This is a genomic window from Streptomyces sp. NPDC041814, assembly GCF_055590565.1.
In genome coordinates this window covers 269,632-382,188 of the sequence record NZ_JBVJAM010000001.1, presented here as the reverse complement: position 1 = coordinate 382,188, position 112,557 = coordinate 269,632, and the positions used below count along the sequence as shown (strand labels likewise).

Sequence of the window (112,557 nt, the reverse complement as noted above, 5' to 3'; positions counted from 1 at the left end):
ATCAGGGCCACCCGGTCGCCGGGCTCGACGCCCGCCGCGATCAGGCCCTTGGCGGCCGACCGGACCTCGGCCAGGAACTGCGTGGCGGTGACGTCCGTCCAGACGCCCGCCACTTTGCGGCTCATCACCGCGACATCGGGATGCTGAGCGGCATTGCGGCGGATGAGATCCGTCAGGTTGCCGTCCGAGGGGACCTCGTACAGGGCCGGAAGGCTGAACTCGCGCAAGACTGCTGCTCCTCATCGGGCTCCGGTGCCACGGCTCTGTGTGACGCACCGGCGCGGTCCAAGATGGCGGGTGCTCAGTGGGGTGAGCACGACTGGACTGCCCGGACGTTACCCACCAGTACTCGGTTCCGGATAGGGGGTCCCGGCCAGATGTCTTATGCGTCACACATATCGGGACGTCCTTTCGCGCACAGTAGTCCACCCCTACACACACCAGGAAGTAACCGCAGGTCCGGGGCCTCTGCGCAGGCTCTAGGCTGTTTCCCATGCGAGCTGGAGCGAACACCCGCGTCCATGTGGTCAGCGACGTGCACGGCAACACCGGGGCGCTGGCCCGCGCCGGGGACGGTGCCGACGCCCTGATCTGCCTCGGTGACCTGGTCCTCTTCCTCGACTACGCCGACCACTCGCGCGGCATCTTCCCCGACCTCTTCGGCGTCGAGAACGCCGACCGGATCGTCGCCCTGCGCACCGCCCGCCGCTTCGAGGAGGCCCGCGCCTTCGGCCGGGGGCTGTGGCAGGGCATGGACCGGAACGCCGCGATCACCGAAGCGGTGCGCAGGCAGTACGCCGAGATGTTCGCCGCGCTGCCCACCCCGACGTACGCCACCTACGGCAACGTCGACATCCCCGCCCTGTGGCCCGAGTACGCCGCCCCCGGCACCACCGTCCTGGACGGCGAGCGCGTCGAGATCGGCGGCCGCGTCTTCGGCTTCGTCGGCGGCGGCCTGCGCACGCCGATGCGCACCCCGTACGAGATCGACGACGAGGAGTACGCCGCCAAGATCGAGGCGGTCGGCGAGGTCGACGTGCTCTGCACCCACATCCCGCCCGAGGTGCCCGAGCTGGTCTACGACACCGTGGCGCGCCGCTTCGAGCGCGGCAGCCGGGCCCTGCTCGACGCCATCCGCCGCACCCGCCCCCGCTACTCCCTCTTCGGCCACGTCCACCAGCCGCTGGCCCGCCGGATGCGGATCGGCGCCACCGAATGCGTGAACGTCGGCCACTTCGCCTCCACCGGCCGGCCCTGGGCGCTGGAGTGGTGAGCGCCCGGCCCGGCATTGCGCGCCGGGCCCTGGGACGGGCCGCCGGGCGCACGCGATAGCCTTCTGGCGGCAGGCTCCTGCCGACGTACCGGTACACCGCACTGGAGGGCCACAGCGATGGCTGAACACACCAGCTCGACCATCACGATCGAGGCGGCACCGGCCGACGTCATGGGTGTGATCGCCGACTTCGAGCGCTACCCGGAGTGGACCGGAGAGGTCAAGGAGGCGGAGGTCCTCGGCACCGACGAGCACGGCCGCGCCGAGAAGGTCCGACTCGTCCTGGACGCCGGCGCGATCAAGGACGACCACACCCTCGCCTACACCTGGATCGGGGACTACGAGGTCAGCTGGACCCTGGTCAAGTCCCAGATGCTCCGCGCCATCGACGGCTCCTACGCGCTCGCGCCGCTCGGCGACGGCAACCGCACCGAGGTCACCTACCGGCTCACCGTCGACGTGAAGATCCCCATGCTCGGCATGATCAAGCGCAAGGCGGAGAAGGTCATCATCGACCGCGCCCTCGCCGGCCTGAAGAAGCGCGTCGAGTCCGTCCCGAAGGGCTGAGCACGTGCGTACGGTCCTGGTCACCGGACCCGGCGGAGCCGGCCGTACGACCGTCGCGGCGGCCACCGCGCTCGCCGCGGCCCGCGACGGCGCCCGCACCCTGCTGATCTCCGCCGACCCGATACCCGGCTTCCCCGACGCCGCGGCCCCCACCCCGGTCACCGAGCGGCTGCGGTCCGTCCGGACCGACTCCGCCGCCCACTTCCGCGACGAACTCCTCGCCCTCCAGGAGCAGTTGTCGTCCGTCCTCGAACTGCTCGGCGGCAACCCGCTGGACGGCGAGGAGCTGACCGAACTCCCCGGCAGCGGCGAACTCGCCCTGCTCCACGCCCTGCGCCGCGCCGCCCACGGCGACTGGTCCGCCGAGGCGTACGACCTCCTCGTCGTGGACCTCCCGCCCCTGCGCGACGCGCTCCGCCTGCTCGCCCTGCCGGAACAGCTGCGCCGCTACCTGCGCCGGCTGCTGCCCCAGGAGCGCCAGGCCGCCCGCGCCCTGCGCCCGATGCTCGCCCAGCTGGCCGGTGTGCCCATGCCCGCCCAGTGGCTGTACGAGGCCGCCGCCCGGCGCGACGCCGAACTGGCCCAGGTCCAGGCACTGATCGAGGACCGGGCCACCACCCTCCGGCTCGTCGCCGAGCCGGGCCCGGCCGCCGACGAGGCCCTGCGCGGCGCCCGCACCGGGCTCGCCCTGCACGGGCTGCGCGCCGAGGCGCCGGTCGCCAACCGGATGCTGCCCGGCCACTCCCCGGACCCGTTCTTCGCCGCGCTCGCCGCCCAGCAGGAGAAGTCTCTCGGCCACTGGGCGGTCGCGGGCGCCGCCCCGGTCCGCATCGCCCACCTCGGCCGCGACCCGCAGGGCCCCGACGACCTCCTGGCCCTGGCCGGCGAGGACGGTGCGGGCCATGCGCTCGCCGTCCCCGGCACCGGTGAGGAGGGCGGCCGGGCCCCGGACCCCTGGTGGACCGAGGAGGCCGGCGGGCCGGACGGCGACGGGATACTCGTCTGGTGCCTGCGGCTCCCCGGCGCCGTCAAGAAGGACCTCCAGCTCGTCCGGCGCGGCGGAGAACTCCTCCTGACCGTCGGCCCGTTCCACCGCATCGTCCCCCTGGAACCCGCCCTGCGCCGCTGCACCGTCTCCGGCGCGGCCCTCACCGACGGCGTGCTCCGGGTCCGCTTCACACCCGATCCCGCGCTCTGGCCCCGGACGGGCTGAACGGCGTACCACCGTTCGGGTACCGTCGAAGGTACGTGTCCGGTATGCCGGGCCGCCGGCCACGAAGCCCCCAGGAGTCCGCCATGAGCGAAGCCACCGATCGCCCCGCCGACGACAACGCCTGGGCCGACGCGTGCGCCGAGGACCTCGCCGCCGAGCAGGCCCGCCGCCGCGCCGCCTATGGCCCGCCGCCCGGCTCCGCCGCCGAGGAGCTGCGCAAGCTGATGGACGCGGTGTCCGACAAGCTCGGCTCGTTCCAGGCGCCGCTCCTCGGACTGGCCGCGCAGGGTGCCGTGCAGCAGGTCATCCAGCAGGCCAAGGCGGCCGTGGAGCCCGTGATCGAGCGCAATCCAGACGTTTTCGATCACATCGCGGCGGCCGGTAACGAACTGCTCGCCGCCTACCGCTCGGCGGTCCAGGGCCAGGAAGGCCGCTGGACCCGGGGGGCGGGGGACCCCGCGGGCACCGAAAAGAAGGCGGAAGGCCCCGGCGGCCCCCGGGACGAGGGGTCCGGCGCCGGCGAACACATCGACCTCGACTGACCGGCGCCGGACAGGACGGGGCCCGGCCTCGGGTACGGTTGCCTCAGCGGGGCTCGACCGGAACTGAGGGATTCATGGGACTCACCATCGGCGTCGATATCGGCGGCACGAAGATCGCAGCTGGAGTGGTCGACGAAGAGGGCCACATCCTCTCGACCTTCAAGGTGCCGACCCCGCCGACGGCCGAAGCCATCGTGGACGCGATCGCGGCGGCGGTCTCCGGCGCGAGCGCCGGGCACCAGGTCGACGCCGTCGGCATCGGCGCGGCCGGATATGTGGACGACAAGCGGGCCACCGTGCTGTTCGCGCCCAACATCAACTGGCGCCACGAACCGCTCAAGGACAAGGTCGAGCAGCGCGTCGGCCTCCCCGTCGTCGTGGAGAACGACGCCAACGCCGCCGCCTGGGGCGAATACCGCTTCGGCGCCGGCCAGGGCCACGACGACGTCATCTGCATCACGCTGGGCACCGGCCTCGGCGGCGGCATCATCATCGGCAACAAGCTGCGCCGCGGACGCTTCGGCGTGGCCGCCGAGTTCGGCCACATCCGGGTCGTCCCGGACGGCCTGCTCTGCGGCTGCGGCAGCCAGGGCTGCTGGGAGCAGTACGCCTCCGGCCGCGCCCTTGTGCGGTACGCGAAGCAGCGCGCCAATGCCACCCCGGAGAACGCCACGATCCTGCTGGCGCTCGGCGACGGCACCGTGGACGGCATCGAGGGCAAGCACATCAGCGAGGCGGCCCGCCAGGGCTGCCCGGTGGCCATCGACTCGTTCCGCGAGCTGGCCCGCTGGGCCGGCGCCGGACTCGCGGACCTGGCCTCGCTGTTCGACCCGTCGGCCTTCATCGTCGGTGGCGGCGTCTCGGACGAGGGCGAGCTCGTCCTCGACCCGATCCGCAAGTCGTTCCGGCGCTGGCTGATCGGCGGCGAATGGCGCCCGCACGCGCAGGTCCTCGCCGCCCAACTCGGCGGCAAGGCAGGGCTCGTGGGCGCAGCGGACCTGGCCCGCCAGGGCTGAGCCCGACCCGCACACGGAAACACCGGACGCCCGTCGCGCCCTCTCGGAGCGCGGCGGGCGTCCGCCGTATCGTGAGGGCATGGCCACGATGTCGCTGCCCGATTCGCGCACCGAGCCGGACGGCTCGGCCGTCATCCGCGTGCTCAGCTATAACATCCGCTCGATGCGCGACGACCGCGCGGCCCTCGCCCGGGTCATCCGCGCCTGCGCCCCCGACCTGGTCCTCGTCCAGGAGGCGCCGCGCTTCTTCCGCTGGCGCAAGTACGCCGCCCGGCTCGCCGCCGCCACCGACCTGGTGGTCCTCGGCGGAGGCGCCACCGCCGCCGGACCGCTGCTGCTGTGCTCGCTGCGTGCCACGGTCGAGCGCACCGAGGACATCCTGCTGCCGCGCACCCCGGGCCTGCACCGCCGGGGTTTCGCCACCGCCGTGGTCCGGTTCGCGGGCGCCCGGGTCGGGGTGGTCAGCTGCCACCTAAGCCTCCAGCGGCAGGAGCGGCTGGCCCAGGCGGAGCGGCTGACGGAGACCGTGGACGCGCTGGGCGTGGCGCACGCCGTCGTCGCCGGTGACCTCAACGACGTACCGAGCGGGCGGGCCTTCCGGCGGCTCGCCGGGCGCTACCAGGACTGCTGGGAGACCAGGCCGCAGGGCGGCGAGTACACCTTCCCCGCGCACGAGCCGCGCCGCCGGATCGACGCCGTCTTCGCCACCGGCGGCGTCGAGGTCCTCGGCTGCGGGGTCCCGGACGGGCTGCCCGGGGTGCGCGAGGCCGACCTGAGCGCGGCGACCGACCACCGCCCGGTGCTGGCCGCGCTGAGGGTGCCGGCCGCCTGAGCGGGACGTCAGACCACCGCGCCCCGGCCCGGGTCGTCGTCACCGTCGTCGTCGGAGTCCATCCGCGCCACGAGCGTCACGAAACCGCCCAGGAAGCCGCCGACGCAGACCGTCGTCAGCCACCAGGTCATCTCCCAGGACAGCAGCACCGCGAGCAGCATCAGCACCGGCCCGCCGACCACCGCGAGCCAGGCGAACTTCGCCGTGACGTCGGCCTCCGGCAGCGGCGGCGGCTCCGGCGGCACGAAGTGCCCCTCGTCGTCGTCCCCGGTGCCCTTGCCGGGCACGTCGGGGTCGGCCGGCTCGTAGTCGCGCGGGCCCACGCCCGGCGCGAAGACTACCGAGCCGCCGAGCGGCCGGTCCTCCGCCGGCTTCGGCTTCGGCGGCCGCTTGCCGAGCCCCTTGTCCGCGGCCGGGGCGGTCAGCGGGCCGTCGTCCGGCAGCGCCAGGTCCTCGACCGACCGGAAGGGCCGGGCGCCCGGCGGGTCCGGCGGCTCCTCCCCGTAACCCTCCACGATGGCCCGCCAGACGGCGTCCTCGTCCAGCGGTCCGTCCCCCGCACCGGCCGGCGCGTCGGGTGCCGCGCCCTTGCCGTCGTCGTCGGCGACGGCCGCCCCCTCCACGGGGAACGGCTCCCGCTCCTCCTCGCTGCCCGCGCGCTCCGCGTCGTGCTCAGCCACCGGACGTGCTCCCCTTCTTCCCGCCCTGATCCTTCTCGCTCGGAGCGAGGCGGCCGATGAACGCATGGCTCTCGTCGAAGATCCGCTTCGCATCATGGTCCAACGTCGCCACGTGGTAGCTCTGTTCCAGCAGGACCTCGCGGACATCCGTCGAGGAGACACGGCTCAGGATGCGGGCCGAGTCCGCGGGCGGGACGACATGGTCCTGCGGGCTGTGCAGCAGCAGGAGCGGCTGGGTGACCTGGGGCAGGTCGCCGTCGACCAGCCGGAAGAACCTGCGCACCGAATGCGCCGCGTGCAGCGGCACCCGGTCGTAGCCCACCTCCGCGGCACCCTCCAGGGCGATGTCGCTGACCAGGCCCTTCGTCGTCGGCACCAGATGGCGGACCACCGGCAGCGCGTGCGCCGCGAGGCCGTGCACCTTGTTGGCCGGATTGACGAGCACCAGACCGCTGACCGCGTCCCCGTGCTTCGCGGCCAGCCGCAGGGCCAGCGCACCGCCCATCGAGAGCCCGAAGACGAACACCCGCTCGCAGCGCTCCAGCAGCCCGCGGAGCTCCCGGTCCACCTCCGCGTACCAGTCCTGCCAGCCGGTCACCTGCATGTCCTGCCAGCGCGTGCCGTGCCCGGGGAGCAGCGGCAGCGAGACCGTCAGGCCGCGCTCGGCCAGATACTCGGCCCAGGGGCGCAGCGACTGGGGGGAACCGGTGAATCCGTGACAGAGGAGGACGCCGACCTCTCCGCCCTCGTGGCGGAACGGCTCGGCTCCGGGAAGGACCGGCACCGGGGTCTCCTGTTCATGAGGCTCGCGGGGGAGCGAGCGTGGAGCGGAAGGGGAGTTCGGAAGGATGTACGGGGTACGCGAGGATTACTTCACCGTACGCGACCGGGCCGACACCGACCAGGGCCGTCGCGTCCCGGTCCGCGGACACCCGCCCGCGCTTGGCGGGAGGATGGGGGACACGGCGGGTTAAGGTCTGTCGGACAGCACACAGGAGGCATCCGAGTTGATCTACGGCGCTATGAAGTTCTCCATCGGCGGGTCGCTGAAGCTCGCCTTCAGGCCGTGGGTGGAGGGCCTGGAGAACATCCCCGCGCGCGGACCCGCGATCCTCGCCAGCAACCACCTGTCGTTCTCCGACTCCTTCTTCCTGCCGGCCGTCCTGGACCGGAAGGTGACCTTCATCGCGAAGGCCGAGTACTTCACCGCGCCGGGGGTGAAGGGCAAGCTCACCGCCGCGTTCTTCAAGGGCGTCGGCCAGCTCCCCGTCGACCGCTCCGGCGCGCGCGGCGCCGGTGAGGCGGCGATCCGCGCGGGCATCCAGGTCGTGGAGAGCGGCGGCCTCTTCGGCATCTACCCCGAGGGCACCCGGTCGCCCGACGGCCGGCTCTACCGGGGCAAGCCCGGCGGTCTCGCCCGCGTCGCACTGGCCACCGGGGCGCCGGTCATCCCCGTCGCGATGATCGACACGGAGAAGATCCAGCCGCCCGGCCAGGTGATCCCCAAGCTGATGCGGCCCGGCATCCGGATCGGCAAACCGCTCGACTTCAGCCGCTATCACGGCATGGACGGCGACCGCTTCATCCTGCGCTCGGTCACCGACGAGGTGATGTACGAGATCATGAAGCTCTCGGGCCAGGAGTACGTCGACATCTACGCGACCGCCGCCAAGCGGCAGATCGCCGACGAGGCCAAGCGCCGGTCCGAGGCCGCGAAGCAGACGGACGGCGACGGCGACAGCACCTGAGCGGTCCGCCGGGGGACGGGGGGAGAACAGCATGGTCAAACGCGTACGCGTGGTCCGGATGTCGGTGGAGCAGCCGCTGTGGCGCGCCCTGACGGCGTACCGCGTGCTGACGATGCTCTACGCGGTCCTGCTCGCCGCCTTCGCCCGGCACGACTACGAGCGGCCCTGGATAGCGATCACCTTCCTGGCGCTGATGGCGGTCTGGACGCTCGCCACCCTGCCGAAGGTGGGGAGCGCCGCCGCCTGCACCAGGCGCTTCCTGGGCGCGGACCTGGCCATCGCCCTCATCGGGATCGTGGTCACCCCGCTCGCCGACTTCCAGGCGCAGCACGTCGACGGGCCGACGCTGCCGTCCATCTGGACCGCCGGTTCCGTCCTGGCCTTCGCGATCAAGGGCGGTTGGCGCTGGGCGGGCTTCGCCTCCAGCCTGGTCGCCGTCGCCAACCTCATCGAGCGCGGCGAGCCCAGCCGCGACACCCTGCACAACGTGATGCTGGTCTGGGTCGCCTCCATCGCCATCGGTTACGTGGTGGAGGTCGCCCGCGCCAGTGAACGCACCCTCGCCCGCGCCCTGGAGATCGAGGCCGCCACCCGCGAACGCGAGCGGCTCGCCCGGGACATCCACGACGGCGTGCTCCAGGTCCTCGCCATGGTCCAGCGGCGCGGCGCCGCGATCGGCGGCGAGGCGGCGGAGCTCGGCCGGATGGCCGGGGAGCAGGAAGTCGCCCTGCGTACCCTGGTCTCCAGCGGCCTCGTGCCGCCGACCCGGCTCTCCGAGGACGCCTCCGAGGGCGCCGTCGTCCGGACCGTCGAGACGGACGACGACGACCGGGGCGACGGCGGCGAGACCGATCTGCGGACCCTGCTCGCCCCGCACGCGGGCTCCCGGACCAGCTTCGCGGAGCCCGGCGCGCCGGTGCTCCTGCCGTCCGCCGCGGCGGCGGAGCTGGCGGCCGCGGTCGGCGCCGCCCTGGACAATGTCCGGGCGCACGCGGGCGAGGGCGCCCAGGCGTGGATCCTGCTGGAGGACTGGCCGGACGAGGTCATCGTCACGGTCCGGGACGACGGGCCCGGCATCCCCGAGGGGCGGCTCGCCCAGGCCGAGGGGGAGGGGCGGCTCGGGGTCGCCCTGTCGATCCGCGGCCGGCTGCGCGACCTGGGCGGTACGGCAGAGTTGATCTCGGTGCCAGGACAGGGCACCGAGGTCGAATTGAAGGTTCCTAAGGTTTCACGGGGGAAGGCGGGATCGGTCCGATGAGCGCGACACACGAAGAGGGCACCGGACAGCCGGCGATCAGGGTGATGGTGGTGGACGACCACCCGATGTGGCGCGACGCCGTGGCCCGCGACCTCGCCGAGGCCGGCTTCGACGTGGTGGCCACCGCCGGCGACGGACCCCAGGCCGTACGCCGGGCCGGCGCCGTCACCCCGGACGTCCTGGTCCTCGACCTCAATCTGCCCGGCATGCCCGGGGTGCGGGTCTGCAAGGAGCTCGTCGGCAGCCAGCCCGGCCTGCGGGTCCTCGTGCTCTCCGCCAGCGGCGAGCACGCCGACGTCCTGGAGGCGGTCAAGTCCGGCGCCACCGGCTACCTGATGAAGTCGGCGAGCACCCAGGAGCTGACCGAGGCCGTCCGCCGCACCGCCGCCGGGGACGCCGTCTTCACCCCGGGCCTGGCCGGCCTGGTCCTCGGCGAGTACCGCAGGCTGGCTTCGGAGCCCGCCCCGGCCGCGTCCGACGAGCCCAGGGCCCCGGAGCTGACCGACCGGGAGACGGAGGTGCTGCGGCTCGTGGCCAAGGGGCTCTCGTACAAGCAGATCGCGGAACGGCTCGTCATCTCGCACCGGACCGTGCAGAACCACGTCCAGAACACCCTGGGCAAGCTCCAGCTGCACAACCGGGTCGAGCTGGTGCGGTACGCCATCGAGCGCGGCCTGGACGACGCATAGCGCCTGTCGTGAGGGGCGCGGTGCGATGCCCGGTCGTATATTCGCGGTGACCGGCAGCGCCCAGCACGCAGACAGGGGAGACGTCGTGGAGATCCTGGCCTTCGGAGTGCAGTCCGACGAGAAGCCGCTGATCGAGAAGGCGTTCGCCGGGAAGCACGAAGTCCGCTGCCTCGACGTCTTCCTGAACCGGGACACCGCCCCCATCGCGGCGGGCTACGAGGTCATCTCCACCAGCGTCAACGCCGACCTGGGCGGCGCGGTCCTCCAGACCCTCGCGGCGGGCGGCACCCAGATGATCGCCCAGCGCTCCACCGGATTCAACAACATCGACCTGGACGTCGCCGAGCGCCTGGCCCTGCGCGTAGCCCGGGTCTCCTACTACTCGCCGTACTCGGTCGCGGAGTTCGCCTGGACCCTCGCCATGGCGGTCAACCGCCGGGTGATCCGGGCCGCGAGCCGCACCCGCGACTTCGACTTCCGGCTCGACGGACTCCTCGGCCGCGACATGCACGGCCGCACGGTGGGCGTCATCGGCACCGGCAAGATCGGCGAGGCGTTCACCCGGATCGCCCACGGCTTCGGCATGAAGCTGCTCGGCTGGGACGTCGCCGAGAACCCGGCCTGCGCCGAACTGGGCATGCGGTACGTGGACAAGGAGCGGCTGCTCGCGGAGTCCGACGTGATCAGCCTGCACGTGCCGCTGCTCCCGTCGACGCACCACCTCATCGACAAGGACGCCCTCGCCCTGATGAAGGACGACGCGATCCTGGTCAACTCCAGCCGGGGCGGCCTCGTCGACACCTCGGCCCTGGTCGGAGAGTTGCGTGCGGGCCGCTTCCTCGGCGTCGGACTCGACGTGTACGAGGCGGAGGCAGGGCTGTTCTTCCTGGACAAGTCCCTGGAGGGAGTGGACGACGACACCCTGGCCCGGCTCGTCACCTTCCCGAACGTCATCGTCACCTCGCACCAGGCGTACTACACCGAGGACGCGGTCGGCCAGATCATCGCCGCCACCGTCGAGAACGTGGGCGACTACCTGGCCGGCCGCCACAGCGGGAACGTCCTGGTCCCGGCCCGCCCCGGGACCTGACCCCGCCTCTCAGCCGCGCACCGGAAGCCCCGCCAGCAGCTCGGACACGATCGCCGCACCGCGCAGCGTCAGCACCGACTCCGGGTGGAACTGCACCGAGGCGAACCCGGCCCCGCGCAGCGCGTGGAGCTCCCCGGACACCTCGTCCCGGCTCGCCTCGATGCCGTGCGCCGCCAGCTCCGTCGCCCCGGAGTCGTCGCAGCGCGCGGTGAAGCTGTTGTAGAAGCCGACCGTCTCGGGCCGCCCGAACAGGTCGATACGGGTCTGCGCCCCCTGGTACGGCACCGCCTTCCGGACGATCTCCAGGCCCAGTTCGGCCGCGATCAGCTCATGGCCCAGGCACACCCCGAGCAGCCCGTGCCGGTGGTCCCGGACCAGCTCGGCGGCCAGCGCGCGCAGCAGCCGCATCTTCGGGTCGGCGGCGTCCCCGGGATTCCCCGGCCCCGGCCCGAGGACCACGGGCCCCTCGTGCGCCCGCACCACGTCCCGCAGCCCCGGCTCGTCGTAGCGGCGCACGGTGACGTCGAGCCCCGAGGCGCGCAGCAGGTGACCGAGCATCGCGGTGAACGTGTCCTCGCCGTCCACCACCAGGGCGTGGCCGACGCGGTCGGCGGCGCGCTCCTGCATCCGCAGCCAGAACGGGGCGAGCCCGTCCCGCCGGGCGTCCAGGGCCTCCCGCACCCGGGGGTCCGAGGCCAGCCGGGGCCGCTCCCGCTCCGCCTCCGGGCGGGCCGGGCGCACACCGAGGGCGGCGAGGACCCCGGCCGCCTTGGCGTGGGTCTCCGCGACCTCGCTCTCCGGGTCGGAGTGCCGCACCAGCGTCGCCCCGACCGGCACCCGCAGCGTGCCGTCCGCGTCGATGTCGGCGGTCCGGATCAGGATCGGCGAGTCCAGGGTCTGGGTGCCGTCGGCCTCCCGGCGCAGCAGGGCCAGCGCGCCCGCGTAGTAGCCGCGCCCGCCGTCCTCGTACCGCTCGATGACCCGGCAGGCGTTCTGCACGGGGGAGCCGGTGACGGTCGCCGCGAACATGGTCTCCTTCAGCACCTCCCGTACGTCCAGCGAGGAGCGGCCGCGCAACTCGTACTCGGTGTGGGCGAGATGGGCCATCTCCTTGAGGCGCGGGCCGATCACCACCCCGCCCATGTCGCCGACGGTGCACATCATCTTCAGCTCCTCGTCCACCACCATGGAGAGCTCCTCGGTCTCCTTGCGGTCCCCGAGGAAGGCGAGCAGGCTCTCGGGGGTGGGCCCCTCGGCGGGGTAGCGGTAGGTGCCGCTGATCGGGTTCATCACGACGGTCCCGCCGGACATCCGCACATGCACCTCGGGGCTGGCGCCGACCAGCGTCCTGTCCCCGGTGTGCACGACGAAGGTCCAGTACGCGCCCCGCTCGCCCGCCAGCAGCCGTCGGAACAGGGCCAGCGCGTCCGCCCGGCCGAACCCGTCGATCCGGCCCCGGAACGTCCGCCGGATCACGAAGTTCGCGCCCTCGCCCCGGCCGATCTCGTCCTCGATCACCCGCCGCACGGTGTCGGCGTACGCCTCGTCGCTGACGTCGAACTCCCCGTCTTCCACGCGGACTTCGTGGCGAGGGAGTGCGTCCAGTGCCTCGTCCAGGGACATCGTGTACGTCTCGTCCGCGACCAGGACCGAGAGCGGGGTGCCGTCGTCGCGTACGTCGAAACCGCGCTCCGCGATCTGCCGGAACGGCACCAGCGCCAGCGAGGGCAGGTCACCGACGGGGACGTCGGCTAGCCGGTCCGCCTCGTGCACCCGGCCGATCAGCACCTCGACGGTGTCGTGGTTGTGGCCGGGGGTGCGGCGGCGCAGCAGGGCGAAGGGCGGGCAGTCGTCGCGCAGGAGTCGGTCGAAGCTCATGGGTGGGTTCCTTCCAGGGAATCAGCTGGGAGGAACGGCCCGTGGACACGGAAAAGGCCGCCCCTCGGGCGGCCTCTGCGTCAGTGTGTACGCGCGATCAGTGGGCCGCCGGATGAGCGGTCCACCACCAGTTACGGGTCGAGTGCGCGAACATGACCCGTACCCTAACCCACACCTGACGGCCGCGGGGCCCTCTCCCACCCGGCCGGATGGGAAAGGGCCCCGCGCGCACGAGACGTCCTGTCGGCTAGAACAGGGTGCCGTAGATCTGCCAGCCGTCCCCGACCTGCGACTTCGTCGCGAACGGGGCCGTCACCGTGCCGGTGGAGTGGTAGAACCAGAAATCTCCGGCCGAGTCCACGCCGACCAGGTCGCCCCGGCCGTCACGGTCCAGGTCGCTCGGGCCGAGCAGCAGCTTGTACTTGCCCCAGCCCGAACCGATCTTGACCCGCTTGTCGTACGGCTTGGTGGCCGAGCCGGTGCCCGTGTAGATCCACAGGACCCCGGACTTGTCCCGGGCCACGAAGTCCGCCTTGCCGTCGCCGTTCAGGTCGCCGGTGGAGACGATCTGGTCGTAGATCTGCCAGCCGTACCCGATCTTCGCCTTGGGCTCGAAGGGGCGGGCCGGGTCACCGGTGCCCTTGTAGAAATAGATGTCGCCGGCGCTGTTGCGGGCGATCAGGTCGGCCTTGCCGTCACTGTCGAGGTCGCGCATGCCGTTGAGGCTGCTGTACTGGTTCCAGCCGCTGCCGGTCTTGAGCCGGGCCATGTACGGCTTGTCCGGGTTGCCGCTGCCCCGGTAGTACCAGAGGACGCCGTCCTTGTCGCGGGCCACGAAGTCGCCCGTACCGTCGGCGCGCAGCGCGGTCATCGCGGTGATCGCCGTGTAGCCGCCCCAGCCGTAGCCCGCCTGGTAGCGGCGGTAGTACGGGGAGGAGGCGCTGCCGGTGCCCTGGTACTGCCAGATCCGGCCCGCGCTGTCACGGCCGATCATGTTGTAGCGGTCGGTGGCCGTGACCGGCGCGACGCTGGTGGAGGTCTGGACGTCGCTCGCCTTCACCCACGCCTGGCGGTGGTTGTAGCGGATCGGCAGATAGGAGGTGGAACCGATGACGTCCGTCTGGGCCGAGCCGAACCAGTCGTCGCCCTTCACCTCGGCGCCGGCCAGCGCGTACCCCTGGCCCGCGGGCAGCGTGTACTTCGTCAGGTAGTCCGGGTCGTCCGTCGGCGCCTCCAGGCCCGCGGCCTCGTAGGCGGCGGTCTCCGGGTAGGTACGCCCGTAGATCCGGACCGTCACCCCGGCCTTCGCCTTCACCACGCGCGGGGCCGCCGCGAGCGGCACGGTGTACTGGCCGCCCGGGTTGGAGAACCACGCCTTCTTCCCGGCGTACCAGATCGCCGTCCAGTCGCCCTTGGCCTCGGCGACGACGTAGGTGTCGCCCGCGCGGACCTTGTTGCCCCAGTTGGAGCCCTCGCTCCACAGCGCCGAGAAGTAGGGGTCGGTCAGCGTGGACGCGCTGGTGGACGGCGAGGTGTACAGGTAGCCGAAGTTCGCCGGCTGCTTGGTGACCGCCTTGGTGCCGTACGTCAGCGTCGGCTGGTTGGCCGTGGTGAACGGCGGCACCACGCGCACCAGTTGCCCCGCCTTGACCGGGCCGCCGGCGCCGCTCGCGCCCGTCGGGGCGCCCATCAGGCCCATGAAGTGGTTCCAGTCCCAGAACGGGCCCGGGTCCCAGTGGGTGTCCTTGGACTTCGCGTCCAGGGAGACGGGCACCTCGTCGTGGCCGATGATGTGCTCACGGTCCAGCGGGATGCCGTACTTGTCGGCCAGGAACTTCACCAGAGCCGCGGTCGACTCGTACTGCGACTCGCTGTACCAGCTGCCCTCCTTGATGGCGTAGCCCTCGTGCTCCACGCCGATGGAGTGCATGTTCAGGGTCCAGTTGCCCGCGTGCCACGCCAGGTCCTTGTTCTCGACCATCTGCGTGACCAGCCCGTCCGACGCGCGGACCAGGTAGTTGGCGCTCGCGGCCGCGCTCGGGCTGGTGAGGGTGGTCAGCGAGCTCGCGTAGTCGCCCTCGGTGTCGTGGATCACGATCTGCCGGATGTCGACGCCCTTGTCGGGGCGCACGGCGGGGGTGTAGCTGCGCTGGCCCGTGCTCGACGTCTTGGCCGGGACGAAGTTGCAGTTCAGACCGGACGGGCACTCGGGGGTGGGGGTCGCGGCGGTGCTCGCGAAGGACGCGGCCAGCGGTACGTTCGCCGGCTTGACCGGCTGGACCGAGGGGTCGGCCGGCAGCGAGACCCGCTGACCGTCCTGGGTGAGCGCGCTCTCGCCCGTACGGATCGAGTCGAAGACGCGCTTCGCGAAGAGGTCGGCCCCCTTCTTGTCCGGCGACTGGCTGAACCGCGCCACCGCCGGATACCACTGCGAGGCGTCGTCGGACAGGGAGCCCTTCGCGTCGCGCTGGTACTCGGCGAGGAGGGCCGCGCCCGCGCGGATGCTGTCCTCGGTGTCGTCGCGTACCGACGCCGTGTCCGTGTCGATCAGCTCGGCGGCCTCGTCCAGCGTGTGCAGCCGGGGGTCGGAGGTGTCGACCGTCTTCTTCGGCAGGTCGCGCAGCGCCTTCGCGGGGTCGAAGGCCTTCTCGATCTCCGGCCGGCCGGACATGTTCATGTGCGCCAGACGTTCCTTGTCGTCCGGCTGCTCCACGTCCCCGGCCGACACACTGGTCAGCCCCATGACGTTGTACGCCCCGGTGGTGCTCGGCTCGCCGTCGTGGCTCTCCCAGCGCGTCTGCCGGTACGAGACCGCCATCAGTACGCTCCGGGGCACGTCGAACTCACGGGCCGCGTCCTCGAACTGGGCCTGGAGCACGGCGGACGGCGCGGAGGCCTCGGCGGTCCCCGTGTCCGGGTCCTGCGAGGCCACGGCCAGGGTGCCGATCGTCGCGGTCGCGACCACGGCGGCGCCGACGCCGATCAGGAGCCGTCTCTTCCTGAGGTCCCTACGGTGATTCCGCTTCAAGTCCCCACCCTCGATGTCCACTTGTCCAACGTTGTTCAACGCTGAAAGACGGGAGGCTAGCAGGAGCTCCGGACAGCCCTCGCACCGGCCGTGCCGAGACGTCCGTCTCAGTGGCTGGGAAACCGGGAAAAGGAGCGGGCGCAACCCCGTAATGTGGACGCCGTGACCGTGAACGCCAATACCTCCGTCGCCGGTGGCAACACCTGGCGAGACCTTCCCGCGGCGCAGCAGCCCGAGTACCCCGACTCCGAGGCCCTGCGCGATGTACTCGCGGACCTCGCGTCGTATCCGCCGCTCGTCTTCGCGGGCGAGTGCGACCAGCTGCGTGCCCGTATGGGAGCCGTCGCCAAGGGCGAGGCGTTCCTGTTGCAGGGTGGGGACTGCGCCGAGGCATTCGACGGCGTGTCGGCCGAGCACATCCGCGCCAAGCTGAAGACGCTGCTCCAGATGAGCGCCGTCCTCACCTACGCGGCCTCCGTGCCTGTCGTCAAGGTCGGCCGGATCGCCGGGCAGTACTCCAAGCCGCGCTCCAAGCCGACCGAGACCCGCGACGGCGTGACCCTGCCGACCTACCGGGGCGACTCCGTCAACGGCTTCGCCTTCACCGAGGCCGACCGCGTCCCCGACCCCGAGCGCCTGAAGCGGATGTACCACGCGTCCGCCTCCACGCTGAACCTCGTGCGCGCCTTCACCACCGGCGGTTACGCCGACCTGCGCCAGGTGCACGCGTGGAACCAGGACTTCGTGAAGTCGTCCCCGTCCGGCCAGCGCTACGAGGCCCTGGCCCGCGAGATCGACAACGCGCTGAACTTCATGAAGGCGTGCGGCACCGACCCCGCCGAGTTCAAGGCCGTCGAGTTCTACGCCTCGCACGAGGCCCTGCTGCTGGACTACGAGACGGCGCTGACCCGCACCGACTCGCGCACCGGCCACCTGTACGACACCTCGGGCCACATGGTGTGGATCGGTGAGCGCACCCGCCAGATGGACGGGGCGCACATCGAGTTCGCCTCCAAGGTCCGCAACCCGATCGGGATCAAGCTCGGCCCGACGACCACCGTGGACGAGGCCCTGGGCTACATCGAGCGCCTCGACCCCGAGCGCGAGCCCGGCCGGCTGACCTTCATCGTCCGGATGGGCGCCGACAAGGTCCGCGACAAGCTGCCCGAGCTGGTCGAGAAGGTCACCGCCTCCGGCGCCACCGTCGCCTGGGTGACCGACCCGATGCACGGCAACACCTTCGAGGCGGCCTCCGGCCACAAGACGCGCCGCTTCGACGACGTCCTGGACGAGGTCAAGGGCTTCTTCGAGGTGCACAAGGGCCTCGGCACGCACCCCGGCGGCATCCACGTCGAGCTGACCGGTGACGACGTCACCGAGTGCGTCGGCGGCGGCCACGAGATCTTCGTGGACGACCTCCACCAGCGTTACGAGACGGCCTGCGACCCCCGGCTCAACCGCAGCCAGTCGCTCGACCTGGCCTTCCTCGTCGCCGAGATGTACCGCGACCAGTAAGGCCGCGGCAGGCAGCACCGTACGACTGTGGGGCACGGATCGATGTGATCCGTGCCCCACAGGGCGTTCCGGGCTTTTGCCGCCCCCCGGGGGACGGGTAAGGTTAGGTTAGCCTCACCGATCATCGGGGCGGCGCCCCTGACCCGTCCCCGCCCGGGAGGTGAACCGCATGTACGTCTGCTCGTGCTTCGGCGTTACGGAGCAGCAGGTCAAGGAGCATGCGGCGGCCGGGGCCTGCACGCCCCGCCAGATCGCCTCCGCTTCCAAGGCCGGCACGGACTGCGGCGGCTGCGTCCGCACCATCCAGGCGATGCTCGGCCGGGGCGCCTGCCCGCGCCGCGAGCTCCTGGAGCAGAAGAGGACGGCCGCCGCCACCCCGGCGGACGGGCTCCCCGAGGCCGCCTGAGCGCGGTCAGCTCTCCGGCTGCTCGATGAGCTGCGCGATGTACAGCGGCTCGCCCAGCTTCTCGACCAGGTCGAGCTGGGTGTCGAGGTAGTCGATGTGGTGCTCCTCGTCCGCGAGGATCGACTCGAAGATGTTCGCCGACGTGATGTCGCCCTTGTTGCGCATCAGCTCGATCCCGCGCTTGAGACGGTCGATCGCCTCGACCTCGATCTGCCGGTCGGCCTGGAACATCTCGGTGACCGTCTGGCCGACCCGTACGTGGAACAGGCGCTGGTAGTTCGGCAGGCCGTCGAGGAAGAGAATGCGGTCGGTCAGGATCTCGGCGTGCTTCATCTCGTCGAAGGACTCGGCGCGCGTGTATTTCGCCAGCTTGGTCCAGCCGAAGTTGTCCTGCATCTTCGCGTGCAGGAAGTACTGGTTGATGGCGGTCAATTCGGCGGTGAGCTGTTCATTCAGGAACTCGATGACCTCGGGGTCGCCCTGCATCGCAGAGGCTCCTTCCAACGGTGAACCGGGCACGTTGGCGGCATCCTCGCACCGGACCCGGTGACCGTCCAGTAAGTACATGCTTAGTACGAGTTGCCCGAATCGCCTCCGCCCTGGTCACGACCACCCCCGCCTGTCTGTCACCATGGAGTCATGGGTCAGCCGGAAAGCCGGGAACACCGCGCGTCAGAGCAGTCCGAGCTTCCGCCGGGCCAGCGGCTGCAGCGCGGATGGCCGGTTACCCACTACGGGCCGGTCCCCAAGTTCAAACCCGAGCGCTGGGAATTCCGTGTCTTCGGCGCGACCGCCGACGCCGAGAAGCACTGCTGGAACCACGAGGAATTCTCGGCACTGCCGTTCTCCTCGGTCGTCGCCGATCTCCACTGCGTCACGAAATTCAGCATGCTGGGCTCCGAGTGGGGCGGTGTGCTCGCCCGCGACGTGGTCGCCCTCGCGCCGCCCGCCCCTCAGGTCACCCATGTGATGGTCTGGGCCGAGTACGGCTTCAGCTCCAACCTCCGGCTGGACGACTTCCTCTCCGACCGGACCCTGTTCGCCACCCACAAGGGCGGCGAACTGCTCACCGCCGAGCATGGCTTCCCGCTCCGGCTCGTCGTCCCCCATCTGTACGCGTGGAAGGGCCCCAAGTGGGTCCGGGGCATCGAGTACATGACCGCCGACCGCCGCGGCTTCTGGGAGGAGCGCGGCTACCACAACATCGGCGACCCCTGGAAGGAACAGCGCTACTCCTACCAGGAGGAGCCCGGGGACGGCCCCGAACTCTGAACCGGGCGTCTCACCCCCCGTCGCGCAGCGCCTGCAGCCGGGCCACGTCCGCAGCGTGGCCCTCCTTGCCGCCCGGCGTCTCGATCACCAGCGGCACGCCCTCGGTGGCCGGGTGCGTGAACAGCTCGCGGAACGGCTCCTCGCCGATGTGGCCCGAGCCGATGTTCTCGTGCCGGTCCTTGTGGGCGCCGGACACGTCCTTGGAGTCATTGGCGTGGATGAGCTTCAGCCGGCCCTCGCCGACCGTCTCCACCAGCAGGTCCAGCGTCTCCTTCATCCCGCCAGGCCCGGCCAGGTCGTGCCCAGCCGCGAAGATGTGGCAGGTGTCCAGGCAGACCCCGAGCTTCGGGTGGGCGTCCAGCGCCTCGAAGTACGGACCGAAGTCCCAGGTCCGCGAGCAGAGCGAGGAGCCCTGCCCGGCGGTGGACTCCAGCAGCAGGAACGGGTCGTCGTCGTGCGTCAGCTCGTCCAGCAGCGGCAGCATGTGTGTCCGCACCTGCGCCAGCGCCTCCTCGCGGGGCCGCCCGCCGGTCGCCGACCCCGTGTGCACCACCACGCCCAGCGCCCCGATCCCGCGGGCCCGGCGCAGCGAGTGGCGCAGCGACTCCACGGACCGCTCCACCGTCGCCGGGGTGTGCGAGCCGAAGTTGATCAGATACGGGGCGTGTACGTAGGCCGGTACCGACTCGGCGGCGCACTGCTCGCGGAACAGGGCGTCCTGGGCCGGATTCCCGGCCGGGGTGGCCCACCCGCGGGGGTTGGCGACGAAGACCTGGACCGCTTCGGCGCCCATCTCGCGGGCGTAGGGGAGGCCGGCCTTGGCGAGGCCGCCGGCCACGGGGACATGGCCGCCGACGGGGTTGCGCATACGGATCTCTACAGTCCCTTGGTCTTGATGGTGATGGTGTCGCCCTCGGGGGCCCGGTCGCCGCCGTCCACGGACTGGCTGGAGACCTTGTCGCTGAAGGAGAGGAACCCGTGGTCGACCTCGACCTCGAAGCCGGCCGCCTCCAGCTCGTCGCGGGCGTCGTCCACCTTCTTCCCGACCACGTCCGGCACCTCGACCATGCGCGGACCGGAGGAGACCGTCAGCGTGATGGTGTCGCCATCGGCCGCCTCGGCGCCCTCCTCGGGTGACTGGACGGCAATGTCGCCCTCGTCCTCGGGCGAGTGCACCCGGCCGGGCTTCACCTTCGCCTTCAGCCCCTCGTCGGCCAGCGTGTCGGTGGCGTCCTCCACGGAGAGCCCGGTGACGTCCGGGACCGCGATGGGGCTGCCCTGGGAGACGACGATCGCGACCGCCGAGTCCGGGTGGCGGTCGGCGCCCGCCTCCGGCTCCGTGCGCAGCACCTCGCCGGCCGCCACGTCCTCGCTGAACTCCTTGGTGACCATGCCCGGGAGCAGGCCCGCCTTCTTCAGCCGCTGCCTGGCGTCGGCGAGCCGGTCGCCCGCGACGTCGGGCACCTGGATGATCTCGGGGCCGCGCGACACGACGAGCGAGACCGAGCCGTTGCCCCTGATCCGCGCGCCGGACCTGGGATCGCTGCTGATCACCTTGCCCCGCTCGACGGTGTCGCTGAAGGCCCGCTCCACGCCCTTGAGTTCCAGGCCCGCGTCGGAGAGCCGCTTCCCGGCCGCCTGCTCGGTCTGGCCCAGCAGCGAGGGGACCTTCGTGAACTGCCCGGAGTTGATGTACCAGACGCCGCCACCGACGCCCAGGACGACGAGCACCGCGAGGACCGCCGCGATCAGCCCGCGCCGGGGGCCGCCGAGCGGCCCGCGCCGGCGCGGCGGCAGCGGGTGCTGCGGAGGCGGGGGCATCTCCAGCCGGCTGGTGTGGTGGGCGGTGCCCAGGTCCTTCGGCAGCACCCGGGGGATCACCGTCGTCCGCGCGTCGGAGCCCTTCGCCCCGCCGCCCGGTCCCGGCTCCGGCAGGGCCTGCGGCGGTACGGCGTCGAGCTGCGCGTCCGTGAGGGCGGCGCGCGCCCGGCGGGCCCCGGCGAGCAGCGCCACCGCGTCGAACGGGCGGGCCTCCGGGTCCCGGGCGGTGGCGTCGGCCACCAGCGCGTCCAGCTCGGGCGCGAGGCCGGGGACGACCGCCGACGGGGGCGGTACGTCCTCGTGCAGATGCTGGTAGATGACCTGGGCGGGGGACTCCCCGTCACGCGGCTTGTCGCCGGTCAGCATCTCGTAGAGCACGACCCCGCAGGCGTACACGTCGGCACGGGTGTCCGCCGTGCCGTGTTCGATCTGCTCCGGGGCCAGGTACGAGACGGTGCCGAGGATCGTCCCGGTGGTGTTCGTGACCGTGTCCACGGCCCGGACCAGGCCGAAGTCGGCGACCTTGACCCGGCCGTCGTCCCCGATCAGCACGTTCTCGGGCTTCATGTCGCGGTGCACGAAGCCCGCCCGGTGCGCCGCGCCGAGGGCGGCGAGCACCGATTCCAGGATGTCCAGCGCGGCCCGGGGCGCGAGCGCACCGCGCTCGCTCAGCACGTCGCGCAGCGTGCACCCGGCGACGTACTCCATGGCCAGATAGACGTACTGCCCCTGGGCGCCCTGGTCGAAGACCCCGACCACGTTGGGGTGGGCGAGATGCGCCACCGACTTGGCCTCGCGGATGAACCGCTCCACGAACGAGGCGTCGGTCGCCAGCGCCGGGTGCATCACCTTGAGGGCGAGCACCCGGTCGAGCCGCATGTCCATGGCCCGGTAGACCGTGGCCATGCCGCCCACGGCGATGCGGGCATCGACGCGGTAGCGGCCGTCGAGCAGCTGCCCGACGAGGGGGTCCTGGAGGGTCGTATCCACCATGCGAGTCTACGAGCCGCCGCGGCCGGGCCCGCCGCTGTGGAGCGAACCCGGGGCTGGACTGAAGCCGAGCCGTGACAGGGGCGCGCCGCCCGAGCCCGGAATCCCGGCTTCCAACGGGCTTCCGGCCCTGGAACTGTGGATTCCGGCACGTTGGTCCGGACCGGGGCGGCCCCTCGCGCTCAGAACGCCGGGCGCTCCGGATCGAGCACCGCCCGCCCCGCCGTCGGCGACGACGCCTCCGCGAAGTGGCGGCGCGGGATGCGCCCGGCCCGGTGCGCGAGCCGCCCGCCCTCCACCGCGTGCCGCATCGCGGCGGCCATCAGCTCCGGCTCCTGGGCCCGGGTCACCGCCGAGGCGAGCATCACCGCAGAGCACCCCAGCTCCATCGCGAGCGCCGCGTCCGACGCCGTCCCGGCACCGGCGTCCAGGATCACCGGCACCCCGGCCCGCTCCGTGATCAGCTGGAAGTTGTGCGGGTTGCGGATGCCCAGGCCCGAACCGATCGGGGAGCCGAGCGGCATGACCGCGGCGCACCCCACGTCCTCCAGCCTCCGGGCCAGGACCGGGTCGTCGTTGGTGTACGGCAGCACCGTGAACCCGTCGTCCACCAGGATCTCCGCGGCGTCCAGCAGCTCGACCGGATCGGGCAGCAGCGTCCGTTCGTCGGCCACCACCTCAAGCTTCACCCAGTCCGTGCCCAGCGCCTCACGGGCCAGCCGGGCGGTGAGCACGGCCTCCCCGGCGGTGTAGCAGCCGGCGGTGTTCGGCAGCACCCGGATGGACAGCTTCCGCAGGACGGAGAGGACCGAGCCCTGCACGGTCGGGTCGAGGCGGCGCATCGCGACGGTGGTCAGCTCGGTGCCGGACGCGATCAGCGACCGCTCCAGCACGTCCAGGCTGGGCGCTCCGCCCGTGCCCATGATCAGCCGGGACGTGAAGTCGGTGCCGCCGAGGGTGAACAGGTCGTCGGACATCGTCAGCCTCCCTGGACCGCGGTCAGGACCTCGACCCGGTCGCCGTCGGCGAGCGCGGCGGCGGACCACCGGCCGCGCGGCACCACGGTCTCGTTGAGCGCGGCGGCCACCCCCGTCCGCGCGTCGGTCAGTGTCGCGACGAGGGTGTCCAGGGTGGTGCCGGGTGCGATGGCGGCCGGGGCGCCGTTCACGGACACGGTGAGCGGGGTGGGCTCGGTCATGCGGGCTGCTCCTGGGGTGCGGGGGCCGGGGCGAACCGGCCGGGCGAGAAGGGGCGGACCGGCTCGGGCAGCTCGCCGTCGGCCAGCAACGACGCCATGGCGTCCCCGGTGACGGGCGTGAGCAGCACGCCGTTCCGGCCGTGGCCGGTGGCGAGGTGGAGGCCGGGCAGCGCGGTGCGGCCGAGCAGCGGGGCGTTGTCCGGGGACGCGGGGCGCAGACCGGCCCGGGTCTCGGTGAGCGGCAGCTCGGTGATGCCGGGCACCAGCTCGTGGGCGTCGCGCAGCAGCTCGTAGACCCCGCCCGCCGTGACGGTGGTGTCCCAGCCCATCTCCTCCGTGGTGGCGCCGACGACCAGCTCACCGTTCTCGCGCGGCACGAGATAGACGTGGCTGCCCCGGACCACCGCGCGCACGGTGCGCGAGAGGAAGGGCGCGTACGCCGGGGGCACGGTGAGACGCAGCACCTGGCCCTTGACCGGGCGGACCGGCGGCAGGACGTGGGCGGGGACCCCGGCGAGCCGTCCGCTGAGGCTGCCCCCGGCGAGCACGACCTGGCCGGCGGCCAGCTCCGTACCGTCGTCGAGCACGGCGCCCACGGCCCGGTCCGCGACCACGGAGAGGCGGTCGGCGCGGCGGCGGTGGAAGACCACTCCGGCCCGTTCGCACGCGGTGAGCAGCGCGGCGGCGAGGCGGCGCGGGTCGACCTGGTGGTCGCCGTCCACCCGGAGGCCGCCGCGCACGCCCGGGGCGAGCATCGGTTCCAGGCGGCGGCACTCGCGCCCGGTCAGCCACTCCGACTCCAGGCCCGAGCGGCGTTGCAGCTCGTGGAGTTCGCGCAGATGGGCGCGGTCGTCGGCGTCCAGCGCGACAGCCAGGGTGCCGCAGGCGCGGAAGCCGATGTCCTGCCCGCTCGCCTCCTCCAGCTCCGCCGTGAACGACGGATAGCGCCGGGCGGAGGCGAGGTTGAGCCCGAGCAGCATCTCCTCGCCGTAGTGCAGTTCGGTGACGGCGGCCAGCATTCCGGCCGCGACCCGGGCCGCTCCGCCGCCCGGCCCGGGGTCGGCGAGCGCGACGGCCAAGCCGCGCCGCGCGGCCCGCCAGGCGGTCACCAGACCGATGACGCCGCCCCCGATGACGAGGACGTCGGCCCCTTCGGTGGGATGGGTGCGCATGGGCGTCCAGCCCCTCCCTTCGCCGGCATGACCCGGATCAGGTTCGTACGGTCGGAGGCCGCCAGCCTCCCTCTCAGCCCGGTACGCCCGGGCTCCCGCGTGTCTTACGGTGGCCACCCTAAACCCCGTCCCCCGGGGGCCGGGTGGGGCGCCCTTTCCTGACGCTCGGTCAGCTACGTAAGGTGGGCGGGTGAGCGAGCAGCAGCGGGCAGAGCGGACGGAACGCCGGGTCGTCGTCGCGGGCGCGGGCATGGCGGGCGTGCAGACCGCCGTCGCCCTGCGGGAACAGGGCTTCACCGGCCCCGTCACGCTGATCGGCGCCGAACCCCACCAGCCCTACGACCGGCCCCCGCTGTCCAAGGCGGTGCTGCTCGGCAAGGCGGAGGAGTCCGCCTTCGACATCGACTTCGAGGAACTGGACATCGCCCTCCGCCTGGGCTGCGAGGTCACCGGGGTCCGCGCCGGGGACCACGAACTGGACACCTCCGAGGGCCCGGTCCCCTACGACGTCCTGGTCCTCGCCACCGGCGCCGAACCCATCGCCCTGCCCGGCTCCGCAGGGGTCCCCGGCGTCCATCTGCTGCGCACCCTCGACGACGCGGCCCGGCTGCGCCCCGTCCTCGAAGCCGGGCACCCCGTCGTGGTCGTCGGCGCCGGCTGGATCGGCGCCGAGTTCGCCACCGCGGCCCGCGCCGCCGGCTGCGAGGTCACCGTCGTGGAGGCCGCCGACCGCCCCCTGGCGGGTGCGCTGCCCGCCGATGTCGCCGCCCCGATGGCCGCCTGGTACGAGGAGAGCGGCGCCCGGCTCCTCACCGGTGCCCGGGTCGCCCGCGTCGAGCCCGGCACGGTGGTGCTCGCCGACGGGCGCACCCTCCCGGCCGGTGCGGTCGTCGTCGGCATCGGTGCCCGCCCCGCCACCGGCTGGCTCGCCGGCTCCGGCATCGCCCTCGGGCCCGAGGGCTCGGTGACCGCCGACGCGGCGCTGCGCACCTCGCTCCCCGATGTGTACGCGGTCGGCGACTGCGCCTCCTTCCCCTCGGCCCGCTACGGCACCCGCCTGGTCGTCCACCACTGGGACAACGCCCTCCAGGGGCCCCGGACCGCGGCCGCCCACATCGTGGCGGAGGGCGCCGGCATCCCGCCGTACGATCCCGTGCCCTACTTCTGGTCCGAGCAGTTCGGCCGGTTCGTGCAGTACGCCGGGCACCACGCGGACGCGGACACGCTGCTGTGGCGCGGCGACCCGGCCGAGCCCGCCTGGTCGGTGTGCTGGCTGCGCGACGGCGTCCTGGTCGCGGTCCTCGCGGTGGGCCGCCCGCGCGACCTGGCCCAGGGGCGCCGGCTCATCGAGGCGGGGACCCGGCTCGACGCGGCGCGGGCCGGGGACCCCTCCGTCCCGCTGAAGTCGGCGGCCCTGGCCTGAGGGCGTTCCCCGGACCCCGCACGGACCTGAAGGGCCGAGTCCGGGTTTCGGCTGTCAGTCCGGGATGGCAGGCTTGTCCCGTGACCGAGATTGACGCAAAGATCGATGCTCTCGTCCCTGCCTGGCTCCACCTGCCCGACATCGCGGAAATGCTCGATGTCGAGGTGACGCGTGTGCGCCAGCTGGTCAAGGAGGGCCAGCTCATCGCCGTACGCCGTGGGGAGAACCGGGCGCTTCAGGTGCCCGCCGCCTTCATCGACGGCGACAAGGTGGTCAAGGGCCTCTCCGGGACCCTGACGCTCCTGAAGGACGACGGCTACTCCGACGAGGAGATGCTCGAATGGCTCTTCACCCCCGACCCGAGCCTGCCCGGTACCCCCGCGCAGGCTCTGAGTGAGAATCGCGGCACGGAGGTGAAGCGCCGCGCCCAGGCGCTCGCCGTCTGAACCGACCGGGGAAGCGGGCCGCACCGCGCGAGCGGGCGGCCCGCTTCCCCGCGCCGCACCACCGATCCGCCGTCACCGTCTTCCCCGGGGGGAACCGCACCATGTCCACGCCTACGCCGCGTCCCGAAAGCCCCGTCCGGCCCGCGACGCCTGGCACGCACTCTCGCGCGCAGCTGTCCGACGCCCGGCTCTACCTGTGCACGGACGCGCGCAGGCGCCAGGGCGACCTGCCCGACTTCCTCGACGCGGTCCTCGCCGGCGGCGTGGACATCGTCCAGCTCCGCGACAAGGGGATGGAGGCGGGCGAGGAGCTCGACCACCTCGCGGTCTTCGCCGACGCCTGCAAGCGGCACGGCAAGCTCCTCGCCGTCAACGACCGGGCGGACGTGGCCCATGCCATCGGCTCCGACGTGCTGCACCTGGGCCAGGGCGACCTGCCGGTCCCGGCCGCCCGCGCGATCATCGGCGCCGAGCCGGTCATCGGCCGCTCCACGCACGCCGAGGCCGAGGTGGACGCCGCCGCGGCCGAGCCCGGCGTGGACTACTTCTGCACCGGCCCCTGCTGGCCCACCCCCACCAAGCCCGGCCGCCACGCCCCCGGCCTGGACCTCGTCCGCTACGCCGCCTCACTCGCCCCCGCCCGCCCCTGGTTCGCCATCGGGGGCATCGACGCCGACAACCTCGACCAGGTGCTGGCCGCCGGGGCCCGCCGGATCGTCGTCGTGCGGGCCCTCACCGAGGCGTCCGACCCGGGTGCCGCCGCCGCCGATCTGGCGCGCCGGGTGCGCGAGCGCGCCGGAGCCTGACGCGGGACGGCCGCCTCCGGAACGGCGGGCAGGGACGGGCCTGGGACGAATCTGTCCGAAGGATGGACAAGAATCAGTCAATTCCGGCAAATGACTCCGGTTCGGTTGGGGGCCCGCCCCGCCCTGGTTAACCTGCCCGTATGGCCCTTGGCACACCTTCCACCAGGACAGATCACGCGCGCACCGTGCGTGAGATGCTCGCGACCGGCGAGACCTCGTACTCGTTCGAGTTCTGGGCGCCCAAGACCGAGAAGGGCGAGCGCAACCTGTGGAACGCGCTGCGCCGGGTCGAGGCCGTCGCCCCGAGCTTCGTCTCGGTGACGTACGGAGCCGGGGGCTCCACCCGCTCCGGCACGGTGAAGGCCACCCAGGACATCGCCGCCGAGTCCACGCTCACCCCGGTCGCGCACCTCACGGCGGTGAACCACTCGATCACCGAACTCCGCAACATGGTCGGCCAGTACGCGGACGCCGGCATCCGGAACATCCTCGCCGTGCGCGGCGACCCGCCGGGCGACCCCATGGGCCCCTGGGTCGAGCACCCGCAGGGCGTGAAGTACGCGGCGGACCTGGTCCGGCTGATCAAGGAGGCCGGCGACTTCTGCGTGGGCGTCGCCGCGTTCCCCGAGAGGCACCCGCGCTCCGACGACTGGGACACCGACGTCCGCCATTTCGTGGACAAGTGCCGCGCGGGCGCCGACTACGCGATCACACAGATGTTCTTCGATCCCGAGGCATATCTCCGGATGCGTGACCGGGTGGTCGCGGCGGGTTGCGAAACCCCGATCATCCCCGAGGTCATGCCGGTCACCAACGTCCGGCAATTGGAGCGGTTCTCCCAGCTCAGCGACGCGAAGCTGCCCGACGACCTGAAAGAGCGCATCCTCGCCGCCAAGGACGACCCCGCCGCTGTACGCTCCATTGGCATCGACTTCGCAACGCGGTTCAGCGCGAAGCTGCTCTCCGAGGGCGTGCCCGGACTGCACTTCATCACGCTGAACAACTCGACTGCGACGCTCGAGATCTACGAGAATCTCGGACTGCACAAGCAGTCGTGACCGGCCGTACCCGCCACCACCCGGGGCGGTGGCCGTAGAAGGGGGCGGGCATGGGCTGGACGGTCCTCTACATCGCGTTCGGTGTCGTCGCGCTGTGGCTGCTCGGCGAGGTGCTGCTGCAGTACAAGGCGCGGCTGCGCTGGCGTCTCCTCGCCTTCACCGGCTTCCTCGGTGTGGTGATCGGCGTCCTGCTGCCGTCCGTGCCCGTCATCGCCCTCGGCGCGGTCGCCTTCGCCACCGGCCAGACCTACGTCACGCTCTCGTTCCGCAAGGGCTTCTCCACCGGCTGGGCGATAGGGGGCAAGCCCGGCGAGAGCCGCCGCAGGCGCGGCGCGGCCGAGCGCAAGCCCACCCTTGAGGTCTCGGACCTGGAGGTGGACTACGAGGGCGGCGCCCCGGACGCCCCGCCGTCCGCCCCTGCCCCCGCCGCCGTCTACGCGACCGAACCGATGCCCGAGGACACGGGCCAGTACGGCGTCTACACCGAGCCCCTGCCGCCCCGCCCGGCCCAGGAGCCCCAGGCCGCTCAGAGCCACGAGGCGTACGACCCCTACGGCTATCCGGTCCAGCAGCCCCAGGGCCAGGACACCTACGCCGGGGCCGGCCAGTACGACTACGGCACCGATCAGCAGAGCTACGCCGCCTACTCCGACCCGTACATCGGCACCACGGCGAGCACCCCGCAGTACGGCACGTACGACGGCTACGGGAACTACGACGGCCGGCCGTACGCCGACCCGTACGCGCAGGGCGACACCTATGGCTCGGAGACCCCGCCGGGCGGTGTCTGGGTGCCGCAGCAGCGCGAGGGCGAGCAGTATCCCCAGCAGCCCGCCGCCCAGCCGGCCCCGTACCCGAACGGCTACGACACCGGCTACAACGAGCAGTACCGCTACTGAGGCGCCCCCGGCTCACTGCGAGCCGCGGAAGCCGTCCCCCTCCACCACGGTCCCCGCGACCAGCGCCCCGGACATGCCCGCGTGCGCAAGTCCGCCGCCCGGATGCGACCAGCCGCCGGCCAGCAACAGGCCGGGCAGCCGGGTTCGGTTGGCGGCGTGCAGGAACGCGCCCCCGGCTCCGCCCAGCGCCGGCGGCGGCACGGCACCGTCCCCGGCGCCCGTGTCCGCGGCGGTCTCGGCGGGCGTCCGCACCCGCGTCCGCAGCACCCGCTCCCGCAGCCCCGGCACCGCGGCGCCCGCCACCCCGGTCACCGTTTCCGCGAACCGGGCCCGCAGCGCCTCGTCCGTCCAGTCCACCGGGCCGTGCGGGGCGACCGTCGCCACCAGCGTCACCGCCTCGTGCTCCGCGTCGGGCCGGGTCGACGGATCGTCGGGGCGCAGCACGGTCACCGTCGGGTGCGCGGCGGTCCGGCCCCCGAAGACCGCCTCGCGCTCGGCCGCGCCGTCCGCCGGGTGCACCACGGTCCGGTGCACGGCGTCATCGGGCCGCCCGCCGCGCAGCGACAGCATCACCACGAACCGGCCGCTCGCCCCCGCCGCGTCCGCACGGGCCGTCACATCCCCCTCGGCCCACAGCTCCTGACCCGGCACCAGGCCGGGCCACGGCCGGGCCCCGAGCACCACATGGGCCGACTCCGCGACCGTCCCGTCCGCCAGCTCCACGCCCGCCGCCCGGCCGTCCCTCGCCACGACCCGGGCCACCTCGGCGCCGAAGACGAACTCCACCTTCCGGGCCAGGCACCGCTCGTACACCGCGCGGGCCAGCGCCCGCATGCCGCCGCTCACGTACCAGGTGCCGAACGTCTCCTCCATGTACGGCAGGAGGGCCGCGCCCGCCGGGGCGCGCGAGGGGTCCAGGCCGTACCCCAGCGCGTATCCGTCGAGGAGGGCCGCGAGCCGCGGGTCCGCCAGCTCCCAGGCGCCGATCTCCGCCACCGTCCCGGCCCGCCGCGCCGGGCGCAGCAGCCGCCGGCGCTCCTCGGCCGGATACGGGTCACGGCCCAGCACCTGCCAGTCGGGGCGCAGGGGCTCCTCCAGGAGCGGCCGACGCGAGCGGTCCCAGGCGTCCCTGGCGCGGTCGAGGAAGGCCCCCCACTTCGCGCCCGCCCCGCCGCCGAGCGCGGCGTCCAGGGCGGCGACGGTCCCGGCGCGCGAGGCGTTCGGCAGCGACACCGAGGTGCCGTCCGCGAAGAGGTGCCGGCTCGCCGGGTCCACCTGGGCCAGCGTGACGCACCGCTCCAGCGGCTCCTTGCCGGTCTTCACGAACAGGTCGCGGTAGACCGCGGGGAGGTGGAGCAGCCCGGGGCCGGTGTCGAACGTGAAGCCCTCGTCGGCGTACTGGCCGAGCGAGCCGCCGTACGTCCGCGACCGCTCGTACACCGTCACCCGGTGGCCTGCCACGGCCAGCCGGGCCGCCGCCGCCATCGCGCCCATCCCGGCGCCGATCACCGCAATTCGTGCCATGCGGCGACCTTAACGGCCGCCACCGACGGCCCGTCCGTCAGCCCCACGGAGCTCCGGCAGGCGGGACGACGGGCTGCTGCCCCCGGCGTTTCTCCTCGCGGCGCTGCGCCCTGCGGCGCCAGAACCGGCGGATACGGGAGGCCAGGAAGATCACGAGCGCGAGACCCGCGACGAGGAGCGTCCCGGCGAGGGTGGCGGCGATCCACGGATGGAAGATCGCGAAGGTGATGACGCCCGCGACGCCCAGGTCCTCGGCGGCGCTCAGCGCGATGTTGCTGAACGGCTCGGGGGACGTGTTGACCGCCATCCGCGTCCCGGCCTTCACCAGATGGCTCACCAGGGCGGTCGAGCCCCCGATGGCACCGGCCGCGATCTCCGGCAGCGAACCGCTCTCGCCGGCCAGCAGCGCCGCGACCACCGCGCCCGCCACCGGCCGGACGACCGTGTGCACCGCGTCCCACGCGGTGTCGAGGTAGGGCACCTTGTCGGCGACCGCCTCGAAGAGGAAGAGGATCGCGACGACGACGAGCACGTCGGTGCGCTGGAGCGAGGCGGGCACCTCGTCGCTGACACCGGTCGCGCCGAATATGCCGAGCAGGAGGACCACCGCGTACGCGTTGATCCCGCTCGCCCAGCCGCTTGTGAACACCAGAGGGAGTACCGACACGCAGGCGATCGTAGCCAGCGGGCCTTGTCTTGCGGCAGGGCGCGTGGAACCCGGCGCTGAGTACCCGTACTCAGCGCGCGGGATGAGTAGTCGCACGGATGGCCGTGACCTGCCGGAACGGCAGAGTGGGTGTCCACGGAAGGGGGCGCCGCCCCGCCACCGCCGGCACGGGGCGGCGGTAGTGGGGCGGCGCCGCCCTTCCGAACGGGGGTGCGCGGCGGAGGACTTCGGGACCACGGGGGACACGGGGTCACGGGGGACGGTCCTCCGGCAGCACGGAAGGCGCCGGTCGGGCGGGCTCGGGGGACGGGCCGCGCGCGACCGGCGCCTTCGTGCGTGAGGGGTGCTCAGTGTCCGCTGACGCGGCCGCGCAGCAGCAGGGACAGCGCCGAGTGCACGTCGTCGATCGAGCGCTCCGGCTGGAACGCCTGCCAGTCCAGCGCCGCCACCAGCACCATCCCGACGAGTGCCGCCGCCGTCAGCGGCACGTCGATCTCCTCGCTCAGCTCGCCGCCCGCCACGCCCTCCGCGATGACGCCCTCCACCACGGCGACCGCCTCCCTGCGCACCACCAGCAGCGTGGACTGCCAGGCGCGGTTGGTGCGCCAGAGCTCGGCCACGTACAGCTGGGTGAAGGCCGGGTAGCGGTCGATGAAGACCAGACCGGCCCGGATCATGGCGTCCAGCGCCTCGACCCGGCTGCCACCGCGGGCGCCGGTCTCCTCGGCCGCCGCGCGCAGCGAGGAGGTGAGCAGCCCGACGCCGTGGCGCAGCAGCTCCTCGAAGAGCTCGGTCTTGCTCTTGAAGTTGTAGTAGACGGTGCCCTTGGCGACCCCGGCCCGGTCGGCGATCTCGTCCACCGTGGTCGCCGAGAAGCCCTTCTCGGCGATGAGGGTGACGGCCGCTTCGTAGAGCCTCTGCCGGGTGGCCTGGCGGCGCGTGCCGCTACTGCTTTCCATGGACCTGATTCTCACAGGTCCCGGCACGGTCACAGGCTCAGCTCCGGGTGCAGCCGCTCCAGTGTCCACATCTGCTTGCGGCGGGCCGACAGGGCGGTCAGCGCGAGCGCCCCGGCGGTGAAGGCGGCGAGCACCGCGCAGCCCTGCCAGACCGGGCCGAGCCCGCCGCCCGTGATGAGCCGGCGCAGCCCCTCCACGATGTAGCTCATCGGCAGGTACGGGTGGATGGCGTTGAAGAAGCCGGGACTGGTCTGTACGGGGTAGGTGCCGCCGGCCGAGGTCAGCTGGAGCATCAGGAGCGCGAGGACGAGGATGCGCCCGGCCGCGCCGAAGCAGGCGTTCAGCCACTGCACGATCGCCGCGAAGCAGCAGGTCACCAGGGCCAGGAAGCCGAGCGTCCCGGCGGTGTGCGCCATGTCCAGGCCGGGGCCCCAGTGCAGGACGGACATCAGCGCGGCCGTCTGGAGCAGCCCGACCCCGGCGACCGGCAGCCAGCCCGCGAGGGCGATCCGCCAGGCCGGTGCGCCGGCGGCCAGGGCCCGCCTGCTGAGCGGCTGGATCAGCATGTACGCCACCATCGCGCCGACCCAGAGGGAGAGCGGGATGAAGTAGGGCGCGAAGCCGGTGCCGTAGTTCGGGGCGGAGTGCAGCGACTGCGAGGCCAGGCGTACGGGGTCGGCCATGACCTCCGTGCGGGCGTCGCGGTCCTTCTTCCCGTAGTCGGGGATCCGGTCGACGCCGTCGCCGAGGCCCTGGGCGAGCGTGGCGGAGCCGTCCTTGAGACGCACCAGCCCGTTGTCCAGGCTGTCGGCGCCCTTCTTGAGCTTGCCGACGCCGGTGTCCAGGTCGGACGAGCCGGTCTTCGCCGTGCCCAGCCCTGTGTGCAGCCGGTCCGCGCCGGCGGCGACCTTGTGCGCGCCGGTGTTCAGCGCGTTGACCTTCTTGACCGCGGCTTCGAGGTCCTCGTCCAGGTGCGGGGAGCGCGCGGCGAGCCCCTTCGCCTGCCTCTCCAGCGTGGTCAGCTGGGTGCGCAGCTTCTTCAGGTCGCCGTTCTGGTTCTTGACCAGGGCGTTCACGTCGTCGGCCACGGCGGCGACATCGGCCGCCGCCGTCACGGCCCGCTTCAGCGGCGGGCAGACGGCGGGGTCGGGGACCGGCTGCTCCTCGCAGCGGGTGCGGTGGACGTCGGCGAGGTCGTCGGCGGCGGTGTGCGCGGCCCCGGCGGCGGTGGGCGCCGCCTTCACGAGCAGGTCAAGGTTGTCCCGTACGGTCTTCGACGTGTCGGCGACCAGCCGGGCGGTGTCGCCGATGGCCTTCCCGTTGTCCTTCAGGAACGGGCGCACGTCGGCGGCGACCCCGTTGACCTTGTCGGCGAGGAGCTGGGTGCCGTCGGCGACCTGGCGCGATCCGGTCTCCAGGTCGCCCGCGCCCTTGTTCAGCTTCACGATCCCGCCGGACAGCTTGCTGCTGCCCTTCTTGGCGTCCTTCAGCCCGTCCGCGAGGTCCTTCGAGCCCTTCTTCGCCTTGCCGGCCCCGTCCTTGAGGTCGGCCGCGCCCCTGGCGGCCTTCGCCGTCCGGTCGTGCAGATCGGAGAAGCTGATGAAGATCCGGTCCAGGAACCCGCGCGAGGCGTTGGCGGAGGCGGCGGTGCGGACCTCGGAGAAGACCGTCCGGGATATCTGCCCGACGATGTAGTTGTTCGCGTCGTTGGTACGCACCTGGAGCGCGCCGGTCTCCGGTGCGTCACCGGCGCTGGAGGCGATGCGCGCGCTGAAGTCGGCCGGCATGCGCAGCGAGAGGTAGTACGTGCCGTTCTCGACGCCCCGGTCGGCCTCCTCGGCGCTCACCTCGTGCCAGTCGAAGGTCTTGGACTCAAGGAGCTTGCCGGTGATCTGGTCCCCGGCCGCCAGCCGCTTGCCGTCGGCGGTGGCGCCCTTGTCGTCGTTGACCAGGGCGACCGGAATGCGGTCGAGGCGTCCGTACGGGTCCCAGAAGGACCACAGGTACAGGGCGCCGTAGAGCAGGGGGAGCAGCAGGAGCGCGGCGAGGGCGGCGCGCGGCAGCCGCCCCCTGCCGAAGCGCCTCAGCTCAAGCGCGGCCAGTCTCGGCGAACGCATCGGCCGGTTCCTCCTCGTGCGATGTGGCTTCGGTGGTGTCCGGGGCGGTGCCCGTGCGTACGGTGACGGCGTCGTCGGGGGCCTCGCTGCAGACGGCCAGGACGGTGGTGCCGGCGGCGGCGACGGAGCGCAGCAGCCCCCACACCTCGGCCCGCCCGGCGTCGGACAGCTTCAGATCGGTGTCGTCCACCGCGAGCAGCCGGGGCCGGCCCATCAGCGCGAGGGCCACGGACAGCCGCAGTGCCTCGGTCCGCTCCAGATCCCGTACGGCGGTGCGCTCGGCCTTGGGTAGCGTGGCGGGGTCGAGTCCGGCGGCGTCCAGAGCGGCGTCGATCCTGGCCCGGGCGGCGGCGGCCCGCTCCCGGGGCCTGCGCAGCAGGGCGCGCGGGGAGCCGTCGTAGCGGCGCAGGAGCAGGGCCCGCTCGCGCAGGTGCTCGGCGACCGTGAACGCCGGGTCCAGCTCGCTGACTCCGGGCACCGGGCCCAGGGCCGCGACGCGGCGGACGGCGGCGGCCCGGCGCGGCAGGGCGAGACCGGCGGTCGCGGCCTCGCCCTCGGTGGGGCGCATGCGGCCGGTGAGGGCGAGCAGAAGACAGGTGCGGCCCGAGCCGGACGGACCCTCGACGGCGATCAGGGCGCCGGGCTCCGCGCGGAGGTCCACGCCCCGGAAGGCCCAGCCGCGCGGCCCTTCGAGCCCCAGGTTCCCGGCGGTGACGGCCGCCCCGTGCGGACTTTCCACGCACCCCACCCCTCATTTGAACTGACTGGTCAGTTCAAAAAGTAGCCCGAACTTGCGATCGAAGCAAAAGCCCAGGTCAGGGGCGCTTCAAGGTGGATTGTCAGTGGGGGCCGTCACGATGGATACAGACGGCCACAGAGCCGTTACCGAGACAGGAGGTTCTGTCATGGCCCACTCGTCCGCAGCCGCCGCCCCGCGACGCCGCGCAGACGGCCCTGCTCCCTCACCGACCGGCCCGGCCCGCGATGTCCACCCCGTCGTCCGGCGTACCACCGCACCGCCCGCCGCCCTCGATCTCCTCACCCAGGCCCGCGCCGGCCTGGACGAGGCAGCTGTCCTCTCCGTGCCCAACGAGCGGTACGCCACCGCACACCTCGCCGCCCTGCGCACCGCGGCCGCCGTCCTCGCCGCGCGGGCCCGCCCCGAGCCCGCGCGGCGGCGCAGGGCGCCGATCCGCAGCGCCTGGGAGATCCTTCCGGAGCTGGCCCCCGAGCTCGCCGAGTGGAGTGCCCTCTTCGCCTCCGGCGCCGCCCGGCGGGCCCGTGCCGAGGCGGGCATACCCGGCGCGGCCAGCCGGCGGCAGGCCGATGACCTACTGCGTGACGCCGCGATGTTCCTGCGTCTCGTGGAACGGCTGCTCGTGCTCCAGCCGGTGCTGCCGCAGCCCCGCGGGGAGCGGCCCGACGCGGGGTGACCGCGTGGGCGGCGCCAGGCCATAGGGTGGGCGGTACCTGTTACCTGCGCTGTTCACGCTCCGCCCCCCGGGCGGCCCGTGCCGAGGAGTCAACTGCCGTGTCGGACCCGCTGCGCCCCCGTGCCTCCCTCCGTACCGCCGTGGTCTGGGAGGTCCTGAAGGATGCCCTCGACCGCCGGGTCAAGGCGACCGGCCGGGACGCCCTGGACGTACTGGACACCGGCGGCGGCACGGGCAACTTCGCGGTGCCCGCCGCCCGTCTCGGCCACCGGGTCACCGTCGTCGACCCCAGCCCCAACGCGCTCTTCGCGCTGGAGCGCCGCGCCGCCGAGGCCGGGGTCGCCGACCGGGTGCACGGCGTGCAGGGCGACATCCTCGGCCTGTTCGACGTGGTCGAGCGCGGGGGCTACGACGCGGTGCTCTGCCACGGCGTCCTGGAGTACGTGGACGACCCCGCCGAGGGTGTACGGCACGCGGTGGAGGCCCTCCGTCCGGCCGGGGCGCTGAGCCTGCTCGCCGCCGGGCTCGGCGGCGCCGTCCTGGCCCGCGCGCTGGCCGGCCACTTCAACGAGGCGCGGCACGCGCTGGGCGACCCGGAGGGACGGTGGGGCGACGGGGACCCGATGCCCCGGCGGTACACGGCCGAGCAGCTGGCCGAGCTGGTCACCGCCGCCGACGTCGAGGTGGGCGCCGTGCACGGGGTCCGGGTCTTCGCCGACCTCGTCCCCGGGGTCCTGGTGGACACCGAGCCGGGCGCGATGGAGGCCCTGCTCCGCCTGGAGGCCGCCGCCGCCGAACTGCCCGCGTTCCACTCCGTGGCCACCCAGCTGCACGTCCTGGGGACCAAGCGGGGCTGAACGCCCGAGGGTTACCGGCGGCAGCGCGGCTGATCAGCGACGCAGCGGCAGACGGAGTACGCACCGACAGCCCCGTTCGGCGCTCGGGCCCCGTATGATCGGGGGACACCATCCGGCATGACGGATCGGAGGTTGGGGAATCAACTCAGCAGCTGAGCCGTCGTGGCGGCCCGGACTGGCTGTTTGGCAATGAGGGCGGGTTTCACGGGGGCGACTCCCCGCCTATCCTGGAAGGGCCGCATACCGGCCGCCCCCCGCGGCCGACGACGAGGAGGACTCCGTGCCGCTCTCGGAGCACGAGCAGCGAATGCTCGAGCAAATGGAGCGAGCGCTGTACGCCGAAGATCCCAAGTTCGCGACAGCGCTCGAGGGAAGTGGGCTGCGTACGTACACCCGGCGACGGGTCTACCAGGCGATCGCTGGCTTTCTGGTGGGTATCGCGCTCCTCATGGCCGGAATGGTCGCCCAGCAGATCTGGATCAGCGTGGTGGGCTTCCTCGTCATGCTGGGCTGCGCGGTGCTCGCGGTCACGGGATGGCGCAAGGCGCCCAAGCCGGGCGAACAGCAGTCGGTGCGCACCGGTGGTGCCGGTGGGAGGCAGTCCCGCCAACGCCGGTCCGTGATGAACCGGATCGAACAACGGTGGCAGCGCCGCCGCGACGAGCAGGGACAGTAACCCCACAACGCTTCAGCTGAAGGGGCGGCCGCGACCACGCGGCCGCCCCTTCACGCGTGGGCCTCGGGCGGCCGGCACCGGGGCACGGCGACCGCCCGCGCGGCCCGGCGCCCCGCACAAATGCCGAGCTCGCGGGCCGAGCGCCCCGGGCCGAGTGGGGCCGGCGGTCCCGGCCCGAGGGCAGGACGCCGCGGTCCCGGGCCACGGCGTCCCGCACACCCGGGCCGCGCGCGGCCCCTCAGTTCTCCTGGCGGGTCGGGCGGCGGGTCCACGCGGGGCGGGATGGCAGGCGGAAGCGGGCGGCCAGGGTCGTCCGGCGCTTCGACAGGGCCCAGGCCACCCGTACGGACGAGCGGGGGGCCAGGAGCGCGCGGAGGCGGGCCGGGCGGCCGGCCGACAGGCCCAGGCCGGTCCGAACCGCCCGCGCGTCCTCGGCGAGGCCCGACGCCGGGCGCGGCTCGCGGGCGTAGAGCGCCTGCTCCACCGCCCCCGCGACCCGGTGCACCGCGTCCGCCGCCTCGGTGTCCAGCCGGCCCAGCCGCACCAGCCGCTCGGCGGCCCGGCGCGGGGTCAGCGCCTCGTCCGGGGGAATGCCGTGGTCCCACGCCGTGTCGGTGACCTCCCGCCACACCGCCAGGGTCCGCGCGGTCGCGTCGGCGGGGGTGCGGCCGCCCGGGGAACCCAGGCGGCGGGCCCGCGCCCGCAGCCGCCAGAACATCGGCAACAGGGGCAGCACCAGGACGAGCACCACCGCGGCGGCCACGCCCAGCACGGTGCCCGTCGGCGTCCCCGGGTCCGTCGGCGCGGCCGCACCGGGCGCCGCCGACTGCCCGCACTCGCCCTGCTTGCGCATCTGCGCCGGGCAGCTCTCCGACGCGGACGGCGTGGCGGCGACCGGCGCCGAGGCGTCCGCCTCCGGCCGGGCCGGGTCCGCCGTGTCACCGGTCGGCGCGTCGGGCAGCGTGTACGACGGGACCGAGCCCCGCGTCGGCGTCGGCTCGAAGCGCGTCCAGCCGATCCCCTCGAAGTACAGCTCCGGCCAGGCGTGCGCGTCGCGCAGACCGACCGAGTACGAACCGTCCGGCTGCGCGCTGCCCGGTGTGAAGCCCACCGCGACCCGGGCCGGAATGCCCAGCGTGCGGGCCATCGCCGCCATCGTGAACGAGAAGTGGACGCAGAAGCCCCGCTTGTCCTTCAGGAAGCGGGCGATCGCCGCGCTGCCCGTACCGGAGTCGACCGAGGTGTCGTAGGTGAACCCGCCGTCGGTGGAGAAGTAGTCCTGGAGCTTCACCGCCCGCTCGTACGAGTTGGCGGCCCCGTTCGTGATCTCGTCGGCGGTCCGCGCGACCACCTTCGGCAGCGAATCGGGCACCTGTGTGTACTCGCGCATCAGCTCCGGCGGCACCGCGCCCGCGCGGGCGAGCTGATCGGACGTCGGCTGCACGTCGAGGCTGGTCACGGTGTACTGAGCGCCGCCGGTCGTCTCCCCGTCGTCACCGACGAGGGTGCGGCCCTCCGGCTCGAAGCGCCACCGGCCGCCGACCCGCACCTCGGACGCCGGGTAGGGGAGCGGCAGATACGTCTGCTTGTAGGAGGCCGACGCCGAGACGGTCGACCTGATCTCCGTGACCGCGACGGACGAGGAGAGACCCGCCGGGGCCGGCAGCCGCTTCGGCACGTCCTGGAGCCGACGCGTCGAGGCACGCCACTCGTTCCCGTTGAACTGGTCCAGGGCCAGGATGCGGAGATAGAAGTCGCCCGGACTGCTCGCACTGGTGCGGTACGACATCACCTGCCGGTTCTCCGGCTGGTTGAGGTTGTCCTGGAGCGAGACCAGCGGGTTCACCGCGGAGATCGTGCCGCCCCCGCGCCCCTTGCCGCCCCCGCCGCCCGCACCGCCCAGCAACCCGCCGTCGAGGGCGGGCAGCGCCGCGGGCACCACCAGGGCGAACCCCAGGGCCACCGCGCCGATCCGGCGCCCCGTGCGTACCGGGGCCAGCGCCCGTCCGCCACCCGTGGTGTCCAGCCCGGCGGACGAAGCACCGCGGGGCCGCGCCGCCCCCGCGAAGACCCGCCCCCACTGGGAGAGCCGGTCACGCCCCTCGGCCAGCAGGAGCAGCAGATAGCCGCAGGCGGCCAGGAGGAACCACAGCCAGCCCGCACTGCCCTCCGCCAGCCCGGCGGCCACCGAATACAGCGCCAGCAGGGGCAGCCCGGCCGGCGCGGCGCTGCGGAACGTCACCGCCAGCGTGTCGACCAGCAGCCCGACCAGCAGGACACCGCCCACCAGCATCAGCCGGATGCCCGGCGTCGCCGGCGCCGGGATCGCGTACTGCCCGACGTCGTTCCCGCCGGCCGTCAGCAGATCCACGAGGTGCCGCACGGCCTGCGGTCCGGGCAGCACGCCCGCCACCGCCTGCTCCCGGGCGAACGCCACGGTCAGCAGCACCGCCATGACCAGCGCCTGGGCGGCGGCCGTCAGCAGCCGGGGCAACGGCACCCGGCGGCCCAGCACCCCCACCCCGCACTGCACGGCCAGCAGGAACGCCCCCTGCACGATCCAGCTCACCGGGTCCACCAGCGGCAGCATCGAACAGGACGCCATCAGCGTCGCCGCGAAGGCGGCCAGCGCCAGCCTGCCCCGACCGCTCATGACCGCCCCCTCATGACCAACCCCCGAACCCCGCGGGTCCGGCCGTTCCGCCGGACCCGGACACCGCACTGTGCCGGCCCGCCAGCTGCCACAGCTCGGCCAGCCGCGCGCCGGGCTCCACCGGCACCACCGTCCACCCCGCCTCGCGCAGCCGCCGCAGCCGCCGCTTGGCCGCCTCCCTGGTGGCGGGCGATTCGCCGTTCATCCAGGCGGCACTGTCCAGGACGAAGGCCACGGCTCCGCCGCTGCGCTGCCGCATCCGGGCGGCCATACCGGTCTGCTCCTCGTCCAGATCGCCGAGGAAGGCGATCAGCAGCCCCTCGCCGCCCCCGCGCAGGACGTCATGGGCGCGGGAGAGGCCCCCGCCGTCGGAGTGTTCGATCTCCGCGAGGGTGTCCATCATCAGCCCCGCCGCGTCCGCGGTGGCCTGGGCCGCGCCGGCGAAACCGCCCTCGCCCTCGCCCGGCACCGCGCTCCCCGCGTCGGTCAGCAACCGGACCGCGAAGCCCCGCTCCAGCATGTGCACCAGCGTGGACGCGGCCCCGGAGACGGCCCACTCGAACGCGGAGTCCGGCCCCGCCCCCCGGTAGCCGGTCCGGCGGGTGTCCAGCAGGACCGTGCACCGGGCGCGCTGCGGCTGCTCCTCGCGGCGCACCATCAGCTCCCCGTAGCGCGCGGTGGAACGCCAGTGGACCCGGCGCAGATCGTCCCCGTGGCGGTAACCGCGCGGGATCACGTCGTCCTCACCGGCCAGCGCCAGGGACCGCTGACGCCCCTCGCCGTATCCGGAGGACTCGCCGGCCAGCGGCACGGGGGGCAGCGGCTCGGTGCGGGGCACCACGACCAGGGTGTCGTAGGCGCTGAACGAGCGGGTCAGCTCGCACATGCCGAAGGGGTCGCTCAGCCGCAGTTGCAGCGGGCCGAGCGGATAGCGCCCGCGCAGGTCGGACCGGACCCGGTAGGACACCTCGCGGCGCCCGCCCGCCTCCACCCGGTCCAGCACGAACCGGGGCCGCGGCCCGAGCACGTACGGCACCCGGTCCTGGAGCATCAGCAGCCCCGTGGGCAGCCGCGAGACGTTGTCCATGCGCAGGTGGACGCGGGACTCGGAGCCGGCCGGCACGCGCGAGGGGGACAGCCTGCGGGTGCCCGTGACCCGGTAGCGGGTCCGGTAGAGCACCGTCACGGACACCAGGGGCAGCACGGCGAGCAGCAGGCCGACCCGCAGCAGGTCGCCCTGGCCCAGCACATAGGCGCAGACCGCCGCCGCGACCCCGGCCGCGAGGAAGGACCGCCCACGGGTCGTCAGGCCGCCGAGCGCGGCCCGCACCCCGCCCTTGTCGTCGCCGCCGTCCATCGCGACGGGCTCCGACGCGGCCCTCACGGACGCCGCGCGCCGGGCTGCTGCGCTCCGCCGTACGCCTGGTCCGCCGGATACGCGGGGGCCTGGGCTGCTGCACCGCTGGACGCCGTGGGCACCGGGGTCTGATGAAGGATCTCCCGCACCACCTGCTCGGCGGTGCGGCGGTTGAGCTGGGCCTGCGCGGTGGGCAGCAGCCGGTGGGCGAGCACCGGGACGACCAGGGCCTGCACATCGTCCGGCAGGCAGTAGTCCCGGCCGGCCAGCGCGGCGGACGCCTTGGCAGCGCGCAGCAGGTGCAGCGTGGCGCGCGGCGATGCGCCGAGCCGGAGGTCGGGGTGGGTGCGGGTGGCCGCGACGAGCTGGACCGCGTATCTGCGGACGGCCTCGGCGACGTGGACCGCGCGGACCGCTTCGATCAGCTTCACGATGTCGTGCGCGTGCGCCACGGGCTGGAGGTCGTCGAGAGGCGAGAGGCCGCCGTGCACGTCGAGCATCCGGAGCTCGGCCTCAGCGCTGGGATAGCCGATCGACACCCGCGCCATGAACCGGTCGCGCTGGGCCTCGGGCAGCGGATACGTGCCCTCCATCTCCACCGGGTTCTGCGTCGCCACGACCATGAAGGGGTCGGGCAGCTCGTAGGTGTGCCCGTCGATGGTGACCTGGCGCTCCTCCATCGACTCCAGGAGCGCCGACTGGGTCTTCGGGGAGGCGCGGTTGATCTCGTCGCCGATCACGACCTGCGCGAAGATCGCGCCGGGCTTGAACTCGAAGTCCCTGCGCTGCTGGTCGTATATGGACACACCGGTGATGTCCGAGGGCAGCAGGTCGGGCGTGAACTGGATGCGCCGCACCGAGCAGTCGACGGACCGGGCCAGCGCCTTGGCCAGCATGGTCTTGCCCACGCCCGGCACGTCCTCGATCAGGAGGTGCCCCTCGGCGAGCAGCACGGTCAGAGAGAGCCGCACGACCTCGGGTTTGCCCTCGATCACGGCCTCCATCGACCTGCGCACCCGTTCGACGGTGGTGGTCAGATCTGTGAGGCTCGCTCGATCGTCATAGGTCGTCACCCCGGCCCTCCTCGGCCCCGCCCCACGCTCACCAGGAGCAGGGGATTCCCCAGTCACGGGCCGGCGCCGTCGTGCGGCCCCGCCCACCCCGAATTGCGGACACCGCGCCGGACGGGGTCCGGCGGGGTGTCACCCACGCATTCTTGTTGCCGTTACCGCTTCGTGTCACTCGCCTGTGGACAACCGGGGGCGATATGTCGGATTGGGTGAGGATTTCGTCACCGGAAGGTGGCGGTCCGGAGTCATGCGGACCCTCGGTCAGGCGACGGGCAGGACCTCGCGCAGCTTGCCCGTGGTCACGTCGAAGACAAAACCGCGCACGTCGTCGGTGTGCTTGAGGAACGGCGAGGTGCGAGCCCGCTGCATCGACTGCCGCACGTCCTGGTCGGCGTCGGTGTACGCCTCGACGGCCCAGGACGGCCGCTGCCCGACCTCATGCTCCAGCTCCTGGCGGAAGTCCTCCGTGATCGACTCCATGCCGCAGCCCGTGTGGTGGATCAGGACGATGCTGCGGGTGCCCAGCGCCCGCTGACTGATGGCCAGCGACCGGATGACGTCGTCGGTGACCACGCCGCCGGCGTTGCGGATGGTGTGGCAGTCGCCCAGCGAGAGGCCGAGGGCCTTGTGCAGGTCGAGACGGGCGTCCATGCAGGCGACCACGGCGACCTGGAGCACCGGCTTGGCGTCCATGCCGGGGTCCTTGAAGTCTGCGGCGTAATGGGTGTTCGCCTCGACCAGCCGGTCGGTGACGGTGGGGGCGGAGGCGGCGGAGTGCGCGGAAGTCGACATGCTCAAGACGTTAGCCCGCACCTCCCTCTCCCGGGCGAGAGGGAAGCGGACAAAAAACGTCAACAGTGCTTGTTGTGAGGTAATCCACAAGACCGCCTCCGGCCACCCGTGCGGGTGAACGCGTCACGGCCGACGCGCTGCCGGGTTGATTGATCGGGAATCGATCGAGTGGCAGGGTGGACTAAAGTGACGGGAAGTTACCGACACCCTGCACATTTCGAACTTTTACCCGTGTGCGCGGCGTACGTACGGCCCGGCCCTCTCCCGCTCGCCGGTCGGCTGACGCCCCTTCCCCGGCGCCGGCGGACCTCCCCTTCGCGAGCGGGCGGGGACCAGGCCGTACGTCCCGCCACCCGGGAGCTGAGCCTGAGAGGGCGCATGAGCCAGACCCGACACGTCCCGGTGATGCTCCAGCGATGCCTGGACCTGTTGGCACCGGCTCTGGAGGCCCCGGGCCCGCAGCCTCCCGTGGTCGTCGACTGCACCCTCGGCCTCGGCGGCCACAGCGAGGCCCTGCTCTCGGCCTTCCCCACCGCCCGGCTGATCGCCCTCGACCGGGACAAGGAGGCCCTGCGGCTCTCCGGTGAGCGGCTCGCCCCCTACGGCGACCGCGCGACCCTGGTGCACGCCGTCTACGACGAACTGCCCGAGGTGCTCGACCGGCTCGGCATTCCCAAGGTGCAGGGCATCCTCTTCGACCTCGGCGTCTCCTCGATGCAGCTGGACGAGTCCGACCGGGGCTTCGCCTACGCCCGCGACGCACCGCTCGACATGCGCATGGACCAGACGACCGGCGTGAGCGCCGCCGAGGTCCTCAACACCTACCCGCCGGGCGAACTGGTGCGCATCCTGCGCGCGTACGGCGAGGAGAAGCAGGCCAAGCGCATCGTCTCCGCCGTCGTGCGCGAGCGCGAGAAGGAGCCGTTCACCAACAGCGCCCGGCTGGTCGAGCTCATCCGCGAGGCCCTGCCGCAGGCGGCCATGCGCACCGGGGGCAATCCCGCCAAGCGCACCTTCCAGGCCCTGCGCATCGAGGTCAACGGGGAGCTCACCGTCCTGGAGCGGGCCATCCCGGCCGCCGTCGCCGCCCTTGCCGTCGGCGGGCGCATCGCGGTCCTCTCGTACCAGTCCCTGGAGGACCGGCTCGTGAAGCAGGTCCTCGCGGCGGGCGCCGCCAACACCGCCCCGCCCGGCCTGCCCGTCGTCCCCGAGCGCTACCAGCCCCGGCTGAAACTCCTCACCCGGGGCGCCGAACTCCCCACCGAGGAGGAGGTCGCGGAGAACCGCCGCGCCGCCCCCGCCCGGCTGCGAGGCGCCCAGCGCATCCGCGAGGACGAGCGGTGAGCCGGCGGGCGGCCGCGCGGACCGGGGACGGAGCGGCGCGGTGAGCAAACCGGCCGGGCAGCGGCAAGGACGCGTCGCACGGCTCACCCGGCTGATGCCCGCCGGGCCGAGCACCGCGGCCCGGACCCCGTTCGTCCTGCTGGTCGTGGTGCTCCTCGGCGGCGGCCTGATCATCCTGCTGCTGCTCAACTCCGCGCTCAACGAGGGCTCCTTCGAGCTGAGCGAGCTGAAGAAGCGGACCACCGAACTCACCGACGAACAGCAGGCCCTCCAGCGCGACGTCGACGCCTCCTTCGAGCCCGACGCCCTGGCCCGCCGCGCCCGTGAGCTCGGCATGGTCCCCGGCGGCAGCCCCGCCTTCCTCGACCGGGACGGCAAGGTCCGGGGCGTCCCGTCGAAGGCCGCTCCGGCCCCGGTCCTCGCGCCCCCGCCGAGCACGCCGGCCTCCACGCCCACGCCGACCCCCACCGGCACGGCCGCCGCCACTCCGGCGCCCGGGCCCACGCCCTCCGGCACACCGGCAGCCCAGCCCTCCACGAGCCCCGGCAGGTGACGCAGTGCCCCCCAAGGAACCGCCGCGCCGTCGCGTACCCAGCCCCGCGCGTCCCCGCAACGCCTCCCCGGCATCGGGCCGCCCCCGCCCGCAGCAGCGCCGGCGGCCCCCGGCCGCCGCTCAGCGCGCCCGCTCCCGGCGGCCGCTGCGGCTGGGCAGCCCGCGGCCCCGGCTGCGGCTGGTCAGCCTCGCCCTGACGCTCGTCATGATCGCGTTCGTCGTACGACTGCTCCAGGTCCAGGCGGTCGACGCGCACGCGTACGCGGCGAAGGCCGAGACGAACCGCTACCTGAGCTACACGGTCGCCGCGGAGCGCGGCGAGATCACCGACCGCAGCGGCATCGCGCTGGCCACCAGCGTGGACGCGTACGACATCACGGCCGACCCCAAGATGTTCACGCCGGCGGACAGCAAGGCGCCCGACGCCCCCCAGCAGGCCGCCGCCCTGCTCGCGCCGATCCTCGGCGTCGACGCGGACGGGCTGGTCAAGAAGCTGTCGAAGCCCAGGAGCCGGTACGCGGTGCTGGCGCGCAGGCAGACCCCGCAGGTCTGGAAGCAGATCAAGGACCTCAAGTCCGTCTTCGCCGAGAAGGCCGCCAAGGACAAGGCGGCCGGCGGGAGCGGCGCCAACGTGCTGGCGGGCGTATTCCAGGAGGCCACCACCAAGCGGGTCTACCCCAACGGCACCCTGGCCGCCGGGATACTGGGTTATGTCAACGCCGAGGGCAAGGGCGCCGGCGGCCTCGAATCCCAGCTCGACAAGGAGCTCGCGGGCGAGGACGGCACCATCAAGTACGCCCAGTCCGGCGGCCGCAGGGTGCCCACCGCGGGCACCAAGGAGGTTCCCGCGGTCCCCGGCGCGGACATCGAGCTGACGATCGACCGCGACATCCAGTGGGCGGCCCAAAAGGCCATCTCCGAACAGGTGACGAAGTCCAAGGCCGACCGCGGTTACGTCATCGTGCAGAACACCCGCACCGGCGAGGTCCTCGCCATGGCCAACGCCCCCGGCTTCGACCCCAACGACCTCTCCCAGGCCGACGCCGCCTCGCTCGGCAACGCCGCCCTCCAGGACGTCTACGAGCCCGGCTCCACCAGCAAGGTGATGTCCATGGCCGCCGTCCTCGAAGAAGGCGCCGCCACGCCCCTCACGCACGTCACGGTCCCCAACCGGCTCCACCGGGGCGACCGCCTCTTCAAGGACGACGTCGATCACGCCACCTGGCAGCTCACGCTCAACGGCGTGCTCGCCAAGTCCAGCAACATCGGCACCATCATGGCCACCGGCCAGCTGGGCAGGACGCAGTCCGAGGCCAACAAGGTGCTGTACTCCTACCTGCGGAAATTCGGCATCGGTTCACCCACCGGGCTCGACTACCCCGGCGAGACGCCCGGCCTCCTCGCCAAGCCGCAGGACTGGTCGACCTCGCAGCAGTACACGATCCCGTTCGGCCAGGGCCTCTCCCTCAACGCCATGCAGGCCGCGTCGATCTACTCGACCATCGCCAACGGAGGCGTACGGATCCAGCCGACGCTCGTACGCGGCACGAGGGGCCCGGACGGCCGCTTCGCCCCGGCCGAGGCGCCCGAACAGACGCGCGTGGTCAGCAAGAAGACCGCGAAGACCCTCGCCACCATGCTCGAATCGGTGGTCGCCGACCAGGAGGGCACCGGCACCAAGGCCCAGATCCCCGGCTACCGGGTCGCGGGCAAGACCGGCACCGCCAACCGCGTCGACCCGGTGCGCGGCGGCTACCACGGCTACACCGCGTCCTTCGCCGGATTCGCGCCCGCCGACGACCCCCAGGTCACCGTCTACTGCGCGATCCAGAACCCCACCAGGGGCAGCCACTTCGGCGGCCAGACCTGCGGGCCCATCTACAAGCAGGTCATGGAATTCGCCCTCAAGACGCTCCAGACACCCCCGTCCGGCCACGCGCCGGCCAAGCTGCCGGTGTTCTTCGGAACCGGCGAGTGAACGCGCGGAGACCACCAGTGACAACCATCACCCCCGACCCCGGGAACCGGAACGAGAACGTCCGCTCGGCGGGCCCCTCACTTCGCGAGAGGCGGGGTGAGCCCGGTACGCTCACCGCCGTGCCCCACGCCGAACAGTCCCGAACGACCCAGAAGGACGCGCCTGTGAACTACCCGGGAGCGCCTCGCCCGGACCGCCTGCGGCCCACCTCCCTGGTCACGCTGGCAGAGCGGCTCGGACTCGAACCGCCGGGCACCGGCGACGTCACCGGCATCACCCACGACTCCCGTGCGGTACGCCCCGGAGACCTGTACGCGGCCCTGCCGGGCGCCCGCCTGCACGGCGCCGACTTCGCCACCCAGGCGGCCGGTCTCGGCGCCGCGGCCATCCTCACCGACCCCTCCGGCGCCGACCGCGCCCGGGCCACCGGCGTGCCGGTCCTGGTCACCGAGGACCCGCGCGGCCGGATGGGCGAACTCGCCGCCGAGATCTACGGCCACCCCGGCACCGGCCTCCTCCAGGTCGGCATCACCGGTACCTCCGGCAAGACCACCACCGCCTACCTGGTCGAGGGCGGCTTCCGCGGCGCCGGACGCGCCACCGGGCTCATCGGCACGGTGGAGATGCGGATCGGCGACGAGCGCATCAAGTCCGAGCGCACCACGCCCGAAGCCACCGATCTCCAGGCCCTGTTCGCCGTCATGCGCGAACGCGGCGCCGACGCCGTCACCATGGAGGTCTCCAGCCACGCGCTGGTCCTCGGCCGGGTCGACGGCTGCGTCTTCGACGTCGCCGTCTTCAACAACCTCAGCCCGGAGCACATGGAGTTCCACTCCGGCATGGAGGACTACTTCCAGGCCAAGGCCCAGCTCTTCACCCCGCGCCGCAGCAGGCAGGGGGTCGTCAACTACGACGACGAGTACGGCCGCAGGCTCGTCACCGAGGCGACGGTGCCCATCACGACCTTCTCCGCCGAGGGCCACCCGGACGCCGACTGGCGCGCCGAGGACGTCGTCGTCGGCCAGCTCGGCTCGACCTTCACCGCCGTCGGGCCCAAGGGCGAGCGGGCCACCGCCAAGGCCCCGCTTCCCGGCCCGTTCAACGTCGCCAACACGCTGGCCGCGATCGTCGCCCTCGCCGTCGCCGGCATCGACCCGCAGACCGCCGCGGACGGCATCGCGACCGTGCCCGGGGTGCCGGGCCGGCTGGAGCGGATCGACGCCGGACAGCCCTACCTCGCCCTGGTCGACTACGCGCACAAGACCGACGCCGTCGAGTCCGTGCTGCGGTCCCTGCGCAAGGTCACCAAGGGCCGGCTGCACATCGTCCTCGGCTGCGGCGGCGACCGCGACACCACCAAGCGCGGCCCGATGGGCGCGGCGGCGGCCCGGCTCGCCGACACCGCCGTACTGACCTCCGACAACCCCCGCTCCGAGGACCCCCTGGGCATCCTCGCGGCCATGCTCGCGGGCGCCGCCGAGGTGCCCGTCCACGAGCGCGGCGACGTCCTGGTCGACGCCGACCGCGCCGCGGCCGTCGCCGCCGCGGTGGCCCGGGCCGAGCCCGGCGACACCGTGCTCGTCGCCGGCAAGGGCCACGAGCAGGGCCAGGACGTCCACGGCGTCGTCCGCCCCTTCGACGACCGGGTCGTCCTGCGCGAGGCCATCGAGCGCTCCCTGGGGCACGAAGGCGCCGGACCCCGTGCCTCCCACCACGAGAACAACAGTCAGGGATGACCAAGTGATCGCCCTTTCCCTCGCCGAGATCGCCGAAATCGTCGGCGGGCAGACGCACGACATACCGGATCCGTCGGCAACCGTCAGCGGGCCCGTCGTCATCGACTCCCGCAAGGTGACCCCCGGCAGCCTCTTCGTCGCCTTCGCCGGCGAACGGGCCGACGGCCACGACTACGCCGAGCGCGCCGTCGAGGCGGGCGCGGCCCTCGTGCTGGCCACCCGCCCCGTCGGCGTGCCCGCGATCGTCGTGGACGACGTCGTGGCCGCCCTCGGCGCGCTCTCCCGCGCCGTCGTGGGCCGCCTCGGCGCCACCGTCGTCGCCCTCACCGGCTCCGCGGGCAAGACCTCCACCAAGGACCTCATCGCGCAACTCCTGGAGCGCAAGGGGCCCACCGTCTATCCGGAGGGCAACCTCAACAACGAGATCGGCCTGCCGCTCACCGCCCTGCGCGCCACCGACGAGACCAAGCACCTCGTCCTCGAAATGGGCGCCCGCTACATCGGGGACATCCGCTACCTCACCGGACTCGTCCCGCCGCGCATCGGTCTCGTGCTCAATGTCGGCAGCGCGCACATCGGCGAGTTCGGCGGCAAGGAGCAGATCGCCCAGGCCAAGGGCGAGATGGTCGAATCTCTCCCCGAGGACGGCATCGCCGTACTCAACGCCGACGACCCCCTCGTACGCGCCATGTCCTCCCGTACCAAGGCCCGCGTCGTCCTCTTCGGTGAGGGCGCGGATGCGGACGTACGGGGCGAAGACGTCCACCTCACCGACGACGGACGCCCCGCGTTCCGCCTCCACACACCCACCGGGTGCAGCGAGGTGACCATGCGCCTGTACGGTGAGCACCACGTGTCGAACGCGCTCGCCGCGGCCGCCGTCGCCCATGAGCTGGGCCTGTCCGCAGACGAGATCGCCGAAGGGCTCTCCGAGGCGGGCACCCTCTCCCGCTGGCGCATGGAGGTCACCGAGCGTCCGGACGGCGTGACGTTCGTCAATGACGCCTACAACGCCAACCCCGAATCCATGAAGGCAGCGCTCCGCGCGCTGGCCGCCATGGGGAAGGGGCGTCGTACGTGGGCGGTGCTCGGTCTGATGGCCGAGCTCGGCGACGCCTCGCTCGCCGAGCACGACGCGGTCGGACGGCTCGCCGTCCGGCTCAACGTCAGCAAGCTCGTCGCGGTCGGGGGCAGAGAAGCCTCCTGGCTGCAACTGGGCGCATACAACGAGGGTTCGTGGGGTGAGGAGTCGGTGCACGTGTCCGACGCACAGGCTGCCGTCGACCTGTTGCGCAGGGAACTGCGCCCGGGAGACGTGGTGCTGGTGAAGGCGTCCCGGTCGGTCGGCCTTGAGCAGGTCGTCACAGCGCTGCTGGAGAACGCGACCGAGGGCGAGGTCGCGGGCCGATGAGGCAGATCCTCTTCGCGGGAGCCATCGGGCTCTTCCTGACCCTGGTCGGCACGCCGCTGCTGATCAAGCTCCTGGCCCGCAAGGGATACGGGCAGTTCATCCGCGACGACGGCCCGCGTACCCACGGGTCCAAGAAGGGCACGCCCACGATGGGCGGCATCGCCTTCATCCTGGCGACGCTCATCGCGTACTTCCTGGCGAAGGTGATCACCGGCGAGGAGATGCGCTTCTCCGGTGTGCTGGTCCTCTTCCTGATGGCCGGCATGGGACTCGTCGGCTTCCTCGACGACTACATCAAGATCGTCAAGCAGCGCTCGCTCGGTCTGCGCGCCAAGGCGAAGATGGCCGGCCAGCTGATAGTCGGGATCGCCTTCGCGGTGCTCTCGCTCCAGTTCGCCGACGCCCGCGGCAACACCCCGGCCTCCGACAAGCTCTCGTTCGTCGAGGACTTCGGCTGGTCGATCGGCCCGGTGCTCTTCGTCGTCTGGGCGCTGTTCATGATCCTCGCCATGTCCAACGGCGTGAACCTGACGGACGGTCTGGACGGCCTGGCCACCGGCGCGTCGGTGATGGTCTTCGGCGCGTACACCTTCATCGGGCTCTGGCAGTTCCAGGAGTCCTGCGCCAACGCCGGCACCCTTACGAACCCGAGTGCCTGTTTCGAAGTGCGGGACCCGCTCGACCTCGCGGTCGTGGCCTCCGCGCTGATGGGCTCCTGCTTCGGCTTCCTGTGGTGGAACACCTCGCCGGCCAAGATCTTCATGGGGGACACCGGCTCGCTCGCCCTCGGCGGTGCGCTCGCCGGTCTCGCGATCTGCTCCCGCACCGAATTCCTGATGGCGGTCCTCGGCGGCCTCTTCGTGATGATCACGATGTCCGTCGTCATCCAGGTCGGCTCGTTCAAGATGACCGGCAAGCGCGTCTTCCGCATGGCCCCGCTCCAGCACCACTTCGAACTCAAGGGGTGGTCCGAAGTCCTTGTCGTGGTCCGCTTCTGGATCATCCAGGGCATGTGCGTGATCGTCGGACTCGGCCTCTTCTACGCAGGATGGGCAGCCAAGAAGTGAGCAACGTGGACTGGCAGGGCAAGCACGTCACGGTCGCCGGGCTCGGAGTCTCCGGAATCCCGGCGGCCCGGGTGCTGCACGGCCTCGGCGCCGTCGTCACCGTGGTCAACGACGGCGACGACGAGCGCTCCCGCGCCCAGGCCGCCGAGCTGGAGGCGCAGGGCATCGCCGTGCGCCTCGGCGACGGCGACACCCTGCCCCCGTCCACCGAGCTGATCGTCACCGCTCCCGGCTGGAAGCCCGGCAAGCCGCTGTTCGCCGCGGCCGCCGAGGCGGGTGTCCCGGTCTGGGGCGACGTCGAACTCGCCTGGCGGCTGCGCGGCCAGGACGGCCGGGAGCCCGCTCCCTGGCTCGCGGTCACCGGCACCAACGGCAAGACCACGACCGTACGGATGCTCGCCTCGATCCTGGAGGCCGCCGGACTGCGCACCGCCGCCGTCGGCAACATCGGCGTCTCCCTGCTGGACGCCGTCCTCGGCGAGGAGACGTACGACGTACTCGCCGTCGAACTCTCCAGCTACCAGCTGCACTGGGCGCCCTCGCTGCGCGCCCACTCCGCCGCCGTGCTCAACCTGGCCCCCGACCACCTCGACTGGCACGGCTCCATGGAGGCGTACGCCGCCGACAAGGGCCGGATCTACGAGGGCAACCGCGTCGCCTGCGTCTACAACGCCGCCGACCCGGCCACCGAGGAGCTGGTGCGTGAGGCGGACGTCGAGGAGGGCTGCCGTGCCATCGGCTTCACCCTGGGTACGCCCGGGCCCTCGCAGCTCGGCGTGGTGGACGGCATCCTGGTCGACCGGGCGTTCGTGAAGAACCGCCAGAAGCAGGCCCAGGAGCTGGCCGAGGTCGCGGACGTCAACCCGCCGGCCCCGCACAACATCGCCAACGCCCTGGCCGCCGCGGCCCTGGCCCGTGCCTTCGGCGTCGAACCCGCCGCCGTGCGCGACGGGCTGCGCAGCTTCCGCCCCGACCCGCACCGCATCGAGCACGTCGCGGACGTGGACGGGGTCGCCTACGTGGACGACTCCAAGGCCACCAACACGCACGCCGCCGAAGCCTCGCTCGCCGCCTACGACTCCATCGTCTGGATCGCCGGCGGCCTGGCCAAGGGCGCCACCTTCGACGAGCTGGTGACCGGCTGCGCCAAGCGGCTGCGGGGCGTCGTACTCCTCGGCGCGGACCGGGCCCTGATCCGCGAAGCCCTCGCGCGACACGCCCCCGAGGTACCGGTCGTCGACCTCGACCGGACCGACACTGGGGCGATGTCCGAGGCGGTCCGCGAAGCCGCGCGGCTCGCCCGGCCGGGCGACACCGTACTGATGGCCCCGGCCTGCGCCTCCATGGACATGTTCGTCAACTACAACAAGCGCGGCGAGGCATTCGCGGACGCCGTCCGCGCACGCGCCGCCGAGAGCGTCTGACGGGCCCGGCCGCCGCGCCCCGGGCACGAGCAGTGGAGGGGACAGGGACATGCCGGCCGAAGAGAGCGTGCGGGTAAGGCCCGCTGCCAAGGCCCGGCGGCCCGCGGCGGTGCGGGCCCGGAGCACCGGCAGCCCCAGCAGCCCGCGCGGCGGCGGAGCACGTCGGCTCTACGAACGGGCACGGCGGGCCTGGGACCGGCCGCTGACGGCGTACTACGTGATCCTGGGCGCCGGACTGCTGATCACCGTGCTCGGCCTGGTGATGGTCTACTCCGCCTCGATGATCAAGGCGCTGGAGCTCGGCAAGCCCGGCACCTACTTCTTCCGCAAGCAGTTCCTGGCGGCCGTGATCGGGGCCGGGCTGATGGCGGCCGCCGCCCGGATGCCGGTGAAGCTGCACCGCGCACTGTCCTACCCGCTGCTCATGGGCGCCGTCTTCCTGATGGTCCTGGTCCAGGTGCCGGGGATAGGGATGTCGGTCAACGGCAACCGCAACTGGCTCTATCTGGGCGGGCCCTTCCAGCTCCAGCCCAGTGAGTTCGGCAAGCTGGCGCTCGTGCTGTGGGGGGCCGACCTGCTCGCCCGCAAACAGGACAAGCGGCTGCTGACCCAGTGGAAGCACATGCTGGTGCCGCTGGTGCCGGTCGCCTTCATGCTGCTCGGGCTCATCATGCTCGGCGGCGACATGGGCACTGCGATCATTCTCACGGCCATCCTGTTCGGCCTGCTCTGGCTGGCCGGGGCGCCCACCCGGCTCTTCGCGGGAGTGCTGGCCATCGCCGGCCTCATCGGCTTCCTGCTCATCAAGACCAACCCGAACCGGATGTCCAGGCTGGACTGCATGGGGGCGAGCGAGCCGGGGCCCGGAGGCTCCTGCTGGCAGGCCGTGCACGGCATCTATGCTCTGGCGTCAGGCGGATGGTTCGGTTCCGGCCTCGGTGCGAGTGTGGAAAAATGGGGCCAACTTCCCGAACCGCACACCGACTTCATCTTCGCCATCACCGGGGAGGAACTGGGGCTGGCGGGGACGCTGTCGGTGCTCGCCCTCTTCGCGGCTCTAGGCTATGCGGGTATCCGCGTGGCCGGACGCACGGAGGACCCCTTCGTGAGGTACGCAGCGGGAGGTGTGACCACCTGGATCACGGCGCAGGCCGTGATCAACATCGGTGCGGTGCTCGGCCTGCTGCCGATCGCCGGTGTCCCGCTCCCGCTGTTCTCCTACGGGGGGTCGGCCCTGCTGCCGACCATGTTCGCCGTCGGGCTGCTGATCGCGTTCGCGCGGGACGAGCCCGCCGCGAAGGCGGCCCTGGCCGTGCGGAGGCCCGGGGTGAGATGGAAGACGATGAGACGGCGCGTCAAGAAGCGGCCGTCCGGAGAGCGGTGAAATTCGGTGCATGTCGTACTCGCCGGCGGGGGGACCGCCGGCCACATCGAGCCCGCGCTTGCCCTCGCGGACGCCCTGCGCAGGCAGGACCCGAGCGTGGGGATCACCGCTCTCGGCACGGAGCGCGGACTCGAAACCAGACTCGTACCCGAGCGGGGGTACGAACTGGCGCTGATCCCGGCCGTACCGCTGCCGCGCAAACCCACCCCCGAACTCATCACCGTCCCGGGCCGGCTGCGCGGCACCATCAAGGCCGCCGAGCAGATCCTGGAACGCACCCGGGCCGACTGCGTGGTCGGCTTCGGTGGTTACGTGGCCCTGCCGGGCTATCTCGCCGCCAAACGCGCGGGCGTCCCGATCGTGGTCCACGAGGCCAACGCCCGCCCCGGCCTGGCCAACAAGATCGGCTCGCGGTACGCGCACGGTGTCGCCGTCTCCACGCCCGACAGCAAGCTGCGCGGTGCCCGCTACATCGGCATCCCGCTCCGCCGCACCATCGCCACCCTCGACCGGGCCCGCGCCCGGCCCGAGGCGCGCGCGGCCTTCGGCCTCGACCCCAACCTGCCGACGCTGCTGGTCTCCGGCGGCTCGCAGGGCGCCCGCCACCTCAACGAGGTGGTGCAGCGCGTCGCTCCGCTGCTCCAGCGCTCCGGTATCCAGATCCTGCACGTGGTCGGGCCGAAGAACGAATTGCCGCGCGTGGACAACATGCCCGGGATGCCCCCCTATATCCCGGTACCGTACGTGGACCGGATGGATCTCGCGTACGCCGCGGCCGACATGATGCTCTGCCGCGCGGGCGCGATGACCGTCGCCGAACTCTCCGCCGTCGGACTGCCCGCCGCCTACGTCCCGTTGCCCATCGGCAACGGTGAACAGCGGCTCAACGCCCAGCCGGTGGTGAACGCGGGCGGGGGTCTGCTGGTGGACGACGCCGCGCTCACCCCCGAGTGGGTGCAGGGCAACGTCCTCCCGGTGCTGTCCGATCCGCACCGGTTGTATGAAATGTCCCGGTCCGCCGCCGAGTTCGGCCGCCGGGACGCCGACGATCTGCTGGTCGGCATGGTGTACGAGGCGATTGCCGCACGCCGTAACGCGTGAGGCGGACGGGACCGGGGGTGATGGCCCCCGGACCCGGCATAAGGAGCGAGCGTGGCCGGACCGACGACCGCCCAGCGCGGTGCAGGGAAGCAGGAGGACGCCCCGGACCGGCCGCCGGGCCCACGCCCCGAGGGGCGCCGCGTCTCCCGGCGCCGACTGCTGCTCCTGATCGCCGGGGCCGTGCTGCTGCTCGGCTCCGGCGTCGTCTGGGCGCTGTACGGCTCCTCCTGGCTGCGGGTCGAACAGGTCAGGATCACCGGAGTCCGGGTGCTGACGCCGGCCGAGGTGGAAAGTGCCGCGGAGGTCCCGATGGGCGCCCCGCTCGTCTCCGTGGACACCGCCGCCATCGAGAAGAGGTTGCGCCAGAAGTTGCCTCGTATCGACAAGGTGGATGTCGTTCGGTCATGGCCGCACGGCATCGGACTTAAAGTGACCGAACGAAAGCCGGTCCTGTTGGTGAAAAAGGGCAGAAAGTTCATCGAAGTGGACGGCAAGGGCGTGCGCTTCGCGACGGTGGACAAGTCTCCCGGGCGCGTGCCTCTGCTGGAAGTGGCCGAGGGTCGTTCCGCGAGCCTGCGCCGCTTCGGCAGTGACCGGCTGGTGCGGGAAGCGGTCCGGGTCGCGGGTGATCTCCCGGACGGAGTCGCCGAGGACACCCGGGTCGTCCGGGTCGACTCGTACGACGCCATCTCCCTGGAACTCACGGGGGATCGCACGGTGATGTGGGGAAGCGGCGGAGCGGGCGGGGTGAAGGCGAAAGTCCTCACCGCTCTCATGAAGGCCGCACCCAAAGCGGGACACTTCGACGTGAGTGCCCCCACCGCCCCTGCGGTGTCGGGTGGTTGACGCACATTTGGCCTGGCCAGCACCCTGGTTGGTCAGCGCTACGGGTGATCACATAGGGTGAAAAGAAAAACGGGAGGTTCGGCGTGTTCGTTGAACGTGCGCCACTTGTCGACTTAGTGTCCTGTTCGGAAGAGTCCATGAAGCAGACACACTGGTAACCCTAAACTTGAACGTTAGGGTTTGGGTCGGCGTTCGGACCGTCCCAATCGGCATCCGTCGTCGCGGCGGGATCACCGCGAAGCGACGACACGTAACTCGAGGCGAGAGGCCTTCGACGTGGCAGCACCGCAGAACTACCTCGCAGTCATCAAGGTCATCGGTGTCGGCGGCGGTGGTGTCAATGCCATCAACCGAATGATCGAGGTCGGTCTCAAGGGCGTCGAGTTCATCGCGATCAACACGGATGCGCAAGCCCTGTTGATGAGCGACGCCGACGTCAAGCTCGACGTCGGCCGCGAACTCACCCGCGGCCTCGGCGCCGGGGCGAACCCGGCCGTCGGTCGTAAGGCGGCAGAGGACCACCGTGAGGAGATCGAGGAGGTCCTCAAGGGGGCCGACATGGTCTTCGTCACCGCAGGCGAAGGCGGCGGCACCGGCACCGGTGGCGCACCCGTCGTCGCCAACATCGCGCGCTCGCTCGGCGCCCTGACGATCGGTGTGGTCACCCGCCCGTTCACCTTCGAGGGCCGGCGCCGCGCCAATCAGGCGGAGGACGGCATCGCCGAACTCCGCGAAGAGGTCGACACCCTCATCGTCATTCCCAACGACCGGCTGCTGTCCATCTCGGACCGCCAGGTCAGCGTGCTCGACGCGTTCAAGTCGGCCGACCAGGTCCTGCTCTCGGGTGTCCAGGGCATCACCGACCTCATCACCACGCCGGGCCTGATCAACCTCGACTTCGCCGACGTCAAGTCGGTCATGTCCGAGGCCGGTTCCGCGCTCATGGGCATCGGCTCCGCCCGCGGCGACGACCGCGCGGTGGCCGCCGCGGAGATGGCGATCTCCTCGCCGCTCCTGGAGGCGTCCATCGACGGCGCCCGCGGTGTCCTGCTCTCCATCTCCGGCGGCAGCGACCTCGGTCTCTTCGAGATCAACGAGGCCGCCCAGCTGGTGAGCGAGGCGGCCCACCCGGAGGCGAACATCATCTTCGGCGCGGTCATCGACGACGCCCTCGGCGACGAGGTGCGGGTCACCGTCATCGCGGCGGGCTTCGACGGCGGTCAGCCGCCGGCCCGGCGCGAGAACGTCCTCGGCGCCAACAGCGCCAAGCGCGAGGAGCCGGCTCCGACGCCGGTCCGGTCCGCGCCCGAGCCGGTGCGCCAGTCCGGCGGGCTCGGTTCGGTGCCGCCGCGCGAGGAGCCGGTGCAGGCCGAGCCGGTTCCGGTGTCGGGTGAGACCCACCTTCCGCCGGTCGTCTCGCCGCCGCACGTCCCGCCGGCCCGTCCCTACTCGGACTCCCAGGCCGAAGAGCTGGACGTACCGGACTTCTTGAAGTGATAGGTCCGCATCACACTGTGAGCCCGACGGACTCTGTCTACTCGCGGGGCGGCGCTCACTTCTCCTTCACCGACAGGTGGGGCGGAGTGAGCGCCGCCCCGTACGCGGAGCTCAATCTCGGCGGCGCGGTCGGCGACGACCCCGCCGCCGTTCTCGCGAACCGCGAGCGGGCCGCGCGCGCCCGGGGGCTCGATCCGGCCCGTGTCGTCTGGATGAACCAGGTGCACGGCCGGGACGTGGCCGTGGTCGACGGACCCTGGGGCGAAGCGGCGGAGATCCCCGCCGTGGACGCGGTGGTCACCGCGCGGCGCGGACTGGCGCTCGCCGTGCTGACCGCCGACTGCACGCCCGTCCTGCTCGCCGACCCGGAGGCCGGTGTCGTCGCCGCGGCGCACGCCGGGCGGCCGGGGCTGGTCGCCGGGGTCGTGCCGGCCGCGGTCGAGGCCATGGTCCGGCTGGGCGCGGAGGTCTCCCGGATCACCGCCCGGACCGGGCCCGCCGTCTGCGGGCGGTGCTACGAGGTGCCGGCCGCGATGCGGGACGAGGTCGCCGCGAGCGTGCCGGGCACCTGGTCCGAGACCAGCTGGGGCACTCCCGCGGTGGACGTCACCGGCGGGGTGCACGCCCAGCTGGCTGAGCTCGGCGTCACCGACCGGCAGGCGTCGCCCTTCTGCACCCTGGAATCGGGCGACCACTTCTCGTACCGACGCGACCGCACCACGGGGCGGCTCGCCGGATATGTCTGGCTGGACTGATAGGGCATGACGGAACGCAAGGAACAACTCGCCGCGAATCTGGCGCGGGTGGAGGAACGGATCGCTTCGGCCTGCGTCGCGGCCGGCCGCAAGCGGGAGGAGGTGACCCTGCTGGTGGTCACCAAGACCTACCCCGCGAGCGATGTGCGGATTCTGCACGGACTCGGTGTGCGTCAGGTCGCGGAGAACCGCGACCAGGACGCCGCCCCGAAGGCCGCCGAGTGTGCGGATCTGTCCCTCTCCTGGCACTTTGTCGGTCAGTTGCAGACCAATAAGGTCCGTTCCGTGGCCGGTTATGCCGATGTCGTGCAGTCCGTGGACCGTACGAAGCTGGTGACGGCCCTCTCGACCGCGGCCGAGCGCCGCGAGCGCGAACTCGGCTGCCTCATCCAGGTCGCCCTCGACGCGGAGAGCGGCGAGCGGGGAGCCCGCGGGGGCGTCGCGCCCGACGGGATCGAGGAGTTGGCGGACGCGATCGCCGCCGCGCCCGGGCTCCGGCTGGACGGACTGATGACCGTCGCGCCGCTCGCCGGCCCCTTCGCCGGGCGGCAACGGGCCGCGTTCGACCGGCTGATGGAATTCTCATCCCGGCTGCGCGGGAACCATCCGGCTGCGAACATGGTCTCCGCAGGGATGAGTGCGGACCTCGAGGACGCGATCGCGGCCGGAGCGACACATGTGCGCGTCGGTACTGCGGTACTCGGAGTCCGACCCGGGCTCGGGTAACGTCGCCAAGCAAGTCGGACCACAGCAGAAAATATGGTCATTACCGCCCAGGGCGGGTAGGCCGGAGTGGATCGCGGGCACTTGGTGACAGATGCCGATCCACCACAGAGCGGAGGACTCAGAGCATGGCCGGCGCGATGCGCAAGATGGCGGTCTACCTCGGCCTCGTGGAGGACGATGGGTACGACGGCCCGGGGTTCGACCCCGACGACGAATTCGAACCCGAGCCGGAGCCCGAGCGCGACCGGCGCCGGCACCAGCCCGCGCATCAGGTGGAGCGGGACCGGGAGCGCGACGAGCCGGTACGCGCGGTCCAGCCGCCGGCGCAGCGGGAGCCGGTCCAGATCCCGGCGGAGCGCGAGCGACCCGCCCGGATCGCACCCGTGGCATCCATCACACCTGAACGTCCGAACATGGAGAAGAACGCACCGGTGATCATGCCCAAGGTCGTGTCCGAGCGCGAGCCCTACCGGATCACGACGCTGCACCCCAGGACGTACAACGAGGCCCGTACCATCGGGGAACACTTCCGTGAGGGCACTCCGGTGATCATGAATCTCACGGAGATGGACGATACGGACGCAAAGCGACTTGTCGACTTTGCCGCGGGACTCGTCTTCGGTCTCCATGGCAGCATTGAGCGAGTGACACAGAAGGTGTTCCTGTTGTCGCCTGCTAACGTCGATGTCACGGCGGAGGACAAGGCCCGCATCGCAGAGGGCGGATTCTTCAACCAGAGCTGAGAACACGACACCGGGAACAACCCGGCCGAGAGGCCGGTGCTACGAGAGCCAGGGGAGAGGGAAGCGCGAGAGATGGGCGTCGCACAAAGTGTTGTCTACATCGCGTTGATGTGTTTCCTCATCGTGCTGATCTTCCGGCTGGTCATGGACTACGTCTTCCAGTTCGCACGTTCATGGCAGCCGGGCAAGCCGATGGTGGTCGTCCTGGAGACGACCTACACGGTCACCGATCCACCGCTCAAGCTCCTGCGGCGGTTCATCCCGCCGCTGCGTCTCGGGGGCGTGGCACTCGACCTGTCCTTCTTCGTTCTGATGATCATCGTTTCCATCCTGATCAGCATCGTGGTCAGGCTGTGAGCGATACGGTCTTGCCGACTGCCGACGACTACGTAGAGGTGAAGAAGAGATGCCGCTGACTCCCGAGGATGTGCGGAACAAGCAGTTCACGACGGTCCGCCTCCGAGAGGGCTACGACGAGGACGAGGTCGATGCCTTCCTCGACGAGGTCGAGTCGGAGCTGACCCGCCTGCTCCGTGAGAACGAGGACCTGCGCGCCAAGCTGGCCGCCGCCACGCGTGCCGCCGCGCAGAACCAGCAGCAGGGCATGCGTAAGCCGCCTGAGCAGCAGGACCGGCCGGGTGCCCCGGTGCCCGCCGCCATATCGGGCCCGCCGGTCCAGCAGCAGCCCCCGCAGATGGGTCCCCCCCAGCTGCCCGGTGGTGCTCCGCAGCTGCCCGCCGGTCCCAGCGGTCACGGCCCCCAGGGCCCGCACGGCCCCGGTCCGCAGGGCCCCCACGGCCCCGGCCCGATGCAGGGTGGTCCCATGGGCGGCCCGATGGGCGGTCCCATGGGCGGTCACAACCCGCAGCAGCAGATGCAGCAGATGCAGCCCCCGCCGCAGATGCAGCAGCAGGGCCCCGGTGGCGACAGCGCCGCCCGTGTCCTGTCCCTGGCCCAGCAGACCGCCGACCAGGCGATCGCGGAGGCCCGTTCCGAGGCCAACAAGATCGTCGGCGAGGCGCGCAGCCGCGCCGAGGGCCTGGAGCGGGACGCCCGCGCCAAGGCGGACGCGCTGGAGCGGGACGCGCAGGAGAAGCACCGCGTGGCGATGGGCTCGCTGGAGTCGGCCCGCGCGACGCTGGAGCGCAAGGTCGAGGACCTGCGGGGCTTCGAGCGTGAGTACCGGACGCGTCTGAAGTCCTACCTGGAGAGCCAGCTGCGTCAGCTGGAGACCCAGGCGGACGACTCGCTGGCTCCGCCGCGCACCCCGGCCGCCGCGTCGCTGCCGCCGTCGCCCTCGCTGGCTCCGGCCGGTGCGGGTGCCATGGGGCACACGATGGGCGGCAACCACGGTGGCCAGCCGATGGGCGGCGGAAACCCTCCCATGGGCGGTGGCCCGTCGTACGGCGGTCAGCAGCAGATGTCGCCGGCCATGACGCAGCCGATGGCACCGGTGCGGCCGCAGGCGCCGCAGCCGATGCAGCAGGCGCCGTCGCCGATGCGTGGGTTCCTGATCGACGAGGACGACAACTGACGGGCTTTCGCGCGGTGAGCGCGTAGCCGTCGGCAGGCAAAAGGGCCGGGCCCCGGGGTTTCCCCGGGGCCCGGCCCTTTTGTGTACGAGGGTGGGGGCGCTGCGCGCGGCTGGCCCCTGCCCGCCCCTTCCCGAAACCGGGGCTCCCGCCCCGGACCCCGCGCCTCAAACGCCGGCGAGGCTGGGTTTTCCAGCCCCTCCGGCGATTGAGACGCGAGGGTTCGCTACGCCTTGCGGAGGCGGAACGTCAGGGACAGGCCCTCGTCCTCGAAGGCGGTGCCGTACGCGTCGTCCGCCTCGCCCTCCGCGTAGTCCAGGGCCAGGACCTCGTCCGCGATCAGCGCCGCGTGCTCGGTGAGGGCCTCCGTCGTCGCGGGGGACGTGGAGGTCCAGCGGACGGCGATGCGGTCCGCGACGTCCAGGCCGCTGTTCTTGCGGGCCTCCTGGATCAGGCGGATCGCGTCACGGGCCAGGCCCGCGCGCCGCAGCTCCGGGGTGATCTCCAGGTCCAGGGCCACCGTCGCGCCCGAGTCCGAGGCGACGGACCAGCCCTCGCGCGGGGTCTCCGTGATGATCACCTCGTCCGGTGCGAGGGTGACCGTCTCGCCGTCCACCTCCACCGACGCCGTGCCCTCGCGCAGGGCCAGCGACAGGGCTGCCGCGTCCGCGTTCGCGACCGCCTTGGCCACCGCCTGGACGCCCTTGCCGAAGCGCTTGCCGAGCGCCCGGAAGTTCGCCTTGGCCGTGGTGTCGACCAGCGAGCCGCCCACCTCGGAGAGGGAGGCGAGCGAGGAGACGTTCAGCTCCTCCGTGATCTGGGCGCGCAGTTCCGCGGACAGGGCCTCGAAGCCCGAGGCCGCGACCAGCGCCCGGGACAGCGGCTGACGGGTCTTGACGCCCGACTCCGCACGCGTGGCCCGGCCCAGCTCGACCAGGCGCCGGACCAGCGCCATCTGCGCCGAGAGCGCGGGGTCGACCGCCGCCGGGTCCGCCTTCGGCCAGGACGACAGGTGGACGGACTCCGGCGCGTCCGGGGCGACCGGCACGACCAGGTCCTGCCAGACCCGCTCGGTGATGAACGGGGTCAGCGGCGCCATCAGCCGCGTGACGGTCTCCACCACCTCGTGCAGCGTGCGCAGCGCCGCCTTGTCGCCCTGCCAGAAGCGGCGCCGGGAGCGGCGCACGTACCAGTTGGACAGGTCGTCCACGAATGCGGACAGCAGCTTGCCGGCCCGCTGCGTGTCGTAGCCCTCCAGCGCCTGCGTGACCTGGTCCACCAGGGTGTTCAGCTCGCCGAGCAGCCAGCGGTCCAGGACGGTGCGGTCGGCGGGCGCCGGGTCCGCGGCCGAGGGCGCCCAGTCCGACGTACGGGCGTACAGCGCCTGGAAGGCCACCGTGTTCCAGTACGTGAGGAGCGTCTTGCGGACGACCTCCTGGATCGTGCCGTGGCCCACGCGCCGGGCCGCCCAGGGGGAGCCGCCCGCGGCCATGAACCAGCGCACCGCGTCCGCGCCGTGCTGGTCCATGAGCGGGATCGGCTGGAGGATGTTGCCCAGGTGCTTGGACATCTTCCGGCCGTCCTCGGCGAGGATGTGGCCCAGGCAGACGACGTTCTCGTAACTCGACTTGTCGAAGACGAGCGTGCCGACCGCCATCAGCGTGTAGAACCAGCCGCGGGTCTGGTCGATGGCCTCCGAGATGAACTGCGCCGGGTAGCGGCTCTCGAAGATCTCCTTGTTCTTGTACGGGTAGCCCCACTGCGCGAACGGCATCGAGCCCGAGTCGTACCAGGCGTCGATGACCTCCGGGACGCGGCGCGCCTCCAGGCCGCAGCCCTCGTGCGTACAGGCGAAGGTGACGTCGTCGATGAACGGGCGGTGCGGGTCCAGGTCCGAGAGGTCCGTGCCGGAGAGCTCGCCCAGCTCGGCGCGCGAGCCGACACAGGTGAGGTGGCCCTCCTCGCAGCGCCAGATCGGCAGCGGGGTGCCCCAGTAGCGGTTGCGGGACAGCGCCCAGTCGACGTTGTTGGTGAGCCAGTCGCCGAAGCGGCCGTGCTTGACGGAGTCCGGGAACCAGTTGGTCTTCTCGTTCTCCTGGAGCAGCCGCTCCTTGACCGCCGTGGTGCGGATGTACCAGGACGGCTGCGCGTAGTACAGCAGCGCGGTGTGGCAGCGCCAGCAGTGCGGGTAGCTGTGCTCGTACGGGACGTGGCGGAAGAGCAGGCCGCGGTCCTTCAGGTCCTCGGTCAGCGCCTCGTCCGCCTTCTTGAAGAAGACCCCGCCGACCAGCGGCAGGTCCTCCTCGAAGGTGCCGTCGGGGCGGACCGGGTTGACCACCGGCAGCCCGTACGCCTTGCAGACCAGGAGGTCGTCGGCGCCGAAGGCGGGGGACTGGTGGACCAGACCCGTACCGTCCTCGGTCGTCACGTACTCGGCGTTGACGACGTAGTGCGCCTCGGCCGGGAAGTCGACCAGGGCGAACGGACGCTCGTACGTCCAGCGCTCCATCTCGCGGCCCGTGAACGACTGGCCGGTGAGCTCCCAGCCCTCGCCGAGCGCCTTCTCGACCAGCGGCCGGGCGACGACGAGCTTCTCCTCGCCGTTCGTCGCGACGACGTAGGTGACGTCCGGGTGTGCGGCGACGGCGGTGTTGGAGACCAGGGTCCACGGGGTCGTCGTCCAGACCAGGAGCGCCGCCTCGCCGGCCAGCGGGCCCGAGGTGAGCGGGAAGCGCACGAAGACCGAGGGGTCGACCACCGTCTCGTAGCCCTGCGCCAGCTCGTGGTCGGACAGGCCGGTGCCGCAGCGCGGGCACCAGGGGGCGACGCGGTGGTCCTGGACCAGCAGGCCCTTGTTGAAGATCTCCTTCAGCGACCACCACACGGACTCGACGTACTCGGGGTCCATCGTCCGGTACGCGTCGTCCAGGTCGACCCAGTAGCCCATACGGGTCGTCAGCTCGGCGAAGGCGTCGGTGTGCCGGGTCACGGACTCGCGGCACTTGGCGTTGAACTCGGCGATGCCGTACGCCTCGATGTCCTTCTTGCCGTTGAAGCCCAGCTCCTTCTCGACCGCAAGCTCGACCGGCAGACCGTGGCAGTCCCAGCCGGCCTTGCGGCCCACGTGGTAGCCCTGCATGGTCCGGAAGCGGGGGAAGACGTCCTTGAAGACGCGGGCCTCGATGTGGTGGGCGCCGGGCATGCCGTTGGCGGTGGGCGGGCCCTCGTAGAACACCCACTCGGGGCGGCCCTCGGACTGGTCGAGGCTCTTGTCGAAGACCTTGTTCTCGCGCCAGAAGTCGAGCACGGCGTGCTCAAGGGCGGGCAGGTCGACCTGGGCGGGTACCTGGCGGTACTGCGGCGATGTCATGTGCGGGCTTCCTCCGGCGGACGTCTTCCACTTCCGTCGGAGGGACGAGAACCGAGTCGGTCCCCGCGGTACCACCCTCCTTGGCCCCGGGCGTGCGCCCCGGGCCCCCTCATTGGGGTGCGATGCCGGTTCTACTGGCCCCTCGGGGCGTTCTTCCGGCGGCTCCGGGGTGATCTTCACGACGCGCTCGCCCCCGGGCTCCCACCGTCCCCGGGTCGCTGCTGGCTGCGTACGACGCTACTCGTCCCATCCACGCCTCTCGCTGAGGCCAGTGTACGGGCCCCGGGGCACGGCGTCCGACCGGTTTACGGAGGGGCCGGGCGTGACCCGAATGGCCATACGCGGCGTACGCGGCCGGAGCGCGGCCCGGCGCGCGGCGGAAAGCCGGATTACCCGGCGGGGAGCTGGGCACAACGGATGCAGGCACACGGTGATCCGGACACGGGGAGGCGGGATGCGGCGGCGTGCCCCGTTGCCGCGGGACCGGGGTCGACTTATCGTCCCAGCACGACACGCGAGCAAGATCACGGTGTGTGAAGGGGCCGCGGCCATGGTGGAGAAGAAGTCGCCCGGCGAGAAGACCTCCGCCAAGAAGGCGGCGGCCCGGAAGACCGCGTCGAAGAAGACCACGCCCAAGAAGACCGGGGCCACCGCGGCCTCGGCGACCACGGGGGCGGCCGAGGCCGCCGATCAGACGGGAGCCCACACGGTGGTAGCCAAGAAGAGCGCGGCCGGTACCCGGACCGCGGGCGAGGACGGGGCACCCGTGCCGCCCGCCCGGGTCGCCACGGCGCCGGGAGACCTGGCCGTACGGCCGGGCGAGGACCCCTGGACCCCGGAGGAGGTCGCCTCCGCGCGGGACGGGCTGACCGGCGAGGCCACCCGGCTCCGCAACGAGCTGGAGGCGTCCGGCCTCGCGCTGGCCGGGCTCATGCGGGACTCCGGCGACGGGGCGGGCGACGACGAGGCCGACACCGGCACCAAGAACATCACCCGCGAGCACGAGATGCAGCTCGCCGCCAACGCCCAGGAGATGCTGGACCAGACCGAGCGCGCCCTGGCCCGGCTGGAAGCCGGCACGTACGGGCTGTGCGAGGTCTGCGGCAAGCCGATCGGCAAGGCGCGGATGCAGGCGTTCCCCCGGGCCACGCTGTGCGTCGAGGACAAGCAGAAGCAGGAGCGACGAGGCTGATTCGCACGGGCGTGCCGTACCCTCGTCCTCAGTCGGGAACTAGGTTGAGGGACTCACGTGGCAGAGGCGGAGCGCATCATCGGTACGCCGGACATCACCGGGGCTGAGGGAAGCGGGGAGAACGGGCCGGACGGCTCGTCCGCTTCCCCGGAGCCGGGTGTGCCGGACGCCCAGGACACCGGGGCCACCGCGACGGACGCGGACGCGGATGTCGACCGTTCCCCGGCCACCCGTCGGCGCCGGGTCATCCTGCTGTTCTGCGTCGCCGTCGTCGCGTACCTGCTCGACCTCGGCAGCAAGATGCTCGTCGTGGCGAAGCTGGAGCACCAGGAGCCGGTCGAGCTCATCGGCGACTGGCTGAAGCTCGACGCCCTGCGCAACTCGGGCGCCGCGTTCGGCTTCGGCGAGGCGTTCACGATCATCTTCACGATCATCGCGGCGACCGTCATCGTGGTGATCGCGCGGCTCGCGCGCAAGCTGTACAGCCTCCCGTGGGCCATCGCGCTCGGCCTGCTGCTCGGCGGGGCCCTCGGGAACCTCACCGACCGCATCTTCCGCGCGCCGGGCGTCTTCGAGGGCGCGGTGGTCGACTTCATCGCCCCCGCCCACTTCGCCGTCTTCAACCTGGCCGACTCCGCGATCGTCTGCGGCGGCATCCTGATCGTGTTCCTCTCCTTCAAGGGCCTGGACCCCGACGGCACCGTGCACAAGGACTGAGGGACGCAAGGCATACTCGACTGGTGAGTACGCAACCCGAGGTCCGAACCCTGCCCGTCCCCGATGGCCTGGAGGGCGAGCGCGTCGACGCCGCCATCTCCCGGATGTTCGGCTTCTCCCGCACCAAGGCCGCCGACCTGGCCGCCGCAGGCAAGGTGCAGGTGGACGGCTCGGTGGTCGGGAAGTCCGAGCGGGTGCACGGCGGTGCCTGGCTCGAAGTGGAGATGCCGCAGGCGCCCGCGCCCGTGCAGGTCGTCGCCGAGCCCGTCGAGGGCATGGAGATCGTCCACGACGACGACGACATCGTGGTGATCGTCAAGCCCGTCGGCGTCGCCGCCCACCCCAGCCCCGGCTGGACCGGCACCACCGTCATCGGCGGCCTCGCCGCGGCCGGATACCGGATCTCGACCTCCGGCGCGGCCGAGCGCCAGGGCATCGTCCACCGCCTCGACGTCGGCACCTCCGGGCTGATGGTCGTCGCCAAGTCCGAGCGCGCCTACACCCTGCTGAAGGCCCAGTTCCGCGACCGGGTCGTGGAGAAGAAGTACAACGCGCTGGTCCAGGGCCACCCGGACCCGATGAGCGGCACCATCGACGCCCCCATCGGCCGCCACCCGAACCACGACTACAAGTGGGCGGTCGTCGCCGACGGCAAGCCCTCGGTCACGCACTACGACCTCATCGAGGCGTACCGGGCCGCCAGCCTCCTCGACATCAAGCTGGAGACCGGGCGCACCCACCAGATCCGGGTCCACATGTCCGCCCACCGCCACCCCTGCGTCGGCGACCTCACCTATGGCGCCGACCCCACCATGGCCAAGCGCCTCGGCCTGACCCGGCAGTGGCTGCACGCGGTGAAGCTGGGCTTCGAGCACCCCTCCGACGGGAGCTGGGTCGAGTTCACCAGCACCTACCCCGACGACCTCCAGCAGGCGCTGGACCGCATCGCGGCGGAGAGCCAGTGACGGCCGGGCCCCTCGCGTACACCACCCGGACCGTCACCGACGAACAGGACCGCGCCGCCTGCTTCCAGGTGCGCAAGGAGGTCTTCGTCGGTGAGCAGAACGTGCCCGAGGAGATCGAGTACGACGCCCACGACGCGGACGCGCTGCACGTCATCGCCGTCGCCGCCGACGGCACCGCGCTCGGGACCGGCCGGCTGCTGCACGGCCCCGCCGCCGCCTCGCACACCGGCGGGGACCCCGCCGTCGGCTCGCTCGGCCGGCTCGCGGTGAGCAAGGAGGCCCGGGGCCTCGGCGTCGGCGCCGCGCTCGTGCGGGCCATCGAGGACGCGGCCCGGAGCCACGGCCTCACCGCCGTCGACCTGCACGCCCAGACGCACGCCCTCCGCTTCTACGAGCGCCTCGGCTACGAGCCGTACGGCCCGGAGTTCATGGACGCGGGCATCCCGCACCGGGCGATGCGCCGGACGATCTGACGCCCCGCCGCACCCCCTGACCCCGGACGGCGGGGGGCGCATGGCAGGGTGAGGGGCATCGGCCGGGCATGGGACCGGGCCCGGCCGGAGCGCTTCGGAAGGCACCCCGTGGACCAGATGTCACTGCTGCTCCTGCTGCTGCTCGGAGCCGTGGTCACGGTCCCGCTGGGGGACCGGCTGAAGCTCCCGGCGCCGGTGCTGATGACGCTCTTCGGCGTCGTGCTGGCCTTCCTCAGCTTCGTGCCGAACGTCGACATCCCGCCGGAGATCATCCTCCCCGCACTGCTGCCGCCGCTGCTCTACGCCTCGGTGCAGCGCACCTCCTGGCGGCAGTTCGCCGCGAACAAGCGGCCCATCTTCCTGCTGGCCGTCGCCCTGGTCTTCCTGACGACCGCCGCCGTCGCCGCGGTCGCCGACGCGATCGTGCCGGGGCTGCCGCTCGCCGCCGCCGTCGCCCTCGGCGCGCTCGTCGCCCCGCCCGACCCGGTCGCCGCCACCGCCGTCGCCGGGTCGGTCGGGCTGCCCCGGCGGCTCATCTCCATCCTGGAGGGCGAGGGGCTGTTCAACGACGTCACCGCGATCGTGCTGTACCACGTGGCCATCGCGGCGGCCGTCAGCGGGACCTTCTCGTGGCCCGAGGCGTTCGGGCTGCTCGTGCTGTCCGCGGTGGTCGCCGTCGCGGTGGGCGTCGCGCTCGGCTGGCTCACCATCAAGCTGATGGGGCTGCTCGGCGACGCCACCCTCCAGGTCGGCCTGACCCTGCTGGTGCCGTTCGCCAGCTACGTGCTCGCCGAGGAGCTGATGGGCTCCGGCGTGCTCGCCGTGCTGATGACCGCGATGTTCCTCGCGGAGCACACGGCGGACGCCGACGACGTCCTCGGCCGGCTCACCGGACGGACCTTCTGGGAGATCGTCGACACCCTCGTCACCGGGATCGCCTTCGGGCTCATCGGCCTCGAACTGCACAACGTGTTCGGCACGGCCGACGGGCGGCTGCTGGAGACGGCCGGCTGGGGTCTCGCGGTGGTCGCGGTCGTCGTCGGCGTACGGCTGCTCTATCTGCTGCCTGCCACCTGGCTCGCCAAGCGGCTGCACACCCGGCGGGACGTCAGCGAGGAGATCCCCACCAGCTGGCGGGAGACCGTGATCATGTGGTGGGCCGGGATGCGGGGGGTGGCCTCCGTGGCGCTGGCCCTCGCGATCCCGCTGGAGACGGACGACGGCACACCGTTCCCCGGCCGTGACGAGATCGTCTTCATCGCGTTCTCCGTGATCATGGTGACCCTGGTCTTCCAGGGCCTGACCCTGCCCTGGCTGGTGCGGCGGCTCGGGGTGCGCGCGGACGCGGACGCCGAGGCGGCCCTGGAGAAGGACCTCGCGATCCGGGCGGCCAAGGCGGCCCGGGAGCGGCTGAAGAGGATCGAGGCGACCGAGGACCTGCCCGAGGACGTGGTCGACCGGCTGCACCGGCTCGCGTACGACGTGGGGGCGCGGATCAGCCCGGAGATGGTGGACGAGGAACGGCGCGACGCCTACGCCAAGCGCGTCGAACGGTTCCAGGCGGTCAGCCGGATCCAGCGCGAGATGATGTCGGCCGCCCGCCACGCCGTGCTCGACGCGCGCAGCGAACCCGGCTCCGACCCGGAGGTCGTGGACCGGGTCCTGCGGCAGCTGGACGTACGCAGCCTGCGCTGAGGCCCGGGTGGAGGGCCGTCAGCCGCGGCCGGTGCGCGGGGTCCTGTTCCAGCCGTTCGCGGGCTTCTCGTCGTTGCCGGTGCCGTTCACCGACGGCCGGGCGTCGCCGGGCGGGAGCGCCGCGGGGGCCGTCGCGACCCGCGGCAGCGCGTACGGGTGGTGGTCGCGCAGCCAGGCGATCAGCTGCTCGCGGACCGCGCAGCGCGCTGTCCAGATGTCGTCCGCGTCCTTGGCCGTGACCACCGCGCGCACCTGGATCGTCGTCGGGGTGGTGTCCGTGACCGCCAGGGACCAGTTCCGGCCGTCCCAGGCGGCGCACTCGCCGAGGATGTCCCGCAGCTTGTCGCGCATCGCCTCGATCGGGGCCGAGTGGTCCAGGTGGAAGAAGACCGAGCCGGTCATCTGCGCCCCGCCGCGCGACCAGTTCTCGAACGGCTTCCCCGTGAAGTACGAGACCGGCATCGTGATCCGCCGCTCGTCCCACGTACGCACCGCGAGGAAGGTCAGCGTGATCTCCTCGATCGTGCCCCACTCGCCGTCCACCACCACGGTGTCGCCGATGCGGACCATGTCGCCGAACGCGATCTGGAGGCCGGCGAAGAGGTTGCCCAGCGTGGACTGGGCGGCGACACCGGCGACGATGCCGACGAGGCCGGCCGATGCCAGCATCGAGGTGCCCACCGCCTGCATCTCGGGGAACGTCAGCAGCATCGCCGCGGCGGCCAGGATCCCCACGACCGCGATGACCACGCGCTGGATCAGCGTCACCTGCGTCCGCACCCGCCGCACCCGCGCCGGGTCCCGGTTGTGGGCCGCCGCGTAGCGCGCGTACACCGAGTCCACGACCGCGATGGCGATCCGCACCACCAGCCAGGCCGACGCGCCGATCAGCACCAGCGTCAGCAGCCGGCCGATGCCCACCCGGTGGTCCTGGACGGGGCCGAGACCGGTCCGCTCGTACGTACCGCGCAGCAGCGCCGCGCACATGACCAGCTGGAACGGTATGCGGCAGCGCCGCAGCAGGCCCCACAGCGGGGTCTCGTGGTGCCGGGCGTCGGCGCGCCTGAGCAGGAAGTCGAAGAACCAGCCCGCGGCCAGGGTGATCACCACCGAACCGCCGAGGACGATCAGCGGCCGCAGAACACTCTCCATGCTGTCGCTCTCCATCCCTTCGAACGCAACTGGCACCATGGGCGTCATGAACATCATGCTTTTCCACTCGATGTACGGTCTGCGCCCCGCCGTGCACGCCGCAGCCGAACGGCTGCGCGCCGCAGGGCACGAGGTGCGCGTGCCCGATCTGTTCGAGGGGCACACCTTTGATTCGGTGGAGGAAGCGGAGGCGTTCCGGGAGGAGACCGGCAAGGAGGAACTGCTGAAGCGGGCCGTGCTCGCCGCCGCGCCCTACTCCGACCAGGGCCTCGTCTACGCCGGCTTCTCGCTCGGCGCCTCGGTCGCCCAGACGCTGGCGCTCGGCGACGAGAAGGCGCGCGGGCTGCTGCTCCTCCACGGCACCTCGGACATCGCCGAGAACGCCTCGGTGGACGAGCTGCCCGTACAGCTGCACGTGGCCGACCCCGATCCGTACGAGACGGCCGACTGGCTGAACTCCTGGTACCTGGACATGCAGCGGACCGGGGCGGACGTGGAGGTCTACCGCTACCCGGGCGCGGGCCACCTCTTCACCGACCCGGAGCTGCCGGACTTCGACCGCGAGGCGGCGGAGCTGGCGTGGAAGGTCGCGATCGGGTTCCTCGCCACGCTGTGACGTGCGAAGGGCTCCGCGCGCGTCGCGCGGAGCCCTCGGCGGGGGGCGGCGGTCAGCCGCGGTACGCGGCCCAGCTGTCGCTCATCCGCTGCACCTGGCCCGGGGTGAACTGGGTCATGCAGGCGTCGTACGTGTAGTCCATGAAGTTGTGGATCGGGTCGATGCCGGACTGCCTGGCGCAGGAGTCGCGGCCGGTCGGGCACTCGTACGCGGGGCTCTTCTCGGCCGGCGTGTCGTCCACGTAGTCGCCCTTGCCGCTACAGCCGCCCTGGAACGTGTGGTAGAGCCCCATCCAGTGGCCGACCTCGTGCGTCGCGGTGTCGCCCTCGTCGTAGTGCGTCGCGGGGCCGCCCGGCAGCGAGGCGTCCAGGATGACGACGCCGTCCATGGACGGGCTGGAGGCGTAGGAGCTCGGGAACGTCGCCCAGCCGAGCAGGCCGCCGCCCAGGTTGGCCGTGTAGATGTTGAGCGCGTTCTTGCCGCCCTTGCGCAGGGCCGTCTTCATCGCCTTCTCGGCCGACGAGCCGGAGGAGAGGTTGTACCAGGAGGCGTTGTCCGTGTAGTCGGTGCCGGCCAGAGAGAACTGGAAGCCGGTGGCGTTGTTGCCGGTGCCCTGGCCGCTGTACGCGGCGTTCAGCACGTTCATCTGGCTGCTGATGTCACCCGAGGTGAGCTTGCCCGTGGTGCCGGAGTGGATGACGTGGAAGTAGACGGGGATGGTCGCGCCCGCGGCGAGCGTGGGGCCGGTGAGGCGGCGCTCGGCGAGTCTCTGTCTCATCTGCTTGTCGATGGCCGCTGCCTGGGCGCTGGTGAGCTCGTCGGGATCAGCCGCGTGCTGGGGTCCGCTGGGCCGGGACTGGCGGGCCGAGGCGGAGGCCGGGGTGTCCGCGCAGGCGTCGGCGGACCTGGCCGACGGGGCGCCGGCGGACGCCGCGGTGGCGCCGGAGGGAACGGTGAGGGGCGCCAGGGCCAGGGTTCCGGCCAGGGCGGCGATGCCGATCGCGCGGTGGCGCATACGCGGTGATATACGGGCAGGAGTGCGCACGGGGGCTCCTCGCGGACGTGGGAAGGGGAGGGGGTTCCTCACCTGACGCCGGAGATTACGTGCGCATGCCATGCCGGGGCAGGAGTGATCCGGCCCAATGATTCGCGGTGCAGACCGGGACAACGGGGAGAAAATCTTCCCCGTGGACCGAAGTTTGGAACACGAACTTCATGTATCGGTGAGCCCGGGTGGTCGGTGTGTCCGGATTCCGTCCGCGCGGAAAGCCGTTCGAAACGGCGTTGTCATCAGCCGGAGGCGCGCCCTTCGGTGGCTGGATCGCGACGGTGGTGCGCGTGCGCCCGGGCTGATGCGGAAGGGGGGCGGACCCGGAACGGGTCCGCCCCCCTTCCTGCGGGAGCCAGGAATCAGCCCTTCAGGGCCGCGGCGATCGCCGTGTTGTACTCGTCCACCGTCATCGGCGCGTTCTTGCCGTCGTTGCCGGTGACCTTCTTGCCGTCCATGACGAGGGTCGGAGTGCCGCTCACGTCGTCCTTGTTCTCGTCGAAGCTCTTGGACATCTTCAGGGCCCAGGCGTCGTACGTGCCGTCCTCGACGGCCTTCTGGAACTCCTTGTTTCCCTTGAGCTCCTTCACCGAGTCGGCCACCTTGATGAGGTAGCTGTCGTCCTTGAACTTGTCGTCGGACTCCTCCGGGTGGAACTCGGCCGAGTACAGCGCGCTCTTGTACTCCAGGAACGCGTCGGTGCTCACGTTCAGCGCGGCGCCCAGCGCGCTCAGGGCGTTCTTGGAGCCCTCGCCGCGGGTGCCGACGGACGGGTTGTCCCCGCCGAGGCTGTCCCCGTCGATGAACGACGCCCCTATGTACTGGATCTTGTACTTGCCGTCCGCGACGTCCTTGGTGACGGTCGGGCCGACGGCCTGCTCGAACGAGGCGCAGATCGGGCAGCGGGAGTCCTCGTACAGCTTCAGGGTCTTCTTGGCGCTGTCCTTGCCGATGACGACGGTGGTGCCGTCCTTGCCCGAGGTGTTCTTGGGCGCGACCACCGTCTTCTCGTCCTTGAGGGAGTCCCAGTGGGACGGCTTGTTCAGCTCCATCACCGCGTAGCTGATCCCGGCGACGACGACGAGGACCCCGACCGCCGAGCCGGCGACGATGACCTGCCGGCGGGCCTTGTCCTTCTTCGCCTGGCGCTCGCGCTCCGCGCGCAGCCGCTCACGGGCGGCGGACTTGTTGGCCTGGCTGTTGCGCTTGCTCATGGTGGTGTTCTCCGTGTGGGGTGGGTCGTACGGTTCGGGGCTCGCGTGCTCAGAGGGCACAGGCCCCCAGCGGCGGACCCCTCCGTCCCACGGAGTGCACGAGGAAGCGGGCGCGGGCGGGCAGCAGCGGCCCGGACGCGGTGGCGCGGGCCCCGGCCCTCGGCGGGCGGCCCGCCGCGCGCACCACGGCGACCGCGATCAGCAGCGGCCGGAACGCCAGCAGCGCGCCCGCCCGGAGCAGCCCGGCGAGCGCCAGCTCACCGCGGTGCAGCCAGGCGGCGGCGAGCAGCCCGACCGTGACATGGGCGGCCAGCAGCAGCCAGGGGACCAGCGGGCCGGGCGAGGCCAGCAGTGCGGCGGCGCCCTGGCCGCCCGCGGTCACCGAGGCGAGCGGGGTGCCGACGTCGCCGAGGGGGGCGGTGCCGGGGCCGAGGTCGCCTCCGCCGCACAGGACGTCGACGCCCACCGAGCGCAGGGGGCCCGCTATCGGGCCGCCCGCCGCCCCGTAGCAGAGGTGCTGGCCGGTGGTGAAGAAGGTGTCGGCGGCCAGCTCCAGGGGGACCAGCAGCCCGGCGATCGCCCCGAAGCCGCGCTGGCGGCCGGCCAGGGCGTAGGCCGCCGCGAAGACGGCCCCGGCCAGCACGGCGACGGGGACCAGGGGCAGCGCGACCTGGGAGAGCAGGACGTGGGACGCGGCGGAGAGCGTCACGACGAGCGCTGTGAAAAGCGCCGCGCGTGCCGCTCTGAGCTGCGTCCCGGATATGTCCATCGCCCAGGAGTGTCGCATGCGAACCTGTAAGCGACCCCTAAAGGTTCCGTTTCGCCGGCATGATCCGAACGAAAGGCCCTACAGCCCAGGGATGCGGCCGTTGCGGAAGAGGTCCACGAAGATCTGGTGGTCCGCGCGGGCCCGGGCGCCGTAGCTGTGGGCGAAGTCCACGAGCAGGTCCCCGAAGCCCTCCTCGTCGGCCGCGATGGCGGCGTCGATCGCCCGCTCCGTGGAGAACGGCACCAGCGAGTGGCCGCTCTCGTCGTCCGCCGCCGCGTGCATCGTGGCCGTGGCCCGGCCCAGGTCGGCGACGACCGCGGCGATCTCGTCGGGCTCGTCGATGTCGGACCAGTCCAGGTCCACCGCGTACGGCGACACCTCGGCGACGAGCTGGCCGGCCCCGTCGAGCTCGGTCCAGCCGAGCCAGGGGTCGGCGTGGGCCTGGAGGGCGCGCTGCGAGATCACCGTGCGGTGGCCCTCGTGGTGGAAGTAGCCGCGCACGGCCGGGTCCGTGATGTGCCGGGAGACCGCCGGGGTCTGGGCCTGCTTGAGGTAGATCACGACGTCGTTCTCCAGGGCGTCGCTGTTGCCCTCCAGGAGGATGTTGTACGAGGGCAGGCCCGCCGAGCCGATGCCGATGCCGCGCCGCCCCACGACGTCCTTGACCCGGTACGAGTCGGGCCGGGTCAGGCTCGACTCGGGCAGCGTCTCCAGATAGCCGTCGAACGCGGCCAGCACCTTGTACCGCGTCGCCGCGTCGAGGTCGATCGCGCCGCCGCCCTCGGCGAACCGGCGCTCGAAGTCGCGGATCTCGGTCATCGAGTCCAGCAGCGAGAACCGGGTCAGCGAGCGGGCGGTGCGCAGCGCGCCGAGCAGCGGCCCCTCGGCCGTGTCCAGCGTGAAGGGAGGCACTTCGTCGTTCTTGGCGCCCGTGGCCAGGGCACGGATGCGCTCGCGGTAGGCCGCCGCGTAGATCCGGACCAGCTCGGTGATCTGGTCGTCGCCCAGCGCCTTCGCGTATCCCAGCAGGGCGACGGAGGCGGCGAAGCGCTTGAGGTCCCAGGTGAAGGGGCCCACGTACGCCTCGTCGAAGTCGTTCACGTTGAAGACGAGGCGGCCGTTGGCGTCCATGTAGGTGCCGAAGTTCTCCGCGTGCAGGTCGCCGTGGATCCAGACCCGGCCGGTGCGCTCGTCCAGATACGGGCCGCCGTGCCGCTCGCGCTCCAGGTCGTTGTAGAACAGGCAGGCCGTGCCCCGGTAGAACGCGAAGGCGGAGCCCGCCATCTTGCGGAACTTGACCCGGAAGGCGGCCGGATCCGCCGCCAGGAGCTCCCCGAAGGCGGTGTCGAAGACCTCGAGAATCTGCTCCCCGCGCCGCTCCGCGCCGGTCTGCGTGTCCGACATCTGTGACTGCCTCCTGGTACCTGACCTGGGTGATGACGTGCATGACAAAAGGGACGGGTGGTCCCGCCCTTCCAACGCGCGACCGTATCGCGGAGTGCCCGTCGCCGCGCCGCTCGGAGACGTAGACTTCCACGCTGTCCCCCCAGACATCCCGAGACGTCACCCGTCCCGTCATCCACATTTCCCCGGAGGCACAGCGCCGTGACCAAGCCGCCCTTCACGCACCTTCACGTCCACACCCAGTACTCGCTGCTGGACGGTGCCGCGCGGCTCAAGGACATGTTCAAGGCGTGCAACGACATGGGCATGACCCATATCGCCATGACGGACCACGGCAACCTGCACGGGGCGTACGACTTCTTCCACTCGGCGAAGAAGGCGGACGTGACGCCGATCATCGGCATCGAGGCGTACGTCGCGCCCGAGTCGCGCAAGCACAAGCGGAAGATCCAGTGGGGCCAGCCGCACCAGAAGCGCGACGACGTCTCCGGTTCGGGCGGTTACACCCACAAGACCATCTGGGCGGCGAACAAGACAGGTCTGCACAACCTCTTCAAGCTGTCCTCGGACGCCTATGCCGAGGGCTGGCTCCAGAAGTGGCCGCGTATGGACAAGGAGACCATCGCCCAGTGGTCCGAGGGCCTGATCGCGTCCACCGGCTGCCCCTCCGGCGAGGTCCAGACGCGGCTGCGGCTCGGCCAGTTCGACGAGGCGCTGAAGGCGGCCTCCGACTACAAGGACATCTTCGGCGAGGGGCGCTACTTCCTGGAGCTGATGGACCACGGCATCGAGATCGAGCGCCGGGTCCGCGACGGGCTCCTGGAGATCGGCAAGAAGCTCTCCATCCCGCCGCTCGTGACGAACGACTCCCACTACACGTACGCCTCCGAGGCGACCGCGCACGACGCCCTGCTCTGCATCCAGACCGGCAAGAACCTCTCCGACCCGGACCGCTTCCGCTTCGACGGCACCGGCTACTACCTCAAGACCACGGACGAGATGTACGGCGTCGACTCCTCCGACGCCTGGCAGGAGGGGTGCGCCAACACCCTCCTGGTCGCCGAGCAGATCGACACCTCCGGGATGTTCGAGAAGCGCGACCTGATGCCGAAGTTCGACATCCCCGAGGGCTACACGGAGATCACCTGGTTCCAGGAGGAGGTCCGGACCGGGATGAACCGCCGTTTCCCGAACGGCATCCCGGAGGACCGGCAGAAGCAGGTCGAGTACGAGATGGACATCATCATCCAGATGGGGTTCCCGGGGTACTTCCTGGTCGTCGCCGACTTCATCATGTGGGCCAAGAACAACGGCATCGCCGTGGGCCCCGGCCGAGGCTCCGCGGCCGGCTCGATCGTCTCGTACGCCCTGGGGATCACCGACCTCGACCCGATCGAGCACGGGCTGATCTTCGAGCGGTTCCTCAACCCTGAGCGCGTCTCCATGCCCGACGTCGACATCGACTTCGACGAGCGCAGGCGCGTCGAGGTCATCCGGTACGTGACGGAGAAGTACGGCGCCGACAAGGTCGCCATGATCGGCACCTACGGCAAGATCAAGGCCAAGAACGCGATCAAGGACTCCGCCCGCGTCCTCGGCTACCCGTACGCCATGGGCGACCGCCTCACCAAGGCCATGCCCGCCGACGTCCTGGGCAAGGGCATCGACCTCAACGGCATCACCGACCCCAGCCACCCGCGCTACAGCGAGGCGGGCGAGATCCGGGGGATGTACGAGAACGAGCCGGACGTCAAGAAGGTCATCGACACCGCCAAGGGCGTCGAGGGCCTGGTCCGGCAGATGGGCGTGCACGCCGCCGGCGTCATCATGTCCAGCGAGCCGATCGTGGACCACGCCCCGGTCTGGGTGCGGCACACCGACGGCGTCACGATCACGCAGTGGGACTACCCGCAGTGCGAGTCGCTCGGCCTCCTCAAGATGGACTTCCTGGGGCTGCGCAACCTGACGATCATGGACGACGCCATCAAGATGGTGAAGTCCAACAAGGGCATCGACCTGGAGATGCTCGCCCTCCCGCTGGACGACCCCAAGACGTACGAGCTGCTGTGCCGCGGTGACACGCTCGGCGTGTTCCAGTTCGACGGCGGGCCGATGCGCTCGCTGCTGCGCCAGATGCAGCCCGACAACTTCGAGGACATTTCCGCCGTCTCGGCCCTCTACCGGCCGGGCCCGATGGGCATGAACTCGCACACGAACTACGCCGAGCGCAAGAACGGCCGCCAGGAGATCACCCCGATCCACCCTGAGCTGGAGGAGCCGCTCAAGGAGGTCCTGGGCCTCACCTACGGCCTGATCGTGTACCAGGAGCAGGTGCAGAAGGCCGCCCAGATCGTCGCCGGCTACTCGCTCGGCGAGGCCGACATCCTGCGCCGCGTGATGGGCAAGAAGAAGCCCGAGGAGCTGGCGAAGAACTTCGTCCTCTTCGAGGCCGGGGCCAAGAAGAAGGGCTTCTCGGACGCGGCGATCAAGGCGCTCTGGGACGTCCTGGTCCCGTTCGCCGGGTACGCGTTCAACAAGGCGCACTCCTCCGCGTACGGGCTGGTCACCTACTGGACCGCGTACCTCAAGGCGAACTACCCCGCCGAGTACATGGCCGCCCTGCTGACCTCGGTCAAGGACGACAAGGACAAGTCCGCGGTCTATCTCAACGAGTGCCGGCGCATGGGCATCAAGGTGCTCCCGCCGAACGTCAACGAGTCGGAGTCCAACTTCGCGGCCCAGGGCGACGACGTGATCCTCTTCGGGCTCACGGCCGTCCGCAACGTCGGCCAGAACGTCGTGGACTCGATCATCCGGTGCCGCAAAACGAAGGGGAAGTACAGCACCTTCCCCGACTTCCTGGACAAGGTCGAGGCGGTCGTCTGCAACAAGCGGACCGTGGAATCGCTCATCAAGGCCGGCGCCTTCGACGAGATGGGCCACACCCGCAAGGGGCTCGTCGCCCACCACGAGCCCATGATCGACAACGTGGTGCAGGTCAAGCGCAAGGAGGCCGAGGGGCAGTTCGACCTCTTCGGCGGCGGCGAGGAGGACAGCGACGAGCCGGGCTTCGGGCTCGACGTGGAGTTCTCCGACGTCGAGTGGGAGAAGTCCTATCTGCTGGCCCAGGAGCGCGAGATGCTCGGGCTCTACGTCTCCGACCACCCGCTGTTCGGTCTGGAGCACGTCCTGTCCGACAAGTCGGACGCATCGATCTCGCAGCTCACCGGCGGCGAGCACGCCGACGGCGCGATCGTCACCGTCGGCGGCATCATCTCCGGCCTCCAGCGCAAGATGACCAAGCAGGGCAACGCCTGGGCCATCGCCACGGTCGAGGACCTGGCCGGCTCCATCGAGTGCATGTTCTTCCCCGCCACCTACCAGCTGGTCTCGACCCAGCTGGTCGAGGACACCGTCGTCTTCGTCAAGGGGCGCCTCGACAAGCGCGAGGACGTGCCGCGCCTGGTCGCGATGGAGATGCAGGTCCCCGACATCTCCAACGCGGGGACCAACGCGCCCGTCGTCCTGACCATCCCGACCGTCCGGGTCACCCCGCCCATGGTCAGCAGGCTCGGTGAGGTGCTGAACAGCCACCGGGGCGACACCGAGGTACGCATCCGGCTCCAGGGCCCCCGCAAGACCACGGTGCTCCGGCTCGACCGGCACCGGGTGAAGCCGGACCCGGCGCTCTTCGGCGACCTGAAGGTGCTGCTCGGACCGTCCTGCCTGGCGGGCTGAGTTCCGGTACGCGTACGAGAGGGGCGGCTCCGCTTGCGCGGGGTCGCCCCTCTCGGTGTGCCGGCCTTACCGGGAGTCCGGTCAGTTGTGGCCGAAGCGCCGCTGATGCTTGCGCGCAACATCGGCAGGGCTGCCCTGGGCCTGGGACTGCATCGAGCTCTGCGCCTCGGCGGCCGTCGAGCGTGCCTGCTCGGAAGCGCGCTCCGCCTGCGAAGCGCGATCCTGCTGGCTGCCCTGCTTGCGGTTCTTGTTCTTGGCCATGGTGTTCCTCCTATAAGGACTCTCGGGGCCAGGACCACCGTCAGATTCACATAATCGGATAAACATCGCATGTCGGATCATTACCGTGCGTAGTGACGGGGTATGATGCGCGCTTTTGGCGATCCGCCACGCCGATGATCGAGTTCCGGCCGTTAACCCCGGCGTGGTCGGGCAGACTCGAAGGAACCTTGAGAAAACCCGATCCCGAATGCCTGGAAGAGGGTGGAACGCGTGGACCGTTGCGTCGTCCTGGTGGACGCCGGCTATCTGCTGGGCGCAGCCGCGAGTCTGCTGGCAGGAGAGCCCGCCCGGTCCCGCATCACCGTCGACCACGCGGCCCTCATCCAGCAGCTGCGCGAGCGCGCCGAGGCCGACACCGCACAGCCGCTGCTGCGGATCTACTGGTTCGACGGCGCCCCCGACCGCGTCCCGCAGCCCGAGCACCGCAGGCTGCGCGTGATGCCCCGGGTCACCGTCCGGCTGGGCGCCCTCACCCGCAGCGACGGACGGTGGGCGCAGAAGGGCGTCGACGCGGCCATGCACGCCGAGCTCACCGAGCTCGCCCGCAACCGCGCCTGCTCCGACGTGGTCCTGGTGACCGGCGACGGAGACCTGCTCCCCGGCCTGATGTCCGCCAAGGAGCACGGCGTCGCCGTCCACCTCTGGGCCGTCCAGGCCGCCGACGGCGACTACAACCAGTCCGAGGACCTGGTCGCCGAGGCGGATGAGCGCCGCGTCCTGGACCGCGCCTGGATCACCCAGGCCGTCCGGGCCAAGGAGACCGGCGGCGCCTGCGCCCCGCCGCCCGCCACGCGCCCCGAGATCGCCGCGATCCTCTCCGCCCCGCTGCCCGAATCGGCCCTCGCCGCCTCCGCCGAGCGCGCGTCCCGGGCCGCCGCCCGGGCCGAGGCGGCCGGCGACGACGAGGAGGCGGCCCCCCGGCCCGGTGAGGCCCCCGCCGCCCAGCCCGGGCACGGCCACGGCGCCAAGGGCGTGCCCACCCCGAAGGACCTGGCCGGCACCCTGCGCGGGCCCGCCGGACCGGCCGAGCGGCAGCCCGCCCCGCAGCCCGCGGCGACCCTGCGCTGGTCGTCGGACCGGGGCTGGGTGGAGCGCGGCGGTCCGCTGGGCGAGCCGGCGGAGACCGCGTCCCTGCCGACACTCGCCCAGCTGACCAGCGCCGAACAGCGCTGGGCCGACCGGGAGGAGGACATCACCACGGTCGGCGGCGACCCCTTCGAGGTGGGGCAGGTCTTCGCCCGGCGCTGGATGGAACGGCTCCCGGAGACCGGCCACCTCCAGAAGCTCTCCGCCCTCTACCCCCGCATCCCGCACCGCATCGACGGCGAACTCCTGCGGTACGCGGCCCGCTTCGGCCTCCTCGCCCACAAGGACGACCAGATCGACGAGCACGACCGGTACGCGATCCGGGCGGGCTTCTGGCGCGAAATCGACGTACGGGCCGCCGCCGACCACGCCCCGGCGGCCGAGCGGGCCGCAGAGAAGGTGGGGAAATCCGCGCCCGCCGGGGACTGAGTCCGGATTTCCGCGGAGGCCGCGCAACCCGGCCGCCGTCTGCGGCATCGGTGTCCGATCGGTGCGGCCCCGGGCGTAATGCCGGTCCCCGGACCCCGTACCCTCGTACCTCGTGAGTACGGGGACAGTACAGGCGCCGACGGCGAGCGGAACCGTGTGCGCGGTGCGCGATCTCGTGAAGACCTACCCCCCGGCCCGGGGCCGCCGCGGCACGCCCGCGACCCCCGAAGTACGCGCCACCGACGGCATCAGCCTCGACGTCCGGCGCGGCGAGATCTTCGGACTGCTCGGCCCCAACGGGGCCGGCAAGTCCACCCTCGTACGCCAGCTCACCGGGCTGATGCGGCCCGACTCCGGCAGCGTCGACGTCCTCGGCCACGACCTCGTGCGCCACCCCGAGCGGGCCTCCCGGCTGATCGGCTACCTCGGGCAGGAGTCCACCGCCCTGGACGAGCTGACCGTCGCCCTCGCCGCCGAGACCACCGGGCGGCTGCGCGGACTCCCGGTGCGCGAGGCCCGGGCCGAGCGCGACGCCGTCCTGGACGAGCTCGGGCTCACCGACATCGCCTCCCGGCCGCTGAAGAAGCTCTCCGGCGGCCAGCGGCGCCTTGCCTGCTTCGCCGCCGCGCTCGTCGGGGAGCGGCCCGTGCTCGTCCTCGACGAGCCCACGACCGGCATGGACCCGGTCGCCCGGCGCGCCGTCTGGGCCGCCGTCGACCGGCGGCGCGCCGAGCGCGGGGCGACGGTCCTGCTCGTCACCCACAACGTCATCGAGGCCGAGACCGTCCTCGACCGGGTCGCCGTCATCGAACGAGGCAAGGTCATCGCCTGCGACACCCCCGCCGGGCTCAAGGAACGCGTCGCCGGGGAGGTCCGGGTCGAGCTGGTGTGGCGCGACCGCGCCCCCCTGGAGATCCCCGAGGTCGCGGCCCTGCGCGCGCGTGCGCAGGAGTCCGGGCGGCGCTGGGCGCTGCGGCTCGCGCCCGACGAGGCGCGGGCGGCGGTCGCCGCGGTGACCGGGGGCGCGGCCTTCGCGGCGCTGGACGACTTCAGCCTGGCGACGCCGAGCCTGGAGGACGTCTACCTCGCGCTCGGCGGCGGCGCGACCAAGGGACTGGTGAAGGCATGAGCGGAATCGGCGCGGTGGCCGGGGCGGCCGCGACGCTCGCCCCCCGGGCCCGGCTGTTCCCCTCCCTCGCGGCCGTCTACCGCGCCCAGCTCTCCCGGGCCCGGGTGGCCCGCATCCCGCTGCTCTTCGTGGCGACCTTCCAGTCCGTCGGGATCATGATCCTCATGCGCGGGGTGGTGGACGGCGGCTCCGAGGCGCGGGCCGTCGTCGCCGGGTCCAGCGTGCTCGTCGTCGCCTTCGTCGCCCTCAACCTCCTCGCCCAGTACTTCGGGCAGCTCCGGGCGGGCGGCGGGCTCGACCACTACGCCACCCTGCCCGTGCCGCCCGCCGCCGTCGTGCTCGGTGCGGCGGGGGCGTACGCCTCCTTCACCGTGCCCGGGACCGTCGTCACGGCGGTGACCGGCAGTGTGCTCTTCGGGCTGCCGATGGCGCATCTGTGGGTGCTCGTGGCCGTCGTGCCGCTCTCCGGCGCGGCGCTCTCGGGCCTCGGCGCCGCGCTGGGGCTCCTCGCGCCGCGCCAGGAGCTCGCCACGCTGCTCGGACAGCTGGGCATGTCCGCCGCCCTCCTGCTCGGCGTCCTGCCGGCCGACCGGCTGCCGGAGCCGGTGGACTGGGCGCGCGATCTGCTGCCGTCCACGTACGGGGTGGAGGCGCTGGCCCGGTCCTTCGGCACCCATCCCGACTGGGCGGTCGTCGCGCTCGACCTCGCGGTGTGCGCCGCCGTCGGTGTCGTCTCGCTCGCCGTCGCGACGTGGGCGTACCGCAGGGCGGCGGTCCGGTGAGGCGCGGCTCGGGGACGCCTGGCACGATGGCACGGTGACCGCACCTCTGACGCCGCCGAACCGGCCCTCGTCCGACGACCACCACGACTGGCGGAAGCCGGGTCCGGGGGGTGAGCCGGGCGGTCCCGCCGTCGCGTACGGCTCCCACCTGGCGCCCTCGCCGGGGGTGGACCGGGAGGAGACGTCGGCGGACCTGAGGCGGGCCGGGATCGTCGCCGCCGCGGTGACCGTCGCCGGTGTCCTGATGGGGCTGCTGTGGCTCTGGCTGGCTCCCCGGGTGCCGCTCGTCTCGGACAACACCGCGGTCTTCCTCAACGACAGCGAGGGCGAGGAGGCGATCGGGGCCGACGGCACGTTCGCCCTGCTCGGGCTGGCGTTCGGGGCGGTCTCGGCGGGGCTCGCCTTCTGGTTCCACCGCCGCGGCGGGATCTGGCTGACGGTGGGCCTCGCGGTCGGCAGCGTGGTCGGGTCGCTGCTGGCGTGGCAGCTCGGAACGCGGCTGGGGCCCACGTCCGACGTGGTCGCGCATGCGCGGGAGGTCGGCAAGGGGGTTGTGTTCGACGCGCCGCTGGAGATGCATGCGCATGGGGTGCTGCTGGCTTGGGGGCTGGCGGCGATGGTGGTGCATCTGGCGTTGACCGCGGCTTGGGGGCCGCGGGAGTTCGAGGGGGAGTGGGCGTCTTACGGGGGGTGGGGGCCGGGGGCGTCTTCGGCGCCGTCTTCCGGGGCGGGGGCGTCCGGGGCCGCCTCGCCGTCCGACGGGGCGTAGGGGGCCGCTGCGCGGGGCCTTTCCCCTACCCGCCCCTTCCCGAAACCGGGGCTCCGCCCCGGACCCCGCGCCTCAAACGCCGGCGGGGCTGGATGGGGCGGGGGCCGCGCAAATCCAGCCCGTCCGGCGTTTGAGGACGGAACCGGTCCGTCGGGGGCACTCAGCCTCGGCCGATGTCCGCGAAGATCGCGTTCGTCAGTGCCGCCAGGTCCTCCGGGGACAGCTCCACCTCAAGGCCCCGGCGGCCCGCCGAGACGCAGATGGTGGGGTGGGCGCGGGACGAGGCATCCAGGACCGTGGGGAGGCGTTTGCGCTGGCCCAGGGGGGAGATGCCGCCCCGGACGTAGCCCGTGGTGCGCTCCGCCGCGGCCGGGTCCGCCATCGTGGCGCGCTTGCCGCCCGCCGCCGCAGCGAGGGCCTTCAGGTCGAGGCTGCCGGCGACCGGGACGACCGCGACCGTCAGCCGGCCGTCCACGTCGGCGATCAGGGTCTTGAAGACGCGGTCGGGGGAGACGCCCAGGGCCTGGGCCGCCTCCTCGCCGTACGAGGGGGAAGCCGGGTCGTGCTCGTACGCGTGCACGGTGAACGCCGTGCCCGCCGCCGTCAGGGCGACCGTGGCGGGGGTGCCGCCGGACTGGGACTTCTTCTGCTTCTTGGCCATGGCGTCAGTTCGGGTGCGTCGGGGCGACGGTCAGGTCCACCGCGGGGAGCGACGGCAGGTGCCGGATCACCGCGGTCTCCGCGCGCAGGATCCGCAGCTCCTCGCGGAGCCGGGTCGCGGTGTCCGGGGCCTGGAGGAGCCGCTGCTTGGCGGGGACGTCCAGGACCACCGTGGAGGCGACCAGGTAGGACACGACCGACGGGTCGTCCGGCAGATCCGCGCCCGTGGTGAGGGAGCGCTCGCTCGCACCCGCCAGCCGCTTCTGGTAGCCGCGGAAGGCCCGCAGGACGCCCTCGGCGAGCGGGTCCGCCTCGTCGCCCGGGTCCTCCTCCAGTTCCTCCAGCTCGGCCGTGAGGAAGGGGCCGCTCGCGTCCACGGACAGCAGCCGGACCCGGGTGGTGCCGGTGGCCAGGACCTCGAAGCTGCCGTCCGCCCGCTCCCGGATCGTCGCGGCGTCGGCGACGCAGCCCACCCGATGCAGCGACTGGAGGGGGTCGGGCCCGAAGCCGTCGCCCGGCCCGCGTTCGACGGGCTTGCGGACCGACTCCGGCATGCCGAGCCCCGTGGCGGCGGTCTCCCGGCCGTCACGGATGGCGACCACGGCGAACCGGCGCGGTTCGTCCTCGTCCATGGTCAGGAGCTCCCGCATCATGGCGCGATATCGCTCCTCGAAGACGTTGAGGGGCAGCACGAGGCCCGGGAACAGCACCGCGTTCAGCGGGAACAGGGGCAGGCGAGCGGTGGTCACAGCGGTCAAGCGTAATGGCCGCGCGCCCGCCCTCGTCCGGAGCCTTGCCACAGCGGGGTCGTGGAGGCCACCCGGAGCCGTGCGCCGTCCCGTGCCTCCAGGAACCGGCCCAGCGGATCGCCGGACACCGAGGCCCACGGGAACGAGGACGCGTGCGGGCCGATCCGGCCGAACTGCTCCAGCGCCTCGGCCCACCGGCCCCGCACCACCAGGACGTACGCGAGCAGATTGCGGACCTCGGCCGGCCACGGGTCGCCCGGCGCGAAGGAGGCCGACAGCGAGATCGCCAGGTCCGCCGCCGCGTCGATCCGTTCCACCTGCACCGAGGTCGACCGGGTGTCCCAGGGGCCCTCGGTGAGCATCGCGAACGCGGCCCGCAGAGGCAGCGCCTGCACCAGCGAGCTGGGCACCGAGTCCTCGGCGGCCCGCTCCGCGAAGTCGAAGCACTCGCGGTGCGAGCCGTACCAGGCGGCCGAGAGGTACTGCAGGGCGGCGACATGGCAGCCGTAATGGTGCGTGGAGCGCTGAAGGGCCTCCCCCCACAGCGCCTCGAACGTCGTGTGCGTGGCCTGCGTGCCCCGGGCGTGGTCCAGCGCGACGCGCCAGGGCACCGGGTCGCGCGGATCGCCTGACGCGGCCGCCGTGATCAGCGGCCCCACCTCGCGCAGCTGCTCCGCGCGCGCCGGGGACTCCCAGGCGCGGTCGACCGCGAGCTGCGCCTTGACGAGCAGCGCGTCCGGATCGTGCGGCGCGGCGGCCAGCCAGTCGGCGAGCCAGCCGTCCCGGTTGCGGGCGAACGCGACGAGCCGTCTCAGATAGCGGTCCCGGCTCTCCCACTCGGCCGCGTCCCGGGTCGTCGCCAGGAGCTTCGCGGCCGGTTCGTACTCCCCGGACGCGGCGGCCACCAGCGCGGGGGACAGCCGTGCGTCGGGGGCGTCCAGCAGCACGGCGTGGTCCGCGGGCAGCCCGGTGGAGAGCGCCGGGGTGTGCCGGATCACGCGCGCGGTTCGGAGCAGAGCGCGAAGGAAAGGCATGGTGCAGACCATTGAAAAGCGCAGGTGGAGGCGGCGCCAAGGGGAGCGCTGTGAAGCATTTGTGCCGAGTGGATGGGTTGCCCGGTCATCAGTCAAGGAGCGGTAAAGGAATCCGGGGATTCTGGCTGATTCTCGTAGGCGAGGGGCAGAAGGTCCGTGGTCCGTCCGGGCGGAGGCGGTGTCCCGCGCGGCCTGCGGACACCGGGGGGCGCCGCTGCCCTGGTGTCCGGCGGTCAGCCCCGGCGCAGCAGCCGGGAGGCGCCCGCCGCGACCGTGGTGGCGAGTATCCACCCCACCAGGACCAGCCCGGCCGCCATCCACTGCCAGCCGCCCTCCAGCCGCCAGTAGCCCTGCTGGCCGAGATCGATCACCGGGATGAGCAGATCCAGGGCGTACAGCGCCGCGTTCCACTGCGGATGCTCCGCGCCCTTGATCGAGGCCGGGTCGTACCGCGAGAACGCCAGCGTGCCCGCCGCCCACAGCACCGCCATCCACACCGCGGCCCGCCCCGGCCGGTATCCGTACGCCACCGTCCAGTCCTGGAGGTAGCCCCACAGCTTCCCGGCCGGCGGCAGGGTCTCGCGGCGGCGGCGCTGCTTGGCGAGCAGCACCTCCCGGGCGTCCGCGTCCTCGCCGCAGTTGCGGAGCACCGCCGCCAGCCGCTCGTACGGCTCCGGCACGTACTCCGGGGTCGCCGCCGCCACCCACTCCAGGCGCCGGGAGAGCGGGAAGTGTCCGTACGGGACGAGGTTCTCGTACACGAAGCCGCCCATCGCGAGCCCGCCCGGGCCCGGCCAGCTGGACGACACGTCGATCAGCGTGACGACCTTCGCGCCGTTGAGTACCACCCGGCCGCGCACCGGGCGCTCCGGGTTGAACCGCAGCTCCGGGGTGACCGTCCGGCGCAGCGACAGCTCCTCGTGCGTGTCCAGCACGAAGACCGCCTTGTGCAGGTCCACCGCGTCACCGAACCTGCCGTCGTCCAGCCGCACCCCGCCCCGGCAGCGGAACACCTGGGAGCGGGTGCCGTGCGCCGGGGTCGGCGACGTGGCGATGCCGTACGGGGGAGTGGTGCCCTGGTTCCCCGTGTCGACGCTGACCCACGCCTCGCTCATGTACAGCGTCCGCTCGACGCTGAGCTGCGGGGCGTTCAGCGCGCGACGGCCCCGGGCCGCCCGCAGCCGGCTGCCGCGCAGGCTCAGCGAACCGCCCACCCTCGCCCCGCGCAGGCTCAGCTCGCCCAGCATGTCGGCCATCTCGGCCTGGAGGTCCTGGGCGACCGCCAGCCCGTCCCCGAGCAGCGCCCGCCCCTGCCGGTCCGGACCGGCCTCGATCTGGTTGATGAGGAGATCCGTGCCGATCTGGGCGTCCGTGAGCCGGATGCCGCGCTCCACCCGGCAGCGCGGCAGATGCAGATCGCCCTCGGTGCGCAGCCGGGCCGCGTCGAACCGGGGCACCGCGCACCCCACCAGCCGCAGGGTCGTGAAGTGGCACTCCGGGAACGCCACCTCCTCGTCGAACCGGCAGCCGGTCAGCTCCACGTACGGATCGACGCGCCCGCCCGACAGGTCCAGCTTCCCCGTGATCCGTATGCCCCAGAGCTTCAGCGCCGTCACCCGGCCCGGCCGGGCCGGCGGGCCGCTCAGCAGCAGGCGGGCGACCACCCGGGCCGCCACGCTGCGCTCGGGGCCCCACTCGTGCGGGGCGAACGGATCGTCGCGGGCCCGGTCGCGGGACCGGAGGTCGTAGGTGGTGCCGTTCCGGAAGGACTGCCACATGCCCAGCTCCGCCGCGCTGAGGCCGTCCGGGAGATCATCGTCGTGCCGCTCCGTCACCGGTGCCCCTTTCGTTCGGAGGCGTGATCGCGTTATTCCCTCTGAGTGACGGAATGAACGCACATAGTCAGCCGTCACAGCACCGGCATGTATCAGCCAGTGATACGGCCGTCCGGTCGCGCGCGGCGGTCTGCGAGAATTGCGGTGTGATCTCTCGAATCGATCTGCGCGGCGATGCCCTCCCCGAGGGTGGCGCCCTGCGCGACCTGCTGCCCCGTGCCGAGTTCGACGTGGAAGCCGCCCTGGAGACGGTGCGGCCCATCTGCGAGGACGTACGCCATCGTGGCTCGGCGGCAGTGATCGACTGGGGGGAGAAGTTCGACGGCGTCCGGCTGGAAGCGGTCCGGGTGCCCGCCGCCGCCCTCACCCGGGCGCTGGACGAGCTCGACCCGGCCGTCCGTGCCGCCCTCGACGAGTCCATCCGCCGCGCCCGCCTCGTCCACCGCGCCCAGCGCCGTACGACGCACACCACCCAGGTCGTCCCCGGCGGCACGGTCACCGAGAAGTGGGTGCCCGTCGACCGCGTCGGGCTCTACGTGCCGGGCGGCCGCGCGGTCTACCCGTCCTCCGTCGTGATGAACGTCGTCCCGGCCCAGGAGGCGGGTGTCCCGGGCCTCGCCGTCGCTTCGCCGCCCCAGAAGGAGTTCGGCGGCCTGCCGCACCCCACGATCCTGGCCGCCTGCGCCCTCCTCGGCGTGGACGAGGTCTACGCGGCCGGCGGCGCCCAGGCCGTCGCGATGTTCGCGTACGGCACCGAGGACTGCCTGCCCGTCGACCTGGTCACCGGCCCCGGCAACATCTACGTCGCCGCCGCCAAGCGCCTCCTCAAGGGCCGCATCGGCATCGACGCCGAAGCCGGGCCCACCGAGATCGCCATCCTGGCCGACGCCACCGCCGACCCGGTGCACGTCGCCGCCGACCTGATCAGCCAGGCCGAGCACGACCCGATGGCCGCCGCCGTCCTCGTCACCGACTCCGAGGAGCTGGCCGCCGCCACCGAGGCCGAGCTGGTCACCCAGGTCGCCGCGACCAAGCACGTCGAGGAGCGCATCCAGCCCGCCCTGGCCGGCCGGCAGTCCGCGATCGTCCTCGTCAACGACCTGGAGGACGGCCTCACCGTCGTCAACGCCTACGCCGCCGAGCACCTGGAGATCCAGACCGCCGGCGCCGCCGCGCTCGCCGACCGCGTCCGCAACGCCGGAGCGGTCTTCGTCGGCCCCTGGTCGCCCGTCTCGCTCGGCGACTACTGCGCGGGCTCCAACCACGTGCTGCCCACCGGCGGCTGCGCCTGCCACTCCTCGGGCCTGTCCGTGCAGTCCTTCCTGCGCGGCATCCACATCGTCGACTACACGCGCGACGCGCTCGCCGAGGTCACCCACCACGTGGTGACCCTCGCCGAGGCGGAGGACCTCCCCGCCCACGGCGCCGCGCTCAAGGCCAGGTTCGGGTGGAAGGTTCCCCAGCAGTGACGAAGAACAACGCGGGCGGCCCCACGGCCAACCCCTGGGACGCCCTGCCCATCCGCGACGAACTGCGCGGCCAGACCCCGTACGGCGCGCCCCAGCTCGACGTTCCGGTACGCCTCAACACCAACGAGAACCCCTACCCGCTGCCCGAAGCCCTGGTCGACCGCATCGCCGAACGGGTCCGCGAGGCCGCCCGCGACCTCAACCGCTACCCCGACCGGGACGCCGTCGAGCTGCGCACCGAGCTCGCCCGCTACCTCACCCGCACCGCCGGGCACCGCGTCGAGGCCGCCAACGTCTGGGCCGCCAACGGCTCCAACGAGGTCCTCCAGCAGCTGCTCCAGACCTTCGGCGGGCCCGGCCGCACCGCGATCGGCTTCGAGCCCTCGTACTCGATGCACGCCCTCATCTCGCGCGGCACCGGCACCGGCTGGATCTCCGGGCCGCGCAACGAGGACTTCACCATCGACGTGGACGCCGCCCGCGCCGTCATCGCCGAGCGCCGCCCCGACGTCGTCTTCATCACCTCGCCCAACAACCCCACCGGCACCGCCGTCGACGCCGACACCGTCCTCGCGCTGTACGAGGCCGCGCAGGCCGTGGGTCCTTCGATGGTCGTCGTGGACGAGGCGTACGGCGAATTCAGCCACCACCCCTCGCTGCTGCCGCTGATCGAGGGCCGCCGCCACCTGGTCCTCTCGCGCACCATGTCGAAGGCGTTCGGCGCGGCCGGGCTCCGTCTCGGCTACCTCGCCGCCGACCCGGCCGTGGTCGACGCGGTGCAGCTGGTCCGGCTGCCGTACCACCTCTCCTCCGTCACCCAGGCCACCGCGCTCGCCGCCCTGGAGCACACCGATACGCTCCTCGGGTACGTCGCGCAGCTCAAGAGCGAGCGCGACCGGATCGTCAGCGAGCTGCGCGGTCTCGGCTTCGACGTCACCGATTCGGACGCCAACTTCGTCCAGTTCGGCCGCTTCGCCGACAGCCACACCGCCTGGCGGCAGATCCTCGACCGGGGCGTCCTGATCCGGGACAACGGCGTACCGGGATGGCTGCGGGTCTCCGCGGGGACCCCGGCAGAGAACGACGCGTTCCTCGATGCGGTGCGCGAAATCAAGAAGGAGCACGACGCATGAGCCCCCGCACAGGCCGCGTGGAACGGACCACGAAGGAAACGTCCGTGCTGGTCGAGATCAACCTCGACGGCACCGGCAAGGTCGACGTCGCGACCGGGGTCGGCTTCTACGACCACATGCTCGACCAGCTCGGTCGGCACGGTCTGTTCGACCTGACCGTCAAGACCGACGGCGACCTGCACATCGACTCGCACCACACCATCGAGGACACCGCCCTCGCGCTCGGTGCCGCCTTCAAGCAGGCGCTCGGCGACAAGGTCGGCATCTACCGCTTCGGCAACTGCACCGTCCCGCTGGACGAGTCGCTCGCCCAGGTCACCGTCGACCTCTCCGGCCGCCCCTACCTGGTGCACACCGAGCCGGAGAACATGGCGCCGATGATCGGCGCCTACGACACGACGATGACCCGGCACATCCTGGAGTCGTTCGTCGCCCAGGCGCAGATCGCCCTGCACGTCCACGTCCCGTACGGGCGCAACGCGCACCACATCGTGGAGTGCCAGTTCAAGGCGCTCGCCCGCGCCCTGCGCTACGCCAGCGAGCACGACCCGCGCGCGGCCGGAATCCTCCCTTCCACGAAGGGCGCCCTGTGACCGGCCTCAACACCATCCTCATCCTGGTCGGCCTGTTCCTGGCCGGCGGGGTCTACTCCTTCTCCAAGCAGGGCATGCCCAAGGGCGTCATCGTCCTGCTCTCCATCGCATCGCTGATGTGTCTGGTGGCGGGCGTCCTGCGCATTCAAGGTCTCTGGGACTAGGAAGCGACGAGCGACACGTGGATACGAAGAAGAAGGTCGTCGTCTTCGACTACGGCTTCGGCAACGTCCGTTCCGCCGAGCGCGCCCTCGCCCACGTCGGCGCGGACGTCGAGATCACCCGCGACTTCGACGCCGCGATGAACGCGGACGGGCTGCTCGTGCCCGGCGTCGGCGCGTTCTCGGCGTGCATGGAGGGCCTGAAGAAGGCCCGCGGCGAGTGGGTCATCGGCCGCAGGCTGGCCGGCGGACGCCCCGTCATGGGCATCTGCGTCGGCATGCAGATCCTGTTCGAGCGCGGCATCGAGCACGGTGTGGAGACCGAGGGTCTGGACGAGTGGCCCGGCACGGTCGGCCCGCTGAAGGCCGACGTGGTCCCGCACATGGGCTGGAACACCGTCGAAGCCCCCGAGGACTCCCAGCTGTTCGCCGGACTCGACGCCGATGCCCGGTACTACTTCGTGCACTCGTACGCGGCGCACGACTGGGACCTCGAAGTCACCAACCCGAAGATCCGTGCCCCCAGGGTCACCTGGGCCACGCACGGCGAACGGTTCGTGGCGGCCGTGGAGAACGGCGCGCTGTGGGCCACCCAGTTCCACCCCGAGAAGTCCGGCGATGCCGGCGCCCAGCTGCTGACCAACTGGATCGAGACGCTGTAATGCCGAAGCTTGAACTGCTCCCCGCCGTAGACGTCCGCGACGGCCAGGCGGTCCGCCTGGTGCACGGCGAGTCCGGCTCCGAGACCTCCTACGGCTCCCCGCTGGAGGCCGCACTCGCCTGGCAGCGCGCCGGCGCCGAGTGGCTGCACCTGGTCGACCTGGACGCCGCCTTCGGCACCGGCGACAACCGGAGCCTCATCGCCGAGGTCGCCGGGGCCATGGACATCAAGGTCGAGCTGTCCGGCGGCATCCGCGACGACGCCTCGCTCGCCGCCGCCCTCGCCACCGGCTGCCGCCGGGTCAACCTCGGCACCGCCGCCCTGGAGACCCCCGAGTGGGTCGCCAAGGTCATCGCCGAGCACGGCGACAAGATCGCCGTCGGCCTCGACGTACGCGGCACCACGCTGCGCGGCCGGGGCTGGACCCGCGACGGCGGCGACCTCTACGAGACGCTGGCCCGCCTCGACTCCGAGGGCTGCGCCCGCTACGTCGTCACCGACATCGCCAAGGACGGCACGCTCCAGGGCCCCAACCTGGAGCTCCTGAAGAACGTCTGCGCCGCCACCGACAAGCCCGTCGTCGCCTCCGGCGGCGTCTCCTCGCTGGACGACCTGCGCGCCATCGCCTCGCTGGTCCCGGCGGGCGTCGAGGGCGCGATCGTCGGCAAGGCCCTGTACGCGAAGGCGTTCACCCTCGAAGAGGCGCTGGAGGCGGTCTCCGCATGACCGAATCCGCATCCGTGCGCCGCGTCTCCTCCGGCGCCCCCTGGGAGGAGAAGTTCGGCTACTCCCGCGCCGTCGAACTGCCGAACGGCACGGTGCTCGTCTCCGGCTGTACGTCGGTGGTGGGCGGCGAGATCGCCGCGGGCGGCCCGTACGAGCAGACGGTCACCGCCTTCAACGTCGCCTTCGAGGCGCTGAAGGAGCTGGGCCTCGGCCGCGAGGACGTCGTCCGCACCCGGATGTACGTCATGCACGCCCGGGACACCGACGAGGTCGGCCGCGCCCACAAGGAGCTGTTCGACGCCGTGCGCCCCGCCGCCACCATGATCGTGGTCTCCGGCTTCGTCGACCCGAGCCTCGTCGTCGAGGTCGAGGTCGAGGCGTACCGGGCGGGTGCGCGATGAGCCTCGCGGTACGCGTCATCCCCTGCCTCGACGTGGACAACGGGCGGGTCGTCAAGGGCGTCAACTTCCAGAACCTGCGGGACGCGGGCGACCCCGTCGAGATGGCGAAGCTGTACGACGCCGAGGGCGCCGACGAGCTGACCTTCCTGGACATCACCGCGTCCAGCGGCGACCGGGAGACCACCTACGACGTGGTGCGCCGCACCGCCGAGCAGGTCTTCATCCCGCTCACCGTCGGCGGCGGCGTCCGCACCCCGGACGACGTCGACAAGCTGCTCCGGGCCGGCGCGGACAAGGTCGGCGTCAACACGGCGGCCATCGCCCGGCCGGAGCTGATCCGGGAGATCGCCGAGCGCTTCGGCCGCCAGGTCCTGGTGCTCTCGGTGGACGCCCGGCGCACCCCCGAGGGCACGTTCGAGGTCACCACGCACGGCGGCCGCCGGGGCACCGGCATCGACGCCGTCGAGTGGGCCCACCGGGCTGCGGAGCTCGGCGCCGGTGAGATCCTGCTCAACTCGATGGACGCCGACGGCACGAAGGACGGCTACGACACCGAGATGATCGCCGCCGTCCGCAAGCACGTCCGCGTCCCCGTCATCGCCTCCGGCGGCGCCGGCCGGCTCGCGGACTTCGCGCCGGCCATCGACGCCGGGGCCGACGCGGTCCTGGCCGCGTCCGTCTTCCACTTCGGCGACCTGCGCATCTCCGAGGTCAAGGGCGCGCTGGCGGAGGCCGGGCACCCGGTGCGCTGACCGGCCGGCTGTGCGCGTGCACAGACATGGGGCGTCCTTCCCTGGGAGGGCGCCCCGCTCTCGTACGGGCGTCTTCCCGGCCCCGGCCCGCGGGCCTAGTGTGCCGGGCGTGACTTCCCCCACGACCGTGCACAGTCCGCTCCGGCTGTACGGCCGCAGCGGTGAACTCTCCGCTCTGGACGCCCTTCTGACGCGCCTTCAGTACGGTGATGGCGGCGCGCTGGTCCTCACGGCCCCGCCCGGCTCGGGCCGCACGGCCCTCCTGGCCCACGCCGTCGCCGCGCACCGCGACCGGGGCGCGGGACCCGTCCTCCACATCGTCGCCGCCCCCGGCGAACGGTGGGTCCCGTACAGCGGGCTGCACGCGCTGCTGTCCGCCGCGGGCCCCGCGCCCGGCGGGCCCGTGCCGCACGAAGGCCTCCTCGCCCTGCTCCGGCGGACCGGCGGCGGGCGGCCGCTCCTCGTGTGCGTGGACGACGCCCACCTCTGGGACCCCGACTCCCGTGCCGCCCTCGCCTTCGCCGCCCGCCGGCTCGGACCGGGCACCCCGGTCGCCGTGCTGATCGCCACCGGGGACGGGACCGGTCTCGCCGGGCTGCCCGCCCTCCGCCCGGGCCCCCTGGACGACGAAGCGGCCGCCGCGCTCCTGGACCGGCTCACCGGGGCGGACCCGGCCGACCCGGTGGTGCAGGGCGAACTGCTCCGGGAGGCGGCCGGGAACCCCGGGCTGCTCACCGGTCTCACCGCCCGCCTCACCCCCGGCCAGCTCGCCGGGCGGTCCCCGTTGCCCCATCCGCTGCCCGGCGGCGAGGAGGTCCTGGCCGCCCACGCCGACCGCGTCGGCCACCTCCCCGCCGCCACCCGGACCCTGCTCCTCATCGCGGCCGCCGCCCACGCGCACGAGCCCGAGGGCGCGGGGGCGGACCTCGCCCTCGTACGCCGCGCCGCCGCCTCGGCCGCCGTCCCGCCCGCCGCGACCGACCTCGCCCTGCACAGTCCGGGCGGTACGGCGGGTGCGCTCCAACGGGCCGGCGACCGCGTCCACTTCCGGGAGCCCCTGATGCGCCGCGCCCTCCTGCACCGGGCGCCCCCGGACCGCCGCCGCGCGGCGCACGCCCTGCTCGCCGGGCTCCTCGGATCCGGGTTCGCCGCCCGCGTCCAGCGGGCCTGTGCGTCCCCCGGCCCCGACGCCGCGCTCGCCGCCGCCCTGGAGGCCGCCGCCGCCCCGCCCCGCCCGCACGCCGACCGCGCGACCGCCCTCGCCCACGCGGCCGCGCTGACCCCGGATGAGGCGGACAGGGCCTGCCGTCCGGATCCGGCCGGACCCCGCGAGCCCGGCCCGATCCACACGACGGGCCCCAGGTCCGCCCGGTTCGCCGCGGCGGCCGAGCAGCACCGGCTCGCGGGGGATCCGGGGCGGGCCCGCGCCCTGCTGGCACGGGCGGCCGCCGGACCCGGCCACGGTGCCGCCCACCGCACACGCGGCCTGCTCGCCCTCGCCGACGGGCCCGCCCCCGACGCCCACGAGACCCTGCTCACCGCCGCCGCCCTGCTCGCCCCGCACGACCCCGGGAGCGCCCGGGACGCCCTGCTCGGGGCCGCCGAGGCCGCCTGGGCGGCGGGCGACGCCCTCGGCTACCTCGACGCGCTGACCCGGATCCCCGAGGACGCCGCCGACCGGGACCTGGCCCACTACCGGGACGGGATGTGCGCCGTGCTGCGCGGGCGGATCGGTGCGGGGCACCTGCTGCTGCGCCGCTGTCTCGACTCCGGCGCCCGCGACCCGGGGGCGCTGATGCGGGCCGGGGCGGCCGGACTCGTGCTCGGCGACCTCGACGCCGCCTGCCGGGCCGGGGTCCGTGCCCTCGCCGCCGTACGAGCGAGCGGCGCCGACGCACTGCTGCCGCAGGTGCTGGAACAGCTGGCCTACGCGGAGCTGCGCGCCGGGCGGCACGCCCGGGCCCGCGCCCACGCGCTGGACGGCCTGCGCGCGGCCCGCCGTACCGGGCGCCCCAACACCGCCGCCCACCTGCACGCCGTACTCGCCCTCGCGGCCTCGGTGGAGAGCGGCGCGCGGGAGTGCGCGGCGCACGCCGGAGCCGCGCTGGCGGGCGCCGCGCCGCACGGGCTCGTCCAGGCGGAGACCCTGGCCACCTGGGCGCTCGCCCGGGCCGATCTGGCGGCCGGGCGCCCGGCGGAGGCGGCGGCGCGGCTCGACCCGCTCGTCCGGCCCGGGCCCCGGCGCGGCCACTTCGCCACCCGGATGCTCGCCGTGCCCTGCTACGTCGAGGCGTCCGTCCTGGCCGGGCGGGCCGCCCGGGGCGGGGAAGCGGACCCGGTGGCCGGGGCGGTGGCGGAGTTCGCCGTGTGGGCGACGCGCACCACGGACCCCCAGGTCCCCGCCCAACTCGCCCGCTGCCGGGCCCTGCTGGCGCCGGAGAGCGAGGCTGCCGGGCGGTACGGGGAGGCGCTGGCCCATCACGACCGGGCCGGTGGCGATTTCGAGCAGGCCAGGACCCGGCTGCTGTTCGGGTCCTGGCTGCGCAGGCGGCGCCGTACCCGTGAGGCCCGCGAGCCGTTGCGGGACGCCCTCGTCGGGTTCGAGCGGTGCGGGGCCCCGGCCTGGGCGGCCCGGGCGAGCGGCGAACTCCGGGCCGCCGGCGCGGCGGTGGAGGCCCCGCAGCCTGCCGGGGCGGCCGCGCCGCTGGCCGGGCTCACCCCGCAACAGGCCCGGATCGCCCGCTGCGTGGCCGAGGGGGCCACCAACCGGGAGGTCGCGCGGCGGCTCTCGGTGAGCACCCGGACCGTCGACCACCACCTGCGCAACGTCTTCGCCGCGCTGGGCGTGCGCTCGCGGACGGAGCTGGCCGGGCTGCTGGGGAACGGGCGCTGAGACCACCGGAGTTGCCGGACCGTGATGAGAAGGAGGCCGCACACCTCTAGGTACCGACTGGGCGGTATGTCATTCTGCGGGCGTCAGGATCATTCGCTGCGCCCGCGGCCCTGTCCTGGGCGGGGCGTGCCGGAGCCGGCCGTTCAGCGAGCCGGCCGAATCCCGGTGGAGGCCGCCATGCCACAGGTCGTACGTTCACGGGTCAGGGCGCTGCACGCGCCGCCGCCCGTCGCCCCGCTCCCGCGCCGCTTCCGGTCGCTGGCCGACCGCGAGGCCGTCGCCGTCCTGCACCGGGCCGCCCGGGTGCTGGTGGCGGCGCTCCCGGAGCTGACGGACCGGATGGTGGAGGCGCTGCGGGAGCGGGAGCCCGGCTACCGTGCGGCGATCGAGGCCGACCCGGCGGAGATCTGGCAGGAGGTGCACCAGTCGCTGCGGCACAACGTCGGCTCGCTCATCCAGCCCCGCGAGTTCCGGGAGGCCGCGCACCGCACCTCGCGGCGGATCGGGGAGGTCCGGGCCGAGCAGGGGGTGCCGTTGGACGCGGTCCTGCACGCGTTCCGGATGGGCGGGGCGATGGTCTGGCAGGACCTGGTGGACGAGACCGCCCGCCGCCACCCCGAGGACATCCGGCTGCTGGTCCATGTCGCCGCGGACGTCTGGAACTTCGTGGACGAGCACTGCGGGCTCGTCGCCGACGCCTATCGCAGGGCGGAGCGCCGACTCGCCTGGCGCCGGGAGAACCGGCACCGTCTGATGACGGCCGCGCTGCTCGACGGCACCGCCCAGATCGCCGACCTCCCGGACACGGCGGCGGCCCTCGGCCTGCCGGAGGACGGCCGGTACGCCGTGCTCGCGCTGCGCGACGCCCGCCGCTCCCCGCACGGCGCGGCGCACCCGCCCCTGGAGCTGCCCGCCGGCACGGACGCCGTGTGGCACACGGGGGCCGAGGCGGAGTACGCCGTCCTGTCGCTGGGCCGGGCCGACGGCACGGACCCGGCGGACGCCCTCGCCGCGCTGGCCGCCGGTCTGCGCGTGCCGCCCGGGGCCCGGGCCGGCATCGGTTCGGCGGTGGACGGGCTGGCCGCGGTCGGGGACGCCCGGCGCCTCGCGGACACGGCGCTGCGGGCCTGCCCGGCGGACGGCGGGACCGTCCTGCTCGACGCGCACCTGCCCGCCGCCCTGGTCGTCTCGTCCCCGGTGCTCGGCGCGGCCCTCGCCGACCGGGTGCTGGGCCCGCTGGACCGGCTGGACGCGGCCGACCGGGATGTGCTCATCGAAACGCTCACCGCGTGGTTCGACGCGGACGGCTCGGCGCCCCGGGCGGGCGCCCGCCTCTACTGCCACCGCAACACCGTCCTCAACCGCCTCCGCCGCTTCGAACAGCTCACCGGCCGCTGTCTGACCCGCCCTTCGGACGCCACCGAAGTCTCCCTGGCACTCGCGGCCCGTCGCCTGCTGGCGGACTGAGCGGGGCGCGGTCCAGGGCGCCGGATGCGCAGCTTTTCTTTCGCAACAAATATTGCGCAACGTTTCTTTCGCATCTACGCTTCCTGGCATGGCACGCGACGCATCACGCCGGGTCTCCGACCTCGGCACCCTCAAGGCATTCGGGCACCCCCTGCGGATGAAGCTCTACCGGGCCCTCTACATCGCCCGGCAGGCCACCGCCTCCCAGCTGGCCGAACAGGTCGACGAGGCGGTCTCACTCGTCAGCTACCACCTGCGCAAGCTCGCCGACCACGGCCTGATCGAGGAGGCGGACCGGCAGGGCCGGGACGGCCGCGAGCGCTGGTGGCAGCCCGCGTCGGAGGGGCTGACCTTCCACGACGAGGACTTCAGCGACGCGCCCGAGAAGGCCGCGACCCACTCCGCCGTCACCCGGCTCTCCTTCGACCAGCACGTCGAGATGTACCGCCGCCACCTCGACGCGAACCGCACCTGGTCCCCCGAGTGGCGCCGCGCCTCCTTCAGCTCCGAATACCTCGCCCGGCTGACCGCCGAGGAGCTCGCCGCACTCGCCTCCGAGATGAACGACCTCATCAAGCGCTACGAGCAGCAGGGCCGCACCCGCGAAGAGGCCGGGGACAGCGGGAACCGCGAGAACGTCGCGCTCCACGTGTACGGCTTCCCGTTCCGCACCTGACCCGGCCCTCCGAGAGGACGAGACCGTGACCGCCACCCTGCCGGCCCCCGCCGGAGCCCCCGCCCGCCCGGCCCACCGCGACGGCAACGTCCTGCGCTGGCTCGGCGCGTACACCGCGTCCATGATCGGCGACAGCGTCTACTACATGGCCCTCGCCTGGGCCGCCGCCCGCACCGGCAGCGCCTCGCAGACCGGACTGGTGCTCGCCGCGGGCTCCATACCCCGGGCCGTGCTCCTGCTCGGCGGGGGAGTGCTCGCCGACCGGCTCGGCCCGCGCCGCGTGGTCGTCGCCAGCGACACCGCCCGCTGCCTGGTCATCCTCGGCCTCGCCGGGACCCTGCTGCTCACCGCGCCCACGGTGTGGATGCTGATCGCCGTCGCGCTCGTCTTCGGCGCCGTCGACGCCCTCTTCCTGCCCGCCGTCGGCGCCCTGCCGCCCCGGATCACCGCCGCCTCCCAGCTCGCCCGCGTCCAGGGCATGCGCGGCCTCGCCGCCCGTACCGCCAACGTCGTCGGCGCCCCGCTCGGCGGAGTCGCCGTCGCCCTCGGCGGCCCGGTCCTCGCCTTCGCCGCGGCCGGGGTCCTCTTCGCCGTGTCGCTCCCGCTCCTGCTGGCCGTACGCATCCGCGCGCTGCCCGCACCGGAGACGGCCGCGCCCACGCCCACCGGCACTGCCTGGCACGAACTGGCCGACGGGCTGCGTCACATCCGCCGCCACCCGGTCCTCGGGCCCTTGATGCTCGTCGTCGCCGTCACCGAACTCGGCTTCGTCGGCCCCCTCAACCTCGGCCTGATCCTGCTCAGCGACGAACGCGGCTGGGGCGCCTCCGGCATGGGCTGGGTCGTCGCCGCCTTCGGCGCCGGCGCGGGCGCCTCCGCACTCCTCCTCGCCGTACGCGGCCGCGTCCCCAGGGCCGGACTGGTCATGTGCCTGACCGTCCTCGTCGGGGCGGTCGCCATCGCGGCCCTGGCGTACGTGCCCTCCGTACCGCTCGCCGCGACCGTCGCGGTCCTCGTCGGGCTCTTCGTCGGCCTCGGCGGCTCGCTGTGCGGCGCGCTCACGCAGACCGTCACCGATCCGGCCTACCTGGGCCGCGTCACCTCGGTCTCCACGCTCTTCACGCACGCCCTCGCGCCGCTCAGCTACCCCGTCACCGGCGCCGCCGTCGCTCTCTGGGGCACCGGCCCGGTCTTCGTCGCCAGCGCCGCCCTGTGCGCCGCCGGAGCGGCCACCGGCCTCGTCCTCGCCCCGCTCCGCCGGGCGGAGCTCCCGCGCTGACCGGGGCGTACGCGGGTCACATGCCGAGCTTCGCCGTCGTCACCCGGCCGATCGCCTCCGGCTCGCCCTCCAGCTCCACCCGCGCCGCGTCCTGCCGCCCGAACGCGAACAGCAGCAGCTCGCCCGGCTCCCCGGTCACCGTCACCACCGGCGTCCCCCGGTGCGCCACCGCGGTCTGCCCGTCCGGGCGGCGCAGCACCAGGCCCACGGGCGCCTTCCGGCCCAGCATCCGCGCCGCCTTCTCCGTACGCGCCCACAGCACGTCCGCGAAGACCGGGTCCAGCTCACGGGGCGTCCAGTCGGGCTGTGCCCGGCGCACGTCCTCCGTGTGGATGTAGAACTCCACCGTGTTCGCCGCCTCGTCCAGCTGCTTCAGGCCGAACGGGGACATCCGGGGTGGGCCGGTCCGGATGAGCTGGATCAGCTCCTCGTACGGCTTCTCGGTGAACTCGGCCATGACCCGGTCCCGGCGGCTCTTCAGCGGACCGATGACGATCCCGGCCGCCGCGTCCGGGCGCCGCTCCCGCACCACCACATGGGCGGCGAGATCACGGGCCGTCCAGCCCTGGCACAGGGTCGGGGCCTGCGGACCCGCCGCCTCCAACAGGTCGGCGAGCAGAAGACGTTCGCGCTTCGCATGGGTCGACATGCCCGCCAGCGTACGACCGCCGTCCCCCGTCCGCCCAGTGGACGCCCGCCCGGACACCCCGCGCCACCACGGCACAATGGGGCCCATGAGCAGCACGCCCCCGCCCGGCACCCCCAGGACCGCCAGCGACCTCGACCCCGCCATCGCCGCCCGCCTCAAGCGCGGTGCCGACGGGCTGGTCCCGGCCGTCGCCCAGCAGTACGACACCGGCGAGGTGCTGATGCTGGGCTGGATGGACGACGAGGCGCTGCACCGCACCCTCACCACCGGCCGCTGCACCTACTGGTCCCGCAGCCGCCAGGAGTACTGGGTCAAGGGCGACACCTCGGGCCACATCCAGCTCGTCAAGTCCGTCGCCCTGGACTGCGACGCCGACACCGTCCTCGTCAAGGTCGACCAGACCGGCGCCGCCTGCCACACCGGCGACCGCACCTGCTTCGACGCCGACACGCTGTTCCTCGGCCAGTAAGGTCTGCCGCCATGGACCTCGACACCTTCCGGAAGCTGGCCGTCGACCGGCGCGTCATCCCCGTCACCCGCCGCCTCCTCGCGGACGGCGACACCCCCGTCGGCCTCTACCGCAAGCTCGCGGGCGAGCGCACCGGCACCTTCCTGCTGGAATCAGCGGAGAACGGCCGCACCTGGTCGCGCTACTCCTTCATCGGCGTACGCAGCGCCGCCACGCTGACCACCCGCGACGGCGAGGCCCACTGGCTCGGCACCCCGCCGGTCGGCGTCCCCGTCGACGGGGACCCGCTGCACGCCCTGCGCGCCACCATCGAGGCCCTGCACACCCCGCACGACCGGGAATCCGGCCTCCCGCCCTTCACCGGCGGCATGGTCGGCTACCTCGGCTACGACATCGTGCGCCGCCTGGAGAAGATCGGCGAGAGCGGCGGCGACGACCTCAAGCTGCCCGAGCTGACCATGCTGCTCACCTCCGACCTGGCGGTCCTGGACCACTGGGACGGCAGCGTCCTGCTCATCGCCAACGCCATCAACCACAACGACCTGGCCACCGGCGTGGACGAGGCGTACAGCGACGCCGTCACCCGGCTCGACGCGATGGAGCGCGACCTGCGCCGCCCCGTCGAGAACGCCCCCGCCGCCCTGCCCCCGTCCGAGCTGCCCCCGTACACCGCGCTCTGGGGCGGCCAGGCGTACCAGGACGCCGTCGAGGACGTGAAGGAGCGCATCCGGGCCGGTGAGGCCTTCCAGGTGGTGCCCTCCCAGCGCTTCGAGACCCCGTGCACCGCGAGCGCCCTCGACGTCTACCGGGTGCTGCGCGCCACCAACCCCTCGCCGTACATGTACCTCTTCCGGTTCGACGGCTTCGACGTCGCCGGGTCCAGCCCCGAGGCCCTGGTCAAGGTCGAGGACGGCCGGGCCATGGTCCACCCCATCGCCGGCACCCGGCACCGCGGAGCCACCCCGCAGGAGGACCAGGCCCTCGCCGACGAACTCCTCGCCGACCCCAAGGAGCGCGCCGAGCACCTGATGCTCGTCGACCTCGGCCGCAACGACCTGGGCCGGGTCTGCGAACCGGGCAGCGTCGAGGTGGTCGACTTCATGTCCATCGAGCGCTACTCCCACGTCATGCACATCGTGTCCACGGTCACCGGCAAGGTCGCCCAGGGGCGCACCGCCTTCGACGTGCTGACCGCCTGCTTCCCCGCCGGCACCCTCTCCGGCGCCCCCAAACCCCGCGCCCTCCAGATCATCGAGGAGCTGGAACCCACCCGCCGGGGCCTGTACGGGGGCTGCGTCGGCTACCTCGACTTCGCCGAGGACTCCGACACCGCCATCGCCATCCGCACCGCCCTGCTCCGCGACGGCACCGCCTACGTCCAGGCGGGCGCGGGCGTCGTCGCCGACTCCGACCCGGTCGCCGAGGACACCGAGTGCCGCAACAAGGCGGCCGCCGTCCTCCGCGCCGTCCACACCGCCAACCGCCTCGGCGGCGCCTGAGCGGTGCGCCCGCGCCAGGGGCGCGGTGGGGCGTTCCGGGCCGGTGAGGGATAGTGGAGTACGTGAGTGCCGTCCCCGTACCCCAGCCCCGTACCGAAGCCGCCGCCGCGCCCGACAGTGCGGGGAGCCGCCGCACCCTGGCCGCCGGCCTGCTCCTCGGGGCGGCCGGCGCGACCGTCGTCCTGCTCGCCTCCGGGCAGACGTGGGCCGAGGGCAAGGCCCCGGTCGGCGGCGGCAGCCTGCCGCTGAGCGCCGACGGGCAGGACGTCACCGGACTCCCCGCCGCCCTCGCGATCGTCGGCCTGGCCGCCCTCGTCGCCGTCTTCGCCGTACGCGGCGCCGGCCGGCGCGTGGTCGCCGGACTCCTCGCCCTCAGCGGACTCGGCGCCGCGCTCAGCGCCTTCCTCGGCGCGTCCGACAGCGGGGCGCTGGACGAGAAGGCCGCGCAGACCAGCGGCGACAGCGCCGCCACCATCACGGCCCTCAGCCACACCGCCTGGCCGTACGTCACGGCGGCAGGCGGCCTGCTGATCCTGCTCGCCGGGCTGCTCGCCCTGCGCTACGGAAGCCGGTGGCCCACGATGTCCGGGCGCTACGAGCGCGACGGCACCCCCCGCCCCCGCAAGGCCCCCCGGCCGCTCGACCCGGACCGGCCCGAGGATCTGTGGAAGGCCCTGGACCGCGGCGAGGACCCGACGCGCGAGGCATGACCCCCAGCTCACGTCCTACCCGCACGTACGGGACAATGACGGTGAGCTGGCACAGCGGCACGGGCCGTGGGCACAGCGACCCGAGCGATTCCAACAGCGCAACACCAACGAGGAGCAACTCATGGCGGGCAGCAGCCACGGACACACCCCGGCCGCCTGGACCGGTGTCATCATCGCCTTCATCGGCTTCTGCGTCGCGGGCGTCTTCATGGTCGCGGCCAACCCGCTCGGCTTCTGGGCCGGCATGGGCGTCGTCCTGCTCGGTGGTGTCGTCGGCCTCGCGATGAAGGCCGCGGGCCTCGGCATGCCGAAGGAGTCGGCCGAGCTGAGCGCCGCCCGGGCGCGCGCCGGCCAGGCGCAGACCTCCTGACCCCCGCACCACCTACGCCGGAGAGGCGCGGCCCGGACCGGGCTGCGCCTCTCCGCGTCAGCGGCGACAATCACCGGGTGGACGCAACGCCAACCCCCGCCGCCCCTTCGGCCCCGGACCCCGTTCCCGGGCCGCCCTTCGCCCCCGTGCGGGCGCCCCTCTTCCCCACGGCCCCCGCCGGCGCCTCGCGGCTGCGGCGGACCGCTGTCCCGGTGGGCGTGCTCGCCGCAGTCGTGGGCGCCTTCGGATACGTCGCCACCGTCGACCCGAACCAGCCCGGCCACTACCCCGTCTGCCCGCTGCTGCGGTTCACCGGCATCTACTGCCCCGGCTGCGGCGGCCTCCGCAGCGCCCACGCCTTCGCCCACGGCGACCTGGCCGCCGCCTTCGGTGCCAACGCGCTCGCCGTCGTCGGCTATGGGATCTTCGCCGTGCTGTGGACCGTGTGGCTGATCCGCGAGGCCCGTGGAAAGCCCCTGCGGATCGGGCTGCGGCCGGTGCACTGGTGGGCGATCGGCGCCGTACTGCTGCTTTTCACCGTCATCCGGAACCTACCCTTCGGTTCCGCCCTCGCCCCGTGAAGTCCCAGCCAGTGGGACGGCCGCAGGGCGGATGCGGGCCCAGCGCCCTCCTGCGGATAACATCGGAGTGGCTGAACCTGTGGCCTGTAACGTTTTTCTGTCACCGTTCCGGAAGGGGGCCGCTCGCGTGAGTGTGCTCGACGAGATCATCGACGGCGTACGCGCCGACCTCGCGGAGCGGCAGGCGCGCGTCAGCCTCGATGAGCTCAAGGAACGCGCCGCCCGTGCCCCCCAGGCCAAGGACGGCGTCGCCGCCCTGCGCGGCGAGGGCGTGAACGTCATCTGCGAGGTCAAGCGCTCCAGCCCCTCCAAGGGCGCGCTGGCCGCCATCGCCGACCCGGCCGCGCTCGCCGCGGACTACGAGGCCGGCGGGGCCTCCGTCATCTCGGTCCTCACCGAGGAGCGCCGCTTCGGCGGCTCGCTGGCCGACCTGGAGGCCGTCCGCGCCAAGGTCGACATCCCGATCCTCCGCAAGGACTTCATCGTCACCTCGTACCAGCTGTGGGAGGCACGCGCGTACGGCGCCGACCTCGTGCTGCTGATCGTCGCCGCCCTCGAACAGGAGGCGCTGGTCTCCCTGATCGAGCGCGCCGAGTCCATCGGCCTCACGCCGCTGGTCGAGGCGCACGACGAGGAGGAGGCCGAGCGCGCCGTCGAGGCCGGGGCCCGGATCATCGGCGTCAACGCGCGCAACCTCAAGGACCTCAAGGTCGACCGCTCCACCTTCGAGCGCGTCGCCCCCGAGATCCCGGACCACGTCGTCAAGGTCGCCGAGTCCGGCGTCCGCGGCCCGCACGACCTGATCGCCTACGCCAACGCCGGCGCCGACGCCGTGCTGGTCGGCGAGTCCCTGGTGACCGGCCGCGACCCGCGGGCCGCCGTCGCCGACCTCGTCGCCGCCGGCGCCCACCCCGCCCTGCGCCACGGACGGGGCTGACCCGGCCGTGTCGCCCCTTCCGCACCCCGCGCCGATGCGCTGCGCGCTGCCCTCGTGGCACCGCGGCTGCCGGGCACCCGCGCGCCGGGTGCGCGGGCGGCGGGTGCGGTACGTGATCGGCGCCGAGCCCGGTCAGGTCAACGGCATGCGATGGCGCACGACGCGCGCGCTGTAGAGCGAGCCCCGGCGCCGTCCCGCGTGCCCGAAACCGCCCCGGTCCAGGACCGGGGCGGCGCTCCGCTCACGGCGCAGACGGTGCAACCACCCCTGTGACGACTAGGAGCACGTCCCGCATGTCTTCCGACTTCTTCATCCCGGACCCGGAGGGTCTGATCCCCAGCGCCGAGGGCTACTTCGGCGCGTACGGCGGCAAGTTCATCCCGGAGGCGCTGGTCGCCGCCGTGGACGAGGTCGCCGTCGAGTACGAGAAGGCCAAGGCCGACCCCGCGTTCGCCGCCGAGCTCGGCGAGCTGATGGTCCACTACACCGGACGGCCAAGCGCCCTCACCGAGGTCACCCGCTTCGCCGAGCACGCGGGCGGCGCCCGCGTCTTCCTCAAGCGCGAGGACCTCAACCACACCGGATCACACAAGATCAACAACGTGCTGGGGCAGGCGCTGCTGACCCGGCGCATGGGCAAGACCCGCGTCATCGCGGAGACCGGCGCCGGGCAGCACGGCGTCGCCACCGCGACCGCCTGCGCCCTCTTCGGCCTCGACTGCACCATCTACATGGGCGAGATCGACACGCAGCGCCAGGCGCTGAACGTGGCGCGGATGCGGATGCTCGGCGCCGAGGTCATCGCCGTGAAGTCCGGCTCCCGCACCCTCAAGGACGCCATCAACGAGGCGTTCCGCGACTGGGTCGCCAACGTGGACCGCACCCACTACCTCTTCGGTACGGTCGCGGGCCCGCACCCCTTCCCGGCGATGGTCCGCGACTTCCACCGCGTCATCGGCGTGGAGGCGCGGCGGCAGATCCTGGAGCGGGCCGGCCGGCTGCCGGACGCGGCCGTGGCCTGCGTCGGCGGCGGCTCCAACGCCATCGGCCTCTTCCACGCCTTCGTGCCCGACGCGGAAGTCCGCCTCATCGGCTGCGAGCCCGCCGGACACGGCGTGGAGACCGGCGAGCACGCGGCGACCCTGACCGCGGGCGAGCCCGGCATCCTGCACGGCTCGCGCAGCTACGTCCTCCAGGACGACGAGGGCCAGATCACCGAGCCGTACTCCATCTCGGCCGGTCTGGACTACCCGGGCATCGGCCCCGAGCACGCGTACCTCAAGGACGTGGGCCGGGGCGAGTACCGCGCCGTCACCGACGACGCGGCGATGCAGGCGCTGCGCCTGCTCTCCCGCACCGAGGGCATCATCCCGGCCATCGAGAGCGCGCACGCGCTGGCCGGGGCGCTGGAGGTCGGCAAGGAGCTGGGCAAGGACGGGCTGATCCTGGTCAACCTCTCCGGGCGCGGCGACAAGGACATGGACACGGCGGCCCGCTACTTCGGGCTGTACGACACCGACGCGGCCGTCGAGGCGGACGCCGGCAGCCGGAACGCGGAGATCGAGGGGGACGCGCTGTGAGCGGCAACGTCGAACTGCTGAACACCACGCTCGCCGCCACGCGGGCCGAGGACCGGGCCGCCCTCATCGCGTACCTGCCGGCCGGCTTCCCGACCGTCGACGGCGGCATCGAGGCCATCAAGGCCGCCGTGGCGGGCGGCGCCGACGTCATCGAGGTGGGGTTGCCGCACAGCGACCCGGTGCTCGACGGCCCGGTCATCCAGACCGCCGACGACATCGCGCTGCGCGGCGGCGTGCGGATCGCCGACGTGATGCGCACGGTGCGCGAGGCCCACGAGGCCACCGGGGCGCCGATCCTGATCATGACGTACTGGAATCCGATCGACCGGTACGGCGTCGAGCGGTTCACGGCCGAGCTGGCCGAGGCGGGCGGGGCCGGGTGCATCCTGCCCGACCTGCCGGTCCAGGAGTCCGCGCTGTGGCGCGAGCACGCGGGGCGGCACGGCCTGGCCACCGTCTTCGTCGTCGCGCCCAGCAGCAAGGACGAGCGGATCGCCACCATCACCGACGCGGGCTCCGGCTTCGTCTACGCCGCGTCCCTGATGGGCGTCACCGGCACCCGCGCCTCGGTCGGCGCGCAGGCCCAGGACCTGGTCCGGCGGACCCGGGCCACCACCGAGCTGCCGGTCTGCGTCGGCCTCGGCGTGTCCGACGCCGCCCAGGCCGCGGAGGTCGCCGGCTTCGCCGACGGCGTCATCGTCGGGACGGCCTTCGTCAAGTGCATGCTGGACGCCCCCGACGAGGCTGCCGGGCTCGCCGCCGTCCGTTCACTGGCGGCCGATCTTGCCGAAGGTGTTCGAAAGCGCTGACACCTGGGGTAACCCGAACGGGTGGACCTCGGCCCGGGGAGGCACGCGAGTGCCTCCCCGGGTCGTTTGCGCGGTGTGAGCGAGAAGAACGAACAGGGTAAGAGGGCCGCGCGAGACCGGCTGATCCAGCAGCGCGAGCAGGCGAAGGCGCGCGACCGCCGGCGCCGCACGCTGATCGTGTCCACGGCCGTGGTGGGGGTCCTGGGCCTGGCCGCCGTCGTCGGCGTGATCGCGGCGAACACCGACGGCAAGAGCGACAAGTCCAAGGCGTCCGGACCGGCCGTCGCCCCGTCCGGGGCGACCGGCAAGGACGCCCTGGCCATCCGGGTCGGCGCGGACGACGCCCCGTCCACCCTCACCATCTGGGAGGACTTCCGCTGCCCCGTCTGCGCCCAGTTCGAGACCGCGTTCCGCGACACGATCCATGAGATGGAGCGCGACGGCCAGATCAAGGTCGACTACCACCTCGCCACGATCATCGACGGCAACATGGGCGGGAGCGGCTCCCTCAAGGCGGCCAACGCGGCCGCGTGCGCGCAGGACGCCGGCAAGTTCCCCGCGTACCACGACGTGCTGTACAGCAACCAGCCGGCGGAGACCGACGACGCCTTCGGCGACAACGACAAGCTGATCGAACTCGCCAAGAAGGTCCCCGGGCTGGACACGCCGGAATTCCGCGGCTGCGTCGAGGACGGCAAGCACGACGCCTGGGTGGAGAAGTCCAACCAGGCGTTCCGCGACGGTGGCTTCCAGGGCACTCCGACGGCCCTGCTCAACGGGGAGTCGATCTTCCCGAAGAAGGGCGACGAGGCGATCACCGTGGCCAACCTGAAGAAATGGGTCGCCGAGGCCAACAAGGGCAAGAAACCGGCCACCCCCACGGCCACGCCGTAGGGCCGGGCGGGGGAATCGACGGCCCGCTCGTTACCCAGACGTTGCCGGGCGGGTTGTCCTCCCTCCCGTCCGGCAGGGTAGCGTCGATGCTGCCATGAACCTTGCCTACATTCCCAGCCCGTCGACCGGCGTGATCGATCTCGGACCGATCCCGCTTCGCGGCTACGCGTTCTGCATCATCATCGGTGTCTTCGTCGCCGTCTGGTTCGGCAACAAGCGCTGGGTCGCCCGAGGAGGCACCGCCGGCACCGTTGCCGACATCGCCGTCTGGGCCGTTCCCTTCGGGCTTGTCGGCGGTCGGCTCTACCACGTCATCACCGACTACCAGCTGTACTTCAGCGAGGGTGAGAACTGGGTCGACGCCTTCAAGATCTGGCAGGGCGGCCTCGGTATCTGGGGAGCGATCGCGCTGGGCGCGGTCGGTGCCTGGATCGGCTGCCGCCGCCGCGGGATCCCGCTGCCCGCCTGGGCCGACGCGCTCGCCCCCGGCATCGCCCTCGCCCAGGCGTGCGGCCGCTGGGGCAACTGGTTCAACCAGGAGCTGTACGGCAAGGCGACGGACGTCCCGTGGGCGCTGAAGATCAGCGACGGCCCGAACCGGGTCGCGGGCACCTACCACCCGACCTTCCTGTACGAGTCCCTGTGGTGCGTCGGGGTGGCCCTCCTGGTGGTCTGGGCCGACCGCCGCTTCAAGCTCGGTCACGGGCGGGCGTTCGCGCTGTACGTCGCGGCGTACTGCGCGGGGCGCGCGTGGATCGAGTACATGCGCGTGGACGAGGCGCACCACATCCTGGGCCTGCGGCTCAACGTGTGGACCGCGCTGATCGTGTTCGTGCTCGCGGTGACGTACATCGTGATCTCGGCGAAGGTCCGGCCGGGCCGCGAGGAGGTCGTGGAGCCGGGGGCGCCGGAGGCGCCGGAATCCTCGGAGAAGGCGGACGGGACCGACGCGGACGAGCCGGAGGCCGCGGAGGCCGACGCCGACGCGGACACCGATGCGAAGCCGGTCGCCGACGCGAAGGCGGACGCGGACGAGGACGCGGACGCGCCGAAGGCGGACGGTACGGCGGAGGCCGCGAAGGGCTGAGCCGCGCGCTAGCTGAGTGAGGGGCCGCCGAGGAATTCGGCGGCCCCTTCGCCGTCGTGGGGTGTCCTCAAGCGCCGGACGGGCTTGATATTGCCGCTCGCCGTTGATGCGGGAAAACCAGCCCGTCCGGCGATTGAGGACGAAGCGGTCAGGTGGGGTGCCAGGTCACCGCTCTCGGTCCGCGAGTGAGAGCGTCCGTTGCGCCTGCGCAACCACCGCCGCGTCCACGAAGCGGCCGTCCGGCAGGGCCTGGGCGCCCGCCTGGTCGCGGGCCGCCTCCACGATCTCCCAGGCCGCTTCGACCTCCTGCGGCGTCGGGCGGAACGCGCGCTCGATCACCGGGAGCTGGCGGGGGTGGATCGCCGCCCGGCCCAGGAAGCCCAGGGCCCGGCCGTGGGCGCAGGAGGACCAGAGGCCGTCCAGGTCCCGGACGTCCGCGAACACCGACTGCGCGGGCGGCGCCAGGCCCGCAGCCCGGGCCGCGACCACCACCCGGCTGCGCGACCAGTCGAGCCCCGCGTCCTCCCGTACCCCCAGATCCGCGCGGAGGTCGGCCTCGCCCAGGGCGATGGCCCGGACCTGGGGGTGGGCGGAGGCCACCGAGTACGCGTGCTCGATGCCGAGTGCCGACTCCAGGAGCGGGCACAGGGCCACCCCGGGGGCCTGTGCCGCGATGTGGTGCACGGACGCGGCATGGGTGATCTTCGGCAGCCGCAGCGCGCCGAGCCCCGGCAGCCCGGCCAGCGCCAGCACGTCCGCCTCGTCGTTGACCCGCACATGCGTGGGCGGCGCCGTGGCGGACGGCGGATCCGACAGCAGCTCCACCGTCGCCGCGCGGGCGTACTCCTTGCGGTCGGGGGCGACCGCGTCCTCCAGGTCCACGATCACCACGTCCGCCCCCGAGGCGGCCGCCTTGCGCACGACGTCCGGCCGGTCACCGGGCACGTACAGCAACGTGAGAGGGGCCGCCGCGCTCACAGCACCCGCTCCGCCCGCAGCGCCGAGATCTCGCGCCCGCTCAGCCCCAGCTCGGTCAGGATCTCCTCGGTGTCGGCCCCGTGCGGGCGGCCCGTCCAGCGGATCGCGCCCGGGGTCCGGGAGAGCCGGAAGAGGACGTTCTGCATCCGCAGCGGGCCCAGCTCCGGGTCGTCCACCTCGGTGACCGAGTCCAGCGCCCGGTACTGCGGGTCCTCCATGACGTCCCGTACGTCGTGGATGGGGGCGATGGCCGCCTCCGCCTTCTCGAACGCGGACAGGGCCTCCTCCCGGCTGTGCCGGGCGATCCAGTGGCCGACGGCCTCGTCCAGCTCGTCGCTGTGCTCGGCGCGGGTGGCGCCCGAGGCGAACCACGGCTCCTCGATCAGGTCCGCCCGTCCGACCAGCCGCATCACCCGCTCCGCGACGGACTGGGCGGAGGTGGAGACGGCCACCCACTGCCCGTCGGAGGTGCGGTAGGTGTTGCGCGGGGCGTTGTTGCGCGAACGGTTCCCGGTGCGCGGCTGTACGTAACCGAGCTGGTCGTACCAGAGCGGCTGCGGGCCGAGCACGGTCAGGATCGGCTCGATGATCGCCATGTCGACCACCTGCCCCTCACCGGTCCGGTCGCGGCCGGCGAGGGCGGCCATCACCGCGTACGCCGTGGCGAGCGCGGCGATCGAGTCGGCCAGGCCGAACGGCGGCAGCGTCGGCGGCCCGTCCGGCTCCCCGGTGATCGCCGCGAAGCCGCTCATCGCCTCGGCGAGCGTCCCGAAGCCGGGCCGGTGGGAGTACGGCCCGAACTGGCCGAAGCCCGTGACGCGCACCAGCACCAGCCGGGGGTTGACCGCGTGCAGCTCGTCGGGGCCGAGGCCCCACCGTTCCAGCGTGCCGGGCCGGAAGTTCTCGATGATCACGTCGGTGTCCGCGGCGAGCCGCAGCAGCAGATCGCGGCCCTCCGGGGCGGAGAGGTCGAGCGTCAGGTTCCGCTTGTTCCGGCCCAGGAGCTTCCACCACAGGCCCACGCCGTCCTTCGCGGGCCCGTGGCCCCGGGACGGGTCGGGGCGGACCGGATGCTCGACCTTGATCACCTCGGCGCCGAAGTCGCCGAGCATCGTCGCGCAGAGCGGGCCCGCGAAGAGCGTGGCGAGGTCGATCACCCGCAGTCCGGTGAGCGGCGGTGCCGCGGGGGCGCTCACGCGTCGTCGATTTCGCTGCGGTACGGCATGGAGACCGAGGCGCCCGGTTTCTGCACGCAGAGCGCGGCGGCGGCCGAGGCCCAGGCGACGGCCTGCGGGACCGGGCGCCCCTCGCCGAGCGCCACGGCCAGGGTGCCGACGAAGGTGTCCCCGGCGCCGGTGGTGTCCACCGCGGTCACGTCCGGGGCCGGGAAGTGAATGGTGCGGCTGCCCCGGGCCGCGTACAGGCTGCCCTTCGAGCCGAGCGTGATGAGCACCGCGGGGACCTGACCGAGCAGGATCTCCGCCGCCGCGTGCGGGTCGTCGTAGCCGGACAGCCCGGCCGCCTCGTGCTCGTTGGGGACCAGCAGGTCGACGTGGTCGAGGAGCTCGGAGGGCAGTTCCTGCACGGGGGAGGGGGTGAGCACGGTCCGCACGCCCTGGGCGTGGCCGGCGCGGGCGCCCTCGATCACGGCGG

The 112,557-nt window shown here is 72.6% G+C and carries 107 protein-coding genes and 1 riboswitch (2 of these 108 cut by a window edge); of the genes, 71 read left to right on the top strand and 36 right to left on the bottom strand.

Going from position 1 to position 112,557, the window contains the following annotated elements; all coding sequences use genetic code 11:
* Positions 1 to 227: the beginning of an AMP-dependent synthetase/ligase gene (locus ACZ6C6_RS01760; protein WP_469198029.1), read on the bottom strand. The gene continues 1,570 nt to the left of window position 1, outside the view; 227 of the gene's 1,797 nt are visible here — the first part of the coding sequence; its start codon is at positions 225 to 227; the stop codon falls past the left edge of the window.
* Positions 228 to 493: 266 nt separating this feature from the next.
* Here ACZ6C6_RS01760 and ACZ6C6_RS01755 point away from each other — a divergent pair, with 266 nt between their 5' ends.
* The 6 genes from ACZ6C6_RS01755 (at position 494) to ACZ6C6_RS01730 (ending at position 5,443) form a co-directional block, all read left to right on the top strand.
* The gene (locus tag ACZ6C6_RS01755; RefSeq protein ID WP_469198027.1) at positions 494 to 1,273 is read left to right on the top strand and encodes a metallophosphoesterase family protein; all 780 of its coding nucleotides are present in this window, start codon (positions 494 to 496) and stop codon (positions 1,271 to 1,273) included.
* 117 nt (positions 1,274 to 1,390) lie between these two features.
* Positions 1,391 to 1,840, top strand: a complete 450-nt coding sequence (locus ACZ6C6_RS01750; RefSeq protein ID WP_469198025.1) for an SRPBCC family protein — start codon at positions 1,391 to 1,393, stop codon at positions 1,838 to 1,840.
* A 4-nt stretch (positions 1,841 to 1,844) separates the two neighbouring features.
* Entirely contained in the window at positions 1,845 to 3,053 is a 1,209-nt protein-coding gene (locus tag ACZ6C6_RS01745; protein ID WP_469198023.1) for an ArsA family ATPase, read from the top strand.
* Between the two features lie 83 nt (positions 3,054 to 3,136).
* Positions 3,137 to 3,595 (top strand): DUF5304 domain-containing protein, encoded by a 459-nt coding sequence (locus tag ACZ6C6_RS01740; RefSeq protein ID WP_469198022.1) that lies wholly within the window; start codon positions 3,137 to 3,139, stop codon positions 3,593 to 3,595.
* A gap of 74 nt (positions 3,596 to 3,669) precedes the next feature.
* Entirely contained in the window at positions 3,670 to 4,611 is a 942-nt protein-coding gene (locus tag ACZ6C6_RS01735) for an ROK family glucokinase (protein ID WP_365685210.1), read from the top strand.
* 79 nt (positions 4,612 to 4,690) lie between these two features.
* Entirely contained in the window at positions 4,691 to 5,443 is a 753-nt protein-coding gene (locus ACZ6C6_RS01730; RefSeq protein ID WP_469198020.1) for an endonuclease/exonuclease/phosphatase family protein, read from the top strand.
* A gap of 8 nt (positions 5,444 to 5,451) precedes the next feature.
* On the opposite strand, the gene ACZ6C6_RS01725 is transcribed toward ACZ6C6_RS01730, so the two are convergent.
* Positions 5,452 to 6,123: a hypothetical protein gene (locus tag ACZ6C6_RS01725; RefSeq protein ID WP_469198018.1), complete on the bottom strand. Its 672-nt coding sequence runs from the start codon at positions 6,121 to 6,123 to the stop codon at positions 5,452 to 5,454.
* Positions 6,116 to 6,907: an alpha/beta hydrolase gene (locus ACZ6C6_RS01720; protein WP_469198016.1), complete on the bottom strand. Its 792-nt coding sequence runs from the start codon at positions 6,905 to 6,907 to the stop codon at positions 6,116 to 6,118. The genes ACZ6C6_RS01725 and ACZ6C6_RS01720 overlap by 8 nt, the downstream gene beginning before the upstream one ends.
* Before the next feature lie 238 nt (positions 6,908 to 7,145).
* Here ACZ6C6_RS01720 and ACZ6C6_RS01715 point away from each other — a divergent pair, with 238 nt between their 5' ends.
* The 4 genes from ACZ6C6_RS01715 to ACZ6C6_RS01700 all read left to right on the top strand — a co-directional run bounded on the left by ACZ6C6_RS01715 (position 7,146) and on the right by ACZ6C6_RS01700 (position 10,908).
* The gene (locus ACZ6C6_RS01715; RefSeq protein WP_469199279.1) at positions 7,146 to 7,871 is read left to right on the top strand and encodes a lysophospholipid acyltransferase family protein; all 726 of its coding nucleotides are present in this window, start codon (positions 7,146 to 7,148) and stop codon (positions 7,869 to 7,871) included.
* A gap of 31 nt (positions 7,872 to 7,902) precedes the next feature.
* Positions 7,903 to 9,129, top strand: a complete 1,227-nt coding sequence (gene macS, locus ACZ6C6_RS01710; protein ID WP_469198014.1) for a MacS family sensor histidine kinase — start codon at positions 7,903 to 7,905, stop codon at positions 9,127 to 9,129.
* Positions 9,126 to 9,818, top strand: coding sequence for a response regulator (locus tag ACZ6C6_RS01705; RefSeq protein WP_469198012.1), 693 nt, complete (start codon positions 9,126 to 9,128; stop codon positions 9,816 to 9,818). The genes macS and ACZ6C6_RS01705 overlap by 4 nt, the downstream gene beginning before the upstream one ends.
* A gap of 85 nt (positions 9,819 to 9,903) precedes the next feature.
* Positions 9,904 to 10,908: a 2-hydroxyacid dehydrogenase gene (locus ACZ6C6_RS01700; RefSeq protein WP_469199277.1), complete on the top strand. Its 1,005-nt coding sequence runs from the start codon at positions 9,904 to 9,906 to the stop codon at positions 10,906 to 10,908.
* A 9-nt stretch (positions 10,909 to 10,917) separates the two neighbouring features.
* On the opposite strand, the gene ACZ6C6_RS01695 is transcribed toward ACZ6C6_RS01700, so the two are convergent.
* The 3 genes from ACZ6C6_RS01695 to ACZ6C6_RS01685 form a co-directional block, all read right to left on the bottom strand.
* The gene (locus ACZ6C6_RS01695) at positions 10,918 to 12,786 is read right to left on the bottom strand and encodes an anthranilate synthase family protein (RefSeq protein ID WP_469198010.1); all 1,869 of its coding nucleotides are present in this window, start codon (positions 12,784 to 12,786) and stop codon (positions 10,918 to 10,920) included.
* A 97-nt stretch (positions 12,787 to 12,883) separates the two neighbouring features.
* Positions 12,884 to 12,940, bottom strand: coding sequence for a trp operon leader peptide (locus ACZ6C6_RS01690; RefSeq protein ID WP_073735655.1), 57 nt, complete (start codon positions 12,938 to 12,940; stop codon positions 12,884 to 12,886).
* Between the two features lie 93 nt (positions 12,941 to 13,033).
* Entirely contained in the window at positions 13,034 to 15,814 is a 2,781-nt protein-coding gene (locus ACZ6C6_RS01685; RefSeq protein WP_469198008.1) for an N-acetylmuramoyl-L-alanine amidase, read from the bottom strand.
* Positions 15,815 to 15,976: 162 nt separating this feature from the next.
* Between ACZ6C6_RS01685 and ACZ6C6_RS01680 the strand changes: the two genes are divergently transcribed.
* Together ACZ6C6_RS01680 and ACZ6C6_RS01675 are read left to right on the top strand one after the other, a co-directional pair.
* A complete protein-coding gene (locus ACZ6C6_RS01680) occupies positions 15,977 to 17,329 on the top strand; it encodes a class II 3-deoxy-7-phosphoheptulonate synthase (RefSeq protein ID WP_469198006.1) in 1,353 nt (450 codons plus the stop codon).
* 169 nt (positions 17,330 to 17,498) lie between these two features.
* A complete protein-coding gene (locus ACZ6C6_RS01675) occupies positions 17,499 to 17,735 on the top strand; it encodes a (2Fe-2S)-binding protein (RefSeq protein ID WP_469198004.1) in 237 nt (78 codons plus the stop codon).
* 6 nt (positions 17,736 to 17,741) lie between these two features.
* Here ACZ6C6_RS01675 and bfr read toward each other — a convergent pair whose 3' ends face one another.
* Entirely contained in the window at positions 17,742 to 18,221 is a 480-nt protein-coding gene (gene bfr / locus ACZ6C6_RS01670; protein WP_361032745.1) for a bacterioferritin, read from the bottom strand.
* 153 nt (positions 18,222 to 18,374) lie between these two features.
* Between bfr and ACZ6C6_RS01665 the strand changes: the two genes are divergently transcribed.
* Positions 18,375 to 19,007: a sulfite oxidase-like oxidoreductase gene (locus tag ACZ6C6_RS01665; protein WP_469198001.1), complete on the top strand. Its 633-nt coding sequence runs from the start codon at positions 18,375 to 18,377 to the stop codon at positions 19,005 to 19,007.
* Positions 19,008 to 19,017: 10 nt separating this feature from the next.
* Here the strand turns inward: ACZ6C6_RS01665 and ACZ6C6_RS01660 are convergent, their stop codons facing one another.
* The 5 genes from ACZ6C6_RS01660 to thiO form a co-directional block, all read right to left on the bottom strand.
* Positions 19,018 to 19,875 carry a deoxyribonuclease IV gene (locus tag ACZ6C6_RS01660; protein ID WP_469198000.1) on the bottom strand — a complete coding sequence of 286 codons (858 nt, stop codon included), beginning with the start codon at positions 19,873 to 19,875 and terminating at the stop codon, positions 19,018 to 19,020.
* Between the two features lie 8 nt (positions 19,876 to 19,883).
* Positions 19,884 to 21,818, bottom strand: coding sequence for a Stk1 family PASTA domain-containing Ser/Thr kinase (gene pknB / locus ACZ6C6_RS01655; protein ID WP_469199275.1), 1,935 nt, complete (start codon positions 21,816 to 21,818; stop codon positions 19,884 to 19,886).
* Positions 21,819 to 22,000: 182 nt separating this feature from the next.
* Positions 22,001 to 22,795 (bottom strand): thiazole synthase, encoded by a 795-nt coding sequence (locus tag ACZ6C6_RS01650; RefSeq protein WP_469197998.1) that lies wholly within the window; start codon positions 22,793 to 22,795, stop codon positions 22,001 to 22,003.
* Between the two features lie 2 nt (positions 22,796 to 22,797).
* Complete coding sequence (gene thiS, locus ACZ6C6_RS01645; RefSeq protein ID WP_469197996.1) at positions 22,798 to 23,016, bottom strand: sulfur carrier protein ThiS; 219 nt, start codon at positions 23,014 to 23,016, stop codon at positions 22,798 to 22,800.
* Positions 23,013 to 24,188, bottom strand: a complete 1,176-nt coding sequence (gene thiO / locus ACZ6C6_RS01640) for a glycine oxidase ThiO (RefSeq protein WP_469197994.1) — start codon at positions 24,186 to 24,188, stop codon at positions 23,013 to 23,015. Before thiO ends, thiS begins: the two co-directional genes overlap by 4 nt.
* Positions 24,186 to 24,297, bottom strand: a riboswitch (TPP riboswitch). It overlaps the preceding gene by 3 nt.
* A gap of 81 nt (positions 24,298 to 24,378) precedes the next feature.
* On the opposite strand from thiO, the gene ACZ6C6_RS01635 reads away from it, so the two are divergent.
* From ACZ6C6_RS01635 to ACZ6C6_RS01615, 5 genes are all read left to right on the top strand, one after another.
* Positions 24,379 to 25,611, top strand: a complete 1,233-nt coding sequence (locus tag ACZ6C6_RS01635; RefSeq protein ID WP_469197992.1) for an NAD(P)/FAD-dependent oxidoreductase — start codon at positions 24,379 to 24,381, stop codon at positions 25,609 to 25,611.
* A gap of 80 nt (positions 25,612 to 25,691) precedes the next feature.
* Positions 25,692 to 26,057, top strand: coding sequence for an Rv2175c family DNA-binding protein (locus ACZ6C6_RS01630; protein ID WP_445069540.1), 366 nt, complete (start codon positions 25,692 to 25,694; stop codon positions 26,055 to 26,057).
* Between the two features lie 101 nt (positions 26,058 to 26,158).
* Positions 26,159 to 26,863 carry a thiamine phosphate synthase gene (gene thiE, locus ACZ6C6_RS01625; RefSeq protein ID WP_469197990.1) on the top strand — a complete coding sequence of 235 codons (705 nt, stop codon included), beginning with the start codon at positions 26,159 to 26,161 and terminating at the stop codon, positions 26,861 to 26,863.
* Between the two features lie 140 nt (positions 26,864 to 27,003).
* On the top strand, positions 27,004 to 27,921 hold the full coding sequence (gene metF, locus ACZ6C6_RS01620; protein ID WP_469197988.1) for a methylenetetrahydrofolate reductase [NAD(P)H]: 918 nt from the start codon (positions 27,004 to 27,006) through the stop codon (positions 27,919 to 27,921).
* A gap of 50 nt (positions 27,922 to 27,971) precedes the next feature.
* Complete coding sequence (locus ACZ6C6_RS01615; RefSeq protein WP_469197986.1) at positions 27,972 to 28,820, top strand: hypothetical protein; 849 nt, start codon at positions 27,972 to 27,974, stop codon at positions 28,818 to 28,820.
* 12 nt (positions 28,821 to 28,832) lie between these two features.
* On the opposite strand, the gene ACZ6C6_RS01610 is transcribed toward ACZ6C6_RS01615, so the two are convergent.
* From ACZ6C6_RS01610 to ACZ6C6_RS01590, 5 genes are all read right to left on the bottom strand, one after another.
* The gene (locus ACZ6C6_RS01610; RefSeq protein WP_469197985.1) at positions 28,833 to 30,344 is read right to left on the bottom strand and encodes a phytoene desaturase family protein; all 1,512 of its coding nucleotides are present in this window, start codon (positions 30,342 to 30,344) and stop codon (positions 28,833 to 28,835) included.
* Between the two features lie 37 nt (positions 30,345 to 30,381).
* Entirely contained in the window at positions 30,382 to 31,011 is a 630-nt protein-coding gene (locus ACZ6C6_RS01605) for a DUF4126 domain-containing protein (protein ID WP_469197983.1), read from the bottom strand.
* A 347-nt stretch (positions 31,012 to 31,358) separates the two neighbouring features.
* Positions 31,359 to 31,970, bottom strand: coding sequence for a TetR/AcrR family transcriptional regulator (locus ACZ6C6_RS01600; RefSeq protein ID WP_469197981.1), 612 nt, complete (start codon positions 31,968 to 31,970; stop codon positions 31,359 to 31,361).
* Positions 31,971 to 31,999: 29 nt separating this feature from the next.
* Positions 32,000 to 34,087, bottom strand: coding sequence for a YhgE/Pip family protein (locus ACZ6C6_RS01595; RefSeq protein WP_469197978.1), 2,088 nt, complete (start codon positions 34,085 to 34,087; stop codon positions 32,000 to 32,002).
* Complete coding sequence (locus tag ACZ6C6_RS01590; RefSeq protein ID WP_469197976.1) at positions 34,059 to 34,826, bottom strand: ATP-binding cassette domain-containing protein; 768 nt, start codon at positions 34,824 to 34,826, stop codon at positions 34,059 to 34,061. The genes ACZ6C6_RS01595 and ACZ6C6_RS01590 overlap by 29 nt, the downstream gene beginning before the upstream one ends.
* A 166-nt stretch (positions 34,827 to 34,992) precedes the next feature.
* Here ACZ6C6_RS01590 and ACZ6C6_RS01585 point away from each other — a divergent pair, with 166 nt between their 5' ends.
* The 3 genes from ACZ6C6_RS01585 to ACZ6C6_RS01575 all read left to right on the top strand — a co-directional run bounded on the left by ACZ6C6_RS01585 (position 34,993) and on the right by ACZ6C6_RS01575 (position 37,053).
* Positions 34,993 to 35,520, top strand: coding sequence for an SAV_6107 family HEPN domain-containing protein (locus ACZ6C6_RS01585; RefSeq protein WP_469197974.1), 528 nt, complete (start codon positions 34,993 to 34,995; stop codon positions 35,518 to 35,520).
* A gap of 98 nt (positions 35,521 to 35,618) precedes the next feature.
* The gene (locus ACZ6C6_RS01580) at positions 35,619 to 36,377 is read left to right on the top strand and encodes a class I SAM-dependent methyltransferase (RefSeq protein ID WP_018104440.1); all 759 of its coding nucleotides are present in this window, start codon (positions 35,619 to 35,621) and stop codon (positions 36,375 to 36,377) included.
* Between the two features lie 280 nt (positions 36,378 to 36,657).
* Positions 36,658 to 37,053, top strand: coding sequence for a DUF3040 domain-containing protein (locus tag ACZ6C6_RS01575; protein ID WP_469197972.1), 396 nt, complete (start codon positions 36,658 to 36,660; stop codon positions 37,051 to 37,053).
* A gap of 238 nt (positions 37,054 to 37,291) precedes the next feature.
* Here ACZ6C6_RS01575 and ACZ6C6_RS01570 read toward each other — a convergent pair whose 3' ends face one another.
* The 4 genes from ACZ6C6_RS01570 to ACZ6C6_RS01555 all read right to left on the bottom strand — a co-directional run bounded on the left by ACZ6C6_RS01570 (position 37,292) and on the right by ACZ6C6_RS01555 (position 42,925).
* Positions 37,292 to 39,706, bottom strand: coding sequence for a transglutaminase TgpA family protein (locus ACZ6C6_RS01570; RefSeq protein ID WP_469197970.1), 2,415 nt, complete (start codon positions 39,704 to 39,706; stop codon positions 37,292 to 37,294).
* A 10-nt stretch (positions 39,707 to 39,716) separates the two neighbouring features.
* A complete protein-coding gene (locus ACZ6C6_RS01565) occupies positions 39,717 to 41,063 on the bottom strand; it encodes a DUF58 domain-containing protein (RefSeq protein WP_469199273.1) in 1,347 nt (448 codons plus the stop codon).
* 23 nt (positions 41,064 to 41,086) lie between these two features.
* Complete coding sequence (locus ACZ6C6_RS01560; protein WP_469197968.1) at positions 41,087 to 42,136, bottom strand: AAA family ATPase; 1,050 nt, start codon at positions 42,134 to 42,136, stop codon at positions 41,087 to 41,089.
* A 258-nt stretch (positions 42,137 to 42,394) separates the two neighbouring features.
* Positions 42,395 to 42,925, bottom strand: coding sequence for a beta-class carbonic anhydrase (locus ACZ6C6_RS01555; RefSeq protein ID WP_469197966.1), 531 nt, complete (start codon positions 42,923 to 42,925; stop codon positions 42,395 to 42,397).
* 378 nt (positions 42,926 to 43,303) lie between these two features.
* On the opposite strand from ACZ6C6_RS01555, the gene rsmH reads away from it, so the two are divergent.
* The 16 genes from rsmH (at position 43,304) to ACZ6C6_RS01475 (ending at position 61,024) form a co-directional block, all read left to right on the top strand.
* A complete protein-coding gene (gene rsmH, locus ACZ6C6_RS01550) occupies positions 43,304 to 44,269 on the top strand; it encodes a 16S rRNA (cytosine(1402)-N(4))-methyltransferase RsmH (RefSeq protein ID WP_018104446.1) in 966 nt (321 codons plus the stop codon).
* 94 nt (positions 44,270 to 44,363) lie between these two features.
* Positions 44,364 to 44,822 carry a cell division protein FtsL gene (ftsL, locus tag ACZ6C6_RS01545; RefSeq protein ID WP_469199271.1) on the top strand — a complete coding sequence of 153 codons (459 nt, stop codon included), beginning with the start codon at positions 44,364 to 44,366 and terminating at the stop codon, positions 44,820 to 44,822.
* 4 nt (positions 44,823 to 44,826) lie between these two features.
* A complete protein-coding gene (locus tag ACZ6C6_RS01540; RefSeq protein ID WP_469197964.1) occupies positions 44,827 to 46,800 on the top strand; it encodes a peptidoglycan D,D-transpeptidase FtsI family protein in 1,974 nt (657 codons plus the stop codon).
* Positions 46,801 to 46,817: 17 nt separating this feature from the next.
* The gene (locus tag ACZ6C6_RS01535) at positions 46,818 to 48,536 is read left to right on the top strand and encodes a UDP-N-acetylmuramoyl-L-alanyl-D-glutamate--2,6-diaminopimelate ligase (protein WP_469197962.1); all 1,719 of its coding nucleotides are present in this window, start codon (positions 46,818 to 46,820) and stop codon (positions 48,534 to 48,536) included.
* A 4-nt stretch (positions 48,537 to 48,540) separates the two neighbouring features.
* Positions 48,541 to 49,947, top strand: coding sequence for a UDP-N-acetylmuramoyl-tripeptide--D-alanyl-D-alanine ligase (locus ACZ6C6_RS01530; protein ID WP_365685152.1), 1,407 nt, complete (start codon positions 48,541 to 48,543; stop codon positions 49,945 to 49,947).
* Positions 49,944 to 51,014, top strand: coding sequence for a phospho-N-acetylmuramoyl-pentapeptide-transferase (mraY, locus tag ACZ6C6_RS01525; RefSeq protein ID WP_093709222.1), 1,071 nt, complete (start codon positions 49,944 to 49,946; stop codon positions 51,012 to 51,014). The genes ACZ6C6_RS01530 and mraY overlap by 4 nt, the downstream gene beginning before the upstream one ends.
* The gene (murD, locus tag ACZ6C6_RS01520) at positions 51,011 to 52,438 is read left to right on the top strand and encodes a UDP-N-acetylmuramoyl-L-alanine--D-glutamate ligase (RefSeq protein ID WP_469199269.1); all 1,428 of its coding nucleotides are present in this window, start codon (positions 51,011 to 51,013) and stop codon (positions 52,436 to 52,438) included. The genes mraY and murD overlap by 4 nt, the downstream gene beginning before the upstream one ends.
* Before the next feature lie 49 nt (positions 52,439 to 52,487).
* A complete protein-coding gene (ftsW, locus tag ACZ6C6_RS01515) occupies positions 52,488 to 53,822 on the top strand; it encodes a putative lipid II flippase FtsW (protein ID WP_469197959.1) in 1,335 nt (444 codons plus the stop codon).
* A 6-nt stretch (positions 53,823 to 53,828) separates the two neighbouring features.
* Positions 53,829 to 54,923 carry an undecaprenyldiphospho-muramoylpentapeptide beta-N-acetylglucosaminyltransferase gene (gene murG / locus ACZ6C6_RS01510; RefSeq protein WP_469197957.1) on the top strand — a complete coding sequence of 365 codons (1,095 nt, stop codon included), beginning with the start codon at positions 53,829 to 53,831 and terminating at the stop codon, positions 54,921 to 54,923.
* 51 nt (positions 54,924 to 54,974) lie between these two features.
* Positions 54,975 to 55,769 carry a cell division protein FtsQ/DivIB gene (locus ACZ6C6_RS01505; protein WP_469197955.1) on the top strand — a complete coding sequence of 265 codons (795 nt, stop codon included), beginning with the start codon at positions 54,975 to 54,977 and terminating at the stop codon, positions 55,767 to 55,769.
* A 276-nt stretch (positions 55,770 to 56,045) separates the two neighbouring features.
* Positions 56,046 to 57,266 (top strand): cell division protein FtsZ, encoded by a 1,221-nt coding sequence (gene ftsZ, locus ACZ6C6_RS01500; protein WP_164399224.1) that lies wholly within the window; start codon positions 56,046 to 56,048, stop codon positions 57,264 to 57,266.
* A 17-nt stretch (positions 57,267 to 57,283) separates the two neighbouring features.
* On the top strand, positions 57,284 to 58,021 hold the full coding sequence (gene pgeF, locus ACZ6C6_RS01495) for a peptidoglycan editing factor PgeF (RefSeq protein WP_469197953.1): 738 nt from the start codon (positions 57,284 to 57,286) through the stop codon (positions 58,019 to 58,021).
* Positions 58,022 to 58,027: 6 nt separating this feature from the next.
* A complete protein-coding gene (locus tag ACZ6C6_RS01490) occupies positions 58,028 to 58,747 on the top strand; it encodes a YggS family pyridoxal phosphate-dependent enzyme (RefSeq protein WP_469197951.1) in 720 nt (239 codons plus the stop codon).
* A 125-nt stretch (positions 58,748 to 58,872) separates the two neighbouring features.
* Positions 58,873 to 59,490: a cell division protein SepF gene (locus tag ACZ6C6_RS01485; protein WP_018104459.1), complete on the top strand. Its 618-nt coding sequence runs from the start codon at positions 58,873 to 58,875 to the stop codon at positions 59,488 to 59,490.
* Between the two features lie 72 nt (positions 59,491 to 59,562).
* The gene (locus ACZ6C6_RS01480) at positions 59,563 to 59,847 is read left to right on the top strand and encodes a YggT family protein (protein WP_018104460.1); all 285 of its coding nucleotides are present in this window, start codon (positions 59,563 to 59,565) and stop codon (positions 59,845 to 59,847) included.
* A 49-nt stretch (positions 59,848 to 59,896) separates the two neighbouring features.
* Positions 59,897 to 61,024, top strand: coding sequence for a DivIVA domain-containing protein (locus ACZ6C6_RS01475; protein WP_469197949.1), 1,128 nt, complete (start codon positions 59,897 to 59,899; stop codon positions 61,022 to 61,024).
* A 224-nt stretch (positions 61,025 to 61,248) separates the two neighbouring features.
* Here ACZ6C6_RS01475 and ileS read toward each other — a convergent pair whose 3' ends face one another.
* Positions 61,249 to 64,392, bottom strand: a complete 3,144-nt coding sequence (gene ileS, locus ACZ6C6_RS01470; RefSeq protein WP_469197947.1) for an isoleucine--tRNA ligase — start codon at positions 64,390 to 64,392, stop codon at positions 61,249 to 61,251.
* Between the two features lie 550 nt (positions 64,393 to 64,942).
* On the opposite strand from ileS, the gene ACZ6C6_RS01465 reads away from it, so the two are divergent.
* The 5 genes from ACZ6C6_RS01465 to ACZ6C6_RS01445 all read left to right on the top strand — a co-directional run bounded on the left by ACZ6C6_RS01465 (position 64,943) and on the right by ACZ6C6_RS01445 (position 69,434).
* Positions 64,943 to 65,584 (top strand): TraR/DksA family transcriptional regulator, encoded by a 642-nt coding sequence (locus ACZ6C6_RS01465; RefSeq protein WP_469197945.1) that lies wholly within the window; start codon positions 64,943 to 64,945, stop codon positions 65,582 to 65,584.
* A 57-nt stretch (positions 65,585 to 65,641) separates the two neighbouring features.
* Positions 65,642 to 66,301, top strand: coding sequence for a signal peptidase II (gene lspA / locus ACZ6C6_RS01460; protein ID WP_469197943.1), 660 nt, complete (start codon positions 65,642 to 65,644; stop codon positions 66,299 to 66,301).
* A 23-nt stretch (positions 66,302 to 66,324) separates the two neighbouring features.
* Positions 66,325 to 67,266, top strand: a complete 942-nt coding sequence (locus ACZ6C6_RS01455; protein ID WP_469197941.1) for an RluA family pseudouridine synthase — start codon at positions 66,325 to 66,327, stop codon at positions 67,264 to 67,266.
* Positions 67,263 to 67,739, top strand: coding sequence for a GNAT family N-acetyltransferase (locus tag ACZ6C6_RS01450; RefSeq protein WP_469197939.1), 477 nt, complete (start codon positions 67,263 to 67,265; stop codon positions 67,737 to 67,739). Before ACZ6C6_RS01455 ends, ACZ6C6_RS01450 begins: the two co-directional genes overlap by 4 nt.
* A gap of 108 nt (positions 67,740 to 67,847) precedes the next feature.
* Positions 67,848 to 69,434: a Na+/H+ antiporter gene (locus ACZ6C6_RS01445; RefSeq protein WP_469197937.1), complete on the top strand. Its 1,587-nt coding sequence runs from the start codon at positions 67,848 to 67,850 to the stop codon at positions 69,432 to 69,434.
* 18 nt (positions 69,435 to 69,452) lie between these two features.
* Here ACZ6C6_RS01445 and ACZ6C6_RS01440 read toward each other — a convergent pair whose 3' ends face one another.
* Positions 69,453 to 70,586 carry a mechanosensitive ion channel family protein gene (locus ACZ6C6_RS01440; protein ID WP_469197935.1) on the bottom strand — a complete coding sequence of 378 codons (1,134 nt, stop codon included), beginning with the start codon at positions 70,584 to 70,586 and terminating at the stop codon, positions 69,453 to 69,455.
* 37 nt (positions 70,587 to 70,623) lie between these two features.
* On the opposite strand from ACZ6C6_RS01440, the gene ACZ6C6_RS01435 reads away from it, so the two are divergent.
* A complete protein-coding gene (locus ACZ6C6_RS01435; protein WP_361029664.1) occupies positions 70,624 to 71,202 on the top strand; it encodes a dienelactone hydrolase family protein in 579 nt (192 codons plus the stop codon).
* 52 nt (positions 71,203 to 71,254) lie between these two features.
* Here the strand turns inward: ACZ6C6_RS01435 and ACZ6C6_RS01430 are convergent, their stop codons facing one another.
* From ACZ6C6_RS01430 to ACZ6C6_RS01415, 4 genes are all read right to left on the bottom strand, one after another.
* On the bottom strand, positions 71,255 to 72,217 hold the full coding sequence (locus ACZ6C6_RS01430; protein ID WP_469197933.1) for a zinc metalloprotease: 963 nt from the start codon (positions 72,215 to 72,217) through the stop codon (positions 71,255 to 71,257).
* A 395-nt stretch (positions 72,218 to 72,612) separates the two neighbouring features.
* Positions 72,613 to 73,464 (bottom strand): thioredoxin domain-containing protein, encoded by an 852-nt coding sequence (locus ACZ6C6_RS01425; RefSeq protein ID WP_469197932.1) that lies wholly within the window; start codon positions 73,462 to 73,464, stop codon positions 72,613 to 72,615.
* Between the two features lie 49 nt (positions 73,465 to 73,513).
* Positions 73,514 to 74,233, bottom strand: coding sequence for a hypothetical protein (locus ACZ6C6_RS01420; protein ID WP_469197930.1), 720 nt, complete (start codon positions 74,231 to 74,233; stop codon positions 73,514 to 73,516).
* A 78-nt stretch (positions 74,234 to 74,311) separates the two neighbouring features.
* Positions 74,312 to 75,637 (bottom strand): DUF2252 domain-containing protein, encoded by a 1,326-nt coding sequence (locus ACZ6C6_RS01415; RefSeq protein WP_469197928.1) that lies wholly within the window; start codon positions 75,635 to 75,637, stop codon positions 74,312 to 74,314.
* A 201-nt stretch (positions 75,638 to 75,838) separates the two neighbouring features.
* Between ACZ6C6_RS01415 and dnaE the strand changes: the two genes are divergently transcribed.
* Positions 75,839 to 79,375: a DNA polymerase III subunit alpha gene (gene dnaE, locus ACZ6C6_RS01410; protein ID WP_469197926.1), complete on the top strand. Its 3,537-nt coding sequence runs from the start codon at positions 75,839 to 75,841 to the stop codon at positions 79,373 to 79,375.
* A gap of 81 nt (positions 79,376 to 79,456) precedes the next feature.
* On the opposite strand, the gene ACZ6C6_RS01405 is transcribed toward dnaE, so the two are convergent.
* Positions 79,457 to 79,636: a hypothetical protein gene (locus ACZ6C6_RS01405; protein ID WP_365685118.1), complete on the bottom strand. Its 180-nt coding sequence runs from the start codon at positions 79,634 to 79,636 to the stop codon at positions 79,457 to 79,459.
* Between the two features lie 222 nt (positions 79,637 to 79,858).
* Between ACZ6C6_RS01405 and ACZ6C6_RS01400 the strand changes: the two genes are divergently transcribed.
* The 4 genes from ACZ6C6_RS01400 to ACZ6C6_RS01385 all read left to right on the top strand — a co-directional run bounded on the left by ACZ6C6_RS01400 (position 79,859) and on the right by ACZ6C6_RS01385 (position 83,852).
* Positions 79,859 to 81,172 (top strand): NYN domain-containing protein, encoded by a 1,314-nt coding sequence (locus ACZ6C6_RS01400; protein WP_469197924.1) that lies wholly within the window; start codon positions 79,859 to 79,861, stop codon positions 81,170 to 81,172.
* Between the two features lie 154 nt (positions 81,173 to 81,326).
* Positions 81,327 to 82,301 carry an ABC transporter ATP-binding protein gene (locus ACZ6C6_RS01395; protein ID WP_469199267.1) on the top strand — a complete coding sequence of 325 codons (975 nt, stop codon included), beginning with the start codon at positions 81,327 to 81,329 and terminating at the stop codon, positions 82,299 to 82,301.
* Positions 82,298 to 83,083 (top strand): ABC transporter permease, encoded by a 786-nt coding sequence (locus tag ACZ6C6_RS01390; RefSeq protein WP_469197922.1) that lies wholly within the window; start codon positions 82,298 to 82,300, stop codon positions 83,081 to 83,083. Before ACZ6C6_RS01395 ends, ACZ6C6_RS01390 begins: the two co-directional genes overlap by 4 nt.
* 34 nt (positions 83,084 to 83,117) lie before the next feature.
* Entirely contained in the window at positions 83,118 to 83,852 is a 735-nt protein-coding gene (locus ACZ6C6_RS01385; RefSeq protein ID WP_469197920.1) for an ABC transporter permease, read from the top strand.
* 160 nt (positions 83,853 to 84,012) lie between these two features.
* Here ACZ6C6_RS01385 and ybaK read toward each other — a convergent pair whose 3' ends face one another.
* The 4 genes from ybaK to ACZ6C6_RS01365 all read right to left on the bottom strand — a co-directional run bounded on the left by ybaK (position 84,013) and on the right by ACZ6C6_RS01365 (position 88,130).
* Complete coding sequence (gene ybaK / locus ACZ6C6_RS01380) at positions 84,013 to 84,513, bottom strand: Cys-tRNA(Pro) deacylase (protein WP_469197918.1); 501 nt, start codon at positions 84,511 to 84,513, stop codon at positions 84,013 to 84,015.
* Between the two features lie 4 nt (positions 84,514 to 84,517).
* Positions 84,518 to 85,261 (bottom strand): LON peptidase substrate-binding domain-containing protein, encoded by a 744-nt coding sequence (locus tag ACZ6C6_RS01375; RefSeq protein WP_469197916.1) that lies wholly within the window; start codon positions 85,259 to 85,261, stop codon positions 84,518 to 84,520.
* Positions 85,262 to 85,266: 5 nt separating this feature from the next.
* The gene (locus ACZ6C6_RS01370) at positions 85,267 to 86,307 is read right to left on the bottom strand and encodes a hypothetical protein (protein ID WP_469197914.1); all 1,041 of its coding nucleotides are present in this window, start codon (positions 86,305 to 86,307) and stop codon (positions 85,267 to 85,269) included.
* A 221-nt stretch (positions 86,308 to 86,528) separates the two neighbouring features.
* Complete coding sequence (locus ACZ6C6_RS01365; protein WP_469197912.1) at positions 86,529 to 88,130, bottom strand: oxidoreductase; 1,602 nt, start codon at positions 88,128 to 88,130, stop codon at positions 86,529 to 86,531.
* Between the two features lie 146 nt (positions 88,131 to 88,276).
* Here ACZ6C6_RS01365 and hisD point away from each other — a divergent pair, with 146 nt between their 5' ends.
* The 12 genes from hisD to ACZ6C6_RS01305 all read left to right on the top strand — a co-directional run bounded on the left by hisD (position 88,277) and on the right by ACZ6C6_RS01305 (position 100,341).
* Positions 88,277 to 89,599 carry a histidinol dehydrogenase gene (hisD, locus tag ACZ6C6_RS01360; RefSeq protein WP_469197910.1) on the top strand — a complete coding sequence of 441 codons (1,323 nt, stop codon included), beginning with the start codon at positions 88,277 to 88,279 and terminating at the stop codon, positions 89,597 to 89,599.
* Positions 89,596 to 90,732: a histidinol-phosphate transaminase gene (locus ACZ6C6_RS01355; RefSeq protein ID WP_469197908.1), complete on the top strand. Its 1,137-nt coding sequence runs from the start codon at positions 89,596 to 89,598 to the stop codon at positions 90,730 to 90,732. Before hisD ends, ACZ6C6_RS01355 begins: the two co-directional genes overlap by 4 nt.
* Complete coding sequence (gene hisB, locus ACZ6C6_RS01350; RefSeq protein WP_365685100.1) at positions 90,729 to 91,325, top strand: imidazoleglycerol-phosphate dehydratase HisB; 597 nt, start codon at positions 90,729 to 90,731, stop codon at positions 91,323 to 91,325. The genes ACZ6C6_RS01355 and hisB overlap by 4 nt, the downstream gene beginning before the upstream one ends.
* Complete coding sequence (locus ACZ6C6_RS01345; RefSeq protein ID WP_018104487.1) at positions 91,322 to 91,489, top strand: hypothetical protein; 168 nt, start codon at positions 91,322 to 91,324, stop codon at positions 91,487 to 91,489. The genes hisB and ACZ6C6_RS01345 overlap by 4 nt, the downstream gene beginning before the upstream one ends.
* Before the next feature lie 17 nt (positions 91,490 to 91,506).
* On the top strand, positions 91,507 to 92,148 hold the full coding sequence (hisH, locus tag ACZ6C6_RS01340; RefSeq protein ID WP_073968222.1) for an imidazole glycerol phosphate synthase subunit HisH: 642 nt from the start codon (positions 91,507 to 91,509) through the stop codon (positions 92,146 to 92,148).
* A complete protein-coding gene (priA, locus tag ACZ6C6_RS01335) occupies positions 92,148 to 92,873 on the top strand; it encodes a bifunctional 1-(5-phosphoribosyl)-5-((5-phosphoribosylamino)methylideneamino)imidazole-4-carboxamide isomerase/phosphoribosylanthranilate isomerase PriA (RefSeq protein ID WP_383298465.1) in 726 nt (241 codons plus the stop codon). The genes hisH and priA overlap by 1 nt, the downstream gene beginning before the upstream one ends.
* The gene (locus ACZ6C6_RS01330) at positions 92,870 to 93,274 is read left to right on the top strand and encodes a RidA family protein (protein WP_469197905.1); all 405 of its coding nucleotides are present in this window, start codon (positions 92,870 to 92,872) and stop codon (positions 93,272 to 93,274) included. The genes priA and ACZ6C6_RS01330 overlap by 4 nt, the downstream gene beginning before the upstream one ends.
* Positions 93,271 to 94,026 carry an imidazole glycerol phosphate synthase subunit HisF gene (gene hisF / locus ACZ6C6_RS01325; protein WP_073968225.1) on the top strand — a complete coding sequence of 252 codons (756 nt, stop codon included), beginning with the start codon at positions 93,271 to 93,273 and terminating at the stop codon, positions 94,024 to 94,026. The genes ACZ6C6_RS01330 and hisF overlap by 4 nt, the downstream gene beginning before the upstream one ends.
* Before the next feature lie 100 nt (positions 94,027 to 94,126).
* Positions 94,127 to 96,919, top strand: a complete 2,793-nt coding sequence (locus ACZ6C6_RS01320) for a helix-turn-helix transcriptional regulator (RefSeq protein ID WP_469197903.1) — start codon at positions 94,127 to 94,129, stop codon at positions 96,917 to 96,919.
* Positions 96,920 to 97,096: 177 nt separating this feature from the next.
* The gene (locus ACZ6C6_RS01315; protein ID WP_469197901.1) at positions 97,097 to 98,386 is read left to right on the top strand and encodes a PucR family transcriptional regulator; all 1,290 of its coding nucleotides are present in this window, start codon (positions 97,097 to 97,099) and stop codon (positions 98,384 to 98,386) included.
* Between the two features lie 88 nt (positions 98,387 to 98,474).
* A complete protein-coding gene (locus ACZ6C6_RS01310) occupies positions 98,475 to 99,062 on the top strand; it encodes an ArsR/SmtB family transcription factor (protein ID WP_469197899.1) in 588 nt (195 codons plus the stop codon).
* A 25-nt stretch (positions 99,063 to 99,087) separates the two neighbouring features.
* Positions 99,088 to 100,341: an MFS transporter gene (locus tag ACZ6C6_RS01305; RefSeq protein WP_469197896.1), complete on the top strand. Its 1,254-nt coding sequence runs from the start codon at positions 99,088 to 99,090 to the stop codon at positions 100,339 to 100,341.
* Between the two features lie 16 nt (positions 100,342 to 100,357).
* Here ACZ6C6_RS01305 and ACZ6C6_RS01300 read toward each other — a convergent pair whose 3' ends face one another.
* Positions 100,358 to 100,990 carry a TIGR03085 family metal-binding protein gene (locus ACZ6C6_RS01300; protein ID WP_164404222.1) on the bottom strand — a complete coding sequence of 211 codons (633 nt, stop codon included), beginning with the start codon at positions 100,988 to 100,990 and terminating at the stop codon, positions 100,358 to 100,360.
* Between the two features lie 85 nt (positions 100,991 to 101,075).
* Between ACZ6C6_RS01300 and hisI the strand changes: the two genes are divergently transcribed.
* The 11 genes from hisI (at position 101,076) to lgt (ending at position 109,926) form a co-directional block, all read left to right on the top strand.
* On the top strand, positions 101,076 to 101,459 hold the full coding sequence (gene hisI / locus ACZ6C6_RS01295) for a phosphoribosyl-AMP cyclohydrolase (protein WP_328899720.1): 384 nt from the start codon (positions 101,076 to 101,078) through the stop codon (positions 101,457 to 101,459).
* Between the two features lie 11 nt (positions 101,460 to 101,470).
* Positions 101,471 to 102,958 carry an anthranilate synthase component I gene (locus ACZ6C6_RS01290; RefSeq protein WP_469197893.1) on the top strand — a complete coding sequence of 496 codons (1,488 nt, stop codon included), beginning with the start codon at positions 101,471 to 101,473 and terminating at the stop codon, positions 102,956 to 102,958.
* Positions 102,959 to 103,011: 53 nt separating this feature from the next.
* A complete protein-coding gene (locus ACZ6C6_RS01285) occupies positions 103,012 to 103,668 on the top strand; it encodes a TIGR02234 family membrane protein (RefSeq protein WP_469197891.1) in 657 nt (218 codons plus the stop codon).
* A 121-nt stretch (positions 103,669 to 103,789) separates the two neighbouring features.
* Positions 103,790 to 104,038 (top strand): HGxxPAAW family protein, encoded by a 249-nt coding sequence (locus ACZ6C6_RS01280; protein WP_469197890.1) that lies wholly within the window; start codon positions 103,790 to 103,792, stop codon positions 104,036 to 104,038.
* A gap of 146 nt (positions 104,039 to 104,184) precedes the next feature.
* On the top strand, positions 104,185 to 104,619 hold the full coding sequence (locus ACZ6C6_RS01275) for a DUF2752 domain-containing protein (RefSeq protein WP_469199265.1): 435 nt from the start codon (positions 104,185 to 104,187) through the stop codon (positions 104,617 to 104,619).
* 127 nt (positions 104,620 to 104,746) lie between these two features.
* On the top strand, positions 104,747 to 105,556 hold the full coding sequence (gene trpC / locus ACZ6C6_RS01270) for an indole-3-glycerol phosphate synthase TrpC (RefSeq protein WP_469197888.1): 810 nt from the start codon (positions 104,747 to 104,749) through the stop codon (positions 105,554 to 105,556).
* Positions 105,557 to 105,590: 34 nt separating this feature from the next.
* Positions 105,591 to 105,731, top strand: a complete 141-nt coding sequence (trpM, locus tag ACZ6C6_RS01265; RefSeq protein ID WP_469199263.1) for a tryptophan biosynthesis modulator TrpM — start codon at positions 105,591 to 105,593, stop codon at positions 105,729 to 105,731.
* A gap of 118 nt (positions 105,732 to 105,849) precedes the next feature.
* Positions 105,850 to 107,136 carry a tryptophan synthase subunit beta gene (gene trpB / locus ACZ6C6_RS01260; protein ID WP_469197886.1) on the top strand — a complete coding sequence of 429 codons (1,287 nt, stop codon included), beginning with the start codon at positions 105,850 to 105,852 and terminating at the stop codon, positions 107,134 to 107,136.
* Positions 107,133 to 107,945 carry a tryptophan synthase subunit alpha gene (trpA, locus tag ACZ6C6_RS01255; protein ID WP_469197884.1) on the top strand — a complete coding sequence of 271 codons (813 nt, stop codon included), beginning with the start codon at positions 107,133 to 107,135 and terminating at the stop codon, positions 107,943 to 107,945. The genes trpB and trpA overlap by 4 nt, the downstream gene beginning before the upstream one ends.
* 75 nt (positions 107,946 to 108,020) lie before the next feature.
* Positions 108,021 to 108,839, top strand: coding sequence for a DsbA family protein (locus ACZ6C6_RS01250; RefSeq protein WP_469197882.1), 819 nt, complete (start codon positions 108,021 to 108,023; stop codon positions 108,837 to 108,839).
* Between the two features lie 94 nt (positions 108,840 to 108,933).
* Entirely contained in the window at positions 108,934 to 109,926 is a 993-nt protein-coding gene (lgt, locus tag ACZ6C6_RS01245) for a prolipoprotein diacylglyceryl transferase (RefSeq protein WP_469197880.1), read from the top strand.
* Between the two features lie 165 nt (positions 109,927 to 110,091).
* Here the strand turns inward: lgt and ACZ6C6_RS01240 are convergent, their stop codons facing one another.
* The 3 genes in view from ACZ6C6_RS01240 to rbsK are tightly spaced (each overlapping or abutting the next) and all read right to left on the bottom strand, a layout consistent with a single transcriptional unit that may run on beyond the window.
* On the bottom strand, positions 110,092 to 110,904 hold the full coding sequence (locus ACZ6C6_RS01240) for an HpcH/HpaI aldolase/citrate lyase family protein (protein ID WP_469197879.1): 813 nt from the start codon (positions 110,902 to 110,904) through the stop codon (positions 110,092 to 110,094).
* Positions 110,901 to 112,100, bottom strand: a complete 1,200-nt coding sequence (locus ACZ6C6_RS01235) for a CaiB/BaiF CoA transferase family protein (RefSeq protein ID WP_469197877.1) — start codon at positions 112,098 to 112,100, stop codon at positions 110,901 to 110,903. Before ACZ6C6_RS01235 ends, ACZ6C6_RS01240 begins: the two co-directional genes overlap by 4 nt.
* On the bottom strand, positions 112,097 to 112,557 hold the 3' portion of the coding sequence (gene rbsK / locus ACZ6C6_RS01230) for a ribokinase (protein ID WP_469197875.1). The gene runs 424 nt beyond the window's last position; only the last 461 of its 885 coding nucleotides appear in the window; the start codon falls outside the window, past its right edge; its stop codon occupies positions 112,097 to 112,099. Before rbsK ends, ACZ6C6_RS01235 begins: the two co-directional genes overlap by 4 nt.

What these genes read in the sequence shown, in the direction of transcription:
- ACZ6C6_RS01430 (WP_469197933.1), bottom strand. Translation starts at nt 72,217, where the DNA reads ATGCGCCACCGCGCGATCGGCATCGCCGCCCTGGCCGGAACCCTGGCC.
- ACZ6C6_RS01615 (WP_469197986.1), top strand. Translation starts at nt 27,972, where the DNA reads ATGGGCTGGACGGTCCTCTACATCGCGTTCGGTGTCGTCGCGCTGTGG.
- ACZ6C6_RS01740 (WP_469198022.1), top strand. Translation starts at nt 3,137, where the DNA reads ATGAGCGAAGCCACCGATCGCCCCGCCGACGACAACGCCTGGGCCGAC.
- mraY (WP_093709222.1), top strand. Translation starts at nt 49,944, where the DNA reads ATGAGGCAGATCCTCTTCGCGGGAGCCATCGGGCTCTTCCTGACCCTG.
- trpM (WP_469199263.1), top strand. Translation starts at nt 105,591, where the DNA reads ATGCGCTGCGCGCTGCCCTCGTGGCACCGCGGCTGCCGGGCACCCGCG.
- thiO (WP_469197994.1), bottom strand. Translation starts at nt 24,188, where the DNA reads ATGCGCACCCATCCCACCGAAGGGGCCGACGTCCTCGTCATCGGGGGC.
- ACZ6C6_RS01735 (WP_365685210.1), top strand. Translation starts at nt 3,670, where the DNA reads ATGGGACTCACCATCGGCGTCGATATCGGCGGCACGAAGATCGCAGCT.
- ACZ6C6_RS01705 (WP_469198012.1), top strand. Translation starts at nt 9,126, where the DNA reads ATGAGCGCGACACACGAAGAGGGCACCGGACAGCCGGCGATCAGGGTG.
- ACZ6C6_RS01660 (WP_469198000.1), bottom strand. Translation starts at nt 19,875, where the DNA reads ATGCGCAACCCCGTCGGCGGCCATGTCCCCGTGGCCGGCGGCCTCGCC.
- ACZ6C6_RS01480 (WP_018104460.1), top strand. Translation starts at nt 59,563, where the DNA reads ATGGGCGTCGCACAAAGTGTTGTCTACATCGCGTTGATGTGTTTCCTC.
- ACZ6C6_RS01485 (WP_018104459.1), top strand. Translation starts at nt 58,873, where the DNA reads ATGGCCGGCGCGATGCGCAAGATGGCGGTCTACCTCGGCCTCGTGGAG.
- ACZ6C6_RS01475 (WP_469197949.1), top strand. Translation starts at nt 59,897, where the DNA reads ATGCCGCTGACTCCCGAGGATGTGCGGAACAAGCAGTTCACGACGGTC.
- ACZ6C6_RS01675 (WP_469198004.1), top strand. Translation starts at nt 17,499, where the DNA reads ATGTACGTCTGCTCGTGCTTCGGCGTTACGGAGCAGCAGGTCAAGGAG.
- ACZ6C6_RS01565 (WP_469199273.1), bottom strand. Translation starts at nt 41,063, where the DNA reads ATGGACGGCGGCGACGACAAGGGCGGGGTGCGGGCCGCGCTCGGCGGC.
- ACZ6C6_RS01570 (WP_469197970.1), bottom strand. Translation starts at nt 39,706, where the DNA reads ATGAGCGGTCGGGGCAGGCTGGCGCTGGCCGCCTTCGCGGCGACGCTG.
- ACZ6C6_RS01755 (WP_469198027.1), top strand. Translation starts at nt 494, where the DNA reads ATGCGAGCTGGAGCGAACACCCGCGTCCATGTGGTCAGCGACGTGCAC.
- ACZ6C6_RS01290 (WP_469197893.1), top strand. Translation starts at nt 101,471, where the DNA reads ATGGACCTCGACACCTTCCGGAAGCTGGCCGTCGACCGGCGCGTCATC.
- ACZ6C6_RS01330 (WP_469197905.1), top strand. Translation starts at nt 92,870, where the DNA reads ATGACCGAATCCGCATCCGTGCGCCGCGTCTCCTCCGGCGCCCCCTGG.
- ACZ6C6_RS01465 (WP_469197945.1), top strand. Translation starts at nt 64,943, where the DNA reads ATGGTGGAGAAGAAGTCGCCCGGCGAGAAGACCTCCGCCAAGAAGGCG.
- ACZ6C6_RS01650 (WP_469197998.1), bottom strand. Translation starts at nt 22,795, where the DNA reads ATGTCCGACGACCTGTTCACCCTCGGCGGCACCGACTTCACGTCCCGG.
- ACZ6C6_RS01415 (WP_469197928.1), bottom strand. Translation starts at nt 75,637, where the DNA reads ATGTCGGACACGCAGACCGGCGCGGAGCGGCGCGGGGAGCAGATTCTC.
- ACZ6C6_RS01715 (WP_469199279.1), top strand. Translation starts at nt 7,146, where the DNA reads ATGAAGTTCTCCATCGGCGGGTCGCTGAAGCTCGCCTTCAGGCCGTGG.
- ACZ6C6_RS01555 (WP_469197966.1), bottom strand. Translation starts at nt 42,925, where the DNA reads ATGTCGACTTCCGCGCACTCCGCCGCCTCCGCCCCCACCGTCACCGAC.
- ACZ6C6_RS01585 (WP_469197974.1), top strand. Translation starts at nt 34,993, where the DNA reads ATGGCCCACTCGTCCGCAGCCGCCGCCCCGCGACGCCGCGCAGACGGC.
- ACZ6C6_RS01280 (WP_469197890.1), top strand. Translation starts at nt 103,790, where the DNA reads ATGGCGGGCAGCAGCCACGGACACACCCCGGCCGCCTGGACCGGTGTC.
- hisI (WP_328899720.1), top strand. Translation starts at nt 101,076, where the DNA reads ATGAGCAGCACGCCCCCGCCCGGCACCCCCAGGACCGCCAGCGACCTC.
- ACZ6C6_RS01425 (WP_469197932.1), bottom strand. Translation starts at nt 73,464, where the DNA reads ATGAGCAAGCGCAACAGCCAGGCCAACAAGTCCGCCGCCCGTGAGCGG.
- ftsL (WP_469199271.1), top strand. Translation starts at nt 44,364, where the DNA reads ATGCCCGCCGGGCCGAGCACCGCGGCCCGGACCCCGTTCGTCCTGCTG.
- ACZ6C6_RS01315 (WP_469197901.1), top strand. Translation starts at nt 97,097, where the DNA reads ATGCCACAGGTCGTACGTTCACGGGTCAGGGCGCTGCACGCGCCGCCG.
- bfr (WP_361032745.1), bottom strand. Translation starts at nt 18,221, where the DNA reads ATGCAGGGCGACCCCGAGGTCATCGAGTTCCTGAATGAACAGCTCACC.
- ACZ6C6_RS01390 (WP_469197922.1), top strand. Translation starts at nt 82,298, where the DNA reads ATGAGCGGAATCGGCGCGGTGGCCGGGGCGGCCGCGACGCTCGCCCCC.
- ACZ6C6_RS01440 (WP_469197935.1), bottom strand. Translation starts at nt 70,586, where the DNA reads ATGGAGAGTGTTCTGCGGCCGCTGATCGTCCTCGGCGGTTCGGTGGTG.
- ACZ6C6_RS01310 (WP_469197899.1), top strand. Translation starts at nt 98,475, where the DNA reads ATGGCACGCGACGCATCACGCCGGGTCTCCGACCTCGGCACCCTCAAG.
- ACZ6C6_RS01370 (WP_469197914.1), bottom strand. Translation starts at nt 86,307, where the DNA reads ATGGTCTGCACCATGCCTTTCCTTCGCGCTCTGCTCCGAACCGCGCGC.
- ftsW (WP_469197959.1), top strand. Translation starts at nt 52,488, where the DNA reads ATGCCGGCCGAAGAGAGCGTGCGGGTAAGGCCCGCTGCCAAGGCCCGG.
- rsmH (WP_018104446.1), top strand. Translation starts at nt 43,304, where the DNA reads ATGAGCCAGACCCGACACGTCCCGGTGATGCTCCAGCGATGCCTGGAC.
- ACZ6C6_RS01695 (WP_469198010.1), bottom strand. Translation starts at nt 12,786, where the DNA reads ATGAGCTTCGACCGACTCCTGCGCGACGACTGCCCGCCCTTCGCCCTG.
- ACZ6C6_RS01595 (WP_469197978.1), bottom strand. Translation starts at nt 34,087, where the DNA reads ATGCGTTCGCCGAGACTGGCCGCGCTTGAGCTGAGGCGCTTCGGCAGG.
- ACZ6C6_RS01490 (WP_469197951.1), top strand. Translation starts at nt 58,028, where the DNA reads ATGACGGAACGCAAGGAACAACTCGCCGCGAATCTGGCGCGGGTGGAG.
- ACZ6C6_RS01435 (WP_361029664.1), top strand. Translation starts at nt 70,624, where the DNA reads ATGGGCGTCATGAACATCATGCTTTTCCACTCGATGTACGGTCTGCGC.
- ACZ6C6_RS01750 (WP_469198025.1), top strand. Translation starts at nt 1,391, where the DNA reads ATGGCTGAACACACCAGCTCGACCATCACGATCGAGGCGGCACCGGCC.
- trpB (WP_469197886.1), top strand. Translation starts at nt 105,850, where the DNA reads ATGTCTTCCGACTTCTTCATCCCGGACCCGGAGGGTCTGATCCCCAGC.
- lgt (WP_469197880.1), top strand. Translation starts at nt 108,934, where the DNA reads ATGAACCTTGCCTACATTCCCAGCCCGTCGACCGGCGTGATCGATCTC.
- hisF (WP_073968225.1), top strand. Translation starts at nt 93,271, where the DNA reads ATGAGCCTCGCGGTACGCGTCATCCCCTGCCTCGACGTGGACAACGGG.
- metF (WP_469197988.1), top strand. Translation starts at nt 27,004, where the DNA reads ATGGCCCTTGGCACACCTTCCACCAGGACAGATCACGCGCGCACCGTG.
- priA (WP_383298465.1), top strand. Translation starts at nt 92,148, where the DNA reads ATGCCGAAGCTTGAACTGCTCCCCGCCGTAGACGTCCGCGACGGCCAG.
- macS (WP_469198014.1), top strand. Translation starts at nt 7,903, where the DNA reads ATGGTCAAACGCGTACGCGTGGTCCGGATGTCGGTGGAGCAGCCGCTG.
- ACZ6C6_RS01420 (WP_469197930.1), bottom strand. Translation starts at nt 74,233, where the DNA reads ATGGACATATCCGGGACGCAGCTCAGAGCGGCACGCGCGGCGCTTTTC.
- ACZ6C6_RS01730 (WP_469198020.1), top strand. Translation starts at nt 4,691, where the DNA reads ATGGCCACGATGTCGCTGCCCGATTCGCGCACCGAGCCGGACGGCTCG.
- ACZ6C6_RS01665 (WP_469198001.1), top strand. Translation starts at nt 18,375, where the DNA reads ATGGGTCAGCCGGAAAGCCGGGAACACCGCGCGTCAGAGCAGTCCGAG.
- ileS (WP_469197947.1), bottom strand. Translation starts at nt 64,392, where the DNA reads ATGACATCGCCGCAGTACCGCCAGGTACCCGCCCAGGTCGACCTGCCC.
- ybaK (WP_469197918.1), bottom strand. Translation starts at nt 84,513, where the DNA reads ATGGCCAAGAAGCAGAAGAAGTCCCAGTCCGGCGGCACCCCCGCCACG.
- ACZ6C6_RS01610 (WP_469197985.1), bottom strand. Translation starts at nt 30,344, where the DNA reads ATGGCACGAATTGCGGTGATCGGCGCCGGGATGGGCGCGATGGCGGCG.
- ACZ6C6_RS01300 (WP_164404222.1), bottom strand. Translation starts at nt 100,990, where the DNA reads ATGTCGACCCATGCGAAGCGCGAACGTCTTCTGCTCGCCGACCTGTTG.
- thiS (WP_469197996.1), bottom strand. Translation starts at nt 23,016, where the DNA reads ATGACCGAGCCCACCCCGCTCACCGTGTCCGTGAACGGCGCCCCGGCC.
- ACZ6C6_RS01600 (WP_469197981.1), bottom strand. Translation starts at nt 31,970, where the DNA reads ATGGAAAGCAGTAGCGGCACGCGCCGCCAGGCCACCCGGCAGAGGCTC.
- thiE (WP_469197990.1), top strand. Translation starts at nt 26,159, where the DNA reads ATGTCCACGCCTACGCCGCGTCCCGAAAGCCCCGTCCGGCCCGCGACG.
- hisB (WP_365685100.1), top strand. Translation starts at nt 90,729, where the DNA reads ATGAGCCCCCGCACAGGCCGCGTGGAACGGACCACGAAGGAAACGTCC.
- ACZ6C6_RS01405 (WP_365685118.1), bottom strand. Translation starts at nt 79,636, where the DNA reads ATGGCCAAGAACAAGAACCGCAAGCAGGGCAGCCAGCAGGATCGCGCT.